At 70.7% G+C, this 114,197-nt stretch carries 95 protein-coding genes (2 of these 95 only partly in view); 52 read left to right on the forward strand and 43 right to left on the reverse strand.

The features are described 5' to 3' along the window. The 4 genes in view from AC07PU_RS22895 to AC07PU_RS22910 are tightly spaced (at most 23 nt apart) and all read left to right on the forward strand, a layout consistent with a single transcriptional unit that may run on beyond the window. Positions 1-588, forward strand: the 3' portion of a protein-coding gene (locus AC07PU_RS22895) for a GntR family transcriptional regulator (protein ID WP_057596531.1). It extends 87 nt beyond the left edge of the window; the window shows 588 of its 675 coding nt (coding positions 88-675); the start codon falls outside the window, past its left edge; it ends in the stop codon at positions 586-588. 11 nt (positions 589-599) lie between these two features. Then, the gene (gene puuE, locus AC07PU_RS22900; protein ID WP_495320778.1) at positions 600-1,559 is read left to right on the forward strand and encodes an allantoinase PuuE; all 960 of its coding nucleotides are present in this window, start codon (positions 600-602) and stop codon (positions 1,557-1,559) included. Between the two features lie 23 nt (positions 1,560-1,582). Continuing rightward, positions 1,583-3,364: a 2-oxo-4-hydroxy-4-carboxy-5-ureidoimidazoline decarboxylase gene (uraD, locus tag AC07PU_RS22905; RefSeq protein ID WP_495320780.1), complete on the forward strand. Its 1,782-nt coding sequence runs from the start codon at positions 1,583-1,585 to the stop codon at positions 3,362-3,364. 5 nt (positions 3,365-3,369) lie between these two features. Then, positions 3,370-4,605, forward strand: coding sequence for a M20 family metallopeptidase (locus tag AC07PU_RS22910; protein ID WP_495320782.1), 1,236 nt, complete (start codon positions 3,370-3,372; stop codon positions 4,603-4,605). A 3-nt stretch (positions 4,606-4,608) separates the two neighbouring features. On the opposite strand, the gene AC07PU_RS22915 is transcribed toward AC07PU_RS22910, so the two are convergent. From AC07PU_RS22915 to AC07PU_RS22930, 4 genes are all read right to left on the reverse strand, one after another. Next, positions 4,609-5,412, reverse strand: a complete 804-nt coding sequence (locus tag AC07PU_RS22915; RefSeq protein ID WP_495320784.1) for a helix-turn-helix transcriptional regulator — start codon at positions 5,410-5,412, stop codon at positions 4,609-4,611. A gap of 58 nt (positions 5,413-5,470) precedes the next feature. Continuing rightward, on the reverse strand, positions 5,471-6,247 hold the full coding sequence (locus tag AC07PU_RS22920) for an acetoacetate decarboxylase family protein (RefSeq protein WP_495320786.1): 777 nt from the start codon (positions 6,245-6,247) through the stop codon (positions 5,471-5,473). A 98-nt stretch (positions 6,248-6,345) separates the two neighbouring features. Then, positions 6,346-7,596, reverse strand: a complete 1,251-nt coding sequence (locus tag AC07PU_RS22925) for an aminotransferase class V-fold PLP-dependent enzyme (RefSeq protein WP_495321125.1) — start codon at positions 7,594-7,596, stop codon at positions 6,346-6,348. 71 nt (positions 7,597-7,667) lie between these two features. Then, positions 7,668-8,570, reverse strand: a complete 903-nt coding sequence (locus AC07PU_RS22930) for an amino acid ABC transporter substrate-binding protein (protein WP_296784359.1) — start codon at positions 8,568-8,570, stop codon at positions 7,668-7,670. 156 nt (positions 8,571-8,726) lie between these two features. Here AC07PU_RS22930 and AC07PU_RS22935 point away from each other — a divergent pair, with 156 nt between their 5' ends. From AC07PU_RS22935 to AC07PU_RS22970, 8 genes are all read left to right on the forward strand, one after another. After that, a complete protein-coding gene (locus AC07PU_RS22935; RefSeq protein ID WP_495321127.1) occupies positions 8,727-9,647 on the forward strand; it encodes a LysR family transcriptional regulator in 921 nt (306 codons plus the stop codon). Between the two features lie 188 nt (positions 9,648-9,835). Next, on the forward strand, positions 9,836-11,521 hold the full coding sequence (locus AC07PU_RS22940) for a CehA/McbA family metallohydrolase domain-containing protein (protein WP_495320789.1): 1,686 nt from the start codon (positions 9,836-9,838) through the stop codon (positions 11,519-11,521). A 252-nt stretch (positions 11,522-11,773) separates the two neighbouring features. Continuing rightward, positions 11,774-13,267 (forward strand): NCS1 family nucleobase:cation symporter-1, encoded by a 1,494-nt coding sequence (locus tag AC07PU_RS22945; RefSeq protein ID WP_093340514.1) that lies wholly within the window; start codon positions 11,774-11,776, stop codon positions 13,265-13,267. Positions 13,268-13,295: 28 nt separating this feature from the next. Beyond that, positions 13,296-14,036: an aspartate/glutamate racemase family protein gene (locus tag AC07PU_RS22950; protein WP_495320792.1), complete on the forward strand. Its 741-nt coding sequence runs from the start codon at positions 13,296-13,298 to the stop codon at positions 14,034-14,036. Between the two features lie 46 nt (positions 14,037-14,082). Next, positions 14,083-14,850 (forward strand): GntR family transcriptional regulator, encoded by a 768-nt coding sequence (locus tag AC07PU_RS22955; protein ID WP_057591523.1) that lies wholly within the window; start codon positions 14,083-14,085, stop codon positions 14,848-14,850. A gap of 11 nt (positions 14,851-14,861) precedes the next feature. Next, positions 14,862-15,404, forward strand: coding sequence for a helix-turn-helix domain-containing protein (locus AC07PU_RS22960; protein WP_495320795.1), 543 nt, complete (start codon positions 14,862-14,864; stop codon positions 15,402-15,404). Positions 15,405-15,506: 102 nt separating this feature from the next. Then, positions 15,507-16,499: an NAD-dependent epimerase/dehydratase family protein gene (locus tag AC07PU_RS22965; protein ID WP_495320797.1), complete on the forward strand. Its 993-nt coding sequence runs from the start codon at positions 15,507-15,509 to the stop codon at positions 16,497-16,499. A 172-nt stretch (positions 16,500-16,671) separates the two neighbouring features. Next, a complete protein-coding gene (locus AC07PU_RS22970; RefSeq protein ID WP_495320799.1) occupies positions 16,672-18,159 on the forward strand; it encodes a nucleobase:cation symporter-2 family protein in 1,488 nt (495 codons plus the stop codon). Positions 18,160-18,225: 66 nt separating this feature from the next. On the opposite strand, the gene AC07PU_RS22975 is transcribed toward AC07PU_RS22970, so the two are convergent. Genes AC07PU_RS22975 through AC07PU_RS22995 form a run of 5 tightly spaced genes read right to left on the reverse strand, consistent with a single transcriptional unit; the run spans position 18,226 to position 24,713 of the window. Further along, the gene (locus tag AC07PU_RS22975) at positions 18,226-19,014 is read right to left on the reverse strand and encodes an ABC transporter permease (RefSeq protein WP_203202354.1); all 789 of its coding nucleotides are present in this window, start codon (positions 19,012-19,014) and stop codon (positions 18,226-18,228) included. A 2-nt stretch (positions 19,015-19,016) separates the two neighbouring features. Continuing rightward, complete coding sequence (locus AC07PU_RS22980) at positions 19,017-19,784, reverse strand: ABC transporter ATP-binding protein (protein WP_261210784.1); 768 nt, start codon at positions 19,782-19,784, stop codon at positions 19,017-19,019. Between the two features lie 25 nt (positions 19,785-19,809). Continuing rightward, positions 19,810-20,811: an ABC transporter substrate-binding protein gene (locus AC07PU_RS22985; protein WP_495320802.1), complete on the reverse strand. Its 1,002-nt coding sequence runs from the start codon at positions 20,809-20,811 to the stop codon at positions 19,810-19,812. Positions 20,812-20,871: 60 nt separating this feature from the next. Beyond that, complete coding sequence (locus AC07PU_RS22990) at positions 20,872-22,596, reverse strand: hydantoinase B/oxoprolinase family protein (protein WP_495320804.1); 1,725 nt, start codon at positions 22,594-22,596, stop codon at positions 20,872-20,874. Continuing rightward, positions 22,593-24,713: a hydantoinase/oxoprolinase family protein gene (locus AC07PU_RS22995; protein WP_495320806.1), complete on the reverse strand. Its 2,121-nt coding sequence runs from the start codon at positions 24,711-24,713 to the stop codon at positions 22,593-22,595. Before AC07PU_RS22995 ends, AC07PU_RS22990 begins: the two co-directional genes overlap by 4 nt. A gap of 189 nt (positions 24,714-24,902) precedes the next feature. Here AC07PU_RS22995 and AC07PU_RS23000 point away from each other — a divergent pair, with 189 nt between their 5' ends. Next, positions 24,903-25,565: a TetR/AcrR family transcriptional regulator gene (locus tag AC07PU_RS23000; RefSeq protein WP_093340533.1), complete on the forward strand. Its 663-nt coding sequence runs from the start codon at positions 24,903-24,905 to the stop codon at positions 25,563-25,565. Positions 25,566-25,578: 13 nt separating this feature from the next. Here the strand turns inward: AC07PU_RS23000 and AC07PU_RS23005 are convergent, their stop codons facing one another. The 10 genes from AC07PU_RS23005 to AC07PU_RS23050 all read right to left on the reverse strand — a co-directional run bounded on the left by AC07PU_RS23005 (position 25,579) and on the right by AC07PU_RS23050 (position 38,710). Beyond that, on the reverse strand, positions 25,579-26,448 hold the full coding sequence (locus AC07PU_RS23005) for an aldo/keto reductase (protein ID WP_495320809.1): 870 nt from the start codon (positions 26,446-26,448) through the stop codon (positions 25,579-25,581). 38 nt (positions 26,449-26,486) lie between these two features. Beyond that, positions 26,487-27,857 carry a sigma-54-dependent transcriptional regulator gene (locus tag AC07PU_RS23010; protein ID WP_209544087.1) on the reverse strand — a complete coding sequence of 457 codons (1,371 nt, stop codon included), beginning with the start codon at positions 27,855-27,857 and terminating at the stop codon, positions 26,487-26,489. Next, complete coding sequence (locus AC07PU_RS23015; RefSeq protein WP_495320812.1) at positions 27,854-29,629, reverse strand: sensor histidine kinase; 1,776 nt, start codon at positions 29,627-29,629, stop codon at positions 27,854-27,856. The genes AC07PU_RS23010 and AC07PU_RS23015 overlap by 4 nt, the downstream gene beginning before the upstream one ends. A gap of 139 nt (positions 29,630-29,768) precedes the next feature. After that, positions 29,769-31,118, reverse strand: a complete 1,350-nt coding sequence (locus AC07PU_RS23020) for a dicarboxylate/amino acid:cation symporter (RefSeq protein ID WP_495320814.1) — start codon at positions 31,116-31,118, stop codon at positions 29,769-29,771. Between the two features lie 390 nt (positions 31,119-31,508). Further along, the gene (locus AC07PU_RS23025; protein WP_495320816.1) at positions 31,509-32,468 is read right to left on the reverse strand and encodes an NAD(P)H-dependent flavin oxidoreductase; all 960 of its coding nucleotides are present in this window, start codon (positions 32,466-32,468) and stop codon (positions 31,509-31,511) included. Next, positions 32,465-33,475, reverse strand: coding sequence for an NAD(P)H-dependent flavin oxidoreductase (locus AC07PU_RS23030; protein ID WP_495320818.1), 1,011 nt, complete (start codon positions 33,473-33,475; stop codon positions 32,465-32,467). The genes AC07PU_RS23025 and AC07PU_RS23030 overlap by 4 nt, the downstream gene beginning before the upstream one ends. Before the next feature lie 6 nt (positions 33,476-33,481). Further along, positions 33,482-34,588: a CaiB/BaiF CoA transferase family protein gene (locus tag AC07PU_RS23035; RefSeq protein ID WP_495320820.1), complete on the reverse strand. Its 1,107-nt coding sequence runs from the start codon at positions 34,586-34,588 to the stop codon at positions 33,482-33,484. After that, positions 34,585-36,720 (reverse strand): acetate--CoA ligase family protein, encoded by a 2,136-nt coding sequence (locus AC07PU_RS23040; RefSeq protein WP_495320822.1) that lies wholly within the window; start codon positions 36,718-36,720, stop codon positions 34,585-34,587. The genes AC07PU_RS23035 and AC07PU_RS23040 overlap by 4 nt, the downstream gene beginning before the upstream one ends. 13 nt (positions 36,721-36,733) lie before the next feature. Then, complete coding sequence (locus AC07PU_RS23045; RefSeq protein WP_495320824.1) at positions 36,734-37,885, reverse strand: acyl-CoA dehydrogenase family protein; 1,152 nt, start codon at positions 37,883-37,885, stop codon at positions 36,734-36,736. A 60-nt stretch (positions 37,886-37,945) separates the two neighbouring features. Next, positions 37,946-38,710, reverse strand: coding sequence for an IclR family transcriptional regulator (locus tag AC07PU_RS23050; protein ID WP_093340550.1), 765 nt, complete (start codon positions 38,708-38,710; stop codon positions 37,946-37,948). Positions 38,711-38,906: 196 nt separating this feature from the next. Between AC07PU_RS23050 and AC07PU_RS23055 the strand changes: the two genes are divergently transcribed. The 9 genes from AC07PU_RS23055 (at position 38,907) to AC07PU_RS23095 (ending at position 46,566) form a co-directional block, all read left to right on the forward strand. Next, positions 38,907-39,893, forward strand: a complete 987-nt coding sequence (locus AC07PU_RS23055) for a Bug family tripartite tricarboxylate transporter substrate binding protein (RefSeq protein ID WP_495320827.1) — start codon at positions 38,907-38,909, stop codon at positions 39,891-39,893. Between the two features lie 37 nt (positions 39,894-39,930). Further along, a complete protein-coding gene (locus tag AC07PU_RS23060) occupies positions 39,931-40,365 on the forward strand; it encodes a Zn-ribbon domain-containing OB-fold protein (RefSeq protein WP_495320829.1) in 435 nt (144 codons plus the stop codon). After that, positions 40,362-41,537 carry a thiolase family protein gene (locus AC07PU_RS23065; protein ID WP_495320831.1) on the forward strand — a complete coding sequence of 392 codons (1,176 nt, stop codon included), beginning with the start codon at positions 40,362-40,364 and terminating at the stop codon, positions 41,535-41,537. Before AC07PU_RS23060 ends, AC07PU_RS23065 begins: the two co-directional genes overlap by 4 nt. A gap of 29 nt (positions 41,538-41,566) precedes the next feature. Next, positions 41,567-42,373 (forward strand): enoyl-CoA hydratase/isomerase family protein, encoded by an 807-nt coding sequence (locus tag AC07PU_RS23070; RefSeq protein ID WP_495320833.1) that lies wholly within the window; start codon positions 41,567-41,569, stop codon positions 42,371-42,373. Positions 42,374-42,424: 51 nt separating this feature from the next. Further along, the gene (locus AC07PU_RS23075; RefSeq protein ID WP_495320835.1) at positions 42,425-43,240 is read left to right on the forward strand and encodes an SDR family NAD(P)-dependent oxidoreductase; all 816 of its coding nucleotides are present in this window, start codon (positions 42,425-42,427) and stop codon (positions 43,238-43,240) included. A 91-nt stretch (positions 43,241-43,331) separates the two neighbouring features. After that, positions 43,332-44,513, forward strand: a complete 1,182-nt coding sequence (locus AC07PU_RS23080) for a GGDEF domain-containing protein (protein WP_296784425.1) — start codon at positions 43,332-43,334, stop codon at positions 44,511-44,513. Positions 44,514-44,603: 90 nt separating this feature from the next. Beyond that, complete coding sequence (locus AC07PU_RS23085) at positions 44,604-44,912, forward strand: hypothetical protein (RefSeq protein ID WP_177239233.1); 309 nt, start codon at positions 44,604-44,606, stop codon at positions 44,910-44,912. 32 nt (positions 44,913-44,944) lie between these two features. Beyond that, positions 44,945-45,871 (forward strand): non-homologous end joining protein Ku, encoded by a 927-nt coding sequence (gene ku, locus AC07PU_RS23090; protein ID WP_398497411.1) that lies wholly within the window; start codon positions 44,945-44,947, stop codon positions 45,869-45,871. Positions 45,872-45,918: 47 nt separating this feature from the next. Next, positions 45,919-46,566 (forward strand): hypothetical protein, encoded by a 648-nt coding sequence (locus AC07PU_RS23095; protein WP_495320839.1) that lies wholly within the window; start codon positions 45,919-45,921, stop codon positions 46,564-46,566. 12 nt (positions 46,567-46,578) lie between these two features. On the opposite strand, the gene AC07PU_RS23100 is transcribed toward AC07PU_RS23095, so the two are convergent. After that, positions 46,579-46,977, reverse strand: coding sequence for a hypothetical protein (locus tag AC07PU_RS23100; RefSeq protein WP_093340564.1), 399 nt, complete (start codon positions 46,975-46,977; stop codon positions 46,579-46,581). Between the two features lie 132 nt (positions 46,978-47,109). On the opposite strand from AC07PU_RS23100, the gene AC07PU_RS23105 reads away from it, so the two are divergent. From AC07PU_RS23105 to AC07PU_RS23115, 3 genes are all read left to right on the forward strand, one after another. Continuing rightward, positions 47,110-47,736 (forward strand): response regulator, encoded by a 627-nt coding sequence (locus AC07PU_RS23105; RefSeq protein ID WP_177239234.1) that lies wholly within the window; start codon positions 47,110-47,112, stop codon positions 47,734-47,736. Between the two features lie 12 nt (positions 47,737-47,748). Next, on the forward strand, positions 47,749-49,545 hold the full coding sequence (locus AC07PU_RS23110) for a sensor histidine kinase (RefSeq protein ID WP_495320842.1): 1,797 nt from the start codon (positions 47,749-47,751) through the stop codon (positions 49,543-49,545). Between the two features lie 338 nt (positions 49,546-49,883). After that, entirely contained in the window at positions 49,884-52,412 is a 2,529-nt protein-coding gene (locus tag AC07PU_RS23115; RefSeq protein ID WP_495320844.1) for a CehA/McbA family metallohydrolase, read from the forward strand. A gap of 18 nt (positions 52,413-52,430) precedes the next feature. Here AC07PU_RS23115 and AC07PU_RS23120 read toward each other — a convergent pair whose 3' ends face one another. The 5 genes from AC07PU_RS23120 to AC07PU_RS23140 form a co-directional block, all read right to left on the reverse strand. Next, the gene (locus tag AC07PU_RS23120) at positions 52,431-53,009 is read right to left on the reverse strand and encodes an RNA polymerase sigma factor (protein WP_495320846.1); all 579 of its coding nucleotides are present in this window, start codon (positions 53,007-53,009) and stop codon (positions 52,431-52,433) included. A gap of 6 nt (positions 53,010-53,015) precedes the next feature. Then, positions 53,016-66,050 carry a filamentous hemagglutinin family protein gene (locus AC07PU_RS23125; protein WP_495320848.1) on the reverse strand — a complete coding sequence of 4,345 codons (13,035 nt, stop codon included), beginning with the start codon at positions 66,048-66,050 and terminating at the stop codon, positions 53,016-53,018. A 201-nt stretch (positions 66,051-66,251) separates the two neighbouring features. Continuing rightward, positions 66,252-67,262, reverse strand: coding sequence for a FecR family protein (locus AC07PU_RS23130; RefSeq protein WP_495320850.1), 1,011 nt, complete (start codon positions 67,260-67,262; stop codon positions 66,252-66,254). Positions 67,263-67,320: 58 nt separating this feature from the next. Continuing rightward, a complete protein-coding gene (locus tag AC07PU_RS23135; protein WP_495320852.1) occupies positions 67,321-67,845 on the reverse strand; it encodes an RNA polymerase sigma factor in 525 nt (174 codons plus the stop codon). Positions 67,846-67,847: 2 nt separating this feature from the next. Beyond that, positions 67,848-68,591 carry a secretin and TonB N-terminal domain-containing protein gene (locus tag AC07PU_RS23140; protein ID WP_495320854.1) on the reverse strand — a complete coding sequence of 248 codons (744 nt, stop codon included), beginning with the start codon at positions 68,589-68,591 and terminating at the stop codon, positions 67,848-67,850. 329 nt (positions 68,592-68,920) lie between these two features. Here AC07PU_RS23140 and AC07PU_RS23145 point away from each other — a divergent pair, with 329 nt between their 5' ends. The 5 genes from AC07PU_RS23145 (at position 68,921) to AC07PU_RS23165 (ending at position 74,336) form a co-directional block, all read left to right on the forward strand. After that, a complete protein-coding gene (locus AC07PU_RS23145) occupies positions 68,921-70,249 on the forward strand; it encodes a C4-dicarboxylate transporter DctA (RefSeq protein WP_495320856.1) in 1,329 nt (442 codons plus the stop codon). A gap of 20 nt (positions 70,250-70,269) precedes the next feature. Further along, entirely contained in the window at positions 70,270-70,977 is a 708-nt protein-coding gene (locus tag AC07PU_RS23150; RefSeq protein ID WP_093340571.1) for a GntR family transcriptional regulator, read from the forward strand. Positions 70,978-71,078: 101 nt separating this feature from the next. Beyond that, positions 71,079-72,218, forward strand: a complete 1,140-nt coding sequence (locus AC07PU_RS23155) for an AI-2E family transporter (protein ID WP_093340573.1) — start codon at positions 71,079-71,081, stop codon at positions 72,216-72,218. Between the two features lie 140 nt (positions 72,219-72,358). After that, positions 72,359-72,820 carry a DUF2141 domain-containing protein gene (locus tag AC07PU_RS23160; RefSeq protein ID WP_093340575.1) on the forward strand — a complete coding sequence of 154 codons (462 nt, stop codon included), beginning with the start codon at positions 72,359-72,361 and terminating at the stop codon, positions 72,818-72,820. Positions 72,821-72,830: 10 nt separating this feature from the next. After that, positions 72,831-74,336, forward strand: coding sequence for a carotenoid oxygenase family protein (locus AC07PU_RS23165; protein WP_495320859.1), 1,506 nt, complete (start codon positions 72,831-72,833; stop codon positions 74,334-74,336). Between the two features lie 16 nt (positions 74,337-74,352). On the opposite strand, the gene AC07PU_RS23170 is transcribed toward AC07PU_RS23165, so the two are convergent. Beyond that, the gene (locus tag AC07PU_RS23170) at positions 74,353-75,255 is read right to left on the reverse strand and encodes a LysR family transcriptional regulator (protein WP_495320861.1); all 903 of its coding nucleotides are present in this window, start codon (positions 75,253-75,255) and stop codon (positions 74,353-74,355) included. Positions 75,256-75,385: 130 nt separating this feature from the next. Between AC07PU_RS23170 and gcl the strand changes: the two genes are divergently transcribed. The 3 genes from gcl to AC07PU_RS23185 are packed head-to-tail and all read left to right on the forward strand — an operon-like array spanning position 75,386 to position 78,947. Next, positions 75,386-77,179, forward strand: a complete 1,794-nt coding sequence (gcl, locus tag AC07PU_RS23175) for a glyoxylate carboligase (protein WP_057591558.1) — start codon at positions 75,386-75,388, stop codon at positions 77,177-77,179. A gap of 38 nt (positions 77,180-77,217) precedes the next feature. Next, positions 77,218-78,003 carry a hydroxypyruvate isomerase gene (gene hyi / locus AC07PU_RS23180; protein ID WP_495320863.1) on the forward strand — a complete coding sequence of 262 codons (786 nt, stop codon included), beginning with the start codon at positions 77,218-77,220 and terminating at the stop codon, positions 78,001-78,003. 35 nt (positions 78,004-78,038) lie between these two features. Beyond that, entirely contained in the window at positions 78,039-78,947 is a 909-nt protein-coding gene (locus AC07PU_RS23185) for a 2-hydroxy-3-oxopropionate reductase (protein ID WP_495320865.1), read from the forward strand. Positions 78,948-78,956: 9 nt separating this feature from the next. Here AC07PU_RS23185 and AC07PU_RS23190 read toward each other — a convergent pair whose 3' ends face one another. Further along, on the reverse strand, positions 78,957-80,297 hold the full coding sequence (locus AC07PU_RS23190) for an NAD(P)/FAD-dependent oxidoreductase (RefSeq protein WP_093340589.1): 1,341 nt from the start codon (positions 80,295-80,297) through the stop codon (positions 78,957-78,959). Between the two features lie 255 nt (positions 80,298-80,552). On the opposite strand from AC07PU_RS23190, the gene AC07PU_RS23195 reads away from it, so the two are divergent. Beyond that, a complete protein-coding gene (locus AC07PU_RS23195; protein ID WP_093340591.1) occupies positions 80,553-82,853 on the forward strand; it encodes an NADP-dependent malic enzyme in 2,301 nt (766 codons plus the stop codon). Between the two features lie 10 nt (positions 82,854-82,863). On the opposite strand, the gene AC07PU_RS23200 is transcribed toward AC07PU_RS23195, so the two are convergent. Both AC07PU_RS23200 and AC07PU_RS23205 read right to left on the reverse strand, forming a co-directional pair. After that, on the reverse strand, positions 82,864-83,928 hold the full coding sequence (locus tag AC07PU_RS23200) for an S-methyl thiohydantoin desulfurase domain-containing protein (RefSeq protein ID WP_296799447.1): 1,065 nt from the start codon (positions 83,926-83,928) through the stop codon (positions 82,864-82,866). A 43-nt stretch (positions 83,929-83,971) separates the two neighbouring features. Continuing rightward, a complete protein-coding gene (locus AC07PU_RS23205) occupies positions 83,972-85,594 on the reverse strand; it encodes an OPT/YSL family transporter (protein WP_495320868.1) in 1,623 nt (540 codons plus the stop codon). 151 nt (positions 85,595-85,745) lie between these two features. Here AC07PU_RS23205 and AC07PU_RS23210 point away from each other — a divergent pair, with 151 nt between their 5' ends. The 4 genes from AC07PU_RS23210 to AC07PU_RS23225 all read left to right on the forward strand — a co-directional run bounded on the left by AC07PU_RS23210 (position 85,746) and on the right by AC07PU_RS23225 (position 89,329). Continuing rightward, positions 85,746-86,519 carry an IclR family transcriptional regulator gene (locus AC07PU_RS23210; protein ID WP_093340596.1) on the forward strand — a complete coding sequence of 258 codons (774 nt, stop codon included), beginning with the start codon at positions 85,746-85,748 and terminating at the stop codon, positions 86,517-86,519. Between the two features lie 144 nt (positions 86,520-86,663). Then, positions 86,664-87,698, forward strand: coding sequence for an ABC transporter substrate-binding protein (locus AC07PU_RS23215; RefSeq protein WP_490879793.1), 1,035 nt, complete (start codon positions 86,664-86,666; stop codon positions 87,696-87,698). Continuing rightward, positions 87,698-88,549, forward strand: coding sequence for an ABC transporter ATP-binding protein (locus AC07PU_RS23220; protein WP_093340599.1), 852 nt, complete (start codon positions 87,698-87,700; stop codon positions 88,547-88,549). The genes AC07PU_RS23215 and AC07PU_RS23220 overlap by 1 nt, the downstream gene beginning before the upstream one ends. 9 nt (positions 88,550-88,558) lie before the next feature. Then, entirely contained in the window at positions 88,559-89,329 is a 771-nt protein-coding gene (locus AC07PU_RS23225) for an ABC transporter permease (RefSeq protein WP_093340600.1), read from the forward strand. A gap of 6 nt (positions 89,330-89,335) precedes the next feature. Here AC07PU_RS23225 and AC07PU_RS23230 read toward each other — a convergent pair whose 3' ends face one another. Together AC07PU_RS23230 and AC07PU_RS23235 are read right to left on the reverse strand one after the other, a co-directional pair. After that, positions 89,336-89,836: a DUF2938 domain-containing protein gene (locus tag AC07PU_RS23230; RefSeq protein ID WP_495320870.1), complete on the reverse strand. Its 501-nt coding sequence runs from the start codon at positions 89,834-89,836 to the stop codon at positions 89,336-89,338. Next, entirely contained in the window at positions 89,829-90,698 is an 870-nt protein-coding gene (locus AC07PU_RS23235; protein ID WP_495320872.1) for a class I SAM-dependent methyltransferase, read from the reverse strand. Before AC07PU_RS23235 ends, AC07PU_RS23230 begins: the two co-directional genes overlap by 8 nt. A gap of 77 nt (positions 90,699-90,775) precedes the next feature. On the opposite strand from AC07PU_RS23235, the gene AC07PU_RS23240 reads away from it, so the two are divergent. Further along, positions 90,776-91,246 carry a helix-turn-helix domain-containing protein gene (locus AC07PU_RS23240; protein ID WP_495320874.1) on the forward strand — a complete coding sequence of 157 codons (471 nt, stop codon included), beginning with the start codon at positions 90,776-90,778 and terminating at the stop codon, positions 91,244-91,246. Here the strand turns inward: AC07PU_RS23240 and AC07PU_RS23245 are convergent. Next, positions 91,210-91,446 carry an oxidoreductase-like domain-containing protein gene (locus AC07PU_RS23245; RefSeq protein WP_093340606.1) on the reverse strand — a complete coding sequence of 79 codons (237 nt, stop codon included), beginning with the start codon at positions 91,444-91,446 and terminating at the stop codon, positions 91,210-91,212. The genes AC07PU_RS23240 and AC07PU_RS23245 overlap by 37 nt on opposite strands. Positions 91,447-91,531: 85 nt before the next feature. Between AC07PU_RS23245 and AC07PU_RS23250 the strand changes: the two genes are divergently transcribed. Continuing rightward, positions 91,532-92,653 (forward strand): acyltransferase family protein, encoded by a 1,122-nt coding sequence (locus AC07PU_RS23250; protein ID WP_495320876.1) that lies wholly within the window; start codon positions 91,532-91,534, stop codon positions 92,651-92,653. Here the strand turns inward: AC07PU_RS23250 and AC07PU_RS23255 are convergent, their stop codons facing one another. Continuing rightward, entirely contained in the window at positions 92,654-94,000 is a 1,347-nt protein-coding gene (locus AC07PU_RS23255; RefSeq protein WP_296784507.1) for a sensor histidine kinase, read from the reverse strand. Next, a complete protein-coding gene (locus AC07PU_RS23260; protein ID WP_495320878.1) occupies positions 93,997-94,680 on the reverse strand; it encodes a response regulator in 684 nt (227 codons plus the stop codon). Before AC07PU_RS23260 ends, AC07PU_RS23255 begins: the two co-directional genes overlap by 4 nt. A 99-nt stretch (positions 94,681-94,779) precedes the next feature. On the opposite strand from AC07PU_RS23260, the gene AC07PU_RS23265 reads away from it, so the two are divergent. Next, positions 94,780-95,463: a phosphatase PAP2 family protein gene (locus AC07PU_RS23265; protein ID WP_495320880.1), complete on the forward strand. Its 684-nt coding sequence runs from the start codon at positions 94,780-94,782 to the stop codon at positions 95,461-95,463. 18 nt (positions 95,464-95,481) lie between these two features. On the opposite strand, the gene lpxO is transcribed toward AC07PU_RS23265, so the two are convergent. The 3 genes from lpxO to AC07PU_RS23280 form a co-directional block, all read right to left on the reverse strand. Next, on the reverse strand, positions 95,482-96,378 hold the full coding sequence (lpxO, locus tag AC07PU_RS23270) for a lipid A hydroxylase LpxO (RefSeq protein WP_093340613.1): 897 nt from the start codon (positions 96,376-96,378) through the stop codon (positions 95,482-95,484). Positions 96,379-96,485: 107 nt separating this feature from the next. After that, entirely contained in the window at positions 96,486-97,922 is a 1,437-nt protein-coding gene (locus AC07PU_RS23275; protein ID WP_093340615.1) for an ATP-binding protein, read from the reverse strand. Next, positions 97,919-98,608, reverse strand: coding sequence for a response regulator (locus AC07PU_RS23280; RefSeq protein ID WP_057591573.1), 690 nt, complete (start codon positions 98,606-98,608; stop codon positions 97,919-97,921). Before AC07PU_RS23280 ends, AC07PU_RS23275 begins: the two co-directional genes overlap by 4 nt. Before the next feature lie 132 nt (positions 98,609-98,740). On the opposite strand from AC07PU_RS23280, the gene AC07PU_RS23285 reads away from it, so the two are divergent. Continuing rightward, positions 98,741-99,868 carry an alpha/beta fold hydrolase gene (locus tag AC07PU_RS23285; RefSeq protein ID WP_495320883.1) on the forward strand — a complete coding sequence of 376 codons (1,128 nt, stop codon included), beginning with the start codon at positions 98,741-98,743 and terminating at the stop codon, positions 99,866-99,868. 16 nt (positions 99,869-99,884) lie between these two features. Here AC07PU_RS23285 and AC07PU_RS23290 read toward each other — a convergent pair whose 3' ends face one another. Then, positions 99,885-100,766: an NAD(P)-dependent oxidoreductase gene (locus tag AC07PU_RS23290; protein ID WP_495320885.1), complete on the reverse strand. Its 882-nt coding sequence runs from the start codon at positions 100,764-100,766 to the stop codon at positions 99,885-99,887. Between the two features lie 113 nt (positions 100,767-100,879). On the opposite strand from AC07PU_RS23290, the gene AC07PU_RS23295 reads away from it, so the two are divergent. Further along, positions 100,880-101,239 carry a winged helix-turn-helix transcriptional regulator gene (locus AC07PU_RS23295; protein WP_208510609.1) on the forward strand — a complete coding sequence of 120 codons (360 nt, stop codon included), beginning with the start codon at positions 100,880-100,882 and terminating at the stop codon, positions 101,237-101,239. Between the two features lie 10 nt (positions 101,240-101,249). Next, entirely contained in the window at positions 101,250-102,449 is a 1,200-nt protein-coding gene (locus AC07PU_RS23300) for a serine hydrolase domain-containing protein (RefSeq protein WP_495320887.1), read from the forward strand. Positions 102,450-102,451: 2 nt separating this feature from the next. Here the strand turns inward: AC07PU_RS23300 and AC07PU_RS23305 are convergent, their stop codons facing one another. From AC07PU_RS23305 to AC07PU_RS23315, 3 genes are read right to left on the reverse strand one after another with little or no spacing between them, the layout of a single operon-like run. Further along, the gene (locus AC07PU_RS23305; RefSeq protein WP_495320889.1) at positions 102,452-102,853 is read right to left on the reverse strand and encodes an OsmC family protein; all 402 of its coding nucleotides are present in this window, start codon (positions 102,851-102,853) and stop codon (positions 102,452-102,454) included. 26 nt (positions 102,854-102,879) lie between these two features. After that, the gene (locus AC07PU_RS23310) at positions 102,880-103,362 is read right to left on the reverse strand and encodes a GNAT family N-acetyltransferase (protein ID WP_495320891.1); all 483 of its coding nucleotides are present in this window, start codon (positions 103,360-103,362) and stop codon (positions 102,880-102,882) included. 24 nt (positions 103,363-103,386) lie between these two features. Next, complete coding sequence (locus tag AC07PU_RS23315) at positions 103,387-103,854, reverse strand: Lrp/AsnC ligand binding domain-containing protein (RefSeq protein WP_057591580.1); 468 nt, start codon at positions 103,852-103,854, stop codon at positions 103,387-103,389. A 129-nt stretch (positions 103,855-103,983) separates the two neighbouring features. Between AC07PU_RS23315 and AC07PU_RS23320 the strand changes: the two genes are divergently transcribed. Next, a complete protein-coding gene (locus AC07PU_RS23320) occupies positions 103,984-105,285 on the forward strand; it encodes a D-amino acid dehydrogenase (protein WP_495320894.1) in 1,302 nt (433 codons plus the stop codon). A gap of 1 nt (position 105,286) precedes the next feature. On the opposite strand, the gene AC07PU_RS23325 is transcribed toward AC07PU_RS23320, so the two are convergent. Further along, a complete protein-coding gene (locus AC07PU_RS23325; protein ID WP_495320896.1) occupies positions 105,287-106,366 on the reverse strand; it encodes an aromatic ring-hydroxylating dioxygenase subunit alpha in 1,080 nt (359 codons plus the stop codon). Between the two features lie 352 nt (positions 106,367-106,718). On the opposite strand from AC07PU_RS23325, the gene AC07PU_RS23330 reads away from it, so the two are divergent. The 4 genes from AC07PU_RS23330 to AC07PU_RS23345 all read left to right on the forward strand — a co-directional run bounded on the left by AC07PU_RS23330 (position 106,719) and on the right by AC07PU_RS23345 (position 110,786). After that, the gene (locus AC07PU_RS23330; protein WP_093340632.1) at positions 106,719-107,747 is read left to right on the forward strand and encodes an ABC transporter substrate-binding protein; all 1,029 of its coding nucleotides are present in this window, start codon (positions 106,719-106,721) and stop codon (positions 107,745-107,747) included. Next, a complete protein-coding gene (locus tag AC07PU_RS23335) occupies positions 107,744-108,271 on the forward strand; it encodes a nucleoside deaminase (RefSeq protein ID WP_093340634.1) in 528 nt (175 codons plus the stop codon). Before AC07PU_RS23330 ends, AC07PU_RS23335 begins: the two co-directional genes overlap by 4 nt. A gap of 33 nt (positions 108,272-108,304) precedes the next feature. Continuing rightward, the gene (locus tag AC07PU_RS23340; RefSeq protein WP_093340636.1) at positions 108,305-109,135 is read left to right on the forward strand and encodes an urease accessory protein UreD; all 831 of its coding nucleotides are present in this window, start codon (positions 108,305-108,307) and stop codon (positions 109,133-109,135) included. Positions 109,136-109,211: 76 nt separating this feature from the next. Then, on the forward strand, positions 109,212-110,786 hold the full coding sequence (locus AC07PU_RS23345) for a diguanylate cyclase domain-containing protein (RefSeq protein ID WP_495320900.1): 1,575 nt from the start codon (positions 109,212-109,214) through the stop codon (positions 110,784-110,786). A 15-nt stretch (positions 110,787-110,801) separates the two neighbouring features. Here AC07PU_RS23345 and AC07PU_RS23350 read toward each other — a convergent pair whose 3' ends face one another. Next, a complete protein-coding gene (locus AC07PU_RS23350; RefSeq protein WP_296784553.1) occupies positions 110,802-111,674 on the reverse strand; it encodes a LysR substrate-binding domain-containing protein in 873 nt (290 codons plus the stop codon). Positions 111,675-111,780: 106 nt separating this feature from the next. On the opposite strand from AC07PU_RS23350, the gene AC07PU_RS23355 reads away from it, so the two are divergent. The 3 genes from AC07PU_RS23355 to AC07PU_RS23365 all read left to right on the forward strand — a co-directional run. Continuing rightward, positions 111,781-112,371, forward strand: coding sequence for a cysteine dioxygenase family protein (locus tag AC07PU_RS23355; RefSeq protein WP_093340642.1), 591 nt, complete (start codon positions 111,781-111,783; stop codon positions 112,369-112,371). A gap of 34 nt (positions 112,372-112,405) precedes the next feature. Beyond that, a complete protein-coding gene (locus tag AC07PU_RS23360; protein WP_495320903.1) occupies positions 112,406-113,986 on the forward strand; it encodes a rhodanese-like domain-containing protein in 1,581 nt (526 codons plus the stop codon). 135 nt (positions 113,987-114,121) lie between these two features. Continuing rightward, positions 114,122-114,197, forward strand: partial view of a Bug family tripartite tricarboxylate transporter substrate binding protein gene (locus AC07PU_RS23365; RefSeq protein ID WP_495321129.1) — the beginning only. The gene runs 914 nt beyond the window's last position; only the first 76 of its 990 coding nucleotides appear in the window; its start codon is at positions 114,122-114,124; its stop codon lies off the right edge, out of view.

Consider the following 114,197-nt stretch of genomic DNA (forward strand, 5'->3'; position numbering starts at 1 on the left):
AAGCTGGCCGAGCAGAAGCTGGCGGACCATTTCGGCGTGTCGCGCACGCTGGTGCGCCAGGCGCTGTTCCAGCTCGCGCAGAACAAGCTGATCCGGCTCGAGCCCGCGCGCGGCGCCTTCGTGGCGGCACCGGCGGTCGACGAGGCCAAGCAGGTGTTCGCGGTGCGCCGCATGCTCGAGGCCGAGATGACGCGCGAGTTCGTGCGCACCGTCACGCCGGCCAAGATCAAGGCGCTCAAGGAACACGTGGCGCTCGAGAAATCGGCCGTGTCGGGCGAGGACGTCTCGGGCCGCACCGAGCTGCTCGGCGACTTCCACGTGCGCATGGCCGAGCTCATGGGCAACCAGGTGCTGGCGCAGATCCTCGGCGAGCTGATCTCGCGCTGCGCCCTCATCACGCTCATGTACCAGAGCACCAGCGCCGCCGAGCATTCGAACGACGAGCACGCCGACATCGTCAAGGCGCTGGCCGCGCGCGACGAGGAGCGCGCCGTGCGCCTGATGACCGAGCACCTGCAGCACGTCGAGGCCAACCTGGTGTTCGACCGCAAGGTGCCCACCAGCGACATCTCCCTCGCATTGTCCTGATCCCTTCCACCATGACCGTCTACGACACCACCCTGCCCTACCCGCGCGACCTCGTCGGCTACGGCCGCAACCCGCCCCATGCGCAGTGGCCCGGCAACGCGCGCATCGCGGTGCAGTTCGTCCTCAACTACGAGGAAGGCGGCGAGAACGCCACGCTGCACGGCGACGCCGGCTCGGAACAGTTCCTCTCGGAGATGTTCAATCCCGCGAGCTACCCCGACCGCCACATCAGCATGGAAGGCATCTACGAGTACGGCTCGCGCGTGGGCGTGTGGCGCCTGTTGCGCGAGTTCGAGAAGCGCGGCCTGCCGCTCACCGTATTCGGCGTCGGCATGGCGCTCGAGCGCCATCCCGAGCTCACGGCCGCCTTCAAGGAACTGGGCCACGAGATCGCCTGCCACGGCTGGCGCTGGATCCACTACCAGAACCTCGACGAAGCCACCGAGCGCGAGCACATGCGCCTGGGCATGGAGGCGATCGAGAAGCTCACGGGCGAGCGCGCCCTGGGCTGGTACACCGGCCGCGACAGCCCGCGCACGCGCCGCCTGGTGGCCGACTACGGCGGCTTCGAGTACGACAGCGACTACTACGGCGACGACCTGCCGTTCTGGATGAAGGTGCGCAAGACCGACGGCACCACCGTGCCGCAGCTCATCGTGCCCTACACGCTCGACTGCAACGACATGCGCTTCGCGCTGCCGCAGGGCTACTCGCACGCCGATCCCTTCTTCCAGTACATGAAGGACAGCTTCGACGCGCTCTACGCCGAGGGCGACGAGGCGCCGAAGATGATGAGCATCGGCATGCACTGCCGCCTGCTCGGGCGCCCGGGCCGCATCGTGGCGCTGCAGCGCTTTCTCGATCACATCGCCAGCCACGAGCGGGTGTGGGTCTGCCGCCGCGTCGATATCGCGCGGCACTGGAAGAAGACCCATCCGTTCGAAGCCTCTTCCCAAGCCTCGCAAGCTTGATTCATACGGAGGACACACACGCCATGAGCCTGACCATCGAACAACTGAACGCCGCGGGCGCCGACGAAGCCGTCGCGCTGCTCGACGGCACCTACGAGCACTCGCCGTGGATCGCGCGCCAGGCGCTGGCCGCGCGCCCGTTCCGTTCGCTGCAGCACCTGAAGTACGCGCTCGCGCAGGCCGTGAACACGGCCACCAGGGAAGAGCGCCTGGCCCTGATCCGCGCCCACCCCGAGCTCGCGGGCAAGGCGATGGTCAGCAAGACGCTGACCGCCGAATCGACCAACGAGCAGGGCAAGGCCGGCCTCACCGACTGCACGCCCGAGGAGTTCGCGAAGATCCAGCGGCTCAACGCCGACTACAACGCGAAGTTCGGCTTCCCCTTCATCCTCGCGGTGCGCGGCCCGCGCGGCACGGGGCTGTCCAAGTGCGAGATCATCGACACCTTCGAGCGCCGCGCCTACAACCACCCCGACTTCGAGCTCGCCGAGGCGCTGCGCAACATCCACCGCATCGCCGAGATCCGCCTGAACGACAAGTTCGGCACCGAGCCGGCGCTCGGCAACCACGTGTGGGACTGGCAGGAGGCGCTCGCGGTGCACAGCGACCCGGGCTTCGCCGAGAAGGGCCAGCTCACCGTGACCTACCTGACCGACGCGCACCGTGCCTGCGCGGCGCAGATCGCGCGCGAGATGCGCGAGGCCGGCTTCGACTCGGTGGAGATCGACGCGGTCGGCAACGTGGTGGGCCGCTACGAGGGCGCGACGCCCGACGCGAAGACGCTGCTCACGGGCTCGCACTACGACACCGTGCGCAACGGCGGCAAGTACGACGGCCGGCTCGGCATCTTCGTGCCCATGGCCTGCGTGCGCGAGCTCAAGCGCCAGAACCGTCGCCTGCCCTTCGCCTTCGAGGTGGTGGGCTTCGCCGAGGAGGAAGGCCAGCGCTACAAGGCCACCTTCCTCGGTTCGGGCGCGCTGATCGGCCACTTCAACCCGGCCTGGCTCGACCAGAAGGACGCCGACGGCATCACCATGCGCGAGGCGCGCGCCCATGCGGGCCTGCGCGAGGAAGACATCGCCAAGGCGCAGCGCGATCCCTCGAAATACCTGGGCTTCGTCGAGGTGCACATCGAGCAGGGCCCGGTGCTCAACGAGCTCGACATCCCGCTGGGCATCGTGACCTCGATCAACGGCAGCGTGCGCTACGTGGGCGAGGTGATCGGCATGGCCAGCCATGCGGGCACCACGCCGATGGACCGCCGCCGCGACGCGGCCGCGGCCGTGGCCGAGCTGATCCTCTACACCGAGCAGCGTGCCGCCAAGGATGGCGACTCGGTCGGCACCGTCGGCATGCTCGAGGTGCCGAGCGGCTCGATCAACGTGGTGCCCGGACGCTGCAAGTTCAGCCTCGACCTGCGCGCGCCCAACGACGCGCAACGCGATGCGCTCGCCAACGACGTGGTGAAGGCGCTGCAGGACATCTGCGAGCGCCGCGGCGTGCGCCACACGCTCGAGGAGACCATGCGTGCCTCGGCCGCGCCGAGCGCGCCCGAATGGCAGCAGCGCTGGGAACGCGCGGTCGATTCGCTCGGCGTGCCGCTGTTCCGCATGCCCAGCGGCGCCGGCCACGACGCGATGAAGCTGCACGAGGTGATGCCGCAGGCCATGCTGTTCGTGCGCGGCATCAACTCCGGCATCAGCCACAACCCGCTCGAATCGAGCACCAACGACGACATGGAGCTGGCGGTGCAAGCCTTCCAGCATCTGCTCGACAACCTGAACGGCGCGCCGAGCGCCGCCTGAACCCCATGACCGACTACGCAAAGCTCGACGCCTGGATCGACGCCCACTTCGACGAGGAAGTGAAGTTCCTGCAGCAACTGGTGCAGGTGCCCACCGACACCCCGCCCGGCAACAACGCGCCGCATGCCGAGCGCACCGCCGAACTGCTCGAGGGCTTCGGCCTCGTGGCCGAGAAGCACGCCGTGCCCGCGCAGGACGTGAAGGACTACGGCCTCGAGTCGATCACCAACCTGATCGTGCGCCGCAGGTACGGCAAGGACGGCGACGGCGGCCGCACCGTGGCGCTCAACGCGCACGGCGACGTGGTGCCGCCCGGCGAGGGCTGGACCCACGATCCCTACGGCGGCGAGATCGCCGACGGCTCGCTCTACGGCCGCGCGGCCGCCGTGAGCAAGAGCGACTTCGCGAGCTTCACCTTCGCGCTGCGCGCGCTCGAAGCGGTCGCGAAGCCGACCAGGGGCGGCGTCGAGCTGCACTTCACCTACGACGAGGAATTCGGCGGCATCCTCGGCCCGGGCTGGCTGCTGAAGAACGGCCTCACCAAGCCCGACCTCATGATCGCCGCGGGCTTCAGCTACGAGGTGGTCACGGCCCACAACGGCTGCCTGCAGATGGAAGTGACGGTGCACGGCAAGATGGCGCATGCCGCCATTCCCTCCACCGGCATCGACGCGCTGCAGGGCGCGGTGAAGATCCTCGAGGCGCTCTATGCGCAGAACACGCTCTACCAGCAGGTCAGCTCGAAGGTCGAGGGCATCACGCACCCCTACCTCAACGTCGGCCGCATCGAGGGCGGCACCAACACCAACGTGGTGCCCGGCAAGGTGGTGTTCAAGCTCGACCGCCGCATGATCCCCGAGGAGAACCCGGTCGAGGTCGAGGCCTCGATCCGCCAGGTCATCGCCGACGCGGCGGCCTCGTTCCCGGGCATCACGGTCGATATCAAGCGCCTGCTGCTGGCCAATTCGATGAAGCCGCTGGCGGGCAACAAGCCGCTGGTCGAGGCGATCCAGAAGCATGGCGGCGAGCTGTTCGGCGAGCCGATCAAGGCCATGGGCACGCCGCTGTACACCGACGTTCGCCTCTATGGCGAAGCCGGCATCCCGGGCGTGATCTACGGCGCCGGCCCGCGCACCGTGCTCGAGTCGCATGCCAAGCGCAGCGACGAGCGCGTGGTGCTCGAGGACCTGCGGCGCGCGACCAAGGTGATCGCGCGCACGCTGAGCGACCTGCTGGCCTGAGTCTCAGGCGGCCACGCGATACCGCCCCGGCGCCACCCCGAAGCAGCGCCGGAACCAGCGCGAGAAGTGCGCCTGGTCGGCGAAGCCGCATTCGGCCGCCACGTCCTTCGGCGCCACGCCCTCGCGCAGCAGCGCCTTGGCGCGGCCGATGCGCGCATGCCGCCCGTAGTGCGCGGGCGTCATGCCCACGGCCTCGCGGAAGGCACGCTGGAAGTGCTCGCGCGACACGCCCATGCGGCGCGCGAGCGCGGCCGGGTCGATGCGGCAGGCATCCTCCTCGGCGAGCAGCGCGCAGATCTCCGCCACGCGCGCATCGGGCGCCAGCGGCTGCAGCGGCACGCGCTCGGGGCCGGTCTGCGCACGCAGGATGCGCTCGACCAGGTGGGCGATGCCTGCACCATCCCCCGCCGTGGCGGCGGCAGCCAGGGCCTCTGCCAGTGCGGCGTCGGGCAGCACCTTGCGCAGCAAGGCGCCGCGCGAATCCGCCGGCCAATCCAACCGCGCCGCGACCCAGCCATGCGGCACATAGAGCATCACCATGCGAAAGCTGCGCCGGCTCACGCCCGCGGTGTGCAGCATGTAGGGCGCCATCAGCACCAATTCGCCCGCGTGGGCCACGAGCGCCTCGCCATCGCAGGTGAACTCGCAGTGGCCCTCGAGGATGGCGCCCACGCTCCATTCGGGATGCCAGTGCGGCGCGAAGCGGGCGCGCGGCTCGGCCGCGAACAGCGCCTCCACGCGCAGGCCCTCGCCCGAGGGCAGCACGACCAGGCGGGAGGACGGCGGCGGCGCGGCGACGGCGGTCATCGCGCGAGGGTAGCGCAGCAGCGCCCTCGACACGATCGCCGCGGGCATCGGCTTCGACCTAGGCGGCGAAGGCACCGCGCACCGTGAGCCCCATCCAGCCGGCCGTGGCCTGCGTGGCGCGCACCTCGCCGAGCAGCGCGAGTTCCTCCACCGGATGGTCGTGGAAGCGCAGGGTGGCGCTGCCCGCGCTCCAGCCCGACTCCACGCGGTCGACGATGTCGGCGCGCAGGTGGCGCGGCACCGGCACCTCCTGCGGCCGCGTCAGGTCGGGCCAGCCGATCGCGCCGATGGTCGGCGCGCGCAGGAAGCCCAGCCGTTCGCCGGGCTCGCCGTTCAATGTGACGCTGGCATCGACCAGCCGGCGCTCCTTCACGCTGAGGCTGGCGCCGAGCCGGCTGCCTTGGCCCAGCGAGGCGGCCGCCGGATGGGCGATCGGCAGGCTGCGCGTGACCCAGGTCTGGCCGATCTTCTTGGGCCAGCCCTGCAGCCAGCCGCGCAGCAGCGAGATGTCCTGGTCGACGTAGATGAAGGGGCAGCAGAAGCGCTGTTCGCCCGGAGGGCCTTCGATCTCGAGCACCACGATGGTCTCGCGGTACTGCGCATAGACGGGATCGAGCAGCTCCGCGCCATCGGCGCCGCAGAACTGCCAGTCGGCGAAATGTACGCAGCCCTGGCCGGTGGCCCGGCCGAGCCCGGCGGGCAGCAGCGCGGCGGCGCGCTCGGCCTCGAAGGCGAAGGCTACGTTGACCAGCCAGCCGGCGTAGTGCCAGGGCGGCGCCTGCACGAGCGCGCTGCGGCCGGAGGCGGTGAAGGGGGGCGAGAACGGGGTGGGCATCGGGAGGCGGTTCACGAAAGTGGAAGACCGCTCCACGATAGGACGCCCGCGCGCGAGCGTCTTGTACGCCAGTGATCCCGCCGCGGTGCCCCCTTGCCTCAGTCCGCCGTCGCGAACGCCCGCGCGATTTCCTGCGTCACCTGGAGGAAGCGCGCCATTTCCGCCATCGAGTTGCAGTGCAGCGGCGACACGCGCACCGTGCCCTCGAGCCCGAAGGAATCGAGCATGCGCTTCGAGTAGATGCTCGCGGCCGTGCGCTCGTAGACCGTGACGCCGCGCAGTCCGTACTCGTGCACGGCACGCGTGCAGTCCAGGCCGTCGAAGCCGATGCCCAGGATCAGATCGCGCCGGCTCAGGTCCGGGTGGTCGAGGAACACGCGCACGCCCGGCATGGCGCGCAGGCCCGGCTGGCCGTCCACGCCCTCGAGCAGCGCCGCGAGCAGCGCGCGTTCGTGCAGCTCGATGTGCTCGATGCCGGCCGCGAACAGCTCGCGCCGCCCGGTGGCCTCGCTGAAGTGGCCGCCGAGCCAGCAGACGTAGTCGACGATCTCGCTGACCACCGCGAACTGCCAGGGCGCCACGCTGCCGAGGTCCCAGTGGCCGGCCTTCTTGCCCGCGAGCTTGTGGTGCGGCAGGGCCGCGGCGCGCTCCGACATCCAGGCGATGCCCGAGCCGCGGCAGCCGAAGAACTTGTAGGGCGCGAGGTTGATGCCATCGACCGGCGTCTTCTGCAGATCGATCAGCCCGTGCGGCGCATGCTGCACCGCGTCCACGACGATGTAGAGATCGGGCTTGACCTCGCGCGCGCGCCGCACGATGGCCTCGATGTCGAGCTTCGCGCCCGAGATGTTCGAGGCGTAGATCACGTTGAGCAGGCAGGTGTTCGCGTCGACCAGCCGCACGATCTCGTCGACGTCGATGCCGCCGGTCTCGGGGTTGCTGCGCGCCACGCGCAGCTCGCGGCCGGTGCGCTCGGCGTAGAGCGCCATCGCGTCGTAGGCCGAGGGATGCTCGAGCACGGAGGTCACCATGTTCGTGCCGCCCACGTTCTCGGCCACCGCGCGCACCATGTCGAACATGGCGCCCGAGGCGGTGAGCGCCGCGAAGATGCTGCCGCCCTCGGCGTTGAGGATGGTGCGCACGTCGTCCCAGCCGCGCGCCTGCACGGCCTGCAGCTCGAGCGCGGTCTCGTGGATGCGCTCGGTGTTGTCGGGCACCGCGTCGATGGCCGCGAAGCGCTCGATGGCGGCCTTGAGCCGGAACGAGCCACCCGCGTTGTCGAAGTACAGGCGCTCGCGCCCGTGGTGGTCGCGCTCCACCAGCAGGAAGCGCTCGCGCACCTCGCGCATCAGCGCGTCGGAGAAGGCCAGGCCGCGCGGATGCTGCGCGCCCTTCGGGAAAGAAGAAGAAGCGCTCACGCTCACACGCCCTTGTTGTTCGGGTTCTTGTAGGTTTCGCGCACCGCGTCCGACATCGGGAAGTCGAGGCTCACGTTGCGCGGCGGGATCGGCTGCGTGAACCAGCGCGCGTAGAGCTTGTCGATCTCGCCCGACTTCATGAGGCCGGCCACGGTCTGGTCGACGATCGCCTTGAACTCGGGATCGTCCTTGCGCAGCATGATCCCGTAGGGCTCCTGGCGCAGCGACTCCTTCAGCAGCTTGTAGTCGCCCGCGTTGGGCTGGTTGGCGATCAGGCCGGCGAGCTGCACGTCGTCGAGCACGTAGGCCGCGGCGCGGTCGCTCGCGAGCAGCAGGAAGGCATCGGCCGTGTCCTTGCCCGCGATCTCCTGCACGTCGATGCCGTTCTTGCGCGCGCCGCGCAGCAGCTGGATCGAGGTGCTGCCGGCCACGGTGGCCACGGTCTTACCCTGCAGGTCGGCGAAGCTGTTGATGCCCGAGTTCTTCTTGACCGCCGCCGTGATGTTGGTGACGAAATGGCTGGGCGCGAAGTCCACCTGCTGCTGGCGCTGCGTGGTGTTGGTGGTGGTCGCGCAGTCGAGGTCCACCGTGCCGTTCTGCAGCAGCGGGATGCGGTTGGTGGAGTTCAGCAGCGTGTAGCGCACGTCGAGCTTGGGAAGGTTGAGCTTGGCCTTCACCGCCTCGACGATCTTCAGGCAGATCTCGTTGGTGAAGCCGATCGGCGCCGCGTCGGCGCTGGTCTTGTACGAGAACGGGATCTGGGTGTCGCGGCTGCCGATCTGGATGGTGCCGCTGTCCTTGATCTTGCGCAGCGTGCCGCTGTCCTGGGCGGCGGCGACGCCGCAGGCCACTACGAGGGCGATGCCGAGTGCGGCGGGGCGTGCGAAGGCGCGTGGGAAATGCATGGTGAAGTCCTTGGCCGTGTGAGTTGAATACGAAAGTGGTGGGCGCAACCGGTTCGGAGCGCATCTTCGGCGCGGCTTCAAGTTTCCAAAAGCGATTTTTATTCATCAAAAAAGATCGCTTAAAGTGTTCTTTCGCCCAAGGAACGCACCGCCATGATGACCTTCAAGCAGCTCGAAGCCCTCTACTGGATCGCCCGCCTGGGCGGCTTCGCGCAGGCCGCGAACCAGCTCCACACCTCGCAGTCGGCGGTGTCGAAGCGGGTGCACGAGCTCGAGGCGCTGTTCGACACCGCGCTGTTCGACCGCAGCCAGCGCAGCGCGCGGCTCACCGAGAAGGGCGAGGAGATGTACGTGCTCGCGCAGAAGCTGCTGGCGCAGCGCGACGCGGCGGTCGAGCAGTTCGGCAAGCCCGGCGTGGTGGAGCGCCGGCTGCGCATCGGCGTGACCGAGCTCACGGCCATGACCTGGCTGCCGCGGCTGGTGCGGCTGATCCAGCAGCACTACCCGAAGGTGATCCTCGAGCCCGACGTCGACGACAGCCTGCAGCTGCGCGACAAGCTGCTGGCCGACGAGCTCGACCTGGTGTTCCTGCCCGACAGCTTCGCCGACGCGCGCATGGCGAGCAAGGCGATCGGCGAGGTGAAGAGCGCCTGGATGTGCAAGCCCGGCGTGGTGCCCACCGACGCGCCGCTGCGGCTGCACGAACTGGCGCGCCAGCGCATGCTGGTGCAGGGCGGCAACTCGGGCACGGGCCGCGCCTACGACGCCTGGATGAAGGAACAGGGCGTCCAGCCGGCCGACACCATCGTGGTCAGCAACCTGATCGCGCTGGTCGGCCTCACGGTGTCGGGCCTGGGCGTGAGCTACCTGCCGCGCGAATGCCTGCGGCCGATGGTGGCGGCCGGCATGCTGGCGGAGATCGAGGTGGCGCCGGCCCTGCCGGTGGTGCGCTACGTGGCGATGCACAAGGGCGAGCACCGCAGCGCGCTGACCTCGTCGATCGTGATGCTCGCGCAGTCCTGTTGCGACTTCACGCGCATGTTCCAGGCGCAGGCCGACGACACGACGACGCGATGACAGGCTGATGTCGCGGGCCGCGCGTCGAGCATGACAGCAGCGTTACTTTCATTCGGCTTTCACGCACGCGTCACGACGGGCACCGAGACTCCAGCGCGTTCCTGGCGCACCCGCGCCTCGTTCGTCCCCGAGCGCCGCGGCTTGCCGCGGCGACCTCGTGTCCCTTCCGCGTTCCTGTTCCCGTCTTCATGAAATCCCTGTCTTCCCTCCCCGGCCTGCCGCTGTCGCGCCTCGCCTTCTCGCTCGTGCTCGGCACGGCCCTGCTCGCCGGCTGCGGCGGCGGCTCCGACAGCGCCGTGGTGTTCGGCGGCCTGCCCGCCGCGCCCGCCCCGGCACCCGCGCCCCCGGCCCCGCCGCCCGCGCCGGCCGCCGAAGCCGGCCGCTGGACCGTCGGCGACCTGCACGTCCACACCTGGCAGTCCGACGACACGCAGCAGATCTCCACGCTCGACCAGGTGCTGGCCAAGGCCTTCGACCGCTTCGGCCTCGACTGGGTCGCGATCTCGGACCACCTGCGCCTCTCGTCCTACGACAACGACGGCCGCACCCTGCCCGCGCAGATCCCGTTCTCCGAAGGCATGGCCAAGTACCAGGTGCCGCGCATCAAGGCGCTGCAGGCCAGCGGCAAGTACGCCGACAAGACCATCTTCGCCTCGGCCGAATGGGACATGCCCGCGCACGACCACGGCAACGTCGGCATCCTGACCGACAGCCCGATGTCGGATGCCGCGCTCAAGGCCGTGAGCCAGTTCGAGTACCTGTTCACCAACCGCGACGCCGCGCTGTTCCCGGCCGCCGACGTGGCCGCCTGGGGACCGAAGGCCGGCACCGGCTACAACACCCACGCCGAGACGATGCAGGCCGTGGCCTGGCTCAAGAAGAACTATCCGACCACCAGCTACCTGCAGATCAACCATCCCTCGCGCAACCCCGGCAAGTACACGATCGCGCAGCTGCGCGAGATGAACGACCTCGCGCCCGACATCGTGTTCTCGCTCGAGGGCATGGTCGGCAACCAGATGGAGCCCGACCGCGGCGGCTACAACAGCGCCTACATCGACGCCAACCTGCCCTCGCGCACCTACGGCGGCGTCGACCACCTGGTGGCCAAGCTCGGCGGCACCTGGGACGCGTTGCTGTCGGAAGGCCGCCGGATCTGGAACGTGGCCGATTCCGACTACCACTTCACCACCTCGCGCGGCCTCTACAGCAGCGGCTACGCGCCCGGCGAGTACGCCAAGAACCACCTGTTCGGCGACATCAAGGATCCGAAGTCGCTGCTCGCGGCGATGCGCGCGGGCCGGCTGTTCGCGGTCAACGGCGACCTGATCGACGCGCTCGACTTCCAGGTCAAGAACAGCAAGGGCGCCGGCCGGATGGGCACCGAGCTCGCGGCCGCCGCGGGCGAGGAGCTGCAGATCACCGTGCGCTTCAAAAGCCCCGAGCGCAACAACTTCGAGTACCAGCTCGGCAGCGGCCTCTATGCCAACGTGAAGCCCGTGGTCGACCACATCGACCTGATCGCGGGCGACGTGACCGGCCGCGAGCAGCCCGGCACGCCCGGCTACGACCGCGCGACCAGCCCGTCGACGCGCGTCGTCAAGCGCTTCACGCGCGCCGACTGGAAGCTCGATGCCGAGGGCTACTACGCCGCCAGCTTCACCGTGAAGGCCGGCGCCAACCAGTATTTCCGGCTGCGCGGCACCAACCTGGGCACCGACGTGCCCGGCGAGACCGCCAACGGCGAGCCGCTGCCCGACGCGCGCACCGAGGGCAACGACAACGTGGCGCGCTTCAACGCGATCAACGCGCGCAACTACGCCGACCTCTGGTTCTATTCGAACCCGGTGTTCGTGAAGGTGGCGGCGAAGTAGGCCCGGCCCCTCTTCCCCCTCCCTTTCCGCGCGAGAGCGCCGTGGCCCCTGGGCCCGGCGCTCTTTTTCTTGCAGCAGCGGCCGGCGCGCCCGCACCCGCGTCTCAGGGAATCTACGGATATATGAATATCTGGATGATCTTGATTGTGCTCAGTTTTTGTATACAAATAACGAACTCAAAAACGGGCGCACAAATTGCGTCGCAAGCAGGTCCTCCAACGCAACCCAAATCGAAGAGACGAGGTAAAGACCATGAGCACAGCCGTCAGCCAGACGCCCGCCGGGGCCAGCGCAGCCAGCGCCCCGGCGCATGCCGAATCGAATGCCCTCATCAAGCCCGGCTACGACCCGCGCCTGACCAACGAGGACCTCGCGCCGCTCAAGAAGCAGACCTGGGGGCAGTACAACATCTTCGCGTTCTGGATGTCCGACGTGCACAGCGTGGGCGGCTACATCACGGCCGGCAGCCTGTTCGCGCTCGGCCTGTCGAGCTGGCAGGTGCTGGTGTCGCTGCTGGTGGGCATCGTGATCGTGCAGATCTTCTGCAACCTGGTCGCCAAGCCCAGCCAGGTGACCGGCACGCCCTACCCCGTGATGTGCCGCGCCTCCTTCGGCGTGCTCGGCGCCAACATCCCGGCCATCATCCGCGGCCTGATCGCGGTGGCCTGGTACGGCGTGCAGACCTACCTCGCCTCGGCCGCCTTCATGGTGCTGGCGCTGCACATGTTCCCGAACCTCGCGCCCTACGCCGACCTGGCGCAGCACGGCTTCGTCGGCCTGTCGACGCTGGGCTGGGTCGCCTTCATGGTGATGTGGGTGCTGCAGGCCTTCGTGTTCTGGCACGGCATGGACGCGATCCGCAAGTTCATCGATTGGGCCGGTCCGGCGGTCTACGTGGTGATGGCCATCCTGTGCGGCTGGCTGGTGTGGAAGGCCGGCTGGAAGAACATCGACCTGAACCTCGGCGGCATCAAGTTCCAGGGCTGGGACGCGCTGCCGGTCATGCTGTCGGCCATCGCGCTGGTGGTCAGCTACTTCAGCGGCCCGATGCTCAACTTCGGCGACTTCTCGCGCTACGGCAAGAGCTTCGACGCGGTGAAGAAGGGCAACTTCTGGGGCCTGCCGATCAACTTCGTGTTCTTCTCGCTGCTGACCGTGATCACCACCGCCGCGACGCTGCCGGTGTTCGGCGAACTCATCACCGACCCGGTGCACACCGTGGGCAAGATCGACAGCACCACCGCCGTGGTGCTGGGCGCGCTGACCTTCATGATCGCCACCATCGGCATCAATATCGTCGCCAACTTCGTCTCGCCGGCCTTCGACTTCTCGAACGTCGCGCCGCAGCACATCAGCTGGCGCACCGGCGGCATGATCGCCGCCGTGGGCTCGGTGTTCCTCACGCCGTGGAACCTCTACAACAGTCCCGAGGTCATCCACTACACGCTCGACGTGCTGGGCTCGTTCATCGGCCCGCTGTTCGGCATCCTGATCGCCGACTACTACCTGGTGCGCAAGCAGCAGATCGACGTGGATGCGCTCTACAGCATGAGCACGCAGGGCAAGTACTGGTACAGCGGCGGCTACAACCCGAAGGCGATCCAGGCGCTGATCCCCTCGGCGCTGGTGCCGATCCTGTGCGTGATGGTGCCGACCCTGCGCGGCGCGGCCAACTACGCCTGGTTCATCGGCATGGCGCTGGGCTTCGTGATCTACGCGCTGCTGAACCGCAACACCAAGACCTGAACACACTGCAAGAGAAAGGGAGCGCACCGTGCGCATCAAGATCATCAACCCCAACACCACCTGGAGCATGACCGAGAAGATCGGTGCCTGCGCCCGCGCGGTGGCGCACGCCGACACCGAGATCGTGGCCGTGAGCCCGGCCATGGGCCCGGTGTCCATCGAGAGCCACTACGACGAGGCGCTGGCCGTGCCCGGCCTGCTGCAGGAGATCGCGGCCGGCGAGCGCGACGGCATCGACGGCTACGTGATCGCCTGCTTCGGCGACCCGGGCCTGAAGGCCGCGCGCGAGCTCGCGCGCGGGCCGGTGGTGGGCATCGCCGAGGCCGCGATGCACCTGGCCAGCATGGTCGGCAGCCGCTTCAGCGTGGTCACCACCTTGGGGCGCACCATCGGCCAGGCCTGGCACCTGGCGGAGATCTACGGCATGGAGCGCTTCTGCGCCAACGTGCGTGCCTGCGAGCTGCCGGTGCTCGAGCTCGAGGAACCGGGCTCGCGCGCGCGCGAACGCATCGTCGAGGAATGCCGGCGCGCGCTCGAGGAGGACGGCTCCGACTGCATCGTGCTCGGCTGCGCCGGCATGACCGACCTGTGCGAGCACATCGGCGAGCTGCTCGGCGTGCCGGTGATCGACGGCGTGGCCGCGGGCACGCAGCTGATCGAATCGCTGGTGCGGCTCAAGCTGCGCACCAGCAAGCGCGGCGAGCTCGCGCGGCCGCTGCCCAAGACCATGGTCGGCGCGCTCGAAGGCTTCACCCTCGCGAGGCCATAGCGGCATGTGCGCCCGGCACCGGCTTTCGCCAAGCGACAATCCACGGATGCCCCGCGCACGTTCCACCCCCGCTCCTTCCCCCGCCGCGCCGGTTGCGTCCGGCGACGGCCCGGCCGCCGCCAGCGAGAAGGCGGACAAGGCCAGCTCCATCGAGAGCATCGCCCAGGACATCGCCACCGCCATCGTCGAGAAGCGCCTGCCGCCCGGCACCTGGCTGCGCGAGGAGGCGCTGGGCCGCGTCTATTCGGTGAGCCGCACCAAGGTGCGCGCGGCGCTGCTGATGCTGTCGAAGGACAAGCTGATCGAGATCATTCCCGACAAGGGCGCCTTCGTCTGCCAGCCCACGGTGGAGGAAGCGCGCGAGGTGTTCGCGGTGCGCCGCATCCTCGAGCGCGAGGTGGTGCGGCTGTTCATCGCCAACGCGCGGCCGCGCGACTACCAGGCGCTCGACCAGCACATCCGCTTCGAGCGCAACGCGCTGCGCCAGACCACCACCATGGGCACGGTGCGCGAGAAGCTGCTGGGCGACTTCCACGTCGCGCTGGCCGAGGCCACCGGCAACCACACGCTGGCCGAGCTGGTGCGCGAACTGGTCGCGCGCAGCTCGCTGATCGCGATGCTCTACCACTCGTCGAACGATCCGCACTGCTCGTCCGACGAGCATGCCGACTTCCTGCGCATCTGCCGCACCGGCGACGTCGAAGCCGCCGTGAACTGCATGATCGAACACCTCGACCGCATCGAGGCCAGCCTCGAGCTCGGCACCGGCAAGCCCGACCGCCAGCTCGACCTGGTGAAGGCGCTGCTGGCCTGAGGAGCGCGCGCATGGCGGCCAGCGACACCGGTCTCGCGCTCAGGCGCCTGCGGCTGCTGCGCGGCTTCAAGCAGAGCCATTTCGCGCAGCTCATGGGCGTGCACCAGGCCACGGTGTCGCGCTGGGAGCGCGGCGAGCTGCCGCTGTCGAAGGCGCAGCAGGCGGCCGCGCACCGGCTGCTGGCCGCGGCGCGCGATCCGCGCCAGGACGCGGCCCTCAAGCGGCTGGTGGAGTCGTCCTCGCGCAAGGTGCATCTGATCTGCGACCGCACGCACCGGCTGCTCGCGGCCTCGCCCGCGCGCCAGTCCGAATGGCGCGCCGACCCGGCCGAGTTCATCGGCCGCTCGCTGATCGGCTATGCCTCGCAGGAGATCCTCGCGGCCGAGGCCACGCTCGCGGACCGGGGCTGGCACGAGGGCGAACTGGCCACGCTCGAGATCGCGACCGCCGGCACGCTCGACCCCGTGATCCCGATCCTGCCGGGCCGCGTGCTGTGGGAGCGCATCGCGCTGGCCGACGGCAGCGCGGGCCAGCTGGTCACCACCATCGCCTGAGGGCGGACCGCTCCACGCATAACTTATGCGTGGACGGCGCGCGCGGCCTCGCGCTAGCCTCGCGGTTTCGAGAATCCCCATCGCAGGAAGGAACCCATTCCAATGACCATCCTGGTCACCGGCAGCGCCGGCCATCTCGGCGAAGCACTGATGCGCCATCTGCGCGCGCACCCCGACACCGGGGGCGAAGCCCGCGGCATCGACCTGCTCGCCTCGCCCTTCACCGACCGCACCGGCTCCATCGCCGACCGCGGCTTCGTGCGCGAGTGCATGCGCGGCGTGCGCACGGTGCTGCACACCGCCACCCTGCACAAGCCGCACGTGGCCACGCATGCGAAGCAGGAGTTCGTCGAGACCAACATCGCGGGCACGCTCGCGCTGCTCGAGGAGGCGGTGGCGGCCGGCGTGCGGGCCTTCGTGTTCACGAGCACCACCAGCAGCTTCGGCTCGGCGCTCACGCCGGCCGCGGGCGAGCCCGCCGCCTGGATCACGGAAGACGTGACGCCGATCCCGAAGAACATCTACGGCGTGACCAAGACCGCGGCCGAGGACCTGTGCCAGCTGTTCCATCGCGAGCACGGCCTCCATGCGATCGTGCTGCGCACCTCGCGCTTCTTCCCCGAGGACGACGACGATCCGCGCGCGCGCGAACGCCATTCGCTCGAGAACGCGCAGGCCAACGAGCTGCTGCACCGCCGCGCCGACATCGCGGACATCGTCGAGGCGCACCTGTGCGCGGCACGGCGCGCACCGGCACTGGGCTTCGGCCGCTACATCGTCTCGGCCACCACGCCTTTCGCGCGCGACGAGCTCGCGCTGCTGCGCAGCGATGCGCCGGCCGTGCTGCGCCGGCACTTCCCCGACTGCGAGTCGCTCTACGAACGGCGCGGCTGGACCCTGCCCGCGCAGCTCGACCGCGTGTACGTGAACGAACGCGCGCGGCGCGACCTGGGCTGGGTGCCGAAGCACGACTTCGCGCAGGTGCTGCAAAGCCTGCGCGAGGGCCGCGACTTCCGCAGCGAACTGGCGCATGCCGTGGGCAGCAAGGGCTACCACGCGCAGCGCTTCGAGGACGGCCCCTACCCAGTCGCCTGAACCAGCCGCGGCACGGCATCCGGCCCACCCGGGCCCTCCGGGTTTTCCTCAGTCCGGATTGCCGCATAAATTGTATACAGTTTCGCGTACACCAGATGCGGTGGACGCGCCCGACGACTGCGCGCCGCACCTCTCCCTATCTTTCTCTCATTGCCGCAGCAGGAGATTCACGATGACGGCCGACTCCCTTTCCTCAGTCCATCCGGTGGACCAGCGCCTGCCCAGCGGCAAGCTCACCGCCCTGGGCCTGCAGCACGTGCTGGTCATGTACGCGGGCGCGGTCGCGGTCCCGCTGATCGTGGGCCGTGCGCTCAAGCTCTCGCCCGACGAGGTCGCGCTGCTGATCTCGGCCGACCTGTTCTGCTGCGGCATCGCCACGCTGATCCAGGCGCTCGGCGCCACGCAGTGGTTCGGCATCAAGCTGCCCGTGATGATGGGCGTGACCTTCGCCTCGGTGGCGCCCATGGTGGCCATCGCCAACGCCAACCCGGGCCAGAACGGCGCGCAGCTGCTGTTCGGCGCCATCATCGGCGCGGGCATCGTCTCGATACTGATCGCGCCCTTCGTGAGCCGCATGCTGCGCTTCTTCCCGCCGGTGGTCACCGGCACCATCATCGCGGTGATCGGCATCAGCCTGATGCGCGTGGGCATCAACTGGATCTTCGGCAATCCCGTGGGCCCGACGGCGCCCGCGCTGGTCGATCCGGTCTACGCCAAGTGGCTGGCCGAAGTCACCTCGCCCGGCAGTTCCATCCCCGCCGTGCCCAAGGGCTTCGCGATCATGCCCACCGTGCCCAACCCCAAGTACGCCGACCTCTCGGGCCTGGGCGTGGCCGCGCTGGTGCTGGTGTCGATCCTGCTGATCGTGAAGTACGCCAAGGGCTTCGTCGCCAACATCTCGGTGCTGCTGGGCATCGTCATCGGCGCGGTCGTGGCCTCGCTCACCGGCCTCATGACCTACGAGAAGGTCGGCAAGGCCGCGTGGTTCGACATCGTGCTGCCCTTCCACTTCGGCATGCCGCAGTTCGACCCGATCCTGATCCTCACGATGACGCTGATCATGGTGGTGGTGATGATCGAATCGACCGGCATGTTCCTCGCGCTCGGCGAGATGACCGAGCGCAAGATCTCGCAGCAGGACCTCGCCAAGGGCCTGCGCACCGACGGCCTGGGCACGCTGATCGGCGGCATCTTCAACACCTTCCCCTACACCAGCTTCTCGCAGAACGTGGGCCTGGTCGCCGTCACCGGCATCAAGAGCCGCTATGTCTGCGTGGCCGGCGGCGTGATCCTGATCGTGCTGGGCCTGCTGCCGAAGATGGCGGCGCTGGTGGAGTCGCTGCCCACCGTGGTGCTCGGCGGCGCGGGCCTGGTGATGTTCGGCATGGTGGCCGCCACCGGCATCCGCATCCTCTCGGGCGTGGACTTCAAGCACAACCGCCACAACGCGATGATCGTCGCGGTCTCGATCGGCGTCGGCATGATTCCGCTGATCGCGCCCAACTTCAAGCAATGGATGCCGCATGCGATCCACTCGCTGATCGAGTCGGGCATCCTGCTCGCATCGATCGCGGCGGTGCTGCTGAACCTGTTCCTCAACGGCGCGAAGCACGACGAGCAGGCGGTGATCGCGGCGGCCAAGCATGCGGATGCGCACTGAGCCGCGGCACGCCACAACGAACGAAGGGGCCGTCGGCCCCTTTTTTCATGCGACGCGCACGACCTGCTAGACCGCGTGGGCCGGCACGCCGCGCTGCGAGGCATGCCAGCCGAGCAGCCGCTCCTCGGCCAGCTCGATCCCCTTGAACAGCACCACGCCGAGCACGCACAGCAGCGCGAGCGCGACGAACACGGTGGAGGTGTCGAAGCTGCCCTGCGCCACCAGGATCACGTGGCCCAGACCCGATTCGCCGGCCACGAACTCGCCGACGATGGTGCCCACCAGCGCGAAGGACACGCCGACCTTCATGCCCGCGAACAGGCTCGGCAGCGCATTGGGAAAGCGGATCTTCCAGAGGATGCGCCCGCGCGTCGCCTTGTTGACTCGCGCCATGTCGAGCATGTCGGGGTCGGTGGAACGCAGCCCCAGCACGCAGTCGATCAGGATCGGGAAGATCGCGATCAGCATCGCGATCGCAACCTTGGGCAGCGCACCGGTGCCCATCCAGATCACGAACAGCGGCGCGAGCGCGACCTTGGGCACGGCATTGAGCGCCACCAGCAGCGAGTAGAGCGTGCGGTCGAGGAAGCGCGAATAGACGATGCCGATGGCCGCGGCCACGCCGAGCACCACGGCCAGCACGAAGCCGTACATCGTGGTGAGCAGCGTGTCGAGCGTTTCGCGCAGCAGGTAGCCGGGCTGCGCGAGGAACTGCCCGATGATCTTCGAGGGCGCGGGCAGCAGGAAGTCGCGGATGCCGAGCAGGCGCACGCACGCCTCCCAGGCCACGAGCAGCACGGCGAGCGTGAGCAGGGCCTGACGGCTGCGCTCGGTGTGGTTCCAGAGTGTCTTCATGGTCAGTAGGCGCCCAGTTCGCGGAAGGTTTCCTTGATGCGCGACACGTAGGCCGCGAACTCGCGCGTCTCGCGCACGTCGAGGCCGCGCGGCCGCTCGAGCTCGATCGGCAGGATGTCGGCGATGCGGCCCGGGCCGCGCGCCATCATCACGACGCGCCCGCCGAGGTACACGGCCTCGGTGATCGAATGGGTGATGAAGATCACCGTCTTGCCGGTCGCCATCCAGGTGCGCTGCAGCTCCGCGTTGAGCGCATCGCGCGTGAAGGGATCGAGCGCGCCGAAGGGCTCGTCCATCAGCAGCAGCTGCGGATCGAGCAGCAGCGCGCGGCAGATCGACACGCGCTGCCGCATGCCGCCCGAAAGCTCGCGCGGATAGCGGTCCATGAAGTCGGCCAGGCCGAACAGGGCCAGCAGTTCGCGCGCGCGCGGCGCATGCCGCGCACGCTCGAGGCCATGGAACTCGGCGGCCGCCAGCACGTTGTCGAGGATGCTGCGCCATTCCAGCAGCAGGTCGCGCTGGAACACCACGCCCATGTTGTCGGGCGGCTCGGTGATCGGCACGCCGTCGAGCGCGAGCCGCCCGCTGGTGATCGGCTCGAGCCCGGCGATGCAGCGCATCAGCGTGCTCTTGCCGCAGCCGCTCGGGCCCACGATCGAGACGAACTCGCCGCGCGCGACGCCGAGGCGCACGTCCTGCAGCGCGGTGATCGGCTTGCGGCCGGACTGGTAGACCTTGTGGAGGCCGTCGATCGACAGGAAATCGGCCACGTGGTGGGCTCCGCGCGCGGGCGCTTCAGACGGAAAGGAGCGCATTGGTGTAGTAGTCGGAGGGTTTGCGGCCCGGCTTGATCTGGCCGGTCTGTTCCATCGAGCGGATCGCCGCGGCCCAGTCGGCGTCGGACTGCTGGCCGATCGGCAGGTTCTTGTCGCCCGGGCTCTGGAAGAACGGGCGGTAGGCCACGAGCTGCCCCTTGAGCACCTCGGGGTCGAGCCGCGCATTGGGCCGCTGCGCCACGATGGCGGCCACCGCCTCGTCGATGTGGTTGTCGTGGATGTACTGCCAGGCGCGCAGCTGCACGCGCGTGAACTTCGCGATCGCGGCCTGCTTCGACTCGATCGCCTTCGGCGTCGTGGCCAGCCCGTAGCTCGGGAAGCTGATGCCGCTGTCGGCCAGCAGCAGCGCGCTGGCCTTGCGGGTCTTCAGCACCATCGGCTGGCCGAACGGGGCCTGCGACATGAAGCCGTCGCTGTTGCCCGAGGCATAGGTCGAGATCATCGCGCTGGGCGTGACCATCACCAGCTCGATGCTGCTCTTGGTCATGCCGTTGGCCTTGAGGAAGGGCTCGATGAACGGCGCCCACGGGCTGGTCGTGAAGCACACGATCTTCTTGCCCGCGAGCTCCTTCGGCGACTTCACGCCCTGCGCCGCGTCGGTCATGACGGCGAGGTCGCCGGTGCGCGCGAAGCCGGCAATCGAGACCAGCTCGAGCCCGTTCTCCTTCGCCACCGCCATGGTGCCGAGCGCCACCTGGCCCACGTCGACCTGCCCCGCCGCGAGCAGCTGCAGCGTCGAGATGGTGCCGGTGCCGTCCTGCACCTCGACCTCCAGGCCCTCGTCCTTGAACCAGCCCTTCTGCTGGGCCAGGTGCACGGCGCCGTGCATGCCCCAGGGCGAGAAGTCCATGCGCACGCGCAGCTTGGTGGCCCCCTGCGCCTGCGCCGTTCGCAGGCCGAGGGACAGCGCCGGTAGCGCGGCCATCGCCGCGAGGCCTTGGGTCAACGTACGTCTTTTCATCGCTTACCTCTGCTTCTTCGTCATGGGGTGGTGGGGGAATCGCGGGAGCGGCGCGGTGCTTCAGTCCGTCGTGCCGGCGCGCAGTGCCTGGGTTTGCGCGGCATCGAGGCGGCCGCTGGCCGGATCGACCACCGCGCGGTAGTGCTGGCGCACGAAGTCGGCCGAGAGCTTGTGGTCCCAGACGTCGCGCTCGATCTCTCGCGCGGGGCGCAGCAGCGGATCGCCGAAGCCACCGCCACCGGGTTGCGTGTGCGTCACCACGCTGCCTCTTGCAATGCGCATGCCAACCTTGCTCGCGAGCTCGGTGGTCTCGCCCGCGTGCTGCAGCCGGTTCGAGGCCGACTTCGCGGGCAGGCCGCCCTGCAGGCCGTAGGGCTGGAACTTCATGCGGTCGGCGCGCAGCTGCAGCAGCACGTCGTCGGCCAGCACGCGGTAGCTGCGCCGGATGCCGAGGCCGCCGCGGTAGCGGCCGGCGCCGCAGGAGTCGGGCTCGAGCTCGTAGGCCTCGACGCGCACCGGATGCTGCGCCTCCAGCGTTTCCACCGGCGTGTTCGAGAGGTTCTGCGAAGCGTTGGTGATCGCCTCGATGCCGTCGGAACCGGGGCGACCGCCCCAGGCGCCGCAGATCATGTCGACGATGATGTAGCTGCTGCCGTCGTCCTTCTTGCCCGAGAGGCAGACCACGGTGTTGCCGCCCTCGCCCGCGGCGGGAATGCGGTCGGGCACCACCTGGGCCAGCGCGCCGAGCATCGCGTCGAACACGCGGTAGCCGGTGAGCGCGCGCGCCGCGACCGCGGCCGGCTCGATCGGGTTGAGCACGGTGCCCTCGGGCACGTGCACCTCGATGCAGCGGAACACGCCGGCGTTGTTCGGCACGTCGCCCTTCAATGCGCAGCGCACGCTGAGGTAGGTGCAGGACTTGGTGTACGACAGCGTCGAGTTGATCGCCGCGCGCACCTGCGGCGAGGAGCCGGTGTAGTCCACGCTGACGCGGTCCTCGTGCACCGTGAGCGCGACGCGGATCGGGATCGGCTCGGGCGAGAGGCCGTCGTCGTCGATGAAGTCCTCGAAGTGAAAGGTGCCCTTGGGCCAGCGGCGGATCTCCTCGCGCGTGAGCCGCTCGGCATAGTCGAGCAGTTCGGCGAAGTAGCGCCGCGCATCGTCGCGGCCGTAGCGGTCGAACAGCGCCGTGAGCTCGCGCACGCCCACCTGCGAGGCCGCGTACTGCGCGCGCAGGTCGCCCAGCACGCGGTCGGGCACGCGCACGTTCTGCGCGATCACGCGCTCCATGATGTCGTTGACCACGCCGCGTTCGTAGAGCTTGACCACCGGGATGCGCAGGCCTTCCTGGTAGACCTCGGTCGAGTCGCTGGCGTTCGAGCCGGGCACGCGGCCGCCCACGTCGGTGTGGTGGCAGATGACGACGCAGAAGCCCTCGAGTTCCTCGCGGTAGAAGAAGGGCACGAACATGAAGATGTCCGGCAGGTGCATGCCGCCCTGGTAGGGGTCGTTGACGATCACCGCGTCGCCCGGCGCGAGCGCGTCGCCGTAGCGCTTGCGCACCTCGGCCATGGCCTCGGGGATGGCGCCCAGGTGCAGCGCGATGGTCTTGGCCTGCGCGATCATCTGGCCGTGGCGGTCGCAGATCGCGGCCGAGTAGTCCATCACGTCCTTGACGATCTCCGAGCGCGCGGTGCGCAGCACGGTGTAGGCCACTTCGTCGACGATGGAATCCATCGCGTTCTTGACCACCGCGAAGGTGATCGGGTCGATGGCGCGGTTCATGCCGGGATCTCCTGGAGGTCGATGACGATGTTGCCGATGGCATCGGCGCGCGCGCTGCAGTGCGGCGGCACGACGATGGTGGTGTCGTAGGACTCGACGATCAGCGGCCCCTGCACCGGCTCGGCACCGAGGCTGGCGCGCGGGACCACGGGCGTCGAAGCGGGCGCCTCGCCGGGCGCGAAGCTCACGAGGCGTTCGCCCTGCGTGCCCTGCAGCGCGGTCGCGTCGACGCGGCACTTGGCGAAGTCGAGGCGGAAGTCGCTGCGGCCATGGGCGCTGACGCGCAGGTTGACCAGCTCGAGCGGCTCGTCGCTGCTGTAGCCGAAGGTCTGCTGGTAGAGTGCATGGAAGTCGCGCGCCAGTTGCTCGAGCACGGCCGTGTCGAGCGTGCCCGCGGGCAGCGCCACCGTGAGTTCAGAACTCTGGCCGAGGTAGCGCAGGTCGGCGAAGCGCTCCACGCGCACCGCGTCGGCCGCGTAGCCCTCGGAGGCCAGCACCGTGAAGCCCTGGTCGGCGAGCACCGCGGTGGCGCGTGCGAGCGCGGCCGGTTCGCAATCGGCCAGCGGGCGCAGCACCGCCTTCACGAAGTTGTGCTCGGCGTCGGCCGAGAGCATGCCGGCCGAACAGAAGACACCGGCCATGATCGGCGCGATCACGCGGCGGATGCCGAGCAGCCGCGCCACCGCCACCGCATGCAGCGGGCCGCCGCCACCGAAGGCGATCATCGACATGTCGCGCGGATCGCGGCCGCGCTCCACCGTCACCGCGCGGATCGCGCGCGCCATGTTCACGTTGGCAACCTGGCGGATGCCGTGCGCCGCGGCGAGGCGGTCGAGCTTCAGCGGCCCGGCCACGTGGGCATCGATCGCCCGCGCCGACAGCTCGGGCGACACCGGCAGGCTGCCGCCCGCGAGCGCTTGGGGATTGAGGTAGCCGAGCACCATGTTGGCGTCGGTCACGGTCGGGCGCTCGTTGCCGTTGCCGTAGCAGGCCGGCCCGGGCGAAGCACCGGCCGATTCGGGCCCGACGCACAGCAGGCCGCCGCCGTCGATCCAGGCGATCGAGCCGCCGCCCGCGCCCACCTCGGCGATGTCGATCGCGGGCACCTTGAGCACGTAGCCGCCGCCCTTGACGAAGCGGCTCGGCGCGCTGATGCCGTCGCGGAACTCGTACTCGTTGGTCAGCGAGGGCTGGCCGCCGACGATGACCGAGGCCTTGGCGGTGGTGCCGCCCATGTCGAAGACGATCAGGTCGTCGTCGCCGCCCATCGCGCCGATGCGCGCGGCGCCGGCCACGCCGCCCGCCGGGCCCGAGGCCACGGCGAACACCGGCTTCTCGGTCGCGGAGGCGATGCCCATCATGCCGCCGTTGGAGGCCATCACCTGCAGCGAGGCATCGACGCCCATGTCGCGCAGGTCCTTCTTCAGGCGCGCGAGGTAGGTCTTCATCGCGGGCAGGATGTAGGCGTTGACCACCGTCGTGCTGGTGCGCTCGTACTCCTTGATCTCGGGCAGCACCTCGCACGACACGCTCAGCAGCAGCTCGGGAAAGCGCGCCTGCAGCGCGGCCTTGGCCTGGAGCTCGTGCGCCGGGTTGATGTAGCTGTTGAGGAAGCACAGCGCGACCGCGTTCACGCCGTCGGCCACCAGCTCGCCGGCCTGCTCGAGCAGGTGCTCGACATCGAGCGGCACGACCACCTCGCCGCGCGAGCCCATGCGCTCGCGCACGCCACGACGCCAGCGGCGCGTGGCCAGCGGCTGCGGCTTCTGCCAGCCGAGATCGAACATGGTGGGCGTGCGGATGCGGCCGATCTCCAGCACGTCGCGAAAGCCCTCGGTGGTGAGCACGCCGGTGTTGGCGCCGACCTTCTGCAGGATGGTGTTCGACGCGGTGGTGGTGCCGTGCACGATCTCGGCGATGTCGCCGGGCGCGATGCCCGCTTGGTCGATCAGTACGCGCAAGCCGTTGACGATGGCCTTGCCGAGGTCCTCCGGCGTGGTGGACGTCTTGTTGACGAAGAGCCGGCCGTCGGGCATCGCGAGCACGATATCGGTGAAGGTTCCTCCGATATCGCATCCGACGCGCACGCCTTTGCTTCGCTGTGGTGCAGAACCCATTGTGATGCTCCGTTCTAGCGGGGTTGGACGATAATGGGACCGGCCTTAACTAACTAACTGGCTAGTACCATTGAGGGCGAAATATAGGAGCCGCGGCCGCACGATGTCAACCTTTGTTTTGCATCTTTTTCGCGCCCGCGCCGGAAGTAGACTCGCGGCCTCGGTGGTGCCTCGCCGACATCAGGACCCATGACACACGACACAAAGACGCCCAAGCCGCGGCAGCGCAATGCCGTGGCAACGCGAGACCGGATCTTGAAGATCGCGAGCAAGGAGTTCGCCGCGCACGGCTACGATGGCGCGCGCATCGACGCGATCGTGGCCCGCTGCAAGATCAGCAAGAACCTCGTCTATCACTACTTCGACAGCAAGGAGGCGCTGTTCATCGAGGTGATGGAGCGCGCCTACGGCGCGATGCGCGAGCGCCAGAACGAGCTTGCGCTCACGGGCGAGGACCCGGTGCGCGACATGCGCGAGCTGGTCGAGAAGACGGTGCAGCACTTCATCGACCAGCCCGAGTTCCACCAGCTGCTGTCGACCGAGAACCTGCACAAGGCGGTGCACATCCGCAAGTCGAAGGTGATCTCGGAGATGTTCAACCCGCTGCGCACCGCGCTGTCGACCATCCTCGAGTCGGGCAAGCAGAAGGGCGTGTTCCGCCGCGATGCCGACTGGGTCGACCTCTATGTCTCGATCTCGGGCCTGGGCTCGTACTTCATCACCAACCGCTACACGCTCTCGTACGTGCTCGACGTCGACCTCGGCGCCTCGGACCGCCAGCAGTCGCGGCTCAGGCACGCCTCGGACATGGTGATCAGCTACCTCTGCGACCGCAGCGGCGACGCGGCCTAGCCGCCGCCTCCGATCAGATCATCGCGAGCGCCGTCTTGCGCTTCGGCGGCGGATGCAGCCGGTCGAGCTTCGCGAGCACGCCGGCGTCGAGCTTCAACGAGGCCGCCGCGAAGTTCTGCTTCAGATGCGCGCTGCCCACCGCCTTCGGAATCGCCGCCACGCCCGGCCGCGCGATGACCGCGGCCAGCGCGAGCTGGGCCGCGCTCACGCCCAGGTCCGCCGCGAGTTCGCCGAGCTCCTCGTCGTCGGCCAGCGCGCCCTGGTCGATCGGGCTGTAGGCCATCAGCGGGATGCCGCGCCCGCGCTGCCAGGGCAGCAGGCTGAACTCGGGACCGCGCTCGCCGAGCGACAGGTAGACCTGGTTCGCCGCGCACGAGGGACCGCCCTGCCCCAGCGGCGCCAGTTCCTCCATGTCGTCGGTGTCGAAGTTGCTCACGCCCCAGCGCGCGATGCGCCCGCGCGCCACCAGCGCCTGCAGGGCGTCGACGGTCTCGGCCAGCGGATGGTTGCCGCGCCAGTGCAGCAGGTAGAGGTCGATGGCATCGAGGCCCAGCCGCTTCAGGCTGCGCTCGCAGGCCTCGGGCGTGCCGCGCCGGCTCGCGTTGTGCGGATAGACCTTGCTGACGATGAAGAGCTCGTCGCGCCGCACCTCGTTGGCGCGCAGCGCCTCGGCCACGGCCTGGCCCACCACGGTCTCGGCGCCGCCCTCGCCGTACATCTCGGCGGTGTCGATCAGCCGGTAGCCGAGCGCGATGGCCTCGCGCACCGCGGCCACCTCGGCCTGGCGGCGGCCCGCGGCCTCGCCCATGCGCCAGGTGCCCAACCCGAGCACGGGCATCTCGTTGCCGTTGCCGGCGCCATGGGGAAAGGAGAGTGTTCGCATCGGGCCATGCTAGCGCCGCCCGAATGCCTGCACGCGAGTTACTTGAATTCCTCGGCCGCGATGCCGAGCTTGCGCAGCTTGTCGAACAGGGTCTGGCGCGCGATGCCCAGCGCGCCCGCGGTGGCCGGCTGGTCGCCCTGGTGCTGGCGCAGCGCCTCGACGATGACGGCGCGCTCGAAGGCCTCCACCTGCTGCGGCAGGGCCTGCGGCAGCACCTCCTCGTCGCTCGCGCGCAGCAAGGTGAGCCGTTCGCCGAGCAGGCCCAGCACGAAGCGGTCGGCCACGTTGCGCAGCTCGCGCACGTTGCCGGGCCAGGCATAGGCCATCAGGTCGGCGAGCTGGGCATGGCTGGGCACCGGCGCGGGCCGGTCGTACTTCTTCGCGGCCTGCAGCGTGAAGTGCTCGAACAAGAGCGGGATGTCCTCGCGCCGCTCGCGCAGCGGGGGCAGCTCGATGAACGCCACGCCGATGCGGTAGTAGAGGTCGGCGCGGAATTTCTGCCGGTCGCTCAGCGCCTTCAGGTCCTCCTTGCTCGCGGCCACCACGCGGCAGTCGAAGGGGATCGGCTTGTTCGAGCCGATGCGCTCGATGCTGCGCTCCTGCAGCGCGCGCAGCAGCTTGATCTGCACCGCCATCGGCATGCTCTCGATCTCGTCGAGGAACAAGGTGCCGCCGCTCGCGTATTCGAACTTGCCCACGCGCGTGCGGTTGGCGCTGGTGAAGGCGCCGGCCTCGTGGCCGAACAGCTCGCTCTCGGCCAGCGCCTCGGGCAGGCCGCCGCAGTTCAGCGGCACGAAGTGCTCGCGCCGCCGCTCGCTGTGGTCGTGCAGGCAGCGCGCCACCATCTCCTTGCCGGTGCCGGTCTCGCCGTAGATCAGCACGTCGGCCGAGGTGCCGGCCAGGGTCATCACGTTGCGCCGCACCCGCTGCATCTGGGCCGAGCGGCCGATCAGCACCGACTGGATGCCGTTCCAGTTGTCGAGCGCCTCGCGCAGGCTGCGCACCTGCAGCGCCAGCTGCCGCCGCTCGATCGCATGCCGCACGATGGCCACCAGCCGCTCGGTGGTGAAGGGCTTCTCGATGAAGTCGTAGGCGCCGTCGCGCATCGCCGCCACCGCCATCGCGATGTGGCCATGGCCCGTGACCAGGATCACCGGCAGCTCGGGATCGATGCCGCGCACCTCCACCAGCCACTCGGTGCCGCTCATGCGCGGCAGCCGCACGTCGCACACCACCACCGCGGGCACGCCGAAGGCGATGTGCGGCCGCACCCGCTCCACGCTCGCGAAGGCCTCGACCTCGAAGCCCGCCAGGCCCAGCATCTGCGCGGTGCTCAGACGCACGTCGTCGTCGTCTTCGACGAGCAGCACGCGGATGGCGGAGGCTTCGTTGGCGGGCGGTGGTGTCATGGGTGGGCGTGGGGGCTGGCGGCCGGCAGGTCGACGACGAAGTATGCCCCGCCGCCCTCCCGGTTGTCCGCCCGCAGGCCGCCGTTCATGGCGCGCACGAGTTGCGCGCACAGCACGAGGCCGAGCCCCAGCCCCGAACCCGCGGGCTTGGTGGTGACGAAGGGCTCGAACAGCTTCGGCACCACGTCGTCGCGGATGCCGGGCCCGGTGTCGCTCACGGTCAGCACCGCGCGGCCGTCCTCGCTCAACCGCCCCTGCAGGCGCAGCACGCGCTGCGGCATGTGCTCCATGGCCTCGATCGCGTTGCGCATCAGGTTCACCAGCACGCTGCCGAGCGCGGCCTCGTCGGCCATCACGGCGAGCTGCGGCGGCTCGATGTCGACCTCGACCTGCACGCCGTGCTTCTGCTCGGCGCCGGCGACGATCACGCGCGCATCGTCGATCGCGGCGGCCAGCGCCACGGGCGAGGGGCCGAGCTGGTTCTTGTGCGAGAAGGTCTTGAGCTGCGCGGTCAGCCGCGCGAGGCGGTCGACCATGTCGCGGATGCGCTTGAGGTTGCCGCGCACCTCGTCGTGGCGTTCGTGGTCGAGCAGGATGGTCGCGCTCTCCGACAGCGTGCGCATCGCGGTCAGCGGCTGGTTGAGCTCGTGCGCGAGGCCGGCCGACATCTGGCCCAGCGCGGCCATCTTGCCGGCCTGCACCAGCTCGTCCTGCGCGGCGCGCAGCTGCGCGGTGCGCGCCGCCACCATCGACTCGAGGCCGTCGTGCGCGGCCTGCAGCGCGGCCTGGTTGGCGAGCTTCTGGCGCTCGGCGCGGCGGCGCTGCCACAGGGTCACGCCCAGCAGCAGCAGCGCGACCATGCCGAGCCCGGCGGTCACCGCGGCATTGCGCGCGGCCACGCGCAGCGGCGCCATGTCGTCGAGCGTGAGCAGCTGCCACGGCGCGTTGCGCAGGGTGCGGCTGGCGACGAGCCGGTCGGCGCCCTCCACGCGGATCAGTTGCACGCCCGGCGCCAGCGCCTCCAGCCGCTGCCAGCGCAGCGGCGCGAGCGCGGCCTCGCCATAGGGCCGCGAGCGCAGCACCTCGGCGCGCTGCAGCGCGTCGAGCGGCAGCAGCGGCCGGAACTTGAGGTCGTCGCGCGTGGCGAGGATCACCACGCCGCGCTGGTCGACCACCACCACGTCGCCCGGCAGCTTGCGCCACGCGGCCTCGTTGTCCTCGAGGTTGATCTTCACCGTGACCACGCCGGGCACGGCCGGTTCGCGGCGCAGCGCGTACGAGAGGTAGTAACCGGGCCGGCGGCTCGTGATGCCCACGCCGTAGAAGCGGCCGCGCCCCTGGGCCAGCGCATCGATCATGTAGGGCCGGAACTCGTAGTGCTGGCCCAGCGTGGTGCCGGGCCGGTCCCAGTCGGAGGCCGCGAGCGAGGTGCCGCCGGCATCGAGCACGTAGAGCATCTCGGCGCGCGCGGTGGCGTTCACGCCCGCGAGGTAGCGGTTGGCGGCGTCGCGCAGCGAGGCGTCGGCCGGCGCGTTCAGCAGCGCGGGCACCACCGGCGTCATCTCGAGCAGCGCGGGCAGGTAGTCGAAGCGCGTGAGCTCGGCGTCGAGCCCGGTGGCGACCATGTCGAGCCGGTGCTCTGCCGCCTCGCGCAATCGCGCCAGGCCGGCCTGCGTGGAAAGGTGGTGGCCGACCAGGGCGGACAGCGCCACCAGCACGAGCGCGGCGCACCAGCGCACCACCGCGCGCCGGGTGCGGGGACGGAAGGTCACGGTGGAAGTCTCCATGGAAGGGCGCGCCGCTCTGGTTCGGTTCTCGGGGCGCAGGTTAATGCAGATTGCGAAGCCGCAAGGCAGGACGCCCGCGCGAGGCGGGCGTCCGAAGAAAGACCGGCGCGAACGCCGGCCCCGATCAGCGCCCGCTGCCCGCGGGCATGTGCGCTTCCTTGGCGTCGAGCACCAGCTCGGGCTCGTCGGCCTCGGCGCCGCTGCCCTGGTTCAGCTGGTTCGTCAGGCGCTCGGTGTCGAGGTCGCCGGTCCACTTCGCGACCACCATGGTGGCCACGCCGTTGCCGATCAGGTTGGTCAGCGCGCGCGCTTCCGACATGAAGCGGTCGATGCCCAGTATCAGCGCCAGGCCCGCCACCGGCACGTGGCCCACGGCCGACAGCGTGGCCGCCAGCACGATGAAGCCGCTGCCGGTCACGCCGGCCGCGCCCTTCGAGGTCAGCAGCAGCACCAGCAGCAGCGTGATCTGCTGGGTGATCGACATCGGCGTGTTGGTGGCCTGGGCGATGAACACCGCGGCCATGGTCAGGTAGATCGAGGTGCCGTCGAGGTTGAACGAGTAGCCGGTGGGAATCACCAGGCCGACCACCGACTTCTTGGCGCCGAGGTTCTCCATCTTGGCCATCATGCGTGGCAGCGCGGCCTCGCTCGAGGAAGTGCCCAGCACGATCAGCAGCTCTTCCTTGATGTACTTGATGAACTTCCAGATGCTGAAGCCGTGCGCGCGCGCGATCGCGCCGAGCACCACGAAGATGAAGAACAGGCAGGTGGCGTAGAAGGTCGCCATCAGCGCGCCGAGCTGCACCAGCGAGCCCACGCCGTACTTGCCGATGGTGAAGGCCATCGCGCCGAAGGCACCGATCGGAGCCACCTTCATGATGTAGCCGACGATGGTGAACAGCACGTGCGAGAACTTCTCGATGAAGTCGAACACCAGCGTGCCGCGGCCGCCGAAGCGGTGCAACGCGAAGCCGAACATCACGGCGAACAGCAGCACCTGCAGGATCTCGCCCTTGGCGAAGGCATCGACCACGGTGGTCGGGATCACGTTGAGCAGGAACTCGGTGGTCGAGGCCATCTTGCCGGGGCCGGTGTAGGCCGCGATCGACTTGGCGTCGAGCTGGCTCGGGTCCACGTTCATGCCGTGGCCGGGCTGCACGATGTTGATGATGACCAGGCCGACGATCAGCGCGATGGTGCTGACGATCTCGAAGTACAGCAGCGCGAGGCCGCCGGTCTTGCCGACCTTCTTCATGTCCTCCATGCCGGCGATGCCGACCACCACCGTGCAGAAGATGATCGGCGCGATGATCATCTTGATCAGCTTGATGAAGCCGTCGCCCAGCGGCTTCATCGCGGCGCCGGTGTCGGGATAGAAGTGGCCGAGCAGCACGCCGATGACGATGGCGGTGATGACCTGGAAGTACAGCGATCTGTAGAAGGGCTTGGGGGCGGATGCGGATACGTGGTCCACGGGAAATCTCCTTGAGGCCGGGGGCCGGCCGGGGCTGAACACTGGGATGGAAAAGGGGGTGCGCCCGACGGGCGCGGTCGGACGGGGTCAGCGCGCCGGCGCGCCGCCGCGCGGGGCGGGGCGTGCTGGCGAAGGGGGTCGCAAGGCCGGTCGGCTGAAGGTCATGGTTGTCTCCTGGGCTCGTTGTCGCCGGCTGCGCCTTCGGAAAAGGCGGCGCCGGCAGTGGAGAACACAGAGCAACGCACATGCCAGTCAAAATGGCATGAGAACCCGACTCAAGTCATTGATTTCATTGAAGAAAATCAGGAGCCAGCGAGGCCCCGCGCCGCGCATCCGGACGCGGCCCGCGCAGGCCGTCCGGCGTTTCGGACGCGCCTTTCAGGGAAAACCCTAGGCCGATGCGGACGCGCCGAATTCCGCGCGCAGCCCGCGCACCACCTGCTCGACCGTGGCCAACCCGGCCACGCCGCCGACCGAATGCCCGGCGCTCCACAGGTCGGCCCAGCGCTGGATCACGGCGCCCTCGGAGCCGCCGCCGAAGCGCTGGCGCGCCTCCTGCACCGACACCGTCTCGTCGAGCGCCGCCGGATCGAGCCCCGCGTTCACCACCGAGGGCCGCAGGAAGTTGGCCGGCAGGCCGGTGAAGGCGCGCGTGGTCATCACGTCGTCGAGCGAGCTCGCGGCCAGCATCTTCTTGTAGGGCGCCGAGGCCAGGCTCTGCTCGGTGGCGATGAAGCGCGTGCCCATCGAGCCCAGGTCGCAGCCCAGCACGGTGGCCGCGCGCAGCGCCACGCCGTCGGGCAGGCCGCCGGCCAGCACCAGCGGGCCGTCGAAGAAGGCGCGCACCGCGCGCACGAAGGCGAAGGGATTGGCCCAGCCGGTGTGGCCGCCCGCACCCGCGGTCAGCAGCACCAGGCCGTCGGCGCCGGCCTCGACGGCGCGCTCGGCATGGTGCACCGAGGCCACGTCGGCCAGCACCAGGCAGCCGCCGTCGTGCAGCGCGGGAATCACCGCCGCGGGCGAGCCCACGCTGGTGATCACGAGTTCGGCACGGTGCCGCACGATCAGCTCGACCTCGGCGCGCACGCGTGCCGGGTCGCGCCGCATGATCAGGTTGGGGCACCAGGGCGCATGCGCGGTGCCGGCATCGCGCGCCGCGGCCGCCTCGTCATTGAGCCGCGCCATCCAGCCAGCGAAGGCCTCGAGCGATTCCGCATTGGCGGTCGGGAAGGCGCCGACCACGCCGGCACGGCAGGCGGCCGACACCAGTTCGATGCCCGACACGCGCAGCATCGGCGCGGCGATCGCGGGCACCGCCAGGCGGTCGAGGAAAGGCAGGCGCTGCGTCATGAGGGCTCCGGTGCGGGGGACACGAGGGAAGGCAGGCGCGCGAGCGAGGCCCGTGCCTGCGCCAGCAGTTCGGCCACGATGGCCGCCAGCGGCTCGATGCGCCGCGCGAAGGCGATCGATGGCCCGAGCGACACCATGCCGCGCTGCCAGTCGCCCTGCGCATAACAGTGGTCGCGCGTCGCGCGGCCGTCGATCAGCGTGCCGAAGGCCGCATGGTCGGCCGCGCCGGCGCGCTCGATCGCCTCGACCTCGCGCGCGGTCTCGTTGCGCAGCACGCGCCAGGTGTTGCCCAGCGTGTGCAGCAGCCGCACGGTGGACTGCTCGTCGCAGTCGAGCAGGTGCCGCTTGTAGGCCGGATGGGTGGCGATCTCCTCGGCCACCAGGAAGCGGCTGCCGATCAGCACGCCGTCGAGCCCCTGCGCGAGCACGGCCGCGAGCTGGCGTCCATGGCCGATGCCGCCGGCCAGCACCACGGGCACGCGCAGCTGCTCGGCCGCCAGCGCGCCCAGCAGCATGGTCGGCAGCTCGTTGGCGCCCGGATGGCCGCCCTCCTCCATGCCGACCAGCGCCACCGCATCGGCGCCCGCGCGCTCGGCCGCGAGCGCATGGCGCAGGCCCGGCGCCTTGTGGATCACCACCGCGCCGGCCGCGTGCAAGGTGCCGATCAGCTCGCCGGGCGCATAGCCCGCGGTCTCGAAATGGCGCACGCCGTGCGCGAGCGCGATCTCCATCCAGCGCCGCACCGCCGTGTTGGCCTCGGGCCGCTTCGAGAGCGTGAGGTTCACGCCGAAGGGCCGCCCGTGCGTGAGCTCGCGGCATTGCACGAGCGCGGCCGCGAAGGCCGTGTCGTCGGCGAAGGAGCGCGGCGTGACGAAGCCCATGCAGCCGGCGTTCACCAGCGCAGCCACGTAGCGCGCATCCGACAGCCACATCAACCCCCCGCCGAGGATCGGATGGTCGATGCCGAACAGCTCGGTGATGCGGGTGCAAAAGAGCGGTGCCGTCATGGCCGCTCAGCCGCGCGCGCTGTCGAGCCGCGGCGCGCCGCCGAGCCCGCCGGGCACGACGCCCGCCATCGGCACCGGATAACGCGCGAGCGCGAGCGCTGCATCGCCCTCGAACTTGCCGCGCTGCGCGAACTGCGGCAGCGCCGCGAGCGCGGCCGGCTCCACCACCGGCGCCACCGGCACGTCGTGCCGTTGCAGCAGCGCGAAGGCATCGTCGGCATCGAGCACCGCCAGCGCCTCGGCCAGCCGCGCATTGATCGCCGGCGCCACCTTCTTGCGCGCGCCATGCGAGCGGAAGGCCGCGTCGGCATAGGGCGAGAGATCGAGCGCCTCGCACAGGCGGGCCCAGAAATGGTCCTCGAGCGCGGCCACCGACAGGTGCTTGCCGTCACGGCACAGGAAGGCGCCGTAGGCGGCCTTCACCAGCGTGGCCTCGCGCTGCGCTGCCAGGTCCGCATCGCCCGACGAGCGCCAGGCGCCGAGGCGCGGATTCATCCAGTGCAGCGCGCAGTCGGCCAGCGCCACGTCGAGGTGCTGGCCCTGGCCCGTGTGCTGGCGCTGCAGCAGCGCGGCCAGGGTGGACGACAGCGCATACATCGCGCCGCAGAGGTCGGCCACCGGCAGGCCGAAGCTCTGCGCCGGACCGCCGCCGGGCACGCCCGAGACCGCGAGCACGCCGGCCGCGCCGAGGTAGTTGATGTCGTGTCCCGGCAGGTCGGCCCACGGCCCCTGCTGGCCATAGCCGCTGAGCGACACATAGACCAGCCGCGGAAACTCCGCGCGCAAGCTGTCGGCATCGAGCCCCAGCCGCGCCATCACGCCGGGCCGGTACGACTCCACCACCACGTCGGCCGTGGCGATCAGCGCGCGCACTTCGGCGCGCTGCGCCTCGTCCTTCAGATCGACCAGGAGGCTCTGCTTGCCGCGGTTCACGGCCTCGAACACGCCCGGGCCCATGCGCCGCACGTTGTCGCCATGCGGCGGGCGTTCGATCTTGATCACGCGCGCGCCGAGCTCGGCGAGGTTCTGCGTGAAGAAGGGGCCGGGCAGCAGCTCGCTGAAGTCGACCACCACGATGCCGGCCAGCGGCGGCGTTGCGACGGGGTGCGTCATGCCGGCACGCGCTCGATGATCACGGCGTCGAGCGGCAGCGCGCCCTCGCCCGCCGCGCCCACCCAGACCGGGTTGAGGTCCATCTCCTCGATGCGGTCGGCATTCGCCACCACGAAGTCCGACACGCGCAGCAGCAGCGCCTCGAGCGCCGCGAGGTCGGCCTTGGGCCGGCCGCGCGCGCCGTCGAGCAGCGCGAAGCTGCGAATCTCGCGCACCATCGCCGCCGCGTCGCGCGGACCGATCGGCAGCATGCGCCGCGTCACGTCGCGCAGCACCTCGACGTAGATGCCGCCGAGGCCGAAGGTCATGACATGGCCGAACACCGGGTCGCGCGTGACGCCCATCATGAGTTCGGTGCCGCCGCGCGGCGCCATCTTCTCGACCAGCAGGCCGTCGACCGTGGCCTCGGGATGGTGCTTCGCGGCCGCGGCCATGATCTCGCGCCAGGCCTCGGCGACCTGGGCCGCGTCCTGCAGGCCCACCTTCACGCCGCCAATGTCGGACTTGTGGACGATCTGCGCGCTCGCGATCTTCGCGACCACCGGGTAGCCCATGCCTTCCGCCAGCGCGCGCGCCTGCTCGGCCGAGCTTGCGAGCCCTTGCGGCAGCAGCGCGATCCCGGCTTGCTTCAACTGCGCCTTGGCCTGCGATTCCGACAGGCTGCGCGTGGCGAACTCGCCCTCGGGCGCGCGCGTCGGCAGCACTGGTTGCGCCTCGGGGTTCGACGGGTTCGCGCGCTTCCAGCGCCCGTACTCGACCCAGCGCGCGATCGCCGCGATCGCCTTGTTGACCGAGCGCGGCGGCGCGAAGCCGGCCGCCACCAGCTTGCGATAGCCCTCGCCGAGCCGGTCGCTCATCCAGATCGGCACGATCGGCGAGGCGCTGTCCTTCTGCGCATTGATGATGTTGTCGGCCATGCGCGTGGTGGTCTCGCCGTAGTCGAGCGCGATCGGCACGATGGTCAGGCCCGTGTGCGGATCGTTCGCCACGCAGCCCAGCGTGGTCTCGACCACGGTCTTGTCGCTGAGCACCATCGCCGTGGTGTCGACCGGGTTGCCGATGGCTGCGTAGTCGGGCAGCTTGGCGCGCAGCACCGCGGTGGTCTCGGGCGCGAAGCTGGCCAAGGTGAGGCCGGCGGCGCCCACGGCGTCGGCGGTCAGCGCGGCCGTGCCGCCCGAGGAGCAATAGATGCCCAGCGCCTCCTGCGCCCCCGGCATGGCGCGCGCGAACAGCCAGGCGGTGTCGACCAGCTCGTCGATGTCGTCGACCTCGATCACGCCGAACTGACGGAACACCGCGCTGTTGACCTCGGCCGAACCGGTGAGCGAGGCGGTGTGCGACTGAGCGGCCTTGCGCCCGTATTCGGAACGGCCCACCTTGAGCCCGATCACGGGCTTGCCGTTGGCCGCGCAGCGCTGCACCGCGGCCGCGAACTTCGCGCCGTCCTTGATGCCTTCGAGCAGCGTGACCACCACCTTGATGTCGGGCGCGTCGGCCATGTAGTGGATGAAGTCGGCCACCTGCAGGTCGACCTCGTTGCCGGTCGAGGCCCACAGGCCGATGCCGATGCCGCGCTCCATCGCCTGCATCACGTTGCGGCCCAGGCCGCCGCCCTGCGTGGCCAGGCCGATCGGGCCCTTCGTGAGGTCGTGCGGGAACGAGGGCGAGAAGGTCAGGCCCAGCCGGTGGTTGACGTTGGTCAGGCCCGGGCAGTTGGGGCCGTACAGCCGCAGGCCGCCGCGCGCGGCGATCTCCTTCATGCGCTGCTGCTCGCGCTCGCCTTCCTCGCCGGCCTCGCCGAAGCCCGAACTCAGGATCACGGCGAAGCCCACGCCGCGAGCGGTGCACTCCTCGATCACGGCCAGCACGCCGCTCGCGGGCACCGCGACCACGGCCACGTCGGGCGTGGCGGGCAGCGCGGCCACGCTGGGCCAGCACTTCCGGCCGCGCAGCTCGGCCTTGGTGGGATTGACGAGGTAGACCTCGCCATCGAATTCGGAGTGCTCGATCAGGTTGGTCAGCGTGCGCTCGCCGATGCTGCCTTCGCGCTCGGAGGCGCCGACCAGCGCGATGGAGCGCGGGCGGATCAGCCGCGCGATGTCGACCGGGCGCGTGTCCTGGGTGCCTTGCATTGCGGTGCTCCCCTCAGGCGATCGCCGACATGCCGAGGATCTCGCGCCCGACGATCAGCGTCTGGACCTCGGTCGTGCCCTCGGGAATGGTGCCGCCGCGGGTGTCGCGGAAGATGCGCTCGATCGGGTAGTCGGTGGAATAGCCGAGCCCGCCATGCACCTGCAGCGCCATGCTCGCGACCTCGTGCGCGGCCTCGGTGGCATAGAGCTTGGCGATCGAGCAGGCCATGCGCGCGTCGTCGGCATTGGCGTCGAGTGCCGCGGCCGCGCGCAGCGCCAGCGCGCGCGCCGCCTCCACGCGCACCGTCATGTCGACGATGAGCTTCTGCACCAGCTGGAAGCTGCCGATCGGCTTGCCGAACTGGGTGCGCGTGCGCGCGTAGTCGATCGACAGCTCGAGCGCGGCGCGGGCCGCGCCGACCGCGCCCATCGCGATGTTCACGCGCGCGCCGTCCAGGCCCACCAGCATGCGCTTGAGCGCGCTGCCCTCCTCGCCCAGCAGGTTCTCGCGCGGCACCTTCACGTTGTCGAAGCTCAGCTCGGCGGTGCCGGTGCTGCGCAGCACCATGGTGTCGACGCGGCGCGCCTCGAAGGGCGAGACCTCGCGCTCCACGAGGAAGGTCGACAGCTGCCCCTGGCAGTCGGGGCTGAAGGTGCGCGCCACCACGATGCCGAAGTCGGCGAAGGCACCGTTGGTGATCCACAGCTTGCGGCCGTTGAGCACGTAGTGGTCGCCCTGCAGGTCGGCGCGGGTCTGGATCTGCGCGATGTTCGAGCCGGTGCCGGGCTCGCTGATGGCGGTGAAGACGCGGCGCTCGCTCGCCAGCAGCGGCTCGAGGAACCGTTTCTTTTGCGCCGCCGTGCCCTCGCTCGCGATCTTGTGGATCGGGCCGTTCGTGATGTTGAGCATGGTGCGCAGCGACAGCCAGGTGTGGCCCGCCTCCTCCATCAGCATGGCCCAGGTCATCTGGTCCAGGCCCATGCCGCCTTGCGATTCGGGCAGGCGGCCGCCGATGTAGCCGAACTGCGCGAGCTGCTTCAGGATCTCGAACGGGAAGGTCTTCTCCACGTCGTGCTTCGCCACCAGGGGCGCCACCTCGCTCTTCATGAAGCGCCGGATGCTGTCGCGCAGCAGTTCCTGGTCGGCGTCGGGGGTGAAATTCATCGAGATGTCTCCTGTGGCGTTGGATGGAAAGGGACGCACGCCGGGCGCCCGGCCCTCGGTCTACGAGGCGCCGGGCTCCCGGGCGTTGCGGGGACGGAAGACCAGCGCCTGCACTTCCTGCAGGGCGGCCAGGAAAGGTTCGCGCTGCTGGCGCAGGCGGTCGGTGGGGCCGGCGACCGAGAGCGCGATCGGCTCGCCGCCCACGTAGCCGGCGACGGCCAGGGCCGAGAGCCCGTCGCCGCCTTCGTTCTCGACCCAGATCCAGCCCTGCTCGCGCGCACGCGCCACCTGCGCCTCGAGCGCGGCGAGGTCGGTGATGGTTCCCTCGGCGAGCTGGCGCAGCGGCTTCAGGCGCAGCTGGCGCGCCGCCTCCTCGGGCGTGCCGAGCGCCAGCGCCGCCTTGCCGAGCGCCGAGACATGCAGGCTCAGCTTGTCGCCGGGGTTCTGCATGTAGCGCAGCGGATGGCGGCCCTCGAAGAAGGCCAGCACCTTGACCACGCCGCCCTCGACGCGGCCGACCAGCCCGGTCTCGCCGGTCTTGTCGCGCAGCAGCTCAGCGGCTTCCGAGGCCACGGCATAGAGCGGGTCGCTGGCCGAGATCTCCTTGGCCACGGCCAGCAGCCGGGCGGTCGGATAGAAGCGCCGGCTGCGCGCGGTGCGCAGCAGGTAGCCGAGCTCGTGCAGCGTGTGCAGCAGGTCCGAGCAGCTGCTCTCGGGCAGGTCCATGAGCCGCGCCAGGTCGGAATTGGAGAGCTCGCGCTTTTCGCGCGCGAACAGCTCGAGCAGCGCCATCGTGCGGGCGGCGGCGGGGACGAGTGTGGGCATATTTCCTCCGATATTTCGTAGAGACCCACGAATATTAACGAAGGGACGGTCTAGAACTTCCATTGGTGACGGGCAGTTTCTTCCGATACGGGTTTTCCGGCATCGGCGGATTTCCTCTTGTTTTTCTACGAATGGTCGAAGTATATTGCGATTAATCGTAGACAAACGAGACCCAAAACAAACCCGGAGACAAGGCATGCAGAAGTTCTGGAAGACAGCATTCGTGGGGCTGGCGGCGGTGTCCGCCCTGCTCGGCGGCACCGCCCGGGCGGCCGGCGAGGCCTGGCCCGCCAAGCCCATCACCTTCGTGGTGCCGTTCACGCCGGGCGGCATCACCGACAACACCTCGCGCGTGCTCGCGAAGATCGTGGGCGACAAGCTGGGGCAGCCGGTGGTGGTCGACAACCGGCCCGGCGCGGGCGGCTCGATCGGCGTGGAGGCGGCCTCGCGCCAAGCGCCCGACGGCTACACCCTGATCTATGGCACCCAGGGCACGCAGGCGGCCAACCTCGCGCTCTACAAGAACATTCGCTACGACCCGGTGAAGGACTTCGTGCCGGTGCACGCCATGTCCGAGACGCCGCTGATCCTGGTGATCAACCCGAACCGGCCGTTCAAGACCGTGCCGGAGCTGATCGCCTACGCCAAGGCCAACCCCGGCAAGCTCAACTTCGGCTCGGCCGGCCCGGGCACCGGCACCCACCTGACGGCCGAGCTGTTCCAGGTCGCCACCGGCACCAAGATGACCCACGTGCCCTACAAGGGCAGCAGCCCGGCGCTGACCGACCTGATGGCCGGCAACCTCGACCTGATGTTCGACTACCCGGTGGTGGTCATGCCCTTCGTGCAGGCCGGCAAGCTCAAGCCGCTCGCGATGACCGGCCGCGCGCGGCTGTCGGTGATGCCCGAAGTGCCCACCGTGGGCGAACTCGGCTTCCCGCGCGCCGAGTCCTCGGCCTGGAGCGCGGTCTTCGTGCCCGCGAAGACGCCGCCCGAGGTCGTGAAGAAGCTCGGCGATGCGATCGCGCTGGCCATCGTCGACCCCGAGATGCTGCAGGTCACCGAGAAGTTCGGCAGCGTGCCGCTCAAGGACCTGCGCGACGCGAAGCTCGGCGAGTTCGTCAAGACCGAGATAGTGCGCTGGCGCGAGGTGGTGCAGCAATCGGGCGCCCGCATCGACTGACCCCACGCCTCTTCCTTCCCCCGCGATTCCTTCCTCCATGACCCCAGACCTGACCACGCTCCAGCCCCTGCGGCCCTCGCTCTACCGGCTCGCGGCCGACGGCCGCTCGCTCGACTTCCTGTTCGCGCAATGCCCGCAATGCCGGCAATTGAGCTTTCCGGCCAACGCGCCGGGCTGCATGCATTGCGGCCACGCCATCGATGCCTCGGCGCAGGTGGCGAGCCCCGGCGGCGGCACCCTGCTCGAGTACGTGACCCTGCACGTGGCGATGGTGCCGGGCCTGAGCGCGCCCAGCATCGCGGGCGACATCCGCATCGCCGAGCAGGTGGTGGAGGAAGGCGTGATCGGCGTGGCCGACGAAAGCCTGCTCGCGCCCGGCATGGCGCTGCGCGCGGTGGCGGTGGCGCTGCCCTCGGGCGAGCACTACGGCTGCCACTTCGTGCCGGCGGGTGCGCAAGGAGCCGCGGCATGAGCGGCGGCATGAGCAGCAGCAACTGGCTGGCCGGCAACGGCGGCGTCTACGTGGTCGGCATCGGCCTGCATCCTTATCAGTTCCCCAGCGACACGCCCTACACCCACCTGGGCCTCACGGCCGTGCGCGCCGCGCTGGCCGACGCCGGCCTGGCCTGGAAGCAGGTGCAGGCCGCGTACGTGGGCACCACCTCGATCGGCATGGCCGCGGGCCGCGTGATGCTGCGCCACCTGGGCTCGACCGGGCTCGCGGTGACGCAGGTCGAGAACGCCTCGGCCTCGGGCTCCTTCGCCTTCCGCCAGGCCTGCATGGAAGTGGCGCACGGCATCAGCGACGTGGTGCTCGCGATGGGCGTGGACAAGCATGGCGACGGCCGCCGCGCGGCCAACAAGGACGGGCTCGAACGCCTGAGCGACACCGCCACCATCCCGGCCGTGAAGTTCGCGCTGATGGCGCGCAGCTACCTGCGCGAGCACGGTGGCGGCATGGCGTCGATGGCGAAGGTAGCCGTCAAGAACCACGGCAACGCCGCGCTCAACCCCTACGCGCAGTTCCGCAAGCCGCGCACGCTCGAGCAGGTGCTGGCCTCGCCCAAGGTGGCGGGCGACCTCACGGTGCAGCAGTGCTGCCCGCGCGGCGAAGGCGCCGCCGCGGTGCTGCTGGTGTCGGGCCAGGCGCTGGCGCGGCTCGGGCTGGATCCTGCGCGCTGCGTGCGCGTGCACGCCTCGGCCGCCAGCAGCGAGCGCGACGAAACGCGCTACGGCGAGGGCCCGATCGAGCTGGTGCGCGACAGCGCGCGCGCCGCGCTCGAGCAGGCCGGCATCGGCGCCACCGAGCTCGACCTGCTCGAGCTGCACGACGCCTTCTCGGTCGAGGAACTGCTCTACAGCGAGGCCGTGGGCGTGTGCCAGCCGGGCGAAGGCGCGGCCTACCTCGAGCGCGGCGACTCGCGCATCGGCGGGCGCTGTGCCATCAATGCCTCGGGCGGGCTGATCGGCATGGGCCATCCGCTCGGGCCCACGGGCATCGGCCAGGTCGCCGAGATCGTGCGCCAGATCCGCGGCGAGGCCGAGGGCCGCCAGCACCCGGCCGCGCGCTGGGGCATGGCCCACATGATCGGCCTCGGGTCGGTGGCGATCGCGCACGTGCTCGGCGGCACGGCGCGCGGCTGAAGAACAGACGACACAGGAAGAAGCTCCCCATGAACCCGAACACCCCTGCCCTCGAAACCCTGCTGTACGAAGTGCGCGGCAACGTCGCCGTGGTCACGCTGAACCGGCCCGATCGCATGAACACGCTCGGCGGCTCGATGAAGCCCGACCTCGCGCGCGCCTTCTTCGACTACGCGCGCGCCGACGAGCGCGTGCGCGCCGTCCTCGTCACCGGCAGCGGCGAGCGCGCCTTCTGCGCCGGCGCCGACATCAAGGAACGCGCGGGCCACGCCACCCTCGGCACCGACTACTTCGTGACACAGAAGGCCACGCACGACCTGTTCCGCAACATCGAGGAGTTCGAGAAGCCGGTGATCGCCGCCATCAACGGCGTGGCGCTCGGCGGCGGGCTCGAGATCGCGCTGTGCGCCGACATCCGCCTGGCCTCGCAGGCCGCGCGCTTCGGCCTGCCCGAGATCAAGCTCGGCGTGATCCCCGCGGCCGGCGGCACGCAGCGGCTGCCGCGGCTGATCGGCGAGGCGCGCGCCAAGGAGCTGATCCTCACGGCCGACCTGGTCGACGCCGACACCGCGCTGCGCTACGGCATCGTGAGCCGCGTGCTGCCGCAAGCCGAGCTGATGCCCGCCGCGCTCGAGCTGGCCCAGCGCATCGCCGAGCATCCGCCGCTGGCGGTGCGCTTCGCCAAGCGCGCCATCAACCGCGGCATGCAGACCGACCTCGACTCGGGCCTCGAGTACGAGCGCTACGCGGCCGCCATGATCATCGACAGCGAGGACCGCAAGGAAGGCATGCGCGCCTTCGTCGAGAAGCGCAAGCCGGTGTTCACCGGCCGCTGAGCCCTTCCCTCCATTTCTTTCCCCTCCCCTACAAGACAAGGAACGCATCCCATGAAACTCGGATTGGAAGGCCAGGTCGCGCTGGTCACCGGCGGCGGCCAGGGCGTCGGCCGCCAGATCTGCATCGAACTCGCGGCCGAGGGCGCGCGCGTCATCGTCAACGACCTGTTCGCCGACCGTGCCGAAGCGGTGGCGGCCGAGATCGCGGCCGCCGGCGGCCAGGCCCTCGCGGCGCCGGCCGACATCACGCGCGCCGACCAGGTCGAGGCCATGGTCGCCAGGGGCACGGCGCACTTCGACGCGCCGGTCAGCGTGCTGGTCAACAACGCCGGCATCATTCCCGAGCGCCGCGAGAAGGGCGGGCGCACGCCGCCCTTCCTCGACATGCCCATCGAGGACTGGGCCAAGATCGTCAACCTCAACGTCTACGGCACCATGCACTGCTGCCGCACCGTGCTGCCGGGCATGGTGGCGCGCAAGGGCGGGCGCATCGTCAACATCATCTCGGAGGCCGGGCGCATCGGCGAGGCCAACATGGCGGTGTACTCGGGCGCCAAGGCCGCGATCGCCGGCTTCGGCAAGGCGCTGGCGCGCGAGCACGGCCGGCACGCGATCACCGTCAACTCGGTCGCGCTGGGTGCGGTCTCGCACGCCGGCATCAAGGACGGCCCGCTGCGCGTGGACGCCACGGTCGAGAACGACGAGCGGCTGCCGAAGATGCTCAACGTCTACCCGATCGCCAAGGGCGTGGGCCGGCTCTCGCGGCCCGAGGACGTCTCGGGCGTCGTGGCCTTCCTGGCCTCGGACCGGGCGCTGTTCGTCACCGGCCAGACGCTGGGCGCCTCGGGCGGTTTCGCGATGCTGTGAGCGCGCGTTCCTGAAGATCGGGCCGCGCCCAGGGTTCTCCCGCAGCCCCGCGCCGGCACGGGCTGCGCGCGGCAATGCAGAATCCGGTCCCATGGCTGCGCTGCCTTCCGTCCTCGACCCCCGCTCCGTCATCATGCTGGCGGGGCTGATGGGCGTCGTGATGTCGGTGGTGGTGTTCTTCATGCGCCGCAGCTACCCGGCCACCATCCAGGGCCTGCGCGAGTGGGCCTGGGCGCCGCTGGTGGCCTTCGTCAGCACCCTGCTGTTCGCCGCGCGCGACGTGCTGCCCGACTTCCTCACCATCGTGGTCGCGAACGTGGTGCTGTTCGAGGCCTGCCTCCTCTACTACGCCGGCAGCCAGCGCTTCCTGCACGGCCGCAGCGACACCGCCGGCTGGCACGGCCTGACCGTGCTGATGGCCTGCGCGCTGTTCTGGTTCAGCGCGTTCAAGCCCGACTACGAGATCCGGCTGGTGATCGTCACGGCGCTGGTCGCCGCCCTGTTCTTCAATCACGCGCTGCTCTACATCCGCAACCGCGGCCGCGTGCTCGGCATGCGGCTGATGATCGTGCTGCTGCTGCTGCAGGCGCTGGTGGCCCTGGCGCGGCTGGTGTCGGCGCTGCTGGGCATGGCCGGCGTCGGCCTGATGGACGCGACCCTGCTGCAGTCGATCTACATCTCGATGTACTCCTTCACCGTGCTGCTGCTGTCGATCGCCGCCATCCTGATGGCGACCGACCGCATGCATTCGGAGTTCGAGTTCCTCGCCACCCACGATCCGCTGACCGGCGTGCTCAACCGCCGCGCGCTGCTCGACGCCTGCCAGGCCCAGCTGGCCGCGGCCGGGCGCGACGGCGGCTCGAAGACGCGGCGCATGGCGCTGCTGATGATCGACGTCGACCACTTCAAGTCGATCAACGACCGCTTCGGCCACCAGACCGGCGACGCCGTGCTGCGCGAGGCCGTCGGCCGCATGCAGCGCGCCATCGGCGGCCACGGCCTGCTCGGGCGCTACGGCGGCGAGGAGTTCGTCGTGATGCTGCCCGAGGCCTCGCCCGCCGAGGCCACCGAACTGGCGGCGCGCGTCAAGGCCAGCGCCGGCGAGGCCTTCCCGGCCGACTCGCCGCTGGCCGCCGTGGGCGCCTTCACCGTGAGCATCGGCGTGGCGCCGCAGCAGCCGGGCGCCGACATCGACGACATGCTCGGCCAGGCCGACGAGGCGCTCTACCGCGCCAAGTCGCTGGGGCGCGATCGCGTGGTGCTGGCCGGCTGAGCGCGGCCGCATCGGCTGCGCCCTCCTTCCGACGCCATCAGCCGCCGGCTTCCTACGCCCGACAGCAGCTCGGCTGCGCATCGTGGTGCCATGTCCCTGCTCCCGCTTCGCCGTCTGGCGGTGTTCGTCGAGGCGCCCGATGACGGCCGCTTCGAATGGGTGCTGGGCGAGCTCGACGCCGACGACCACGTGCAGACGATCGCCCGTGCGCGCCGCGGCGTCGACAGCTACCAGCGCGCGATGGCGGCCGGCCTGCTGAAGCTGCAGCAGCAGGTCGAGGACCTCGACGCGGGGCCGAGGGAACAGACCCCGGCCGACGAGGACGAGGACGACAGCGCCGAGGCCTCGGCCCGGCCCGCGCCGCGCGGCACGGCCTTCGGCTTCGGCCGGCCTTCCTGAACCGCCCCCACCACCCATCACGAGGACCCACCATGGCCACCGGCACCCGAACCCTCTGGAAAGGCGCGATCACCTTCGGCCTGGTCCACATCCCCGTCGGCCTGCACACCGCGAGCACCGAGCAGGGCGTGGACTTCGACTGGCTCGACAAGCGCAGCATGGACCCGGTGGGCTACAAGCGCATCAACAAGCGCACCGGCCGCGAGATCGACCGCGACAACATCGTCAAGGGCGTCGAGTACGAGGACGGCAAGTACGTGATCGTCTCGCCGGCCGAGATCGAGGCCGCCTTTCCGCGCACCACGCAGACCATCGAGATCGAGCGCTTCATCGATGCCAACGACATTCCCTTCGTCTACCTCGAGCGGCCCTACTACGTGGCGCCGATCAACAAGGGCCAGAAGGTCTACGCGCTGCTGCGCGAGGTGCTCGTGAAGACCGGCAAGGTCGGGCTCGCGAAGGTGGTGATCTCGACCAAGCAGCACCTGGCCGTGCTCGTGCCCTCGGGCAAGGCGCTGGTGCTGAACCTGATGCGCTGGGGCGACGAAGTGAAGTCGCTCGAGGGTCTGGAGCTGCCGCCCGAGGGCGTGAAGAGCGCGAGGATCACGCCGGCCGAGATGAAGATGGCCGAGCAACTGGTCAAGGACATGTCGGGCGCCTGGGACCCCGAGGACTTCCAGGACGAGTTCAAGCACGCGGTGATGAAGATCGTGCAGAAGAAGGTCAAGGCCGGCGACACCGAGACGGTGATCGAGCCCGAGGAAGAGGCGCCGGGCCCGGGCGCGAAGGTGATCGATCTGACCGAGCTGCTGACGCGCAGCCTCAAGGGCGCGAAGGCGGGGGCCGCCGCGAAGAAAGGGGCGCGCGCGGCGCCCAAGGCGGGGAAGACGGCGGCGAAGAAGACCACGCGCGCCAAGGCCGCGCCGGCCAGGAAATCGGACGAGCGCAAGGCGGCCTGAGGGGCGCGAGGGGGACAATCGGGCCCTCGTCCGAAAAGCCCGCTTCCATGCCGCCCACCCCGTACCTGTTCCTTTCCCTCTCGACCTCGCCAGCCGCGGACCGGCCGGACACGCATGCGCGCTGCCTCAATGCCGCGGGCCGCTGGGCGGTGCACGGCACGGTGGAAGCGCCGCTGCTCGCCTGGCACGCGGCGCAGGCCGACGAAGCGCGCGCCGCCGCCGAGCGCGCGGCCCGGGCCCAGGGCCGGCGGGTCGAGGTGCTGTCGCGCGGCGATGCCGCCTGGGAGGAAGGGCGCGAGATCCGCCTGTTCAGCGAAGCCGCGGCATCGGCGCTGCTCGGTGCGGCCGCCCCGAGCGAAGCCAGGGCCCGCCGCCTGCGCGTGGAGACCGACAAGCTCGAGGCCTTCTGCCTGGTGGTGCGCCAGGCCTCGGCCGCGACCGACCATGAGGCATTCATGCGCATCAGCCGCGCCGCGGGCAAGGCGCTGCAGGTGCGCTTCGGCGGCGGATCGGTCTCGTCGGCCTCCACCTGGCTGGCCGGCCCCAAGGGCCAGGAAGCGCTGCAACACGTGCTGGCCGGCGAAGCCGAACTGGCCGGGCGGCTCACGCTGCGCGAGATCGCCGAGACCGTCGCGCTGGCACAGCAGACCGAACGCCTGCGCCTGGAAGCCGAGCACCCGGGCACGCTGCACTGAGCCTCGCGGCGTTCAGCGCGTCGGCTCCGACGCCGAAGACAGCCGCCGTATCTGCGCCTTCGCGATCGCCCGCCGCGCGAGCGAGCGCGAATTGCCCATGAACCATTCGTAGGTCGCGATGGCGGCCAGGGTCTCGCCGCGTTCCTCGAGCTCGATGGCTTCCGCCATGCAGCGCGCGAACAGCAGGATGGCATCGCGCTCGCGCGCCGGCGCGGCCAGCGAGCGGAGCCGGAGCTCGGGCTGCACGAGGTGGATCTGCCGCTGCACCTCCATCACCTCGATCAGCGCGCGGCCTATTCTTTCGATGTTGTCGGACAGGGGTTGGAGCCGGGTCTTGTGGGCGTCGTCCGCCGCCTGGTCCAGCAGGTGCGAAGCCACTCGCAGCAATTGATGAAGGCGCTTGAGCGTCATCTGCCGACCATAGTTTTTCCGCGCCCGCCGCACATCCCCTCATGCGAGGGGCCAACGCGCCGCCAGCCCCCTTGATGGTGTAAAAACGCGGCCGCGCGGCCAGCACCGGCCCCGCGCAGGGAGAGGCACAAGATGAAGATTCTTGTCGTGGACGACCACGCACTGTTCCGTGCGGGTCTGCGTCTGCTGCTCGCCGGCATGGAAAGCCGCGCGGCCGTCTACGAGGCCGCCACCCTCGGCGAGGCGACCGCGCTCGCCGCCGAACATCCCGATCTCTCCGTCTGCCTGCTCGACCTCACGCTCGCGCGCGAACGCGGCCTCGATGCGCTCACGGCCTTCAAGGCGGCCGCGCCTGATGTCGCCGTGGTGATCGTCTCGGCCACCAGCGATCTCGCGACCGTGCATGCCTGCATCGATGCCGGCGCCATGAGCTTCGTGCCCAAGAGCATGCCGCCCGCGACCCTGACGCAGGCGCTGCAACGGGTGCTCGCGGGGCAGATCCATCTGCCCGAGGAAGTGCTGAGCACCGTCGCGGTGGCACCCCGGCGCCCGGCGCTGAGCCCGCGCGAGCTCGACGTGCTGCGCGGCCTGGCCCGGGCCCTGCCGACCAAGACGATCGCGCGCGAGCTGCGGCTGTCCGAATACACCGTCAAGGAATACATACGCGGGCTGTTCGAGGCGCTCGACGTCCACAACCGGACCGAGGCCGTGATCACCGCGGGGCGGCTCGGCCTGCTGGACCTGCCGCGTCCTTCGTAGCCCGCGGGCCCCGTGCGAGCGATACCCGCCCCTGCCGCCGCGGCCTCGTTCGAACACGAGCTGCGGCGGGAGTTCGTCGAACTGCATGCGCGCGTGACCTTGCGCATACCGCTGGCGCAGGCGCTGCTGGTCGGCGGCTCGGCCTTCGTGCTGCTGCCGCAGGTGCCGCTCGCCGAGTTCGCGCTGTGGGCCGTCGCGGTGCTGTGCATGGAGGGCGCGCGCGCCGCCCATGCCTGGCATGTGCTGCGGCGGCTCTCGCGCCTCGACCTGCGCAAGGCCCTGCGCCAGCAGGTCGCCCTGGCCTTCCTGGCCGGTGCCGAGGCCGGCGTGATGCTGCCGCTGTTCAACCCCGACCTCAGCGCGCTGAACCAGACCTTCCTGACCTTCATCCTGGTCGCGCTGCCGGCCATCGGCGTCGCGGTCTCGATCTCCTCGCGCCTCGTTGCCGGCACCTATGCCGCCGCGATCCTCGTGCCCACCTCCACCGCCTGGGTCGTGCTGCATCCGGAGCACCTGCTGGCTTCCGCGGTCATGACCATCGCCTACATGCTGGCGCTGCTGTTCGCCGCCAACGAGAACGAGAAGCTGCTCACGCGCTCGGTGGCGATCCGGCGCGAGCGCGACGAGATGGTGCGCCACCTCGAGCGCAGCAATGAAGAGGTCCAGGCGGCGGTCACGCGCGCGGAGGCCGCGGCGCTGGCGCGCACACGCGTGCTCGCGGCCGCGAGCCACGACCTGCGCCAGCCGCTGCACGCGCTGTCGGTCTACAGCGCGATCCTGGCCGCGAGCCCCACGCCAGCCACGCTGGACGAGGTCGCCGCGCACATCGACCAGCTGGTGCGCTCGCTCGGTGCGCTGCTGCACGGGCTGCTCGACCTGTCGCAGCTCTCCTCGGGCCACTACGTGCCGGTGCGGCAGCGCTTCGCGCTCGACGCGGTGATCGCGAGCGTCTGCGCCGAGTTCGAGGCGGCCGCGGCGACCAAGGGCCTGTACTTCACGCGCGAGCTGCGGCCCGTCACGCTCGAGAGCGATCCCACCGCGGTGCTGCGCATCGCGCGCAACCTGATCGACAACGCCATCAAGTACACCGAGCGCGGCGGCCTGCGCGTGCGACTGCGGCACGACGGCCTGTGCGCCATCCTGGTGGTGGAGGACAGCGGCAGGGGCATCGCCCCCGCCGAGCACGACCGCATCTTCGAGGAGTTCTATCAACTCGGCAACGCGGGGCGCGACCGCAGCCAGGGCGTGGGCCTGGGGCTGGCGATCGTCGAGCGACTGGTCGTGCTGATCGGCGCGCGCATCTCGCTGCGCTCGCGGCTCGGCGCCGGCAGCCGCTTCGAAGTGCGCATGCCCGGCGTGCGCGAGACGCCACCGCCCGTGGCCGCGGCCGTGCTGCCACCGCCGGCGGCCGCGCTCGAGGCCACGACCGGCGGCCGGCCGACGGTCTACCTGGTCGACGACGAACCCGACATCGTGCGCGGCATGACGACCCTGCTGCAGGCCTGGCAGCTCGAGGTGCGCGCCGCCCTCGATGCCGCCGGCACGGCGGCGCTGTTCGACGCCGGCGGCTGCCCCGACCTGCTGATCGCGGACCTGCGGCTGCGCGGCAACGAGCACGGGCCGGCGCTGGTCGCGCGGCTGCGCGAACTGCATGGCGAGTTTCCGGTGGTCTTCATCACGGGCGAGACCTCGTCCGAGGCCTTGCGCGAGGCGCGCGCCACGCGCTGGCCGCTGCTGCACAAGCCCGTGGATGCGCAGACCTTGCGCGCGACGATCGAGTCGCTGCTGACGCCGCCGGCCCGGATTTGAGTTTTATTTATCTGAGTTGAAAATTAGACTGAATATTTTTCATGCCGATGTAACGAACAAACACCATCCTTTGGTTTTCATTTCGACGGAACTCTTCCCGCAGCGCAGCCCTGCCTTGCGGAACCCGTCTTCTTTTCCAGAGGTTCATGGTGTTCACGACGCCCCAGTCTTTTTCCAAACGCTTCCTCGCGGTGGCCTGCGCAGTCTTTCTCGCCTCGTGCGGGGGCGGCTCGGGCAACAGCGGATTCGCTTTTCTTCCTCCGCCCGCCGACCAGGGTTCGGGGGGCTCCGGCGGCCCCGGCACGCCTGAGGACCCGAACGCGCGCCACGCCGCGGCCGTGAGCCTGCAGGGCGACGGCCACGGCGACGTGGAGTCGCTCGACACCGCGCTCGCCTGCGACACCCAGTGCAGCGCCGACTACGCCCAGGGCACGAGCGTCAAGCTCATCGCCACCGCCGCGCGCGGCTCGGTCTTCGACGGCTGGCAAGGCGCCTGCGAAGGCACCGAGGTCTGCGAACTGACGATGGACCAGGCCCGCAACGTGGTGGCGAAGTTCTCGCTGGCCGCGAACGCCGCGCCCACCGGCACCTGGTTCAAGGGCGACACCCACGTGCACGACGACCACTCCGACGACGGCAGCGCGCCGCGCCAGCTCAACAAGGACAAGGCCAAGGGCAACCTCTCGCTGGCCGACCAGATCGGCCAGGCCGGCCGCACCGGCCTGGACTTCGTGCCCTTCACCGACCACCGCACCTACGACCAGCACTACGACCCGCTGTGGGAGTCGTCGTCGCTGCTGCTGATCCGCGGCGAGGAAGCCAACGGCAAGCCGCACGCCATTGCGCTCGGCGGCGTGGACTCGGTCGAGCAGGGGGCCATGCATCCGGACCGCGCGCAGTTCGCGCTGGTCCAGCAGTCGATCTGGGATGCGCATTCCCAGGGCGCCATCTGGTCGGTCGCGCATGCCGACGACGGCGAGACGAATGCCGACGGCACGCCCAACGTGAACGCCAACGTGCAGGGCGTCAACCTGGTCGAGGTCTGGAACCGCTCGAAGAGCCCCGACAAGCAGATGGACTACGCCGAGAATCGCTGGAACGCGGGCTTCCGCTTCGGCGTGGCCGGCGCCAGCGACAACCACTTCCGCGAGTACTGGGGCGCGCCCTACCTCAACAGCCCCGGCATGCCGGTGACCAAAGTGCTGGCCAAGGGCTACAACGAGCGCGGCATCCTCGAGGCGCTGCGCGCGGGCTACACCAGCCTGTCGATCAACCCGACCGGCCCCGGCGTCTCGATGACCACGGACCTCAAGGGCGGCGGCTACACCGCCATGAGCGGCGACGAGGTCTTCGTGCCCGCGGGCACCACCGGCCACCTGCGCATCGGCGTGCAGCGCGCCGCCGGCATGGACGTGCTGCTGTTCCGCATGCCCGGCAAGAGCGCCGGCCCGATGAAGACCTTCAAGCCGACCCGCGACGACGAGACCTACACGGTCGACATCACCGCCGGCTCGCAGCCCGACTGGTACCGCGTCGAGGTGCGCGGCATCAACGTGCCCATTCCGCCGGCCGCGGCCGCGATGGAGCTCAAGGCCGCCGTGTCGCCGATCTTCGTCTCGCCGGCCCCGGTCGAGGCCAAGGCCGAGATCGCCGTGCCGAAGGAAGACAGCGTGGCCGACGGCGCCCTGCGCGTCGCCGGTGCGCGCGGCGACTTCGCCGGCTTCCCCGACCTCGTGACCGCCGACGGCGTGACGCACGTGGTCACCGAGATGCATGGCGATGCCACCAGCACCGTGGTCTACCGCCGCCGCGATGCCAAGGGCGTCTGGAGCGATGCCGGCCAGACGCTGAGCGGCAAGGGCCAGGCGCGCTTCCCGCGCGTGGCCGTGCGCGGCAACGACGTCTGGGTGGCGTGGGAGGAAGACGCGGTGCAGGTGCCGCACCGCCCGGTCATCAACCTGCGCCATTCGGCCGACGGCGGCGCGACCTGGGCCTCGACCGACACCGTGCGCTCGCTCGAGGGCCGCGCCGAGCATCCGGACGTCGCCGTGGCCGCGAGCGGCAAGCCGGTGCTGGCCTGGCAGGAGATCCAGGCCGACCAGCCCTTCGACATCATGGTGCAGGAGGTCGGCACCGACGCGCAGCCGCGCAACCTCTCGCGCGCCGGCAAGTCGGTCGACGCCGGCGTGCTCGACGACACGCGCTCGCCGCACTACCCGGCCTCGGTGCTGCCGAACCTGACGGTCGCGGCCGACGGCCGTGTCGCCGTGGCCTGGCAGGACAACCGCAACGACCAGGATCCGCTGTGGACCGGTGCCGCCGCCTACGGCGACGGCTCGAACCCCGACGACTGGCAGATCCAGGTCGCGGTGCGCGACGCGGCCGGCGCCTGGAAGACGCCCGTGAGCCTCGGCGCCACCGACCGCGCCGATCGCCATCCCGACGTGATCTTCGGCGGCAACGGCGACCTGGTCGTGGCCTGGGAAAGCAAGGAGCAGGAACCGGCCGGCAAGAACATCGCGGTGCTCGCGGCGGTGTCGGGCGACGGCGGCGCGACCTTCTCGGCCCCCACGGTGCTGGCCGCGGAGCCGACCACCATGAGCCAGCGGCCGCGCCTGGGCGTGGACAAGGACGGCTCGGTGCGCGTGGTCTGGTTCGACTCGCGCTCGGCCGACTGGCGCTGGCGCGTGATGACCGCGGTCTACAAGAAGCCCGCGGGCTGGGACACCGGCACGCTGCTCAAGGGCTCCGGCATCAACACCTGGCCCGTGACCTCGGGCGGCGTCATCGCCTTCGCGAGCACGCGCAACGCCACGCGGCTGCAGCGTGACGCGACGCAGCAGGTGTTCCTGCTGTCCGCGAAGTAGGCGAAGCGACCGCCGGGATCAACACACGCTCGTTCCTGCCGCCTCGGCGCAGGACCGGAGCGCCTGGCGCAGCGCCGTGTCCACGCGCCGGAGCGAAAGCCCGTGCCGTGTCGCGACTTCATCGCGGGTCAGTTCGCAGACGCGCAACGCCACCAGGATGTCCTGATGGCGAGGCGGCAGGCGCTGCATGGCCCGCTGCACCGCCTGCAGCGTCGCGCGGTCTTCGGCCACCGACTCGGGGCCGGGCGCCGGATCCACGAGGCAGGCGAGCGCGACCTCGGCGTCCGCGACCTGCCGCCACGGCCGCTCGGCGCGCATGCGGTCGACGGCCAGGTTGCAGGCCACCCGGTACACATAGGCCTCCGGGCTCTGCACCGCCGTCGGCGTGTCGTCCAGCCGCAGCCAGGCATCGTGCAGGCAGTCGCTTGCGCGGTCGGGGCAGCCGAGGTGACGCTGCAGCCTGCGGTGCAGGTGCAGGTAGTTCCGCGCGAGGAAATCGCGCAGCGCGATGCCGGGCTCCGCTTCGTCGCCACGTCCCCCGGCGAGGTCGGCATCGAAGGCGCAAGCCGGCTCGGCGTGGTGGATGCCGAAGTCCATGGCGTCCTACCGCTCCTGCCGGAGCCTGCGCCGCTCGTCGTCCGTCAGCAGGGACAGCACGCCCGGATCGAGCTGCCGGCCGTGGCCGAGCACCTGGACCAGGTTGCCGTCGTCGTAGTCGGCCCCGGCCGCCCGCGTCGCGGCCGGCGCCGCGGACGAGGGACCGGCCGGCTCGCGCCGTGCATCGCCGTCCTCGCCGCCGAAGCCCAGCACGCGCACGGTGAAGACCGACGGCAGCGCCTGGCGCGTCGCCTGGCGTCCGCGCTGCACCACGTCCTGCGCCGCGGCCGTGGCCTGCGATGCCGCGGCGCTGGCATTGACGAGCGCACCGACGTTCACCGCGGCGACCGTCGGGATGCCCATTGCCTCGCCCTTCACCTGGATGTTGGCGGCGTTCACGATCTGCAGCGCCGCGAGGTTGACGTTGCCCGACACGCGGATGCCCGCTTCGCCCGCGTCGATGGTGCCCAGCGGCGCGACCAGGTCGACGTCGCCCGGCGGCACTTCGGGAATCGGATTCAGGGTGGCGATGCCCGCGCCGCCCGAAGGCACGTTGGGCGACAGCTTCACGTTGCCGACATCGTCGTAGACGCGCAGCGGCGGCGTGTACACCAGCGTGGTCTTGGCACCCCGGCCGGCATTGATGTCGCCCTCGGCCGACCAGGCCTGGATGTGGCCGCCGAAGGTGGTCATGATGCGCGAGAGACCCAGCAGGAGGCTGCCCTTCGAATACAGCGCGATGTCGCCCTGGCCCTGCGTGAGCAGGCCGGCGTTGCCGCCCGGCGTCAGGCCCTCGACGCCGACCAGGATGCGCCCGCCCGGTGCCAGCATCTGGATGTCGCCCCCGCCCAGCGTGCGGATGCCGCTGTCGAGCGTGCCGGCCGGCTCGCCGTTGCGGCCATACAGCCGGGTGCTGAACATCGTGAAGTCGCCGCCGTAGCCGATCGCATCGCCCTTCGCATCGGCCTGCGGGAACAGCGCGGCGATGGCCTGGCGTCCGCGCAGGTAGCTGCCCTGGCGCGGGCCGTCCGCGTCGTTGTACTCGCGCCCGCCGGCCTTGAGTTCGGCGAAGTAGACCTCGCGCAGGTACACGCGCTGCTGCTCGGGCGGCAGCGCGGCGAAGAAGCCGCGCGCATCGACTTGGCCGTCGTAGTCCGCGTAGCGCCCGCGCAGCCACTCGCCCAGGGTCGATGCGTCGCCGTAGGTCTGCACCACCTTGCCGGGCTGGTCGGCCAACGGCCGGCCCGCTTCGGCCTGGTTGCCGGGGTCGAGGTAGCGTGCCGCCAGCGCGGCGTAGTCCGGGCCGCGGGCGCCAACGCCGGCCAGCACCGCGATGTCGGCACCGGTCGCGCCCGGCGCATAGGCCACGCCGGGAATCGGCCCCAGGCTGACGAACTCGCCCTTGTCGGCCTGGTAGATGTTGCGCCCGGCGATCACCTCCAGCGTGCCGGGACCGGCCACGCGGAAGCTCGACGCGATGATGTCGCGCCCGGCCTGCACCACCGAGACGTCGGTGACGGCACCATGGACGAACAGGTTGCTGGTGTAGGCGACGCGTTCGTTGTTCACCTGCAGCGGCTGGCCCGGCGGCGTACCGGCGCCCACGATGTCGCGCCCGGCCAGGATGCGCGCGGGCCGCGCGGCGCTGTACCAGCGCAGCGGCGTCTTGTCTTCCTCCAGCGGAGAGCTTGCCCAGTCCTGCACCGCGCCCGTATGCAGGCCGACGATGTCGCCCTCGCGCGCATAGAAGCGCACCGGCGCGGCGCCCGCCTGCGCAGCGGCGCCGGTCGGCGTGTTGGCCGCGAACGGGAACAGCACGTAGGGCGACAGCATGGAAGACGTCAGGTTCCCCAGTGAGGCGATGCCGCGGGACGTGACGTTCGTGGCGACCGGCGTCGCGTCTTCCATCGGCGATCCCGCGAACGCCGGATGGAACGGCGTCGCCATCACCGACGGGTCCGCGCCCGAGAGCGACACGATCTGGCCGTTGGCATGGATGGAATCGGCCGCGAGCAATTCGAGCCGGCCTTCGGGCGAAGGCGCCAGCACGATGGACTGGGCGGCACCGTCCGGCGAATGGAAGATGCTGCCGCTGGCCGCCACGGCCGTCAGGCTGGCGGGGTAGGCGTACGACATGTCGGTGCCATACGGACGATGCGGTCCGTTCCCGGACGTGTCGAACTGCCCCATCGGGCTGAGGTTGCCGCCGGCGGAGAAGAGGTCGATGCCCGAGCGCGGCGTCCACAGCGTGAACCAGCTTCGCCCGCCGCCGCCGTACGACGCGCCCGTCGCGCCGACGGTGAAGGGCGTGGCGTTCGGCTGCTCGACGCGCCCCGGGTCCTGCACTTCGCCAAGCACCAGGTCACCGCGGGCCGAAAGGCTGGCCACCGCGTCTCCCGGAATCAGCGCCGGCCCGCCCCGGCCCTCGAGGGTCGCGCCCACGACGCCGAACGGACTGCCGATGCGCGGATCGGCCGGGTTCCTGTTCTGCGTGCCGTACAGCAGCTCCAGCCCGCCGATGGCGCCGGCGCGCACGTCGATGCGGCCGCGCAGGTTGGTCAGCGAGCCACCGGCCGCGGCATAGCTCTGTTCGTTCGACTTGCCGGGATACCACCAGGCGCCGGCGGCATTGAACTGTCCGCCGACATCGAGTGCGAGATCGCCACCGCCGGTGAGCACCAGCGCGCCGCCGGCGTCCACCCGGCCGGTGCCGCCCACGGCCAGGTTCAGCGCGCGCGCGAGGCCCGCGTCGCCGCCCGCGGCGATCGAGACGTTGCCGCCGCCCAGCGTGCCCATGCCGGTGAAGCCCGCGAGCCGCAGCGTGCCCGTGCCCATGAAGTCGTAGGTGGAAACGTAGGCGCCGAAATTGATCCACCAGGCCGTCGCCACGTCCGCCGCGCCGCCGCCGCCCTGGCGCCACAGCCAGTCGCCGACCAGGCCGTCGCGGCTGTCCGTCGGCTTCGCGGCCGGCGCATCGCCCAGCAGGTGGCCCTGCGCCTCGAGCCGCAGGTTGCCGCCGCCCGTGGGGTACCAGGCGCGATAGCCGCTGCCCGCGCCGGCCAGGGATTCATAGGCCGTGAAGGCCGGTCCGAGCACCGAATCGTTCGGCGTGTAGGCGCTCGTGTGGTAGCCGCGCGGCAGGTTCCAGGCCGCGTCGTCGCCGCCGGGGGGCGCCGACGGCGTACCTGCGGTGTAGATGCCGAAGCTCGTCTGCTGCCGGAAGTCACCGCCGGCCAGCAGCTCGAGGTCGCCCGTGCCGGTGCGCACCACGCTGGGCGCCGCGAAGGGCGTGGCCGCGGAGGGATCGACCACATGCAGGTCGTCCAGGGTCAGGCGGCCCTTGCCCTGCAGCGCCCCGGGCGTGCGCAGTGCACGGCTGTCGGCCGCCGCGAGGTCCGCACCGGCGGCCAGCCGTATCGACCATGACTGGGAACCCGCGGGCAGCATGGGCGCCAGCGCCCACATCCGCCCCTGGCGCCCGTCGGCGTCGGTCGCGCGCGTGGGCACGTTGCCCGCGATCGTGAGGCCGGCCGCCAGCATCGTGCCCGGCGCCAGCGTCACGTTCTCGTTCAGGTACAGCGCACTCGTGAAGAACACGTTCAGGGGCGTGCCCGCGGGCACCGTCACGGCACGGATGTTCAGGCTGCCGGCACTCGTCGCGAACTGCGGCGGCAGCACCGTCCCCGCGCCGAACCGCGTGCCGGCGGGCAACGACGCGCCGACACGGTCGCCGGCCCTGTAGAGCCGCGTACCGGCGGCGCTGTAGATGTCGGCAGTCGCGAGCCAGCCGCCCTCGCCGGCGGCCCAGGAAGGCACGGACAGCGCGGAGCGCGAAAAGAACTCGAAAGGAATGGCCACGCCCCGGTTCAGGCCCGCCTGGCGGATCGGCGCATCGAAGCCGAGCACCATCGTGCTGGCGCTGCCGCCGTGCAGGCGGGTCGCGGCATCGCCCGAAGCCGCGCCATACAGCTCGCCGCCAAAGCGCGCCACCGTGTCCCGGGACAGCGCACCGGTCAGCACCCAGCCGTTGTCGTCGGGCGTCGCGGGCGGCGGGCCGAAGCCGTCGGTGATGCTGCCGTTGACCGTCAGGTCGCCGCCGGCGCGCACCACGATCACGCCGGCCTCGCCCGAGCCGCGCACGGCGGGGTTCGCACCGGGGCCGTAGCGATAGCCCGAGAGGTCCAGGTCGCCCGTGACGGTCATGTCGCCGGTGCTGCGCAGCTCCACGCCGGGGCGCAGGTGGAAGGCATCGCCGTAGGCCTTCAGCGCCGCCAGCCGGCCCTGCAGTGCCGCGTTGCGCCAGGCCGCGCCGATGAAGGCCGTGCTGTCGCCGTGGATGGCGTCGAGCAGGCCCTGGTCGATCACGCCCGCGGCCGGCTCGTAGCCGCGGAAGGCGTTGACGGCGATGCGCATCGCGCCACGCACCGTCACGCCTTCGGCCGCGTCGATCGCGGCATCGTTCGCGCCCAGGCGCGGCACGTTCAGATCGAGCGTGCCGAGCAAGACGCCGGCGACGCCGCCGTCCGTGCCCGCCCGCAGATCGATCAGCGCGCCCGGCGCGAGCCGCAGCCGTCCCGCCGTCGTGCCCAGTTCCACGATCGCGCGGTTGGGTGCTTCGATCACCTGGCCGCGGCTGTCCACGCGCAGGCCGGTGCCGTGGGCGTCCAGCGTGCCGTTGATGGTGAGGTCGTCGCGCGCGCTCAGGCGGATGGTGCCCACCTGGAAGCCGCTCGCGTCGAGCTTGCCGTCGACCCTCAGGCTGCCGCCATCGACCGAGATGCCGATGTCGCGCGCGCGCACCTCGTCGCCCACCGTGAGGCTGCCCTGCTTGATGCGGAAATGCCGCGCGCCGACGACGCCGCCTTCGTTGAGCCGCGCGTTCAGGCCCGCGAAGTCCTCGATGCGCTGGCCGCGCAGGTCGATGCCCGCGGCTTCGAACGGCACCATGGTGCCGCCCGCGTCGTAGCTGCCGCCGGTGCCGCCCACGATGGCGCCGGCGAGGTCGATGCGGCCGCCGGCTTCGCCCAGCGCCGTGGCGCGCAGGCTGCCGGCATGGTTGTTCCGCGCCGACAGGTCGATGCGCGCGCCGGCCGCCTGGGCGATGTTGCCCGCCGCGCTCTCGAGCACCACGTCGCCGCCCGCGCTGTAGCGGGTCTGGTCGAAGAAATCGACGGCCCGGCCCGCCACGTCCAGGCGCGCGCCGTCGGCCAGCACCAGGTCGTTCACGGCGCTCAGCGTGAGCTTGCCGCTGGGCAGCACGATCGGGCTCGACACCGTCACGGTGTCGCCCGTCAGGCTCAGCTCGGCGCCGAGTGCCCCCGTGGCCCGGGTGGCGGCCGCGGCGTCCGTGCCGGCCGGCGCCGACACCGTCACCGCGCCGCCGGCGGTGATCCGGCTGACCGATCCGGCCTCGCCGGTCAGCAGCGGTGTCGCCAGGTTCAGATGGCCGCCGCTGCGCAGCGGCGCACCCTCCGGCTGCGCGACCTGGCCGCGGTAGACCGCCAGCGTGCTCTTGTTGTTGGCCGTGATGCGGTCCGTGGCATGCACGCTGACCGTGTCGAAGCCCAGCGCCAGCCGGTCCAGCGTCGTCAGGTTGCTCACGCGCGTGCCGGGCGCGTAGCCGAGCACCAGCTGGCCGACCTGAAATTCAAGCGCGCCCTCACCGGTACCGGCACCGCCTGCGATGACCTCCCCGGGCCGAGCGCTGACGGAAATCTTGCCGAAGCGCGCGGGCGCACCGGGCACCTCGCTGTCCGGCACCCACTCGACCACGCCGTTCCAGTACAGCGTGCCGGTGCTGATCACCGCGCGCTCGCCCGCCTGGCCCGCGCCGTAGAGGGCGGGCGTGTTGAACACCAGTTGCGAGAGCTTGGCCTCGCCCGTGGCCGGGTCGTAGGTGCTCAGGTCCACGGGCCCGTGGAAGTTGATGGACCGGCCCGCCGTGAGCGTCAGGCGCTCGAGCGCCGGGGCGCCGGCCTCGGGGTCGCCGTCGAGCAGGCGCGAGAAGAAGGCCTGGCTCATCGAGAGGCCCGGCGCCAGCACGCCGGCCGCCGCGGCCTCGGCCAGCGACGCGGCGCTGCCCACGTTCAGTGCGGCCACCGACAGGGCCAGGTTGCGCGTGCCATAGCGCACGTCGTTGCCCAGGTTGAAGGCCCCGGTGGTCGCGATGGCGATCGCGCCCTGCGAGTAGAGCGCCGCGGGTGCGCACGACGGCGCGGCGCAGACGCCGATGTCGATCCGCCCGCTGGTCGTGTCCTGCGTGTCGGCCACCGGCGGCAGGAATTCCAGTGCGCCGTTGGACACTCCGATCAGCGCCACGTGCGGCACATGGACGGTGCCCGGCATCGCGCCGTCGGGCGGCAGGGCGGACGCCAGCAGATCGATGCGGGCGCCGGGCTCCACCACGATGGCGCCGGGCTGGCTGGCGCCGCCGCTGGCCAGGAACACCTCGGGCGCGCGCAGCGCGGCGCCGCTGCGCAGCACCACCAGCTGCGTGGTCGACACCACGTGCTGCTCGCCGTTGCGCACCGGGTCCGTGAAGTCGATGATCGGCAGGCGGGTGTCGCTGTTGAGGAAGTCGTTGCTGCGCCCCTCGACGATCTGTCCGCCGATCACCAGCCGCGGCGCGCCGATGGCGTTGAGCGCCTTGTCGTTCACCGACGTGCCCAGGCGCCCGGTCGGCGAGGTGAAGCCCGGCGTGGGCTCGCCGGCGACGATCTCGAGCGCGCCCTCCTGCACCGTGCGCACCACGGCCTGGCCGCCGCGCCCGCCCGCGGCCGGCCTGAAATCGGCCAGCCCGGCGAACTGCAGGGCAGGCCCGTCCACGACGGGTCCGTCGGGATAGACCAGCGCCAGCTGTTTGGCATCGGCCGGCAGCGCGGGCGCCGCGCCGCCCAGCCGCGCGGCCTCGGAGCGCGCGAACTCGCTGTAGCCGGTCTCGTTGTACTGCGCATGGCGGCGCACGGTGGCCGCCGGCGTCAAGGTGGCACCGCCCGGCCGCGCATCGCGCACGCCGGTGTTCGCGATGCCGCCCGTGACCGACACCGACCAGGAGCCGTTGCGCAGCGCCTGCGCCTGCGCCGGTCCGACGCGGCCTTCGTGCAGCTCCACCCGGAAGGCGCCGGGCATCAGCGCGTAGTTCGACGGCAGCAGGGTGTAGGTGCCGGCAGGCAACCCCGGCACGCCGGCCGGCACGGTGATCTGGCGGCCGACCGCCGGATTGCCGGCGCCCGCTTCGGGCGCCACCGGCGCATAGGCCGACGACCAGCCCGGCACCACCGCGTAGACCGGGTTGCCGGCCAGCTCCGGCAGCACGAAGCGCCCGTCGGCCGTGTTGCGGATCAGCGGATGCAGGCGCACGTCGACCGAGCCGCCGCGGCCCGAGACGAAACCCGCGCCGGCCAGCTCGCCGCCGCCCGACAGGTCCAACCGGGCGCCGGCCTGCACGTCGATCGCGCGGCCCGACAGCACCACGCCGCGCCCGCCGGCGCCGCGCGCGTCGAACTGCGCCGGCTGGCCGTCGTAGAGATAGTCCACGCCGTCGCTGGTGCCGCCGTAGGGCAGCACGAGGCCGGCGGCGCTCACCGAAGTGATGCTGCCGGGCAGCAGCGTGACGCTCGAGGTGCCGGTGCGGATGTCTCCGAGGCTGTCGTTCGAGAAGCCGAGCTGGACCAGGCCCAGCGGCGCCTGCACCACGCCGCCATGCTCGATGTGCGCGGCCAGCAGGCCGAGCGTGCCGAACACCGAGGGCGGCGGCAGGACATCGCCGCCCGGCCCGCTGCGCACGATGCGCAGGCTGCGGTTGGGGTCCAGCCGCTCGGCGGCGCCCAGCAGGGTGAGCACCCCGGCACCGACCTCGGCGCGCGCATGCGTGCCCGGATAGATGCGCGCGGCCGACAGCAGCAGGTCGCCGCTGGTGTAGAGGCTGGTCTCGCCTTTCGCTGCATCCAGGAAGCCGGGGTTGCCCTCGTGGGGCCGGGCGTTGGTGCCCAGGAAGCGCAGGTCGCCCGTGCTGTCGAGCACGACCTGGTCGAAGCCCGCGGTCTGCCCGCGCCAGACCTGGACCGCGTTGCGCTCGTAGATGCCCTGGTTGTAGAAGCTGCCGCCGAAACGCACCGCGCCGTCGACATCGATCAGGTCGCCCGCGATGGCGATGCGGGCCTGGCCGGTCGGCGCCAGCGGCGCCCAGACCAGCTCGGGCCGGAAATGATTGGCGCCGGTGTCGAGCACCGTCTGGCCGATCGGGCTGAAGCCCGCCAGCTGCACGTACGGCGCGCGCACGGTGATGCGGTCGTCCGCGCCGGTGGGGGCCAGCGTGGTGGCCGACAGCCGGATGCTCCGGGTCAGGGACAGGTCCAGGTTGCCGTCGAAGCGCACGATGCTGGCGGCCAGGTCGAGCGCACCGAATCCGCCCGCGGCGATCTGATCGAGGCCGAGCACGGCCTGGCCGAAGTTGCGCCGTGCCAGGGCATGCTCCGGCGCCTGCGCGGTCAGCGTGATTTCGCGCGGCGTCATCGCCTGCCGGGCGGCCTCGGCGACCTGCGCCGCCGAGGCCCCGGTCACCGGCAGCCCCGCGGGCTCGCCGGCATAGGAACGCACGTCCATGTGCACCGCCAGCGCGCCGCCCGCGGCGCCCGTGCCGCCCGCCGCCGCGCGCAGCGTGCCGCCCGCATCGATGCCGTTGAACGAGGCCAGCGTGATCGAACCGCCCGCGCTCGCGATGTCGCGCGCGAGCGCGCCGGCCTCGCCCGGCGGCACCAGGCGGGCCTGCGTGCCCGAGGCATCGAGCACCGAGCCCGGGCGCAGCACGACGAAGCCGTCCGCGCCCCAGCCGCGTTCTCTGTTGCCGCCCACGTAGAGGGTGCCGCCGTCGCGCACCGTGCCATAGGCGCGGCCCTGCGCGTCGGTGGCGACGGCGGCCTGCGCCGCGGCGTCCAGGCGCGCATGCTCGCCGATCCAGATCGATGGGTCGGGCCGCGCGAAGCCCAGGGGAATGGTCCAGTCCTGGCTCATGTCCGCCTGCAGCGGTGCCAGCTGCAGCGCGATGCGGCCGGAGGGCGCGCGCAGCGTGCCGTCGATCGTGATCTGGCCGCGGCTGAGCATGTCGATCGCCTGCCCCGGATCGACCTCGATCACGGCGTCGCGGCCCACGTACAGGCTGCCGCCGCGCTCCTCGCGCGGCAGCGCCGTGCCCGGGTTGTTGCCGAACACCTCGCGTCCCGAGCTCAGCTGCAGGCTGGCGCCGGCGCGCTGGGTCAGCACGCGGGCCTGCGGGTCTTCGTCGTACAGCGGCGGCAGCCAGGCCTCGAGCGCCTGCGATGCCGGCGCGCCGCCGGCCACCTGCCGCTGCGCGCCTTCGCGCAGGCGGTAGACCGGCATGGCCACCGACAGCCGGGCACCGTCGCCCACCGCCACGCCGGTTTCGCTGCCGATGGCGTAGTGCGCGAACCCGCTGCGCAGCAAGGCGGGATCCAGCGGCACGGGCGCCTCCATGCGCGCCGCCACCGGCAGCGTGCTGCCCGCCGCGATGGTCTTGCCGGCCGGCAGCACGATCTCGGTCTCGACGGTTGCGCCGGCGGCCAGCGCGACGGTGCGCGCGGGCACCGGCAGGCCCTTGGGAAAGACCTCGGCGGCCACCCTGTAGCCCGCCGGCAGGCTGCCGGTGGCGATGCGCGTGACGACCGCGCCGGCCGGCACCTTGTCGCCCGCCTCGCCGCTGTAGCGCGTCTCGCCCGCGAAGACGATCATGTTCGTGCCGGCCAGGTCCCAGGCCTGCCCGATCGGGATCGCCAGCGTGTCGCCGGTGTTGGCATAGCTGACCGCCACGTCGACCGCCTGCCCGGGTGCGATGCGGTCCACCACGTAGCTCAGCGCCGAAGACAGCACGGTGCCGGCGGGGATCACCAGCGAGTCCGCCAGGATCAGGTTGACCGGCGCCGGCCGGCCCGCGGCCAGCGTGCCGTCGGGCAGCACCGCCTGCCCGCCGATCGACAGCAGGCCGCCGGCCTGGATGGTCAGCGTGCCGCCGCCGTTCACGCCCACCGCCCGCAGCTCGCCGTCGAGCCGCAGGCCGCCCGCATCGATGCCGGCGCGCGGCGTGGAGGCCGCGGAGATCAGCAGGAGGTCGCCGCCCCGCCCGCCCTGCAGGCGGCCGTCGGCCTGCACGGCCGCGCCCGAGGACACGTCGATCAGGCTGCCCGCGTCCAGCGCGATGCCGCCCGTGGTCTCGATCCTGACCGTGCCGCCGTTCAACCAGGCCAGCGAGGGCTGCGCCTGCGGATCCAGCAACCGGTTGACCCAGCGCCCCGACACGTCCAGCACGGCGCCTTCGCGCAGATGCACCAGCGACTTGCCGTCCTGCACCCAGGGCGTCGGCGACACCGAGACGCCGGTCGGCGGCGGGCTGAGGTTGGTCAGCGTGATGCGTCCGCCGGGCGCGACGATGGCGGCCGCCACCTCGATCATGGGCGCGGTCACCTTCAGTTCGCCGCCGTCGGCCAGGCGCAGGTCGCGCGCGAAGCCGACCGTGCCGGTGGTCTCCACCGCCAGCCCGCCCAGCGACTGCGCAGCGAGCCAGCCGGTGTCGATGGCGATGGCGCCGTCGCCGGTCGGCAGCGCCTGTTCGAACGACAGGCCGCGCGTGATGTCGGCCACCTGGTCGAAGCGCACGTCGATCGCCGGCGGCAACGAGGCGCCGCCGGCCGCCGGATCGTAGGCGCCGGCCACGCCCGTGCGCAGCGCGAGGCGCCCGCGCTGGGGCACCACGTCCTGCGGCATCGCGGTGCCCGCCGGCGGCGCGCTGCCGGGCCGGTCCTGCGTCTGGCGCTCGCCGCGGTAGGCCTCGGTCACCAGTTCGCCTTCGAGGATCGCGCGCGGCGATTCGATGCGCAGCTGTCCCGCATCCAGCCCCACCGTGTAGCCCGACTCGAAGCGCCGCTGCGCGCCGATCAGCGGGCTGTTGAAGTACTGCGTGGTCTTCTCGCCCCAGCGCGCGTGCGCGTCCTCGAAGCCCTTGTAGAGGCCCTCGTACTGCATGTCCCCGGGTGCCCTGGACACCTCGTAGAGGCGCTCGTCCACCCCGCGCATCCAGCTCTGGTTGACGAAGCCGTCGCGCACGTCCAGCGTGCCGCCCGAGATGTTGATGGCCGACCCGGCCTGCGTGACGACCTCCCGGCCCGCCAGCGTGACCGTGCCGCCCTCGGCCAGCCATTCGCCGATGCCGCGGCCCGTGGTGCCCACGTAGCCGCCCACCTCCAGCAGCCCGCCGCCCGTGTACCAGCGGTCGTTGGCATAGCCCTGCACGCCGGCCGGCACGTAGACGAGCTTGCGTCGATCGACCCACACGGTGCTGCTGTTGAGCTTGCCGCTGTCGCGGTTGACCGGCGCGTCGCGCTGTTCGTTGCCCTGGATGTTGATCGCGATGTTGTTGGCTTCCATCGCCACGCCGACGCCCACCGCGCCGGCCACGTCGATGCGCGCCTGGTCGCCGACCCACACGCGCGCGCCGGTGTCCGCGCGGCCGTTGCCGCTGGCCACCGAGACCTGTCCGCCGGTGGCCAGCGTCAGCGAGCCGCCCTGGAACTCCACCGTGCCGCCGCTGACCACCTCCACGCGCGAGAGGTCGCGGCGGTCCGATTGCCACGACAGGTTGTCGAAGGCGCCGGGCGCGAGGTGCGCCTGCAGCCGCGCGGCGTCCATCTTCAGCGACGCGTCGATGAGGGTCCGGCGCTGTGCGTCGAGCGCCGTGTCGCTGCTGTTCACCGGCAGCACGGCGGTGACGCTGCCGTCGGCGAAAGTGACGCTGCCCTGCGCGTCCGAGGCGCGCGTGGACAGGTGCACCGTGCCGCGCGCGTTGACCGAGGTGGTCGACAGCAGCACGCCTTGCTGCGCGATGGCGCGACCGGTGAGCGTGATGTCGCCCTCGGCGGCCGTGACCAGCCCGCGGTTGATCACCTGGCCCGCCGCGCCGTGGTCGCCGAAGACCGGCGCGATCTCGTTGCCGCGCGTGGTGGAGTGCGCATTGGCATCGGTGCCCGCGCCGCGGCGGATCACGAAGCCGTCGGCCGCGGCCAGCGCAGTCTGTCCGCGCGGCGTGGCGATGCTGCCGGCGTTCTCCACTTCGGCGCCCAGCAGCAGCACGTAGCCGCCGCCCTGCGTCACCGACCGCGGCTCGTGCGTGCCCAGGCGCGCACCGGCCCTGACCTCCACCTTGCCGAGCGCATCGGTGAAGGTGGGTTCGGTGTCGCTCGCGCCGTAGATGCCGCGCTCGCGGAATTGCGCGTCGGCGATGTTCGCCGCCGCCGCCACCAGGCTGCGCGTGTCGACCTGGCTGGTGCCGGAAAACACCACGCCGTTGCGATTGGCGATCAGCACCGTGCCGTCGCCCTTGATCCGGCCCTGGATCTGGCTCGGCCGCGCCTGCGGATCGTTCACCCGGTTGAGCACCGCCCAGTCCGGCTGCTGCTGGAACTCCACCGTGGTGTTCTTGCCCACATTGAAGCTCTCCCAGTTCAGCACCGCCCGGTCGCCGGTCTGCCGGATGCCCACGTGCGTCTGGCCGCCCGCGACCGTCTGCACCGGCGCCTCGGCATTCAGCCAGCCGGCCGTCAGGCTGTTGCCATCGATCTTCAGGCCGCCGTCGGCCAGGCCGTCGGGCACCGATGGATCGCCGTTCGCCGCGGCCTGGCGCGCCGCCGCCTGCGCGGCCTGCTGGGCCGCGATGGCCTGGGCCGCGAGGTTCAGGTTGCCGATGGAGCGCTGCAGCTGTTCGCCCGCGCGCTGCTGCTGCGCCTGCGGGCTCGTGAGGCGCGCCGCGGGCATGCCGTTGGGCAACCGGCCGGTGGCAGCGGCGGCGCTTTGCGCGATGTTCTTCTGCGCCATCCAGGCCGGGCTGAAGGCACGCTGTGCCTGGGCGGCACCGACCATGCCGCCGGCGGCGAGCGCCACCGCGACCGCCCGGGCCAGCGGCGCCAGCCTGAAACTTCCGTGCCTGTCCTGCGCTGTCGTCCGACGATCCGTGCCGCCGCGCTCGCGTGTGTTCATTCGAGATACCTGCCGAAGAGTTGAGTCGATACCGATGCCGCCGACACGCAGGAAGCGCGCGGCCGCATCGAGGGCGGTCCTGGCGGGGCGGCTGCAAGCGCCATCCCCCGCGAGGACCCATGACCTTTAGACGGAAGGTCTGTCTCGAATCCCGGAAATATCTTTTGTAAAGCCGCGCGTTGCCACCCGGCTCGACGCAGCTCAGCTCAGCAGCAGCACACCGCCAGGCAATGCGCGCGCGCTCAGCCCGAACGAGCGCTCGATCTGCAGCAGCGCGGTGTCGAGCGAGGCCAGCTTGAAACGCGCGCTCAGGGTCTTGTCGCGCACGGCCGTCGCCATCAGCACCACGCGGCCGGCGCGGTAGCGGTTGATCTCCTCCACGACCGCGGCGAGCGTCGCGCGCCTGAACACCAGTTCGCCCTGGAGCCAGCCCGGCAGGTCGGCCTCGTCGAGGCCGATCACCGCGCCGACCGCGCGCGCGTCGTAGACGGCCTGCTGGCGTGCCTGCAGCATTCGCGTGCCCGACGGATGCTCCACACGCACCGCGCCCTCGATGCAGGTCACGCGCACCTTCGCATCGAGATGACGCACTTCGAACAGCCCCGATCCGGCAGCCATCCGGCCCGCGCCGGCGACCACCGCGAAGGGCCGAGCCGCGGCCTGCGGCAGGCGCACGGAGGCTTCGCCCGCCAGCAGGTCCATGCCGACCGTCTCGCCCTGCTGCGCGATACGCCGGATGCTGGTGCGCGTGTTCATCGTGACGCTCGCCTGTCCGGCCAGTTCGACCGCCCGGCGCTCGCCGGTGGCGGTGCGGTAGTCCGCGCTCCATTCGTCGGCCGCGGGCCAGAGGCCGAACGGCGGATGGATCGCGGCCACGCCGGCCGCCGCGGTCGCGCCGGCGGCGCCGAGCCAGGCGCGCCGGCTCAGGCCCGGCTTGCGCAGCGTGCGCCGATGCTGCTCGACCGTCTCGGCGTGCGAGACCAGCAGGTTGCCGATCGCGGGCCCGAGCAGCTGCCATTGCGCCCGGGCCTGCTCGAAGGCCTGCTGGTGGCGCGGATTCGCATCGCGCCAGCGCCTGAAGGCCTGCGCCTCCCACTGGGTCGCCTTGCCGGAGCTCAGGCGGGTGAGCCAGGCGTGCGCATCCTGCACCAGCGCATCGGGCCTGTCGTCGGGCCCGACGGCATCGTCGGGATGGAGGGTCGATCGCGTCATGGCCTCTTGATGGAGACGTTTCGCGCCCCCCGAATCCCCAAAGTTTTTTTTCGCACCGTCACTTCGCCCCCCGGTTGCGCCGCGCCAGGTGGACGGCGCAGTAGTCTTGCGCGGCCTTCAATTCGTATTCGACGGCGCGCAGCGTCAGGCCCATCCGCGTGGCCACGTCCTGCTGCGGCCAGCCTTCCCAGCGCACCAGCACCAGGATTTCGCGGCGCCGCGCGGGCATGTGCGAGAGGATCTCGCCCAGCGCCTCGAGCTGGGAGCGGTCTTCGGCGATGCGCTCGGGCCCCGGCGCCGAATCGGGCACCGTCTCGAGCAACTCCGCCATGTCCTCCGAGGACAGCAGCGGGCTCTGGCTGCGATGCAGGTCGATGGCGAGATTGACCGCCATGCGCATCACGTAGGCCTGCGGGTTGTGCACCGGCCCCGGGATCTCGCTGCGCTGCAGGCGCAGCCAGGTTTCGTGCAGCGCGTCCCCGGCCAGGTCCGAGCTGCCCAGCGATCGCGTCAGGCTTCGCTTGAGCTGGTCGTAGCGCCGGACCAGCAGGTCGCGCAGCATCGGCAGGACGTCGTCGGCCATGCTCAGTGCACCGTGGCGCAGGCCGGGGCGCGCGCCATCGCCTCCCGCGGCAGGATCGCCAGAATCAGCGGTTGCGCAAGGGTGCGCGGCGGCGGCTGGTCGATGCGCAGGCTTTCGAGGACGGCGAGCATCGCGGCGTCGCGCTGGCCGTCGCCGCTCGAGGCGAGCAGGTTGGCCTGCCGCACCCGGCCCTCGGCATCGAGCCGGAATCGCAGCACCGCGCGGTAGCCGCCCGGCGCGGTGCGCGGCGATGCGCACAGCGCACCCCAGACGCGGGCCTGCACCAGGCCGTCGTAGCGGCGATGGTCCCGCCCGGCCGGCGCTGCCGGCTCGGGCGCGGAGCGGGCGGCGGGCTGCAGCACGAAGGCCTGGTTGCGGCCCCCGCTCACGTCGTCGACCTCCAGGCCGGAGCCCTCCAGCATCGCGCGCAGCGCGGCCTGCGGCGTGTAGCGGCCGCGCACCGGCGCGGACAGGCGGCCGGCCACGAGCTCGTCGGGAAACACCACCGGCCGCTGCGCCACGGCGGCGTACCGGTCCAGGCCCGAGGCCAGTGACTGGGCGGGAATGTCGAAGTCGAGGCTGGGGTCCGGGTCCACCGCGGCGAGGTCCGCGCGTTGCGCAGCGCCCGGGCCGGCCGGCCGGCGAATGCCACCGTCATCGGCCGCGCCCCATGCGGGCGCCGCGATCGACAACAGCAACCACCACGCGGCACCGCGGCCGCTCACGCCCGACACGCGCGGATGCACCGCTGCCGATCGCCGGGCCCGATGCCCGCGCGAACGGCCCTGCGATGGCCGCGAGGGCACGCGCGGGGCGGGCAAAGAGAAAGTCGGGTCGACAAGGAGCAGGCACCGTTTTTGGGGTACGGCATCCTCGCGTCGATCCGTGACCGCTCCGTTACATGCGCGCAGGCCCGCACGGTGCCGCGCCGGCCATCCGCCGGCGTGGCAAAGCCCTCGGTGGGGGCCTCCTCCAGGCCCGGGAATACCCTCTGCCAACCCAGGCCCTTTCTTGCCTACATTGCTTGTATGCAAGATTTCCGACGACTTGCATGCAAATAACACAGGAGATTTCCATGCGTCGTTTCACCCGCTCCCTGTTCGGCCAGGTCGTGCTCGCCCTGCTGATCGGCGTGGTGCTGGGCCTGCTGGCCCCGCAGCTCGCCGTCAAGCTCAAGCCGCTGGGCGACGGCTTCATCAAGCTGATCAAGATGATCATTCCCGTGCTGGTCTTCTGCGTGGTGGTGCATGGCATCGCCGGCGCGGGCGACCTGAAGCGCGTGGGCCGCGTCGGCGTGAAGGCGCTGATCTACTTCGAGCTGCTCACCACCATCGCGCTGGCGATGGGGCTGGTGCTGGCCTTCGTGTTCCAGCCCGGCGTGGGCATGAACGTCGATCCGGGCAAGCTCGACCCGGCCGCGATGAGCGCCTATGCCTCCAATGCCGACAAGCTCACCAGCGGCGGCACGGTCGAGTTCCTGCTGAAGCTGATCCCCACCACGGTGGTGAACGCCTTCGCGACCGGCGACGTGCTGCAGGTGCTGCTGTTCGCGGTGCTGTTCGGCTGCGCGCTGTCGCTGCTCGGCGAGCGCGGCAAGCCGGTGGCGGTGGTGGTGGACGCGCTGTCGCTGGTGCTGTTCAAGATCATGGGCATCCTCATCAAGCTGGCGCCGCTGGGCGTGCTCGGCGCGATCGCCTTCACGGTCGGCCAGTACGGCGTGGGCTCGCTCAAGCAACTCGGCATGCTGATCGCGCTGTTCTACCTCGCGGTGCTGGTGTTCGTGTTCGTGGTGCTGGGCTTCGTGATGCGCATGTCGGGCTTCAGCCTCTGGAAGCTGCTGCGCTACCTGCGCGAAGAGCTCGCGATCGTGTTCGCCACCACCTCGTCGGACAGCGTGCTGCCGCAGATCATGGCCAAGCTGCGCCGCATGGGCATCCGCGACTCGACGGTGGGCCTGGTGATCCCCACCGGCTACTCGTTCAACCTCGACGCCTTCTCGATCTACATCACGCTGGCGGCGGTGTTCATCGCGCAGGCCACCAACACGCCGATCACCATGACCGACCTGCTGACGATCCTCGCGATCTCGCTGGTCACCTCCAAGGGCGCGCACGGCGTGCCGGGCTCGGCGATCGTGGTGCTGGCCGCCACCCTGCATGCGATTCCGGCCATTCCCGCGATCGGGCTGGTGCTGGTGCTGTCGGTCGACTGGTTCATGGGCATCGCGCGCGCGCTCGGCAACCTGATCGGCAACTGCGTGGCAACGGTGGCGATCGCCGCCTGGGAAGGCGACATCGACCGCGAGCGCGCCCATGCGGTGCTCGACGACCGCGCGGCGCCCGACGAACCGGCGCTGGCAGAATCCGGCGCGCCGCCCGTCGGCGCCGCCCTCGAACGCCACTGAAGCAAGCCACCCCGCCACCGATGAGCACCACCGAAGTCAGCCCCACCGTCATCGCCGAGCGCGTGGTCGAGGCGATCCTCGCGCAGAAGCTCGCCCCCGGCGAGCGGCTCGGCGAGCAGGCGCTGGCCGAGAACTTCGCGGTCAGCCGCACCATGGTGCGCGAGGCGCTGATGCAGCTGCAGGCGCGCGGCTTCGTCGAGGTGCAGTCGCGCCGCGGCTGGTACGTGGTCGAGCCCTCGGCCGAGGAGGCGCGCGACGCCTTCCGCGCGCGCCGCATCATCGAGTCGGGCATCCTCTCGGAGCCCGAGGGCCGGCCGCTGGCGAAGGTGATCCGCAAGCTGCGCGACCACATCGCCGACGAGCAGCGCGCGGTGGAAGGCGCCGACGCCGCCACCCGCGCCTTCCTGCTGGCCGACTTCCACGTCTGCCTGGCCGAGCAGCTCGGCCACCAGCTGCTGGTCGACGTGCTGCGCGACCTGACGGCGCGCACCACGCTCGCGGCCACGCTCTACCAGTCGAAGCACGAGGCCGGCCAGTCCTGCGCCGAGCACGAGGCGATCGTGGCCGCGCTCGAGCGCGGCGACAGCGCGCGCGCACGCAGCCTGATGCTGGCCCACATCGGCAACGTCGAGCGCGCGCTCGAGGTCGAGGCCAGCGCCGAACCCGATGCCTCGGCACGGCTGCGCGCCACGCTGGCGCCGGTGGCCTTGCCGCGCGCCAAGCGCTGAGAAACGTGCATTAGGTCCGCGCCGGCCGCCGGCGGCGGCGCACGAAGGGGCCGGCGACTACAGAGGCGGCCTGGCGGGCTCGGCTACAGTCCGGGTCAACCATGAACTCTCCCCAACTCCAGCGCGGCGTGTTCCTCGCCCTGCTCGCCGTCGTCACCGTCGCCTTCCTGTGGGTGCTGATGCCGTTCTTCGGCGCGGTGCTCTGGGGCGTGTCGCTCGCGATCCTGTTCACGCCGCTCTACAAGTGGCTGCTCAGGAAGATGCGCGGCAAGCCCAACGCGGCGGCGCTGTCCACGCTCGCGATCTGCCTGGTGATCGTGATCCTGCCGCTGGCGATGATCGGCGTGTCGCTGGTGCAGGAAGTGGCGCTGGTCACGCAGAGCATCCGCTCGGGGCAGATCAACTTCGCGGCCTACTTCCAGCAGATCCTGGCCGCCACGCCGCAGTGGCTGCTGAACCTGGTCGAGCGCTTCAACCTCGGCGACGCGGCGGCCTGGCAGGCGCGCATCTCGACCATCGCCGGCCAGGGCAGCCAGCTGATCGCGAGCCAGGCGCTGGCCATCGGGCAGAACACCTTCGACTTCGTGGTCAGCTTCTTCGTGATGCTGTACCTGCTCTATTTCCTGGTGCGCGACGGCGCCTCGCTGTCGAAGACCATGCGCGACGCGCTGCCGCTGGCCAAGCCGCACACGCACTACCTGCTCAACAAGTTCACCACCGTGATCCGCGCCACCATCAAGGGCAACGTGGCAGTGGCGGTGGCGCAGGGCGCGCTCGGCGGGCTGGCCTTCTGGTTCCTCGGCGTGCAGGGCGCGCTGCTGTGGGCGGTGCTGATGGCCTTCCTGTCGCTGCTGCCCGCCGTGGGCGCGGCGCTGATCTGGGGCCCGGTGGCGATCTACTTCCTCGCCACCGGCCATTTCTGGCAGGGCGGCATCCTGATCTTCGTCGGCGTGTTCGTGATCGGCCTGGTCGACAACATCCTGCGCCCGGTGCTGGTGGGCAAGGACACGCAGATGCCCGACTACATCGTGCTGATGTCCACCATCGGCGGCATGGCGATCTTCGGCATCAACGGCTTCGTGATCGGGCCGGTGGTGGCGGCGCTGTTCATGGCGGCATGGAGCCTGTTCGCCGATTCGGGCCACGTGGGCACGGGCCACGAAAAGCCGGCCGACGAGGCCGAGGATGGCCGCCACCACGGCCAGCACGGCGGCCAACACAAGGGCCAGCACAAGGGCTGAAGCCGGCTGTGGGGGCCGGCCGTTCGCGCCGGCCTGCGCGCATTTCGCGCGTGCATTCGCGCATTCCGTCGCATGGCGCTGGGCAGCGGCCGCCGCCTTTGGGATCGTCGGGTCTTCCATCCACCACGACGAGGACCGCCATGCACCTTCCCGCTTTCCTGCCCCGCCCGGCCGCGCGCACCCTGTACGCCGCGACCGCCGTCGCCGCCCTCGCGGCCGCCACGCTCGCGCCGCTGAGCGCGCGGGCCGCCGACCTCAGCCTGAACGTGGCCGAGGGCCCGGCCACCGAGGCCACGCTCTACATCGCGCTGTACGCCGATGCCGCCAGCTTCGGCGCCAGCAAGCCGCTGGCCTCGCAGAGCCTGCCGCTGCGCGAGGGCAAGGCGCGCGTGGTGTTCGCGGGCCTGCCGCCCGGCCGCTATGCGGTGCGCGCCTATGCCGACGAGAACGGCAACGGCAAGCTCGACACCAACCTCGTGGGCCTGCCGACCGAGCGCTACGGCTTCTCGAACGACGCCAAGGGCAAGCTCGGCGCGCCCGACTTCGAGGCCGCGGCGATCGGCGTCGATGCCGACCTGCAGAGCGCCATCCACCTGCGCTGAGGAGGCCGCCATGCAACGACGCGAACTGCTGCGCCTGCTGGCCGGCACCGGCGCCCTGCCCCTGCTCGCGCCCTGGGCCCGCGCAACGGGCGCGGCCGGCGAGGAGAACTGGCAGGCCCAGTTCGAGGCCGCCGACGCCCCCTGGAAGATCGGCTTCGCCACGCCGCCCGGCGACCTGCCGCCGGCCCGCGCCACGGTGCGCGGGCGCTTCCCCGACGCGGTGGCCGGCACGCTGTTCCGTGTCGGCCCCACCGGCCACGACCTGGGCGGCGAGCGCTACCACCACTGGTTCGACGGCGACGGCATGGTGCACCGCTTCGCGATCGCGGGCGGCGAGGTGCTGCACCAGGGCCGCTACGTGGCCACGCCCAAGCGCGTGGCCGAGCTGCGCGCCGGGCGCCGGCTGGTCGAGGCCTTCGGCACCGTGCCGCCGGGCGCGGAGCCGCCGGCCTCGCCCGACGCGATGAACGTCGCCAACACCAGCGTGCTGCCGCTGCAGGGCGAGGTGCTGGCGCTGTGGGAAGGCGGTTCGGCCACACGGCTCGATGCGCGCACGCTCGACACGCTGGGCCTGAAGACCTGGCGCGCCGATCTCGCGGGCATGCCGTTCTCGGCCCACCCGAAGGTGGACCCCGACGGCACGGTGTGGAACTTCGGCGTGAGCTCGGGCGCGAGCCTGCTCGCGCTCTACGAGATCGCGCCCGAGGGCACGCTGCGCCGTGCCGCCGCGGTGCCGGTGCCCGACCTGCCGATGGTCCACGACTTCGCCGTGACCGAGCGACACCTGGTGTTCCTGATGCCGCCGCTGGTGTACGACGGCAAGCGCAAGGAGGCCGGCGCCAGCTTCCTCGATGCCCATGTCTGGCGGCCCGAGCTCGGCATGCGCGCGCTGGTGGTCGACAAGCGCGACTGGGAGCGGCGCCAGCTGCTGACCCTGCCGGCCGGCTTCCTGTTCCATGTCGGCAATGCCTGGGAGGAGGACACGCCGCGCGGCCCGCGCATCCACATCGACTACGTGCGCACCGAGGATGCCGAGTCGGTGTTCACGACCAACCGCGAGCTGATGCGCGCACGCCGCGTGCGTCAGAACGAACCGCGCCTGACCATCGCCACGCTCGACCTGGCCAATGGCCGGGCCACGCAGAAGGTGCTGCCGCAGGAGGCCGAGTTCCCGCGCATCGATCCGCGCCGCGTCGGCCTGCGCCATCGCCAGGTGATCCATGCCACGCTGACGCGGCCCGACGTGCCGGGCTTCCAGGCGGTGGCGCGCACCGACGTCGAGAGCGGCCGCAGCGAGCGCTTCGTCCATGGCGCGCAGTCGATCGTCGAGGAGCATGTGTTCGTGCCCGACGGCAGGAAGCCGGGCTGGGTGCTGGGCACCTCGCTCGACTTCGGCCGCAAGTGCACGGTGCTGTCCTGCTTCGCGGCCGACCATCTCGCGGCGGGGCCGGTGGCGCAGGCCACCTTGCCCTACGCGCTGCCGCTGGGGCTGCACGGCGCCTTCGTGAAGGCCTGAGGCGCGAGAGGACGCCTCAGGCGTCCCACCAGCCTTCGTCGAAACGCCCCTGCAGGAAGGCCACGAAGCTCGACACCTTGCCCGGCACCAGCTTGGGCGAGGGAAAGACCGCGTGGATCTCCTGCTCGGGCAGCGCATGGTCGGCCAGCACCGCGCGCACCTTGCCCGCGGCCAGCGACTCGCTGGCCACGTAGCGCGGCATCAGCGCGATGCCCAGGCCGTCGCGCGCGGCCGCCAGCACGGCCGAGAGGTTGTTGGAACGGAAGCGGCCCGACACCGGCACCGTCACCGGCTCGCCCTTGGGCGTGTGCATGCGCCAGAACTCGTCGCCCACCACGCTGCTGTAGATCAGCGCCACGTGCGCGCTGAGGTCCTGCGCGCGCCTGGGCGTGCCGTGCTTCTTCAGGTAGGCCGGCGAGGCGACCATGGCCCAGGGGTTGGCGCCCAGGTAGCGCGCGCCCAGCGAGGAATCGGCCAGCTTGCCCATGCGCACCGCCACGTCGATGCCCTGCGCGATCAGGTCCACGTAGCGGTCCTCGAAGCTCAGGTCGATCTGCACCTGCGGATACCGGCGCATGTACTCGAGCGCGAGCGGCACCACCACGCGGCGGCCGAAGGCCACCGAGGTGCCGACGCGCAGCAGGCCCAGGGCCTGGTTCTGGCGCAGCTGCACCACGCTGTCGGCCTCCTCAGCGTCGCGCACGATCGACTTGCACTTCTCGTAGTAGAGCGCACCGGGCTCGGTGAGGCTCACGCCGCGCGTGTTGCGGTTGAGCAGCCTTACTTTCAGGCGCGCCTCGGTGGCGGCGATCTGCTTGGTCACCGTGGGCTGGGTGGTGTGGAACTCGAGCGCGGCCTTCGAGAAGCTGCCGGTCTCCACCACGCGCACGAACATTTCCATTGCCAACAGCCGGTCCATCGCCACTCCTTCGGATCGCCGCCATCCTAATCACTTATTCCGCAATGGAATAGGTTTTATGGTCCCGTGCCGTCTTCTTGGAATCCCCCCCGCTTCCTACAGTGGACCCAAGCTTTTAAGGAGACTTTCAATGGCAAAGATGACCGCGGTCCAGGCCGCCGTGCTGGTGATGGAGAAGGAGGGCGTGACGCAGGCCTTCGGCGTGCCCGGTGCCGCCATCAATCCGATGTACTCGGCGCTGCGGCAACGCGGCAGCATCGCGCACATCCTCGCGCGCCACGTCGAGGGCGCCTCGCACATGGCCGAGGGCTACACCCGCGCCGTCGCCGGCAACATCGGCGTGTGCATCGGCACCTCGGGCCCGGCGGGCACCGACATGATCACGGGCCTGTACTCGGCCTGGGCCGACTCGATCCCGATCCTGTGCATCACCGGCCAGGCACCGCGCGCGCGCCTCTACAAGGAAGACTTCCAGGCGGTCGACATCGAGTCGATCTCCAAGCCGGTCACCAAGTGGTCGGTGACGGTGCGCGAACCCGGCCAGGTGCCGCAGGTGTTCCAGCAGGCCTTCCATCTGATGCGCTCGGGCCGCCCGGGCCCGGTGCTGATCGACCTGCCCTTCGACGTGCAGATGGCGCAGATCGAGTTCGACATCGACAGCTACGAACCGCTCAAGCCCTACAAGCCGGCCGCGAGCCGCGCCCAGATCGAGCGCGCGATCGAGATGCTCAACGCGGCCGAGCGCCCGCTGATCGTGGCCGGCGGCGGCGTCATCAATGCCGACGCGAGCGAACTGCTGGTGCGCTTCGCCGAAGCCACCGGCGTGCCCGTGATCCCCACGCTGATGGGCTGGGGCTCGATCCCCGACGACCATCCGCTGATGGCCGGCATGTGCGGCCTGCAGACCAGCCACCGCTACGGCAACGCCACCATGCTGGCCTCCGACTTCGTGCTGGGCATCGGCAACCGCTGGGCCAACCGCCACACCGGCTCGGTCGACGTCTACACCAAGGGCCGCAAGTTCGTGCACGTGGACATCGAACCCACGCAGATCGGCCGCGTGTTCACGCCCGACTTCGGCATCGTCTCCGATGCCAAGGCCGCGCTCGAGCTGTTCGTGCAGGTGGCCGAGGAGATGAAGGCCGCGGGCCGGCTGCCGAGCCGCCGCGAGTGGGCCAACGCGTGCATCGAGCGCAAGAGGACCATGCTGCGCAAGACCAACTTCGACGAAGTGCCGATGAAGCCGCAGCGCGTGTACCAGTGCATGAACAACAACTTCGACAACGACACCTGCTACGTCAGCACCATCGGGCTGTCGCAGATCGCCGCGGCGCAGTTCCTGCACGTCTACAACCCGCGCCACTGGATCAACTGCGGCCAGGCCGGCCCGCTGGGCTGGACCATTCCCGCCGCGCTCGGCGTGCGCGCGGCCGATCCCACGCGCAAGATCGTCGCGCTCTCGGGCGACTACGACTTCCAGTTCATGATCGAGGAGCTCGCGGTGGGCGCGCAGTTCAAGCTGCCCTACATCCACATCGTGGTCAACAACTCCTACCTCGGCCTGATCCGCCAGGCGCAGCGCGGCTTCGAGATGGACTACTGCGTGCAGCTGGCCTTCGACAACATCAACGCGGGCCCCGACGCCGGCATCGAGAGCAGCTACGGCGTGGACCACATGAAGGTGGTCGAGGGCCTGGGCTGCAAGGCGATCCGCGTCAACCGCCAGGAAGAGATCGCCCCCGCGATCCGCCGCGCCGAGGCGCTGATGGCCGAGCACGGCGTGCCGGTGGTGATCGAGGTGATGCTCGAGCGCGTGACCAACATCGCGATGGGCACCGAGATCGACAACATCACCGAGTTCGAGCCGCTCGCGGAAACGCCGGCCGATGCACCCACCGCCGTGGCGGCGGTGCTGCTGGACTGAGCACGGGCCATCGCCGAATCGATTCGAAGGACCACACCATGCCCAAGTTCGCAGCCAATCTCACCATGCTCTTCACCGAGCTGCCGTTCCTGCAGCGCTTCGAGGCCGCCGCCAAGGCGGGCTTCGAGGCGGTGGAGTACCTGTTCCCCTACCCCTTCGAGAAGAAGGACCTCACCGCCGCGCTGCGCGCCAACGGCCTCGCGCAGGTGCTGCACAACCTGCCGGCCGGCGACTGGGACAAGGGCGAGCGCGGCATCGCCTGCCATCCGGACCGCACCGGCGAGTTCCGCGAAGGCATCGCGATGGCCATCGACTACGCCACGGCCCTCGGCTGCCCGCAGGTCAACTGCCTGGTCGGCAAGGTGCCGGCCGGCGTGAGCCACGACATCGCCCACCGCACCGTGGTCGAGAACCTGCGCCTCGCCGCTTCCGAGCTCGAGGCGGCGGGCATCCTCCTGCTCATCGAGCCGATCAACCCCTTCGACATTCCCGGCTTCTTCCTCAACCGCACCGAGCAGGCGATCGCGCTGATCGACGAAGTGGGCTCGGCCAACCTGCGCGTGCAGTACGACATCTACCACGCGCAGCGCACCGAGGGCGAGCTGGGCAACACGCTCACCAAGCACTTCGCGCGCATCGGCCACATCCAGCTGGCCGACAACCCAGGCCGCGGCGAGCCGGGCACGGGCGAGATCAACTACCCGTGGCTGTTCCAGCACATCGATGCGCTCGGCTACGACGGCTTCATCGGCTGCGAATACAAGCCGCGCGCCACCACCGTCGAAGGCCTGGGCTGGCGCGAGGCGCTGACCCGCGCGCAGTGAACGACGACACGACCAGATTCAAGGAAACCTCAGACATGACGCAACAAGCATCGCAACGCATCGGATTCATCGGCCTGGGCATCATGGGCGCGCCCATGGCGGGCCACCTGCTCGAGGCCGGCCATCAGCTGTTCGTGAACACGCACGGCAACACGCCCGAGCCCTTCATCTCGCGCGCCACCATCTGCGCCTCGCCGGTCGAGGTCGCGCGCCAGGCCGACATCGTGTTCGTGATGGTGCCCGACACGCCCGACGTGGAGAAGGTGCTGTTCGGCGAACCGGGCCGCGACGGCGTGGCCGCGGGCCTGAGCAAGGGCAAGATCGTGGTGGACTGCAGCTCGATCGACCCGATCGCCACCAAGGGCTTCGCGCAGCGCATCGAGGCGCTGGGCTGCGGCTACATCGACGCGCCGGTCTCGGGTGGCGAGGTGGGCGCCAAGGCCGCGAGCCTCACGATCATGTGCGGCGGCGACGAAGGCATCTTCGGCCGCGTGCGCCCGCTGCTCGAGAAGATGGGCAAGAACGTGACGCTGGTGGGCGGCGTGGGCGACGGCCAGGTCTGCAAGGTGGCCAACCAGATCATCGTGGCGCTGAACATCGCGGCCGTGGGCGAGGCACTGCTGTTCGCGAGCAAGGCCGGCGCGGATCCGGCCAAGGTGCGCCAGGCGCTGATGGGCGGCTTCGCGAGCTCGCGCATCCTCGAGGTGCATGGCGAACGCATGATCAAGCGCACCTTCGCGCCGGGCTTCCGCATCTCGCTGCACCAGAAGGACCTGAACCTCGCGCTGCAGAGCGCGCGTTCGCTGGGCGTGGCGCTGCCGCAGACGGCCGGCGCGGCGCAACTGATGAACGCCTGCGCGGCACTGGGCCATGGGCAGCAGGACCACTCGGCGCTGGTGCGTGCGCTGGAGGCGCTGGCGCAGCACACGGTGGCGCCGGACTGAGCCTGCGGCTCAGGTCTTCGCAGCCTCGAGGGATTCCTTGAGGTTGCGCCGCCGCCAGGCCCAGGTCTTGATGGCCTGCGGCAGGATGCCGAGGCAGGAGGCGTAGTAGGTCACCTTGAAGCCCCAGAAGCGCGGGCCGATGGGGGTGTCGCGGAACAGGTCGCCGGCCAGGATCGACAGCAGCGCCTCCTGCATGCGCCAGACGTTGCGCGGCGCCATGAACAGGCGCCGGATCGCCGGCGAGGTGATGCGGTAGATGAACCACGAGAACATCCTCGGCCCGCGCTTCATGACCTTCTCGTAGTGGCGGAACGCGCGCTCGGCCTCCCTGGCCTCGCCGCGCAGCCACAGGTCGGCGGCCGTCGCGGCCTCGAAGCCGCTGTTCATCGCGAGGTAGACGCCCGACGAGAACATCGGGTCGACGAAGGCATAGGCGTCGCCCACCATCATGAAGCGGTCGCCGCGGCAGAACTTGGAGTCGTAGGCGTAGTTGCCGGTGGCGGTGGCGCCCTCCATCAGCGTGGCGTTCTTCAATCGCGCGGCCAGCTTGGGCGCGAGCGCGATGGTCTCCATCAGGAAGTCCTCGAGCGAGGCGCCCTGGCGGCGCTTGAAGTAGGCCGGCGAGGCCACCGCGCCGACGCTCACGGTGCCGTCCTTGAGCGGGATGTACCAGAACCAGCCGTGGTCGAACCAGAACAGCGAGATATTGCCCTCGAAGCGGCCCGGCCGGCGCTCGGCATTGGCGAAGTGGCCGTAGAGCGCGGCGCTCGCATGCTTGCGGTTGCGCTGCTTGGCATCGAACTGGTTCGACAGCAGGGTGTCGCGCCCGCTGGCGTCGATCACGAAGCGCGGGCGCCAGGCGGTCTCGGTGCCGTCGTCGGCCTTGATCTTCACGAGCGGCCGGTTGTCGGGCGTGCCCTTGCCGGCGTCCATGTCGACGCCCGTGACGCGCTGGCCCTCGAAGGTCCGCGCGCCGCGCTTGCCGGCATGGCGGAACAGCAGCTCGTCGAACTCCGAGCGGCGCACGTGCACCGCGTAGGGGAAGCTCTTGTCCATCGCCTCGCCGAAGTCGAAATGGCTGCTGTGGTCGTGCCAGGGCGAGACGAACTCGGCGCCGTGCTTGCGGATGCCGATGGCCTCGACCTCGGTGCGCACGCCGAGCCGGTCGAACAGCGGCATGTTCATCGGCAGCAGCGATTCGCCGATGTGAAAGCGCGGATGCTGCGCCTTCTCGAACAGCACCACGTCGTGGCCCTTGTCCGCGAGCAGCGCGGCCACGGTGGAGCCCGAGGGGCCGCCGCCGATGACCACGACGTCGGGTTCGGTGCTGGTGAAAGGTCCGGAAGTCATTCGCTGCAAGCCTCTTGTTGTCGTTCTGTCATGTGGAGGATGAAGCCGCCCTCGCGGCAGGGCCGCAACCGGCCGAAGCGCAGTTTAGCCAACCCTCGGGCCGCGTCGAACCCGTTTCGGGGCCCCGTTGCGGGCCCGGCGCACCCGCTCTCGCCCACGCCCGCTATGGGTTCAGGCTTTTTCGGCATCGCCCTGGCAAGAAGAGGTAGCGCTTTTGCGGTAGCCTCGTCGCCCGTAGAAACAAGGAGACTTTCCATGGCCGCCCCCCTGTCACCGGCAGAAGAAGCACTGCGCGAAGCTGCCCGTGAGTACCACCGCTCGCCCGTCAAGGGCAAGATCTCGATCACCCCGACCAAGCCCCTGCTGAACCAGCGCGACCTGTCGCTGGCCTATTCGCCGGGCGTGGCCTATCCCTGCCTCGACATCGCGGCCGATCCCTCCACCGCCGCCGAATACACCGCGCGCGGCAACCTCGTGGGCGTGGTCACCAACGGCACGGCCGTGCTGGGCCTGGGCAACATCGGCCCGCTGGCCGCCAAGCCCGTGATGGAAGGCAAGGGCTGCCTGTTCAAGAAATTCGCCGGCATCGACGTGTTCGACATCGAGCTGGCCGAGAACGACCCCGACAAGCTGGTCGACATCATCGCGGCGCTCGAGCCCACGCTGGGCGGCATCAACCTCGAGGACATCAAGGCGCCCGAGTGCTTCTACATCGAGAAGAAGCTGCGCGAGCGCATGAACATCCCGGTGTTCCACGACGACCAGCACGGCACGGCCATCATCTCGGCCGCCGCGCTGATCAACGGCCTGGAACTCGTCGACAAGAAGATCGAGGACGTGAAGATCGCCGTCTCGGGCGCGGGCGCCGCCGCCATCGCCTGCCTCGACGTGATGGTGGGCCTGGGCGTGAAGCCCGCCAACATCCACGCCTGCGACTCCAAGGGCCTGATCTACACCGGCCGCGCGGGCGGCTTCGACGAATCGAAGGCACGCTACGCGCAGCCCGACACCGGCGCGCGCACGCTGGCCGACGTGGTGAAGGACGCCGACGTGTTCCTCGGCTGCTCGGCCCCGGGCGTGATGACGGCCGACATGGTCAAGACCATGGCGCGCCAGCCGATCATCCTGGCGCTGGCCAATCCCGAGCCCGAGATCCGCCCCGAGCTCGCCAAGGCCGTGCGGCCCGACTGCATCATCGCCACCGGCCGCTCGGACTATCCGAACCAGGTCAACAACGTGCTGTGCTTCCCGTACATCTTCCGCGGCGCGCTCGACTGCGGCGCGAGCAAGATCACGGAAGAGATGAAGCTGGCCTGCGTGCGCGAGATCGCCGACCTGACCAAGGCCGACATCAGCGAGGAAGTGGCCACCGCCTACGCGGGCCAGGAACTGGCCTTCGGCCCCGACTACATCATTCCCAAGCCCTTCGATTCGCGCCTGATCCTGCGCATCGCGCCGGCCGTCGCCAAGGCCGCGCAGGCCTCGGGCGTGGCCACGCGCCCGATCGAGGACATGGATGCCTACCGCCAGCACCTGACGCGCTTCGTCTACCAGACCGGCATGTTCATGCGCCCGGTGTTCACCGCCGCCAAGCTGGCCACCGCCAAGCGCGTGGCCTATGCCGAGGGCGAGGACGAGCGCGTGCTGCGCGCGGCCCAGTACGCGGTCGACGAAGGCCTGGCACGGCCGATCCTGGTGGGACGCCCCGCCGTGATCGAGACGCGCATCAAGAAGGCCGGCCTGCACATCCGCCTGGGCACCGACTTCGAGGTGGTCGACCCCGAGGACGATCCGCGCTTCCGCATCTACTGGGAGAGCTACCACAAGCTCATGGGCCGCCGCGGCATGACGCCCGAGGCCGCCAAGGCCGCGGTGCGCCGCTCGAACACCGTGATCGCCGCGCTGATGATCCACCTCGGCGACGCCGACGCGATGATCTGCGGCATGGTCGGGCGCTTCGACGCCCACCTCGAGCACATCCGCGACCTGATCGGCCTGAAGCGCGGCGCGCCCGGCTTCGCGACCTTGAACGCGCTCACGCTCGACAAGCGCACCATCTTCATCACCGACACCAACGTGAACGAGGACCCGAGCGCCGAGATGCTCGCCAGCATCGCGCTGATGGCGGCCGAGGAGATCCACCGTTTCGGCCTGCCGCCGAAGGTGGCCTTCCTCTCGCACTCGAACTACGGCAGCTCCTCGCGCGGCTCGGGCCGCAAGATGCGGCTGGCGCGCGACCTGTTCGCGCAGATGGCGCCCGACATCGAATGCGATGGCGAGATGCACGGCGACGCGGCACTCTCGGAAGAGATCCGCCGCACCGCGCTGCCCGACAGCACGCTCTCGGGCGAGGCCAATCTGCTGGTGTGCCCGAACCTCGATTCGGCCCACATCCTCTACAACGTGCTGAAGATGACCGGCGCCAACGGCATCACGGTGGGCCCGGTGCTGCTGGGCGCCGCGAGCTCGGCGCACGTGCTCACGCCCTCGTCGACGGTGCGCCGCATCATCAACATGACGGCGCTGGCGGTGGCGAAGGTCACGGTCGACAAGTAAGCGGGTCGCTTCAGACCACGGCGTCCTCGGCGGGTGCGAAAGCCTCGCCGAGCGACTGCTCGAGCGGCCGGTAGAGCTCGGGCATGAACATGGTGCGCGACAGCAGCAGCCGCGCGCGCGGCGCGACCAGCACGCGCAGGCGCGCGCCCTCGCGCACATGGGCCGACACCACCGGCCGGCCTTCGTCCGAGAAGGTCATCACGAGGTCGGGGAAGCGCGCGACGCGCCGGCCCTGCTGCTCGAGCAGCATGTATTCGTTGATGAAGCGCAGCACGGTGCGCGCTGCATCGTCGAGCTCGACCACGCCCACGTCCAGCCCCTCCTGCTGCTCGCAGCGGTAGCCGCGCACCGTGCCCTCGGCCACGATGCGGCCCTCGAGCGAGCGCGCCACGGCATCGACGCCGCCGTCGAGCCAGGCCTGGCCGAGCGCGATCGCATGGCTGATCGCGCCGGGCGCGCCGTGCCGCTGCGCATAGCCCACCTCGACCGGATTGCGCGCCACCGCCACCAGGCCGCCCGCCTCCACCGAGGCGCGCCGCACCACGGCCGAGGTGCGCTCGAGCCGGCCCGACACCACGCCCTCGACGTAGCGCTGCGGCTCGCCGCCCGCATAGGCCTGGACCGAGAGGTAGTCGGGCTCGGTGTGCAGGCCCAGCGCGCCCATCACGCTCGACGGATGGGCGCGGCCGTTGCAGGCCAGGTCGATCACGGGCAGGCCGCTCATCGCGGCATGGAACCAGCCGTTGACCGTGGTCTCGGCGCCGTTCTCGTTGGCATGCAGGCCGACCAGCTCGCGGCCCGGCGGCAGTTCGCGGCGCAGCAGCTCGAGCGTGCGCAGCAGGTGCGCGGGCTGCACATGCGGATCGGGCGCGGCCGGCGCGCCGACCAGCGCCATGGTGGCGGTGAGCGCCGAGGGCTCGAACTCGTCGACGCTCCACAGCTGCGGCGTGCCGACCTGCAGCGCGAGCGTGGCGGCGCGCTCGCCGGCCGCGATCAGCCCGCCGCCGCCACCGCCGAGGATGGCGCCGCCCCAGATGGCCGCGCGGACGTCGTCGGGGGTCAGATTGCGTTTCATGGATGCATGGCTCCTGTGTGTGACGAATGAAAAGAAGGGATGGCTACTTGCGCAGGCTCTTCACCGCGCCCGAGAAGAAGCTGTAGAGCGCGTCGCCCGCGATCACGCCGCCCGCGAACACCTCGAGCCGCTCGCGCGCGGCGCTGCCGAGCACGCGCTGCACGAGCAGCCGGCAGGCGATGCCGGCCGCGACCATCCAGCCGGCCAGCGGGCTCGCGATCAGCAGGCCGGTGGCGAACAGCACGCCGAGCTGCTGGCGCGCGCCGCCCGCGAGCTGCAGCAGCGCGCCGGGCACGGCCCACAGCGCGAGGTTGCGCGCTGTGTCGCCCGAGATGCCGGCCTGGATGGCCGCGACGTAGGCCGCGTTGATCGGCGCCGTCTGGTGGTTGGCGAAGAACAGCCGCCAGCTGCAGGCCACGACCACGATCGCCACCGCGAAGCCCACCATGCCGGCGATCATCTGTTCGCGCCGGCCCGCGGTCTCGAAGGCCGTGCCCGAGGTCTCGCCGCGCAGCAGGTGGCCGGCCTTGAGGTCGTAGCCCATGTCGGCGAAGGCCGGCCCGGTGGCGGCCGAGAAGCCCGCGAGCACCACCAGCGCCTCGGGCGGAAAGCCGATCAGGATGCCGATCAGGAGCGAGATCAGCGCCACCGCGAAGGCCGGGAACCAGCCCGAATGCATGGCCGCGATGCCCACGATCAGCTCGTGCACGAAGGCCGCGAAGGTACCGTAGAGCACGAAGCCCACGAGCATGCCCGGCGACATGCCGTGGTAGACGCCCGTGCCCACGGCCAGCAGCACCATGATCGCGAGATAGCCGATGCCGCCCAGGCGCAGCGAGCGGCCCAGCGCGCGGGCACCGCGTGCATCGGGTGTAGCGGGCACGCCGGCCGTACCGTGCTTCTTCAGCACCACACGGCCCACCTGCGCCAGCGCCACGATGCCGGCGCCGATCATCATCCCGTGCGGCAGGTAGATCGCGCCGATGTCGATGCCGGTCAAGGGCAGTGCATGGCCGCGCACCAGCAGCCCGATGCCGAACGCGGTCATCGCGCCCAGGCCGCCGATCAGCGCCACGCCGAAGGCCGACATCGGCAGCTTGAACACCGCGCCCAGCGCGCCCGTGGCCAGGCCGCCCAGCAGCAGCCAGGCCTGCTTGCCGCCGCCGTCGCCGGCCTTGATCGCCTCGGCCGCCGCGATGCCCAGCGGCCACGGGTTCTTCGCGGGGAAGGCCGGCGTGTCGAACATGCGGTAGAGCAGCCAGGCATCGAGCAGCATCGCGAGGCTCACGCCGACCAGCATCGGCACCACCATCTCGGGCAGGCCGAACAGGAACGGGATGCCGATCGGCAGGAACAGGCTGTTGGCCGCGCCGAAGGTGGCCGAGGAGATGCTGGTCTGCGCGAGGTTCTGCGCATGCACCGAGCGGAAGCCGCGGAACATGGCCAGCGGCACGCGCGCCAGGGTCATGGCCGCGAGCGCGCCGATCAGCGAGGTGCTCGGCGTGATGCCCAGGCTCGCGAGCATCTGGATGCCGACGATGGCGCCGAACACGCTGAGCACCAGCGTGAGGACCAGGTTGGCCGGTGCCAGGGCCTTGGGGTGCAGCGCCGGCGGGGTGTGGTCGTGCAGCGGCGCGAGCGCCGTGGCCTCGGTATCGATGCTCATCTTTTTAGCAGTTCCATTTTTTGGAACTTGATGCAATAATATTGAACCGCATCATAGAACCGGTCCGGGCGCTGTCAAGCGCGGGTCACCCGAGCCCGCATCGCCGTCGCGCGCCGAACCTATGATTCCCCTCGATCCACCGACCCCAGATATGAGCACCCTCGCCAACGCCATGGACGTCCTGAAACTGATCGCGCGCCTGCGCCGCGACATCACGGTGACGGACGTGGTGAACGAGCTGGGCCTGCCCAAGAGCTCGGCCTCGCGCACGCTGAGCATGATGGCCGGCTACGGTTTCCTCGACCGCGATGCCGCCACGCGCGCCTACCGGCCGGGCGGCGTGATCATGGAAGCCTCCTACCACTTCCGCGCCTCGCGCAACGCCGCCTCGCTGGTGGAGGAGGCGCTCGCCGCGCTGGTCGACCAGACCCGCTTCACGGGCTACATCAACGTGCTCGACGGCGCCGACACGCTGGTGATCCAGATGCGCGCCGGCGCGGGCGCGCTGCAGATCTACACGCCGCCGGGCAGCCGCGCGCCGGCCTATTCGAGCGCGATGGGCCGCGCGCTGCTCGCGCGCCTGAGCGACGCGGAAGTGACGGCGCTGCTCGGCGGCCGGCTCGACCAGGGCCGCGGCGACGCGCCGCGCACGCGCAAGGACCTGATGGCGCGGCTGGCCGTGATCCGCGAGACCGGCTGGGCCCTCTCGCGCGGCGAGTACGTGACCAACGTGGCGGGCATCTCGTCGGCGGTGTTCGACGCGGCCACGCGCCAGACCTATGCCTTCGGCGTCGCGCTGCCCGCCGAGCTGCTGTCGGAGCCGCTGGTCGAACGCTACGGCGCCGTGGTGCGCGATGCCGCCGCGAACGTGGGCAAGCGCATCGGCGACCCGTATTGGCTCGCTTTCGGTGCCAACGTCCCCTGAATTTCGAAGGTTTTTCCCGTGTGCGGTGCAGTTTTTCGCTGGGCGCGCACCGCCTTGAATCGCGGGAAGGGTTCGCACCAATCACGTGCGGGCACCGTTTTTGCTTGAATCCGGAAGCATTCACTTTCACGGAACCAAGCCCGCATGAACAAGCGCCATCTGCTCCAGTCCTTCCTCGCCGCCTCGGCCCTGAGCTTCGGCCTGCCCTCGGCCTTCGCCCAGGCCACGACGCCGATCAAGTTCCAGCTCGATTGGCGCTTCGAGGGACCGGCCGCGCTGTTCCTGCATCCGGCCGCCAAGGGCTACTTCAAGGCCGCCGGCCTCGACGTGACCATCGACGCGGGCAACGGCTCGGGCGGCACGGTCACGCGCGTGGCCTCGGGCGCCTACGACATGGGCTTCGCCGACCTCGCGGCGCTGATGGAATTCCACGCCAACAACCCCGACAGCCCGAACAAGCCGGTCGCGGTGATGATGGTCTACAACAACACGCCGGCCTCGGTCATGACGCTCAAGAAGAGCGGCATCACCAAGCCCGCCGACCTCACGGGCAAGAAGCTCGGCGCGCCGGTGTTCGACGCGGGCCGCCGCGCGTTCCCGATCTTCGCCAAGGCCAACAACATCGGCACGGTCAACTGGACCGCGATGGACCCGACCCTGCGCGAGACCATGCTGATGCGCGGCGACATCGACGCCATCACCGGCTTCACCTTCACCTCGCTGCTCAACCTCGAGGCGCGCGGCGCCAAGACGGCCGACGTGGTGATCCTGCCCTTCCCCGACTACGGCGTGAAGCTCTACGGCAACGTCATCATCGCCTCGCCCAAGCTCATCAAGGAGAACCCCGAGGCGGTGAAGAAATTCCTCTCGGCCTTCGCCAAGGGCGCCAAGGAAGTGATCGCCAATCCCGCGCAGGGCATCGAATCGGTGAAGGCGCGCGACGGCATCGTCGACAGCAAGCTCGAGACGCGCCGCCTGCAGCTCGCGATCGACACCGTGATCAACAGCGCCGACGCGCGCGCCGACGGCTTCGGCGCGGTCAACGCGGGTCGCCTGTCGCTGATGGCCTCGCAGGTGTCGGATGCCTTCAACACCAAGACCCGCGTGAGCCCCGAGGCCGTGTGGTCCGCCGCGCTGCTGCCGCCGGCCGCCGAACTCAGCGGGATCCTGCGCAAGTGATGGCGGACGCTGCGAACGAGGCCGCCCCCTTCGTCGACTTCCAGGACGTCTGGCTCGCCTACAACGAGGAGCTGCTGCGCGCCAACCACTTCGCGGTCGAGGCCATCGACCTGAAGGTGAAGCGCGGCGAGTTCATCGCCATCGTCGGCCCCTCGGGCTGCGGCAAGTCGACCTTCATGAAGCTCACGACCGGGCTCCGGATGCCGTCGATGGGCCGCATCCGCATCGACGGCGCGCCGGTGACCGGGCCGCTCAAGATCTCGGGCATGGCCTTCCAGGCGCCCTCGCTGCTGCCCTGGCGCACCACGGTCGACAACGTGCTGCTGCCGCTGGAGATCGTCGAGCCCTACCGCTCGAACTTCAAGGCCAAGCGCAAGGCGTACGAGGAACGCGCGCGCCGCCTGCTGCAGAAGGTGGGCCTGGGCGGCTACGAGGACAAGTTCCCGTGGCAGCTCTCGGGCGGCATGCAGCAGCGCGCGAGCATCTGCCGCGCGCTGATCCACGAACCCAAGATGCTGCTGCTCGACGAGCCCTTCGGCGCGCTCGATGCCTTCACGCGCGAGGAGCTCTGGTGCATCCTGCGCGACCTCTGGACCGAGCAGCGCTTCAACGTGATCCTGGTCACGCACGACCTGCGCGAGTCGGTGTTCCTGGCCGACACGGTCTACGTGATGAGCAAGAGCCCGGGCCGCTTCGTGGTCAAGCGCGAGATCGAGCTGCCGCGTCCGCGCGAGCTCGAGCTCACCTACACCAAGGAGTTCACCGACATCGTGCTCGAGCTGCGCAGCCACATCGGTGCCATCCGCGGCAATGCCGCCGGCGCGACCGGTGCCGCCGCGGTGGCCCACTGAGGAGCGGCCATGAAGAACAACAAGCAACTCGAACGCTGGTCGCCCTGGCTGCTGCTCGTGGCGGTGATCCTGCTGTGGCAGGTGATCTGCGCGGGCTTCGGCGTCTCGGACTTCATCTTCCCGAGCCCGCTGCGCATCTGGAACCAGTTCTGGGAGTTCAAGGAGATCATCGCGGGCCATGCCTGGCGCACCTTCTGGGTCACGATGGCGGGCTTCGGCCTCGCGATCGTGGTGGGCGTGCTGCTCGGCTTCGTGATCGGCAGCTCGCGCCTGGCCTATGCGGCCATCTATCCGCTGATGACGGCCTTCAACGCGCTGCCCAAGGCGGCCTTCGTGCCGATCCTGGTCGTGTGGTTCGGCATCGGCATCGGGCCCGCGATCCTCACCGCCTTCCTGATCAGCTTCTTCCCGATCATGGTCAACATCGCGACCGGCCTCGCCACGCTCGAGCCCGAACTCGAGGACGTGCTGCGCGTGCTCGGCGCCAAGCGCTGGGACGTGCTCATGAAGATCGGCCTGCCGCGCTCCATGCCCTACTTCTTCGGCTCGCTCAAGGTCGCGATCACGCTGGCCTTCGTGGGCACCACGGTCAGCGAGATGACCGCCGCCAACGAGGGCATCGGCTACCTGCTGATCTCGGCCGGCTCGTCGATGCAGATGGGCCTGGCCTTCGCGGGGCTGATGGTGGTGGGCGCGATGGCGATGCTGATGTACGAGCTCTTCAGCGTGGTCGAGAAGCACACCACGGGCTGGGCGCACCGCGGGTCGCAGAACCAGTGAGGCGCTTCAGGGGCTGAGCACCGACAGCGCCCAGGCCGCGAGGTAGAGGCCTAGCCCGAACACCGCGTGCGTGACGAGGCCGTGCCAGCGCGCCACCCACGGGCGCGGCGTGCGGCGCGCGGCGAGGCCCGCGCCCATGCCCGGCTGCATCAGCAGCCAGGGCGCCGCCACCGTGCCGATGCCCACCAGCAGCGCGAGGCCCGGCGTCGGCCGGCGCGCCCAGTCGAGGCCGCCGATTCCCAGCAGCACGAGCGCGAACGCGATGCCGGTCGCGTAGTGGAGCGCCCAGCCCAGCAGGCGCTCGCCGGGCACGGGCGCGGTGGCCGCGATCGGGCGATGGACGAAGCGCCCGCGCGGCAGGTGCGCGGCCCAGCGGCCGACCAGCGCGTAGTCGAGCGAGGGCAGGCCGAACACGCGCCGGCGCACGAGGGCCCAGAGGTCCATCACGACCGTGGCGCCGATGCCGATCGGCACGGCGCGCGCCAGCAGTTCGGCGAGCTCAGCCATGGAACACCTCGTGCGGCACGGCCGCTTCGGCGCTGGCGAGCCAGCAGGCCGCGGTGAAGCGCACTTCGTCGCCCTGCACGAAGGGTTCGAAGGCGGCACGCACCGTCTCGATGACGCGCTCGCGCGTCGCCGCATCGGCCTGCTCGAGCGCGAGGCCGACCGGCCCGAGGCGGCTCAGGTAGGGCACGAGCTCCTGCGCGGGCAGGCTGCACGCCAGATCGACGGGACGGATCGCGATGGCGCCCCAGCCGGCCTGCGCGAGGATGGCCTCGACCCGCTCGCGGTCCGCGAAGCCGAACTGTCCCGGCGCGCCGGGCCGGCGCGCGGGCAGTCGAGGCAACAGCGGTGCCGCGGCGCGTTCGGCCGTGGTCATGAACGGGTTCTCGGCGGCTGCGCGCCACGCGAGGAAGCGCAGCGCGGCACCGTCGCACGCGGCGCGCCGCAGGTTCGCGAAGGCCGCGACCGGGTCGTCGAAGAACATCACGCCGAGGCGCGAGACGATGGTGTCGAACCCGGCCGGTGCGAAGGCATGGGTCTGGGCATCGGCGCACACGAAGCGCACCTGCGAACCCGCGCGCTCGGCGCGTGCGCGGGCGGCCTCGATCATCGGCGCCGAGATGTCGATGCCGACGCATTCGCCGGCATCGCCCGACGGCCTCGCGAGCGCGAGCGTGACGGCGCCGGTGCCGCAGCCCACGTCGAGCACGCGGCCGAGGGGACGCCCGGCCATGGCCTCTGTCAGCAGCGTGCCGAGCGGTGCGAACAGCCGGTCGAGCAGCGGCTGCCGGTCGACCCAGGCGCGGCCCGCCGGGCCGTTCCACAGCCGCGCCTGTTCGTTCCCGGGCTCTTGCGTGTCGTGCATCTTTCTTTCCTTTCTGGCTTGCCTTCGGAAGGCGGAGAACGCACTATGCAAGTTCAAGTCGACTTGAGGTCAAGAGGATGGCACCACTGGATATCGCGCAGGTGGCGAGGCAATCGGGCGTGCCCGCTTCCACGCTGCGCTTCTACGACGAGAAGGGGCTGATCGCCTCGACGGGCCGGCAGGGGCTGCGCCGGCTGTTCGATCCCGGCGTGCTCGAGAAGCTCGCGCTGATCTCGCTGGGCCGCGCCGCCGGCTTCTCGCTCGACGAGATCGCGCGCATGTTCGCGCCCGACGGCCAGCCGCGCATCGACCGCCGCATGCTCGAGACCAAGGCCGACGAGCTCGACCGCACCATCCGCCAGCTCGCCGCGATGCGCGACGGCCTGCGGCATGCGGCCGTGTGCCGCGCGCCCAGCCACATGGAATGCCCGACCTTCCGGCGCATCCTGCGCGCCGCGGGCACGGGCGCCATCGCGGCGCCCGATCGCAAGGCGCCGCGCAAGCGCGCCGCTCAGTCGAGCAGCAAGGAGGCCTCGTCGCGCCAGTAGGCGACCGCCGCGAGCCAGCCTTCCCAGACGCAGCCGTTGCAGCCGCGCCCGCAGCAGGTGGTGGGTTCGGGCGGCGGCGCGCGCATCGCGAGGCCGCGCGCCGCCAGCAACGGCGCGATGCGCGCAATCAGGGCCTGGGCACTGGCGAGGTCGGTCGGCGTGGCGAGAAGGGCCGGGTCGGCGAAAGGCGAATCGGACATGCGGTGCGGAGGCGGTCGAGGCGCGATTGTCGATGCTTCAGCAGCCCTTCAGGCCGCGCGGGCGTTCGTCCGCAGAATCGCCGCGATGGTCCGCTCCGATGCCCTGCCCCGCCTGCCGCACGTCGACCTGCTGCGCGGCCTGCTGGTGGTCTTCGTGATCCTGCTGCATGCGAACCTGCGCCTGCCCTTCGGTCCGCCCGAGCTCGCGCAGGCACTCGGGCCGCGCCTGCAGGGCATCCTGTTCAGGAGCGGCTACTACGCGGTGATCGCGTTCTTCGTGGTGTCGGGCTACCTGATCACGAGCGCCTCGCTGCGCCGCTGGGGCACGCTGTCGCGCGTGCCGCCCGGTGCCTTCTACCGCCTGCGCGCGGCGCGCATCCTGCCGAGCCTCGTGCTGCTGCTCGCGGTACTGAGCGTGCTGCATCTCGCGGGCAGCGCCTGGTTCGCGCTCGACACGACCAAGGTCTCGCTGCCGCGCGCGCTGCTCGCGGCGCTGGGGCTGCACCTCAACTGGCTCGAGGCGCAGGTCGGCTACCTGCCCGGCCCCTGGGGCGTGCTGTGGTCGCTCTCGGTCGAGGAGGCCTTCTACCTGGGCTTTCCATGGCTGTGCCTGCTCGCGCGCGGCGAGCGCCGCTTCGCGCTGCTGATGCTGGTGCCGATCGCGCTCGGGCCGCTGGCGCGCAGCGTGTGGAGCGACAACGAGCTGTGGCAGGACCACGCCTACCTCTCGGGCATGGACGGCATCGCCTTCGGCTGCCTCGCGGCACTGCTCGCGCACCGCGTGCCGCGCGCGCCCTCGGCCACGGTGCATCGGCTGCTGCTGGCCGCGGGCGCGCTGCTGGTGGCGGGCGTGTTCTGCTTGCGGCGCGAGGTGTTCCAGCTCGGCCTCACGCGCTTCGGCCTGCAGGTCACGCTGCTCGAACTGGGCCTCGCGCTGCTGCTGGTGGCGGCGCACTGGCAGCCCTGGCGCTGGTGCGCGGGCGCGGCCACGGCGCCGCTGCGCTGGTTCGGGCGCCACAGCTACGAGGTCTACCTGAGCCACATGTTCGTGGTGATTCCCGGTGCCTGGTGGTTCCAGCAATCGGGCCTGTCGGCGACGTGGATTCCGCTCGGGTATCTCGTGCTGCTGGCCGTGTCGGGGCTGCTGGGCCAGGTGGTGGCACGAGGCTTCTCCGAGCCCTGCAACCGCTGGCTGCGCCAGGCCTGATCAGGTCCCGAGGTTCAGCTCCAGCCGCATCCGCGCGCCGCCCGTGTCGTTGCTGCCGATGGTGAGCCGCCCGCGGTGCAGGTGCGCCACCTCGGCCACGAGGTGCAGCCCGAGCCCGGCGCCGCGCCCGCGCGGCACCAGCCGGTGGAAGGGCTCGACCACGCGCTCGCGTTCCGACTCGGGAATGCCGGGCCCCGAGTCGAGCACCTCGATGCAGAAGGGCTCGCACAGCCGCACCTGGATGTCGCAGCCCTGCCCGCCATGCTCGATCGCGTTCTGGATCAGGTTGGTCAGCGCGCGCTCGAGCGAGGGCGCATCGCCGCCGACCACGATCGCCAGCGGCGCATCGACCGACAGGCTGCAGCGGTTCATGATCGCGAGCGGCGCGAGGTCGGCCGCCGCGCGCTCGCACAGCGCCTTCAGGTCCACCTGCTGCGCCTGCACCACCACGCCATCGAGCCGCTGCAGGTCGAGCAGCTGCTCGGCCAGCGTGGCCAGCCGCGCCGAGGCCTGCATCAGCTTGACCTTGAGCGGATCGTTGGGCAGCCCCTCGAGGCGGATCTGCAGGATGGTGATCGGCGTGCGCAGCTCGTGCGCCGCGTCGGCCAGGAAGCGCTCCTGCCGGTCGTAGCCCTCGTTGAGCCGGTCGAAGGCGCGGTTGACGGCGTTGACCAGCGGCCGGATCTCGCCGGCCACGCCGTCGAGCGGCAGCCGCGTGGTGCGCTCGTGCACGTCGATGCTCTCGGCATGCGCGGCGGTGGCGATCAGGCCCTTGAGCCCGCGCTTCACCACGAAGGGCGTCGCGAGGATCACGCCGAGGCAGGTGACCAGCGCCATCGGCGCCACCAGGAACAGGAAGGCCACGCCGGTGCCGCGCAGCGTGCTCTTCATCGACAGCGGGCTGCCGGTCTGGACCATCATCGCGACCGGGCCGGCGCGCGTCTCGACGCGCTCGAAGCGCGCCTTCGGCTGGCCGTTGCTGGTGGCGAGGTCGATCCACACGCGGTCGATGCCGTCGAAGCGTCCGGCCAGGCCGAGGTAGCGCTCGGGCACCTCGCCCTGCACGAGCTGGTGGCCCTGCGCATCGCGCACGATGAACCACAGGCCCGCGCCGGCGTTGCCGCGCAGCTGTTCGAACTCGGGCGTGGGCGCGAGCGCGAGTGCGCCGTCGCCCGCGCGCACGACGGCATCGCGGATCACGCGCACCGTCTCCTCGCCGGTCTCGTCGACCACCCGGCCCAGCACCCAGGCCAGGCCGATGAAGCCGCCCATCACCAGCAGCCCCACCACCACCTGCAGCAGGATCAGGCTCCAGATCAGCTGCCAGCGCAGCGACAGCAGCTTCATACGGCGCCCGGCGCCGCGCACAGCAGGTAGCCCACGCCGCGGATGGCGTGGATCTCGACCTGGGCGCCGGCCTTGTCGAGCTTGGAACGCAGGCGCGAGACATGGGTGTCGAGCGCATTCGAATGGATGTCGCCTTCCTGCCCGTAGACGCGGTCGTGCAGCGACTCGCGCAGCACGGTGCGCCCGCGCTGCTCGAGCAGGGCCTCGAGCACCAGCAGCTCGCGCCGCGTGAGCAGCAGGCTCTGCGCATCCACATGCGCCTGCCGCTGCAGGTGATCGAACTGCAGCCGCGCCAGCGCGGTGACCGGGTTGGCACGCAAGGCAGGACGCCGCGCGAGCGCGCGCACGCGCGCCATCAGCTCGTCCATCGAGAAGGGCTTGGCCAGGTAGTCGTCGGCGCCGCCATCGAGGCTCAGCACGCGCTCGGAGATGTCGGCCATCGCGGTGAGCACCAGCACCGCGGCCGCGATCCCGTTGGCGCGCAGGAACTCGATCAGGCTCAGGCCGTCACCATCGGGCAGGCCGCGATCGAGCACGATCACCTCGTGCTGGCCCGCGAGCACCGCGTCCTGTGCCTCGCGCAGCGAACCCGCCACGTCGACCACCGCCTGGTTCTGGCGCAGTGCCGCCGCCAGCGCCTGCGCGAGTTCGGCTTCGTCTTCGACCAGCAGGATTCTCATATCGGGCGGGAATTCTAGAGGCCGGCCCCGATCGGACCTCGTAATGTTCACGCAATGCCCGCGCCTACCCTGGCCGGTTCATCCATCCAGGGAGCCCAGGTGACACCCCTCTCGTCCCGCCCCGTCAGGACCCCATGGCACGCGGCGCTGGCGTGCCGCATCGCCACGCTCTGGGTCACCAAGATGCTCGGCACCACGCTCGGCATCTCGGGCTTCTTCGTGCTGTATTTCTGGGTCATGCACCACCCGCTCGGCCTGCCGCTCACGATGCCGCTCACGGCCGTCGACCATTGGGTGCCGCTGAGCGACGACGCGCTGCCGCTCTACGCCTCGCTGTGGCTCTACGTGGGCCTGGCGCCGGCCCTGGCCAAGGACCGCGCCGAGCTGCTGCTGCATGCGCAGGCCGCGGCGCTGATGGCGGCCATCGGGCTCGCGGTGTTCTGGCTCTTTCCGACCGTGGTGCCGGTGTTCGCGGTCGACTGGGCGCAGTACCCCTCGCTGCAGTTCCTCAAGAGCACCGACGCGGGCGGCAATGCCTTCCCCTCGCTGCACGTGTCCTTCGCGGTGTTCACGGCCGTGCTGATGACGCGCCAGCTGCGCAGCGTGGACGCGCCCGCCTGGGTGCTGGCGCTCAACTGGCTGTGGGCGGCGGGGATCGTCTACTCGACGCTGGCCACGCGCCAGCACGTGCTGCTCGACGTGCTCGGCGGCACGGCGCTGGCGGGGTTCATGAGCTGGATCACCGGACCGGCGCGGCGACGGCTGATCCTCGTGGGCGTCTGAGGCGGCGCCCGGCCTTCATCACCAGAAGATCCAGAGCGCGAGGCCGCCGAAGATCGCCCACTTCACGAGGTAGTACACGCGCTTGTCCCAGGCCTTGAGGCGCTTGCCGATCACGCGGATCTGGTAGATGTACTTGAAGGCGCGGTTGATGCCGCCGGTCTTGTCGCCGGCATCGTTGGGCGAGCTGGCCGCGGCCAGCAGGTTCTTCGCGAACCAGCGGTTGACGGCGCTGGCCCAGCGGTACTTGAGCGGACGCTCGATGTCGCAGAACAGGATCACGCGGTCGTGGTCGGTGGTGTTCTCGGCATAGTGGATGTAGGTCTCGTCGAACACCACCGATTCGCCGTCGCGCCAGTGGTAGCGCTGGCCGTCGACGTCGATGTAGCAGCCCTCCACGCCCGGCGTCCACAGGCCCAGGTGGTAGCGCAGCGAACCCGCGAAGGGATCGCGGTGGCGCACCAGCCGGCTGCCGGGCGGCAGCTCGGCGAACATCGCGGCCTTGATGGTGCCGATGCCGCGCAGCAGCTCGGTCGTGCGCGGGCACAGCACCGCGGCCGAGGGATGGGCCTCGTCGTACCACTTGAGGTAGAAGCGCTTCCAGCCGCTCTTGAAGAAGGAGTTGAAGCCCACGTCGTTGAACTGGCTCGAGGCCTTGATGCTGCCGCCGTTGCGCATCGCGAGCGCCTCCTCGCGGATGACCTCCCAGTTCTCCTCGAGCACGCGCATCTCGGGGAATTCCTTGGGCGACAGGTAGGGCGTGCTCGGCACCTTCGAGAAAAGGTACATGAACACGTTGAGCGGCGCGAGGAAGGTCGAGTGGTCCGACAGCTGGCGGAAGAAACGATGGCGCACCTGGCCGCGGAAATGCACGTAGAGCGCACTGAGCGCGAAGATGGCGAGAATGACCCACTTCATGTGAGAGTGTCCTGTTCGGGGGGAGCGCTGGAGAGCACCCGCTAGTTTAATTCTTCACACTTCAACGAGCCTGACGCGGGTTTTGGCCCCCAAAACGGCTCCGCGCCTCAGGTGCGGCCCTCGAGCATCGGCTGCTCCTGCCCCTCGACCGCCAGCGGCAGCCGCACCACCGCCAGCAGCCCGCGGCCGCCGGCGCCGGTCTCGAGCGCCACGGTGCCGCCATGCTTGTCGACCACCGACTTGACGATCGCCAGCCCGAGCCCGCTGCCGCTCTGGGTCTGGCCCGGGCTGCGGAAGAAGCGGTCGAACACCCGCTCGCGCAGGCCGGGCGGGATGCCCGGGCCCTGGTCGGCCACGCGCAGCACCGCATGGCCCTGCTCGCGCGCCACCTGCACCTTCACCACGGTGCGGCGGGGGCTGTACTTGATGGCGTTGTCCACCAGGTTGTCGACCATCGACACCAGGCTCTCGCGCTCGCCGAGCACCGGCACCTCGCCCGCGCAGGCCAGTTCGAGCTCGACGCCGCGCGCATGCGCCACGCCCTCGATCATCGCGAGCCGGTCCTGCACCAGCGCATCGAGCGACAGCGCCACCGGCAGCGCGGCATCGGACACGGCGTCGCTGCGCATGAGCTGCAGCAGCTGGCCCACCAGCCGGGTCGCGCGGTCGTTGCTGCGCAGCAGGTTGCCCATCAGCTCGCGCTGCCCGGAATCGATGCTCTGCGCCTTCAGCGCCTCCACGTTCACGCGCATCGCGGCCAGCGGCGTGCGCAGCTCGTGGGCCGCGTCGGCGATCAGGCTTCGCTCGCGCGTGGTGCTGTCGCGCACCCGCTGCAGCAGGGTGTTGATGCTCTGCACCAGCGGCTGCAGCTCACGGTGCGGCGGCCGGTACGACAGCGGCGTGAGGTCGGCCGGCCCGCGCTCGGAGGTCTCGCGGCTCACGCGGCGCCAGGGCCGCAGCGCGAGCCGCACCGTGAGCCACGCCGGCACCACCAGGAAGGGCAGGCTCACCAGCAGCGGCAGCAGGTAGTAGCCGCGGTAGGTGATGTTGACCACCAGCCGCCAGATGCCGGGCTCGGCGATCATCACGCGGGTGTCGAACTGCGGCGAATGCAGCGTGCGCGCGCGCCACTCGCGCCCGCCCACGTGCACCGTCTCGATCAGGTCGGGCACGCTGTTGACGATCTCGGGCACCGCATCGGTGGTGCGGTAGATCAGCTTGCCGCGCTGCCACACCTGCAGCATCGGCGAGGTGTCGGATTCGGCGTTGCCGTCGCTCGCGGTCTCGAGCAGCGCGAGGTCGAAGGCATGCAGGGTGTCGTACTGGCGCTTCGGGTCGTCGGCCAGGTTGATGGCGATCGCCGCCACGCTCTCGTAGATCTTGCTGAAGCGCAGCAGCTCCGGGTCCTTGTAGGAGTCGTAGAACAGCAGCCCGACGATCAGCGTCCACAGCGCCGCGACCACCGCCATCTGCGCCAGCACCAGCCTGCGCATCAGCGAGGGCTGGATCACCCGCCCGATGAAGCGCAGCGCGGTTCGGATCATGCGCGCGGGCTGCCGGCGCGCGCCAGCGACTGGGCGTCGACCACGTAGCCGATGCCGCGCACGGTGCGGATGTAGCCCTGGCCGATCTTGCGCCGCAGGTTCGAGATGTGGACCTCGAGCGAGTTGCTGCCGATGCCCGGGCCGCCCGGCAGCACCTGTTCCTCCATCACGCGGCGCGTGACCACGCGGCCGGTGCGCTTGAGCAGCAGCGCGAGCAGGTCGAACTCGCAGCGCGAGAGCTCCACCTGCTGGCCGTCGACCAGCACGCCGCGCGTGGGCTCGTGCAGCGCCAGGCCGCGCATGCGGATGGTCTCGTCGTCGAAGCCGTAGCTGCGGCGCGCGAGCGCGCGCACGCGCGACAGCAGCTCGGCCAGCGCGAAGGGCTTGACCAGGTAGTCGTCGGCGCCGTCGTCGAGGCTGCGCAGCCGGTCGTTGAGCGCGTCGCGGGCGCTGAGCACGAGCACCGGCAGGATCTGGCGCTCGCGGCGCAGGCGCAGCAGCAGCTCGATGCCGTCGCCATCGGGCAGGCCGAGGTCGAGCAGCACCATGTCGAAGGCACCGCTGTCGAGGGTGCGGATGGCATCGTCGAGACGGCGCACCCAGACCACGTCCATGCCCTGGTTGGCGAGCGCGATGCGCACGCCGTTGCCGAGTTCGAGGTCGTCCTCCACGAGCAAAAGATTCATGACAGTCTCCGTGCGGTGCGCCGCCCGGCACCTGGGGAGCGGGAAGTATCTGCCAAGCGGCGTTCGACGACTTCAGGATTCCTTCATGAAGGCCACAGGCTGGCTTCAGGTCGCGTGCCCACACTGCCCGCCATGCCCCGGTTCCATCCCCTCTTCTTCCCGCCGCGGCGCGCCTTCCTGCGCGCCGCGCTGGCCTGGCCCTCGGCCGTCTCGCTCTCGGGCCTCGGCGGCCTCGTCACCCTCGGCGGCTGCGGCGGCAGCAGCCATCCGGGCAGCCCGCCGGCCGTCGTGCCCGCCGGCCCGACCGTGGTGTCGGTGACCGACCGCCGCGTGAAGGTGGCGCACGATGTCTCGCTGCACGTGCGCGACTGGCAATGCGACAACTGCCGCGGCCCGACCATCGTGCTGCTGCCGGGGCTGGGCGCCAATGCCTACGTCTTCGACGGCCTGGCCCATGCGCTCGCGCCGCGTGCGCGCGTGATCGCGGTGAGCCGGCGCGGCTACGGCCAGTCGGACAAGCCGCTGCCGGTGCGCACCGCCACCCAGCACTACGAGGTCGACACGCTGGTGGCCGACCTGCATGCGCTGCTCGACGGGCTCGGGCTGGACCGCGTGGTGCTCGCGGGCCATTCGATCGCGGGCAACGAGCTCACGCGCTTCGCGGGCCGGCATCCGCAGCGCGTGCGCGGGCTGGTCTACATCGATGCCACCTTCGACCACACGCGCGACCCCGCCACCGGCGGCCTGCCCGTGCCCGAGAACCGGCTGTTTCGCGAGCCGGTGCCGCACGAGGAGGACGGCGCCTCGATGGAGGCGGCGCTCGCCTACGCGCGGCGCACCGTGCGCCACTGGTCAGCGCCGCTGGAAGCCAACCTGCGCGACCAGCTCGACCTGCAGCCCGACGGCAGCGTGCGCCTCAACACGCCCGCCGTCGTGGCCGCCGCGATGGAGACCGCGAGCCATGCCTTCTCGCCCGACTACGCACCGGTGCGAGCGCCCGCTCTCGTCGTGACCGCGATGCCGGGCGACATCCGCGACATCTTCCCCGCGCTGCCCGAGACGCTGGACGCGGCCACGCTGAAGGATGCGGCGGCCTACCTGCGCGTGATCCGCTACGTGCGCGTCGACGACGCGGCCCGCCTCATGGCGGCACTGAAGACCCACCACCAACTGGTGTTCGAGGACGCCTGCCACGGCGACTTCTTCATCGAGCGCGAGGCCGAGCTGGTGCGCGCCATCGAGGCGATGCGCTGGGCCTGAGGGCCGGCCGGCGATGTCAGGCCGGCGCGCGCAGCAGCTTGATCAGCGCGGCCAGCTCCTCGCCGCCGAGCCCCGCGGCATCGGCGCGCTGGAACAGGCCAGCCGCGAAGGCCGGGAACTCGCTGTTGATGCCGCTCTCGCGCGCCGTCTGCAGGATGCGCTGCGTGGCCTCGACCGAGATCCGCATCGGGCTCTGCGAGATCTTGAAGTCGCCCGACTGGATGACCGCGCCCTCGTGCCGCAGGAAGCCCGCGAAGGTCGGCATGATGCCCGCGACGATGCGCCCGAACTCGGCCACGTCGAAGCCCTCCGACTCGGCCACGCGCGCGCCGTGCAGGAAGCCCAGCATCGTGCCGTAGATGGTCGAGAGCGTCGCGAGGTCCATGGCCGCGGCATTGCTGATCTTCTCGCCCAGGTAGACGATGCCGCCGCCGAGCACCGCGAGCAGCGGCGCGACGGCACGGAGCACCGGCTCGTCGCCCGACATCAGGATCGGCGTGTCGCCCTGGCCCATCTGCTCGGGCGCGGCCTGGATCGCGCCCTCGAGGAAGGTGGCGCCGTGGCGCTGCGCCCAGGCCTGCGCATCGCGCGCATCCTGCGGGCTGCCGGTCGTGAGCTGCACCAGCAGGCGGCCGTCCATCGCGGCCGCCACGCCCTCGGCGCCGAGGATCGCATCGGCCGCGCGGTAGTCGTAGACGCACATCAGCACCACGTGGCTCGCGCGCACCGCGGCGGCGGCGCTGTCGGCCAGCACCGCGCCCTGGGCGACCAGCGGCGCGGCCTTGTCGGCGCTGCGGTTCCAGACCGTGACTTGGTGGCCCTGTTCGAGGTAGAGGCGCGCGATGGTGGCGCCCATCGAACCGAGGCCGATGACGGTGATCTTCTGCTTGCTGCTCATGGGGTGTTCCAAAAGGATTGACGATGGCTGCATGGTAGAAATCGCACCTCCCGATGGTCAAGTACCTACGATAAAGTGAGGTACTTACCAAAACGTCAGTATTGGAGAACGGCATGGCAGCGAAGAAGCCCTACGTCTGCGGCATCGGTCCCGCGTTCGAAGTCATCGGCGGCAAATGGAAAGCGCTGATCCTCTGGGAGCTGCACCTGCAGCCGCGCCGCTTCGGCGAGCTGCGGCGCATGCTGCCAGGCATCAGCGAGAAGATGCTGATCCAGCAGCTGCGCGAACTCGAGACCGACGGCATCGTCGCGCGCGAGGTGTTCCACGAAGTGCCGCCGCGCGTCGAGTATTCGGAGACCAAGCTGGGCGCCACGCTCAACGCGGCGCTCGGCCCGCTCGCCGATTGGGGCGACCGCTACGCCAAGCGCGTGGAGGCGGCGCGCAAGCAGTCGGAAGCGGCCAGGCAGGGCTGAGGGAGATCGGATGAGGACAATGCTGAAGGACCCGGCGCGCCGCAACGCGCTGGCCACGATGATCGCGATGGCACTGCCGTGGGCCGCCGCGCGCGCCGACGAGGGCTGCTCCGCCCGCGCCGCCTATGCCGGCCCGCCGCGGCGTTCCGCGCCCGATGCCATCTGGCAGCGCGACTTCGGCCGCGCGATCGACGGCGAGCTGCCCGTCGACCTGCAGCAGAGCCTCGGCGATGCGCTCGACAGGATGCTGCAGCACGTGCCAGCCGCGAGCGTGGCGGTCGCGATGCCCGGCGAAGGCAGCTGGCGGGCGACACGCGGCCTGGCGCGCACCGAGCCGCGCGAGCCGGTGCGGCCCGACCAGGGCTTCCAGGTCGCGAGTACCGCCAAGACGCTGACCGCCGCGATCGTGCTGCAGCTCGTGGAGGAACGCCGGCTCGCGCTCGGCGACAGCATCGAGCGCTGGTTCCCCGAGGCGCCCAACGCGGGGCTCGTCACCATCGAACACCTGCTGCGCCACACCAGCGGCCTCGTGAGCTTCAATGCGCTGCCCGACTTCGGCACGAAGTACCGGCCACCCGCGGAGATCATCGCCATGGGCCTCGCGCAGAAGCCGCAGTTCTGTCCCGGCACGAACTGGAGCTACAGCAACACCGGCTACGCGATGCTCGGCGCCCTCGTCGAGCAGCTCGAGGGCGTGCCCTTCGAACAGGTGCTGACGAAGCGGCTGCTCGACCCGCTCGCGCTCACGCACACGACGATGCGCCGCCCCGGCGTCGAACTGCCGGTGGTCAGCGGCCACGCGGCCGGCCGCCCGGTCGATGCGCCCGACCAGTACGCCACGCCCCATGCCGCGGGCGCGCTGGCCTCGACCGCGGGCGACCTCGTGCGCTTCTGGCATGCGCTGCTCGGCGGCCGGGTGCTGCCGGTGGCCACGGTGCGGCGCATGTTCATCGACATGCCCGCGATGCTCGGCCCCTACAGCGGCGGCAATGCCTCGTACGGCATGGGCGTGCAGCTCTACGACGTGCCCGACGGCCCGGGCCTGATGCTGGGCCACAGCGGCGGCATCGAGGGCTTCACGAGCGTGGTCGCCTACGTGCCGGCCGACGACCTCTACATCGCCGTGTCCTTCAACGAGAAGAAGGTGCCGGCCGAGGCCGGCCTGTGGTCGCTGCTGCGCGCGGTGCGTGCCTGGCGCGTGCTGCGCTGAGCCTAGTCGGCCCAGCGGGTCTGGATCTCGGTCGTCACCTCGGTCATGAGCTTGTGCACCGGGCACTTGCCCGCCACGCGCAGCAGCTCGTCGCGCTGCGCATCGCTGAGGTTGCCGCTCACGCGCAGCGTGGAGTCGAGCCGGTAGATGCCCTTGCGCTCCTCGCTGTCGTCGCGGTCGACCACGACCTCGATGTCCTCGACCGGAATGCCCTTGCGGCGCGCGTAGATCAGCACGGTGAGCGCCTTGCAGGCGGCCAGCGAGGCGTCGTAGAGGTCGTGCGGCTCGGGGCCGTCGTCGTTGCCGCCGCCGGCCGGCGAGGCATCGACCGCGATCTCGTGGTTGCGGATCTTGAGGATGTGGCGCGTGCCGGTGGTGCCGTCGCGGCGGATCGAGATGCTCATGGCGGTGTCCTTGGGTGGGAAGGGATTCAGGGAGCCAGCGGCTTCACGTAGAGGATGGTCGTGAAGCCGCTGTGCCATTCGAGGTCGGGATAGCGGTCAGCCTCGCGGTAACCGAGCGCGAGGTAGAAGCCCTGGCTCGCGGTGTTGAAGGTGTCGGTCTCGAGCCGCGCGAGTTCGACGCCGTCGGCGCGCATGCCGGCTTCGGCGAAGGCCATGAGCGCGCGCGCGATGCCCTTGCGCTGCTGCGCCGCGGGCACGTGCAGCGCCTGCACGAAGTCGCGCTGCCAGTGCACCATACCGACCACCTCGCCATCGATCTCGGCGACGAAGAACTCCGGCCCCATCTCGTCGATGTAGCCCACGGGCTCGCCGCTCTCGCGGTAGCCGCGCGCCGCCTCGGGCGTGAGCTGCGGCAGCCAGGTGCTCGCGAAGGTGTCGTCGAGGATGGCCTTGACGGCGTCGAAGTCGTCGAGGCGCCAGGGGCGGATGGTGATCGGGTCTTGGGACATGGGCCGGCGATGGTAGCCGTGCCTTCAGCGGTCGGTGGCGAGCATCAGGGTTTCCTTGATCTCCTCCATCACCACGTAGCTGTGCGACTCGGCCGCCACCGGCAGCTTCTTGAGGATGTCGCCGAGCAGGTGGCGGTATTCGCTCATGCCGCTCAGGCGCGCCTTCACGAGGTAGTCGAAGCTGCCCGACACGAGGTGGCATTCGAGCACCTCGGGCATGTGCAGCAGCTCCTGCCTGACCTTGTCGAACACGTCGCCCGACTTGGCCGAGAGCTTGATCTCGACGAACACCAGCAGCGTCTTGCCCAGCGCCTCGGGCGACACGCGCGCGTGGTAGCCGCTGATGACGCCATCGCGCTCCATGCGCTTCACGCGCTCGGCGCAGGGCGAGGCCGACAGGCCGATGCGCTCGGCCAGTTCGGTCATGGAAATGCGGCCCTGGCGCTGCAGCAGGTCGAGGATCTTGCGGTCGATTCGGTCGAGCTCGGGCACTTTCACTCCGCGCGGCGCATAGGAAGGTTCTGCACAGGGGATTCCGCTGCCGAACGCTTGAAAACAGTGGAATCCACTTCATTCTGACGCATAAATTCTCATCATTCCATTCGAATCAGCGGATACACCATGAAAGTCATCGTTCTGGGCGGCGGCGTGATCGGCACCACCACGGCCTACTACCTCGCGCGCTCGGGCGCCGACGTCACCCTGCTCGACCGGCAGGCCGGCCCGGCCGAGGAAACCAGCTTCGGCAACGCGGGCCAGGTGTCGCCCGGCTACTCCACGCCCTGGGCCGCGCCCGGCATTCCGCTGAAGGCGATCAAGTGGATGTTCCAAAAGCATGCGCCGCTGTCGATCCGCCCCGACGGCACGCTGTTCCAGCTGCGCTGGATGGCGCAGATGCTGCGCAACTGCTCGCCCGAGCGGTATGCGATCAACAAGGAACGCATGATGCGCGTGGCCGAGTACAGCCGCGGCTGCCTGCAGGCGCTGCGCGCCGAGACCGGCCTGCAGTACGAGCACCGCACCGGCGGCACCCTGCAGCTGTTCCGCACGCAGGCGCAGCTCGACGCGGTGCAGCGCGACATCGCGGTGCTCGAGGAATGCGGCGTGCCCTACGAACTGCTCGACCGCGATGCGCTGGCACGCGTCGAACCCGCGCTGGCCGGCGCGCGCGACCGCCTCACGGGCGGCCTGCGGCTGCCGAACGACGAGACCGGCGACTGCCACCTGTTCACGCGCGGCCTGGCCGAGATCGCGCGCGGCCTGGGCGTGGACTTCCGCTTCGGCCAGGGCGTCGAGGCGCTCGAGGCCGAGGGCGGCCGCATCAGCGGCGTGCGCACCACGGCCGGCAAGGTGCTCACGGCCGACCGCTACGTGATGGCCTTCGGCAGCTATTCGCGCGCGGCCATCGCCTCGCTGGGCCTCGACATCCCGGTCTACCCGGTCAAGGGCTACTCGCTCACGGTGCCGCTGGTCGACGAATCGCTGGCGCCGCAATCGACCGTGCTCGACGAGACCTACAAGGTGGCCGTCACGCGCTTCGACAACCGCATCCGCGTGGGCGGCATGGCCGAGCTCTCGGGCTTCGACCTGCGCTTGAACCCGCAGCGCCGCGCCACGCTCGAGAAGGTGGTGAGCGACCTGTTCCCGGGCGGCGACCTGCCGCGCGCGAGCTTCTGGACCGGCCTGCGCCCGATGACGCCCGACAGCACCCCGATCGTCGGCGCCACGCGCTACCCGAACCTGTTCCTCAACACCGGCCACGGCACCCTGGGCTGGACCATGGCCTGCGGCTCGGGCAAGCTGATCTCCGACATCGTGACCGGCCAGCGGCCCGAGATCCGCACCGACGGTCTCGCGATGGACCGCTACGAAGAGGGCCGCTCGCGCACCGCGCGGCCGAGCACCTCGCCGGCCACGGCCTGAATCAGGCCGCCTTCGCGACCGGCGCCGCGGCCTCCATGCCGCGGTGCACCTCGGCCTCGCCATGCCGCACTAGCAGCTGCATCAGGTGCTTGCGGATCAGCATGCCCGGGCGGTCCGATTCCATCGAGTACTCGACGCCGCGCCGGCGCGTGTCGACCAGCGCATCGGGGTCGGTCGACTCGAGGATGTCCTTGTCCTCGCGCGTGATCTCGTCGTCGAAGGCGATCAGCATCGCGGCCGGGCAGTCGGCCTCGGTGTCGTTGCGGAACAGCCATTGGCACAGCTGCATGCGGTGGTCGTCGATCGGCGTGAAGCAGTTGATGATGATGTGGCGGATGCCGCTCGGGTACTCGATGTCGAGGCGGCGCGAGAACGGCAGGAAATAGGCATTGCGCATGTGGCGCGTGGTGATGGGATCGGTCACGCCGCTGATCGCGTGGAATTTCTCGGGATTGGTCGCCTCGATGACGGTCTCGGCATAGAAGCCCGCCTCGTTCTCCACCAGTTCGTACTTGCTCGGCTTCGGGCTCGCGGCCACGCCGAAGGTGGCGCGGTGCACGAAGCTGAAGTGCGAGTTGTCGAAGGAGTTCTCGAGCGCGCGCAGCGGGCTGGTCTGCCATTCCTCGTGGAACTGGAAGATGGTGCGATAGCCGGGATCGTCGAACTCGGGGATGGCGGGGATGTCGGCGATCGGCTCCTCGAGCGCCACCCAGGCATAGCCATGGCGCGCGGTGCAGCGGTAGGCCGTGGTGCGGTAGTCGGGCGAAATGGGCCGCTCGGGGTCGTACTGCGGGATGCGGATGACCTGGCCGCCGCGGTCGTAGGTCCAGCCGTGGTAGCCGCACTGGATCGCGCCCTGGGCGCAGGCCTGGCCCGCACCATCGACGCACCAGCCCTTGGAGAGCTTCGCGGTGCGGTGGCAACAGCGGTCGCGCAGCGCGGCCGGCTGGCCCTCGGCATCGAGGAAGAGAACGATGTCCTCGCCGAGCAGCCGGAAGGGCTTGGGGCCCTGGGCCAGGTCGGTGAGCGGCATGACGGCATGCCAGAACTTGCGGAAGACGGGTTGACGGGTGACGAGCATGGGCGGACTCCTTCTGAGGTCGTGTGGGACGAACTGAAAGAGCAATTTCCCACCCCGTGCCGGACCGCGATGGCGCGATGACGATGAGGCTGAACGCTTCTACTCTGCGCAACTGCCTTGCAAATTGCGCGCCCGGATTGTTGCGCGGCGCGCGTGCCCTGCCAAGCCCCGCCGCCCATGCCCGAGCCAAGCCCTTGGCATGCCTTCTGCTTTGCCGAGCCCAAGAGTAGAAGCGTTCAGCAGCGCACGCACCACGAACGTGCGCCCGCCCGGAAATTGCTCTTGAAATGCCCGCCGCCCTCTTTCCCCAGAGGGCGAACGGATTCAAGAACCGAAGATTCCGAGGCTTCCCATGCACCGTCGATCCTTCCTCGCGGCCAGCGCCGCCACCCTCGCCGCTCCGGCCGTCCTCGCCCAGGGCGGCAACGGCCGGCTCACCCCCCTCAAGTTCACGCTCGACTTCCGCATCAACGGCCAGACCGCGCCTTTCTTCCTCGCGCTGGCCAGGGGCTACTACAAGGAGGAAGGGCTCGACGTGAGCATCGACACCGGCGCCGGTTCGGTGGCCTCCATCACCCGCATCGCCAGCGGCGTCTACCAGCTCGGGCTGGGCGACATCAGCTCGCTGGTGGAGTTCAATGCGCAGAACCCGGGCACGCCGGCGGTGCAGGCCGTCTACCAGTACTACAACCGCGCACCATTCGTGATCATCGGCCGCAAGGACCGCGGCGTGACCGGCGACTTCAAGAGCCTCGCGGGCAAGAAGGTGGCGGCCGCCGCGGTCGAATCGACGCGGCGCGCCTGGCCGCTGGTCGCGCGCAGGCAGGGCCTGCGCGCCGACGCCTTCCAGTGGCAGACCACCGACTTCAGCGCGCGCGACAACGTGATGGTGCGCGGCGACGTCGATGCCGCCACCTACTTCCACGATTCGGCGGTCTCGCTGTTCGCGCGCATGCGGCCCGAGACGCTGTCGGTGCTCAAGTACGCCGACGCGGGCGTCGACCTCTACGGCAACGCCATCCTCGCGAGCAGCAACCTGGTGGCGCAGAACCCCAAGCTGGTGGCCGCCTTCCTGCGCGCGAGCAACCGCGCCATCGTCGAGACCTTCGCCGATCCGGCGCCGAGCATCGCGGCCATGCGCCAGCGCGAGCCCATCCTCGATGAGAAAATCGAGCGCGAGCGCTGGAACATCACGGCCCAGTACGTGGGCGCCGCCGACACGCGCGGCCACGGCCTCGGCGACATCCGCAAGCTCACGCTGGAGCGGCAGGTCGACGAAGTGGCCGACGTCTTCGGTCTGAAGGTCAAGCCCGCCTCCGACGCCATCTTCAACACCACGATGCTCCCATCGCGCACCGAACGCACCCTTCCCAAGGCATGAACTCCCCCAGCACCACCACCCCCACCGCTCCCGCCGAAACCGCGCTCGACGAACGCGACGGCCGCTACCTGCGCAAGGCCATCGTCTGGTCGCACCTCGCGCGCCGGCGCGGCAACCGGCCCTTCGGCTCGGTCATCGTCTCGGCCGCGGGCGAAGTGCTCTGCGAGGCCTACAACAACACCGGTGAGACCGGCGACTGCACCGGCCATGCCGAGACCAACGCGATCCGCGCGCTCGCGGGCCGCGGCATCTCGCGCGAGGAACTGGCCGGCGCCACGCTCTATGCCTCGGGCGAGCCCTGCGTGATGTGCGCGGGCGCGATCTTCTGGTCGAACATCGGCCGCGTGGTGTTCGGCATCGACGCCGAGCGGCTGCGCGTGTTCCGCGGCGAGCGGCAGGACCAGCGCGATGCCGAGCTGTCGTGCCGCGACGTGTTCCGCGCCTCGCCGCATCCGATCGAATGCATCGGCCCGGCGCTGATCGACGAGGCCAGCGCCGCCCACGACGGCGCCTGGAAGACCTGAAGCGGCGCACCGCGAGGACCTAGACTCCCCCGCATGCCCTGGCACGCCCGCCTCCATCTCTCCTACCGACACGAAGCCGACCGCACCGTCGCCCGCTTCCGCCACGACGGCCCGCTGCGCATCCTGCAGAGCCTCTATCCCGAGGGCGACACCGTCTGCCACAACGTGCTGGTGCATCCGCCGGGCGGGCTGGTGGGCGGCGACACGCTCGAGATCGAGGTCGAGGCCGCCGCCGGCAGCCATGGCCTGGTGACCACGCCCGGCGCCTCGCGCTTCTACCGCAGCGAGGGCGAGCGCGCGGTGCAGCGCACCCGGCTGCGGCTGGCGGCCGGCGCGCGGCTCGAATGGCTGCCGCTCGAGGCCATCTGCTACAGCGGCTGCATGGCCGAGAACCGCATCGCCATCGAGGCCGAGCCCGGCGCCGAGATGATCGGCTGGGACGTGACGGCGCTGGGCCTGCCCCATGCGCGCCAGCCCTTCGAGCGCGGCAGCCTGCTGCAGCACATCGAGGCGCCCGGCGTGTGGCTCGAGCGCGGCCGCATCGACGCGGCCGACCACCGGCTGCTGCAAAGCCCGCTGGGCCTGGGCGGCCACCGCTGCCTGGCCTCGCTGTTCTACGTGGCGGGCACGCCGGCCGCGCGCGCCCGGCGCGAGGCGCTGCTCGCGCTCGCGCGCGAACGCATCGAGGCCCAGGGCCTGGCCGACAGCGCGGGCGCCACCAGCCCGCATGCCGAGGTGGTGGTGCTGCGCGTGCTCGCGCCGGTGGTCGAACCCGCGATGCGGCTGCTGCGCCAGGTGTGGCAGGACTGGCGCGCCGAGCTGTGGTCGCTGCCGGCCGCCACGCCGCGCATCTGGTCGACCTGAAGTCCCCCGCCGCGGCGGCGGCACGGGGGCTTCGGCTACAGTCCCGCACCTCCCCGCCTCACGACCCGCCGCCAGAGTGACTCTCCGAACATCCGCTCGCAGCCTGGTTGTCCGCCTTCTGGTGATGGGGCTGGTGATGGCGATCGTCGGTACCGCCGCCAGCTACATCCAGCTCAGCCGCTTCCTGCGCGAGGACCTGACGCAATCGGTGGCTTCGCAGCAGACGGCACTGGCCGCCTACGTGGCGCGCGACGTCGACAACTACCTGGTGGAACGGCTCGCCTTCCTCGAGCGGCTGGCGCAGGCCGTGCCGCCCGAGCTGCTGGCACAGCCCGCGCCGCTGCATGCCTGGCTCGCGGAGCGCGGCGCGCTGAACCCGCTGTTCCCGCTCGGCCTGGCGCTCGCCACGCCCGACGGCAGGCGGCTCGACCAGGACGGGCAGTTCGCGACCGAGGCGCTGGAATTCGCGGCCGCGCGCGCCGGCCGCCGCGCGGTGGGTCGGGCGCAGGCCACCGCGCAGCACCATGCGGCCCTGCCCATGGCCGTGCCGCTGCGCGACGGCCGCGGCGAGGTGGTGGCCGTGCTGCTCGGCACCGCCGACCTCACGGCCGACGGCCTGCTCGACCACCTGCTCGAAGGCCGCGTGGGCCAGGCCGGCGGCATCCTCGTGATCTCGCCGCGCGACCGGCTGTTCGTCGCCTCGACCGATGCGACGATGATGCTCACCCCCACCCCGCCCGACGGCGTGAACCCGTTGCACGATCGCGCGATGGCGGGCTACCGCGGCAGCGGCACGACGCGCAACGCGAGGGGCATCGACGAGATCTCGGCCATCGCCTCGGTGCCGACCACCGGCTGGTTCGTGGTGGCGCGGCTGCCGGTGTCGGAGGCGCTGGCGCCGGTGGCACGCATGCAGGCCTTCATCCTGCAGCAGCGCGCGCCGGCCGTGACGATGGTGCTGATCGTGATCGGCCTGATCATGACCTGGCTGCTGCGCCCGCTGCTGCGCGCCGCCGACCAGGCCGACCGCATGACGCGCGGCGAGCTGCCGCTGGCGCCGCTGCGCGTGGTGCGCGACGACGAGATCGGCCATCTGACGCAGGCCTTCAACCGGCTGCTGGCCAAGCTGGTCGACAACCAGCAGGCGCTGGCGCGGCTGGCCCACCACGACACGCTGACCGGCCTGCCCAACCGCAAGCTGCTCGACGAGCGGCTGCAGCAAGCGCTCGCCCAGGCCGCGCACCACGGGCAGCGCGTGGCGGTGCTCTACCTCGACCTCGACGGCTTCAAGCAGCTCAACGACACCCTGGGCCACGAGGCCGGCGACCTCGCACTGCGCGAGATCGCGCGCCGGCTGCAGGCGCTGGTGCGGCAGACCGACACCGTGGCGCGCATCGGCGGCGACGAGTTCGTGCTGCTCGCCACCGGCCTCGCCGAGCCCGCGGAACAGGGCGCGCAGGTGCTGGCGCAGCGCTGCATCGAGGCGATCGCCGAGCCGCTGCAGCTGGCGCGCGCGAGCACGCTGATCGGCGTGTCGGTGGGCATCGCGCTGGGCAGCGGCGGCGAGACGCCGCGCGACCTGCTGGCGGCCGCCGACCAGGCGATGTACCGCGCCAAGCAGGACGGCCACGCCCTGCCCGCGGTGCGCTGAGAGAACCGGCGCCGCTCAGCCCGCCGCGTCGGTGCGCGGCAGCCGCAGGTGCTTCTTGAGGTGCTCGAACACCTGCCGCGTGACCGGGTTCACCACGTGGCTGCGCACGTAGAGGTGGTAGGCCAGGTCGGGCAGCCGCGGCATGCCGTCGCCCACGCCGAGCACGCGCAGGCCCGCGTCGAGCTGCTCCACGCCGCGCGCCGTCACGCCGAGCCCCGCGCGCAGCGCCGCCTTGATGCCGATCAGGCTCGAGGAGGTGTAGCGCGGCGTCCAGGGCACGCCGGCCGCGTCGAGCGCCTCGTGGCCGATGCGCCGGAAGATGCTGGGCCCGTCGGCCATGATCAGCGGCACCGGCTTCGCGCGGTCGTGCACGTAGCCCGCGGCGCACAGCCACACGGTCGGCGAGTTGCGCAGCACCACACCCTCGAACTGGGTGTCGATGCGGTTGGAGATGATCATGTCGACCTCGCCACGCTTGAGCGAGGTCATGAGGTAGGGGCTGCGCGCCACGTGGATGTCGAGCTGCAGCAGCGGCGAGGTGCGCGCCACCTCGGTCAGCAGCAGCGGCAGCATGGTCTCGGCCACGTCGTGCGGCGCGCCGATGCGCAGGTTGCCCTCGAGCTGGCCCTCGCGCAGGCTGCGCAGCGCCTCGTCGTTGAGCGCCAGCAGGTGGTGCGCGTAGTTGAGCAGGCGCTGGCCGTGCTCGGTCAGCCGCTTCTGCCGGCCCTGCTTGGCGAACAGCGGATGGCCGATCTGCTCCTCGAGCCGCTGCATCTGCTGCGTGACGGCCGACTGCGTGCGGTCCAGGTGCACCGCCGCGGCGGCGAAGCTGCGATGGGTGACGACGGCCGCGAGCGTGCGCAGCAGTTCGAGGTCGAGCGTGGGCATCCATTAATTTTATTGATGTGTTTTGCGCCCGTGCTGGATTGTTCGGCGGCGCCGGGCTCCCTACAGTGGCTTCACAGAAATCAGGCATCCCCACAGGAGAAACCGCATGAGCACCGCATCCGCCCCGCGCCACGAGGCCGTCCAGAACGCCATCGGCCAGATGAAGAAAACCATCGATGGCGGTGAACCGACGCGCGAGAAACTGGCCGAGGTGCTCGAAGCACTGCAGGGCCTGGCGGCCCGCGCCGAGTACTGGCAGGCCGGCGACTACCCGCCGCCCGAGCCCGGCGAGCACCAGGCGCGCTACCTGATCGCCGAGGACGCCGACCAGAGCTATGCGCTCTATCTCAACGTGATGCGCCCGGGCAAGCGCATCGTGCCGCACAACCACACGACCTGGGCCTGCATCGCCGCGGTGGAAGGCACCGAGCACAACCGCGTCTACCAGCGGCTGGACGACGGCTCGGTGCCCGGCGTGGGCCGGCTCGAGGAGACCGCGCTGGTGGTGGTCGCGCCCGGCGCCGGCATCGCGCTGATGCCCGAGGACATCCACTCGGTCGAGATCCAGGGCGAGCAGACCATCCGCCACCTGCACATGTACGGCCGCGCGCTCGAGACGCTGGACCGCCGCACCGCCTACGACCTCGCGGCCGGCACCTGCCAGACCATGGGCATCGGCGTGCAGACGCGGCGCTGAACTGAATCCCTCGCTTCCTTCCTTTCCGCTCTCCATGACCTCCATCGACCCGAAGACCCTCAAGCGCTGGCTGCACGACGGCGGCGAGATCGCGCTGCTCGACGTGCGCGAGCACGGCCAGTACGGCGAGTCGCACCTGTTCTACGGCGTGCCGCTGCCCTTCAGCCGGCTCGAGCTCGATGCGCCGCGCCTGCTGCCGCGCCGCGGCGTGCGCATCGTGACCTATGACAGTGGCGACGCGCAGAGCCGGGGTGTCGCGGAGCGCGCCGCCGAACGCCTGCGGGCGCTCGGCTACACCGAGGTGCACGTGCTCGAAGGCGGCACGCGCGCCTGGCAGGCCGCGGGCCATGCGCTGTTCGCGGGCGTGAACCTGCCCTCGAAGACCTTCGGCGAACTGGCCGAGGAGGCCTATCACACGCCGCGCATCGGCGCCGACGAACTCGCCGCCATGCTCGCGCGCCGCGACGACGTGGTGGTGCTCGACGGCCGGCCCGTGAGCGAGTTCTTCAAGATGAACATCCCGGGCGCGACCTGCTGCCCCAACGGCGAGCTCGCCTACCGCGTGCGCCGGCTCGTGCCCGACGACCGCACGACCATCGTCATCAACTGCGCGGGCCGCACGCGCAGCATCATCGGCGCGCAGACGCTGATCAACCTCGGCGTTCCGAACCCGGTCTATGCGCTGGAGAACGGCACGCAGGGCTGGTACCTCGCCGACCATGCGCTCGCGCACGGCGGCACCGAGCGCTATGCCGACGACAGCGGCAACGCCGAACTGCGCGAGGCCGCACAGGCGCTGGCCGCGCGCTTCGGCGCGCCCACGGTCGACGCGCGCACGGTGCGCGACTGGGCCGGCGACGCGGGCCGCAGCCTGTTCCTGTGCGACGTGCGCACGCCCGAGGAATTCGCGGCCGGCAGCCTGGCCGGCTCGCAGCACACGCCGGGCGGGCAGTTGCTGCAGGCGGCCGACCAGTACCTGGGCGTGCGCGGCGCGCGGCTGGTGCTGTTCGACAGCGACGGCGTGCGCGCGCCCACGGTCGCGAGCTGGCTGCGCCAGATGGGTCATGACGCGAGCGTGCTCGAGGGCGGGCTCGCGAGCGGGCTGGCGCTCGCGGCGATCGATGCGCCGATGCCGAAGCCGCTCGCCACGATCGATGCGCACGCGCTCTCGGCGCGCATCGAAAGCGGCGAGGTCGCGCTGGTCGACCTGCGGCCGGGCATGGCGTTCCGCGCCGGCCACATCGCGGGCGCGCGCTGGTCGATCCGGCCGCGGCTGGCCGACGACCTGCGCGGCGAGACGCGGCCCCTGGTGCTGGTCGCCGACGACCCGGCACTCGCCGCCTGGGCCGTCGCCTCCGAGCTCGAGGACCACGCGGCACCGCTGCTGCTCGAAGGCGGCATGGCCGCGTGGCGCGCCGCCGGGCTGCCGCTCGAAGCCACGCCCGCGCTGCCCAGCGATGCCGACTGCATCGACTACCTGTTCTTCGTGCACGACCGCCACGACGGCAACAAGGAGGCCGCGCGCCGCTACCTCGCCTGGGAGACCGGCCTGGTCGCGCAGCTCGACGCGCAGGAGCGCGCCGCCTTCCGATTGCCGGGCGCGCCGCAGGCCTAGCCCTCGAACCCTTCCCCGTCAGTCCACCGACCGCGGCTTCGCGCCACGGTCCGGCCTTCGCTCGTCCTCGTTCGTTCCGTCCAGGAGTTCACCATGTCGACTGCTTCCGGCCTTTCCACGCACCGTCCGTCCCGCATGCGCCGCGCGCGCTGGTTGTTCGCCGCCGCGTGGAGCGCGGCCCTCGCGCTGCAGGGCGCGACGGCCGACCCGC

The organism is Variovorax sp. GW821-FHT10D07, assembly GCF_059415325.1.

Excerpts from the sequence above, each read along its gene's own strand:
- puuE (WP_495320778.1), top strand. The coding sequence starts at position 600 with ATGACCGTCTACGACACCACCCTGCCCTACCCGCGCGACCTCGTCGGC.
- uraD (WP_495320780.1), top strand. The coding sequence starts at position 1,583 with ATGAGCCTGACCATCGAACAACTGAACGCCGCGGGCGCCGACGAAGCC.
- AC07PU_RS22910 (WP_495320782.1), top strand. The coding sequence starts at position 3,370 with ATGACCGACTACGCAAAGCTCGACGCCTGGATCGACGCCCACTTCGAC.
- AC07PU_RS22915 (WP_495320784.1), bottom strand. The coding sequence starts at position 5,412 with ATGACCGCCGTCGCCGCGCCGCCGCCGTCCTCCCGCCTGGTCGTGCTG.
- AC07PU_RS22920 (WP_495320786.1), bottom strand. The coding sequence starts at position 6,247 with ATGCCCACCCCGTTCTCGCCCCCCTTCACCGCCTCCGGCCGCAGCGCG.
- AC07PU_RS22925 (WP_495321125.1), bottom strand. The coding sequence starts at position 7,596 with ATGCGCGAGGTGCGCGAGCGCTTCCTGCTGGTGGAGCGCGACCACCAC.
- AC07PU_RS22930 (WP_296784359.1), bottom strand. The coding sequence starts at position 8,570 with ATGCATTTCCCACGCGCCTTCGCACGCCCCGCCGCACTCGGCATCGCC.
- AC07PU_RS22935 (WP_495321127.1), top strand. The coding sequence starts at position 8,727 with ATGACCTTCAAGCAGCTCGAAGCCCTCTACTGGATCGCCCGCCTGGGC.
- AC07PU_RS22940 (WP_495320789.1), top strand. The coding sequence starts at position 9,836 with ATGAAATCCCTGTCTTCCCTCCCCGGCCTGCCGCTGTCGCGCCTCGCC.
- AC07PU_RS22945 (WP_093340514.1), top strand. The coding sequence starts at position 11,774 with ATGAGCACAGCCGTCAGCCAGACGCCCGCCGGGGCCAGCGCAGCCAGC.
- AC07PU_RS22955 (WP_057591523.1), top strand. The coding sequence starts at position 14,083 with ATGCCCCGCGCACGTTCCACCCCCGCTCCTTCCCCCGCCGCGCCGGTT.
- AC07PU_RS22960 (WP_495320795.1), top strand. The coding sequence starts at position 14,862 with ATGGCGGCCAGCGACACCGGTCTCGCGCTCAGGCGCCTGCGGCTGCTG.
- AC07PU_RS22965 (WP_495320797.1), top strand. The coding sequence starts at position 15,507 with ATGACCATCCTGGTCACCGGCAGCGCCGGCCATCTCGGCGAAGCACTG.
- AC07PU_RS22970 (WP_495320799.1), top strand. The coding sequence starts at position 16,672 with ATGACGGCCGACTCCCTTTCCTCAGTCCATCCGGTGGACCAGCGCCTG.
- AC07PU_RS22975 (WP_203202354.1), bottom strand. The coding sequence starts at position 19,014 with ATGAAGACACTCTGGAACCACACCGAGCGCAGCCGTCAGGCCCTGCTC.
- AC07PU_RS22985 (WP_495320802.1), bottom strand. The coding sequence starts at position 20,811 with ATGAAAAGACGTACGTTGACCCAAGGCCTCGCGGCGATGGCCGCGCTA.
- AC07PU_RS22990 (WP_495320804.1), bottom strand. The coding sequence starts at position 22,596 with ATGAACCGCGCCATCGACCCGATCACCTTCGCGGTGGTCAAGAACGCG.
- AC07PU_RS22995 (WP_495320806.1), bottom strand. The coding sequence starts at position 24,713 with ATGGGTTCTGCACCACAGCGAAGCAAAGGCGTGCGCGTCGGATGCGAT.
- AC07PU_RS23000 (WP_093340533.1), top strand. The coding sequence starts at position 24,903 with ATGACACACGACACAAAGACGCCCAAGCCGCGGCAGCGCAATGCCGTG.
- AC07PU_RS23005 (WP_495320809.1), bottom strand. The coding sequence starts at position 26,448 with ATGCGAACACTCTCCTTTCCCCATGGCGCCGGCAACGGCAACGAGATG.
- AC07PU_RS23010 (WP_209544087.1), bottom strand. The coding sequence starts at position 27,857 with ATGACACCACCGCCCGCCAACGAAGCCTCCGCCATCCGCGTGCTGCTC.
- AC07PU_RS23025 (WP_495320816.1), bottom strand. The coding sequence starts at position 32,468 with ATGACGCAGCGCCTGCCTTTCCTCGACCGCCTGGCGGTGCCCGCGATC.
- AC07PU_RS23030 (WP_495320818.1), bottom strand. The coding sequence starts at position 33,475 with ATGACGGCACCGCTCTTTTGCACCCGCATCACCGAGCTGTTCGGCATC.
- AC07PU_RS23035 (WP_495320820.1), bottom strand. The coding sequence starts at position 34,588 with ATGACGCACCCCGTCGCAACGCCGCCGCTGGCCGGCATCGTGGTGGTC.
- AC07PU_RS23040 (WP_495320822.1), bottom strand. The coding sequence starts at position 36,720 with ATGCAAGGCACCCAGGACACGCGCCCGGTCGACATCGCGCGGCTGATC.
- AC07PU_RS23045 (WP_495320824.1), bottom strand. The coding sequence starts at position 37,885 with ATGAATTTCACCCCCGACGCCGACCAGGAACTGCTGCGCGACAGCATC.
- AC07PU_RS23050 (WP_093340550.1), bottom strand. The coding sequence starts at position 38,710 with ATGCCCACACTCGTCCCCGCCGCCGCCCGCACGATGGCGCTGCTCGAG.
- AC07PU_RS23055 (WP_495320827.1), top strand. The coding sequence starts at position 38,907 with ATGCAGAAGTTCTGGAAGACAGCATTCGTGGGGCTGGCGGCGGTGTCC.
- AC07PU_RS23060 (WP_495320829.1), top strand. The coding sequence starts at position 39,931 with ATGACCCCAGACCTGACCACGCTCCAGCCCCTGCGGCCCTCGCTCTAC.
- AC07PU_RS23065 (WP_495320831.1), top strand. The coding sequence starts at position 40,362 with ATGAGCGGCGGCATGAGCAGCAGCAACTGGCTGGCCGGCAACGGCGGC.
- AC07PU_RS23070 (WP_495320833.1), top strand. The coding sequence starts at position 41,567 with ATGAACCCGAACACCCCTGCCCTCGAAACCCTGCTGTACGAAGTGCGC.
- AC07PU_RS23075 (WP_495320835.1), top strand. The coding sequence starts at position 42,425 with ATGAAACTCGGATTGGAAGGCCAGGTCGCGCTGGTCACCGGCGGCGGC.
- AC07PU_RS23080 (WP_296784425.1), top strand. The coding sequence starts at position 43,332 with ATGGCTGCGCTGCCTTCCGTCCTCGACCCCCGCTCCGTCATCATGCTG.
- AC07PU_RS23085 (WP_177239233.1), top strand. The coding sequence starts at position 44,604 with ATGTCCCTGCTCCCGCTTCGCCGTCTGGCGGTGTTCGTCGAGGCGCCC.
- ku (WP_398497411.1), top strand. The coding sequence starts at position 44,945 with ATGGCCACCGGCACCCGAACCCTCTGGAAAGGCGCGATCACCTTCGGC.
- AC07PU_RS23095 (WP_495320839.1), top strand. The coding sequence starts at position 45,919 with ATGCCGCCCACCCCGTACCTGTTCCTTTCCCTCTCGACCTCGCCAGCC.
- AC07PU_RS23100 (WP_093340564.1), bottom strand. The coding sequence starts at position 46,977 with ATGACGCTCAAGCGCCTTCATCAATTGCTGCGAGTGGCTTCGCACCTG.
- AC07PU_RS23105 (WP_177239234.1), top strand. The coding sequence starts at position 47,110 with ATGAAGATTCTTGTCGTGGACGACCACGCACTGTTCCGTGCGGGTCTG.
- AC07PU_RS23120 (WP_495320846.1), bottom strand. The coding sequence starts at position 53,009 with ATGGACTTCGGCATCCACCACGCCGAGCCGGCTTGCGCCTTCGATGCC.
- AC07PU_RS23125 (WP_495320848.1), bottom strand. The coding sequence starts at position 66,050 with ATGAACACACGCGAGCGCGGCGGCACGGATCGTCGGACGACAGCGCAG.
- AC07PU_RS23130 (WP_495320850.1), bottom strand. The coding sequence starts at position 67,262 with ATGACGCGATCGACCCTCCATCCCGACGATGCCGTCGGGCCCGACGAC.
- AC07PU_RS23135 (WP_495320852.1), bottom strand. The coding sequence starts at position 67,845 with ATGGCCGACGACGTCCTGCCGATGCTGCGCGACCTGCTGGTCCGGCGC.
- AC07PU_RS23145 (WP_495320856.1), top strand. The coding sequence starts at position 68,921 with ATGCGTCGTTTCACCCGCTCCCTGTTCGGCCAGGTCGTGCTCGCCCTG.
- AC07PU_RS23150 (WP_093340571.1), top strand. The coding sequence starts at position 70,270 with ATGAGCACCACCGAAGTCAGCCCCACCGTCATCGCCGAGCGCGTGGTC.
- AC07PU_RS23155 (WP_093340573.1), top strand. The coding sequence starts at position 71,079 with ATGAACTCTCCCCAACTCCAGCGCGGCGTGTTCCTCGCCCTGCTCGCC.
- AC07PU_RS23160 (WP_093340575.1), top strand. The coding sequence starts at position 72,359 with ATGCACCTTCCCGCTTTCCTGCCCCGCCCGGCCGCGCGCACCCTGTAC.
- AC07PU_RS23165 (WP_495320859.1), top strand. The coding sequence starts at position 72,831 with ATGCAACGACGCGAACTGCTGCGCCTGCTGGCCGGCACCGGCGCCCTG.
- AC07PU_RS23170 (WP_495320861.1), bottom strand. The coding sequence starts at position 75,255 with ATGGACCGGCTGTTGGCAATGGAAATGTTCGTGCGCGTGGTGGAGACC.
- gcl (WP_057591558.1), top strand. The coding sequence starts at position 75,386 with ATGGCAAAGATGACCGCGGTCCAGGCCGCCGTGCTGGTGATGGAGAAG.
- hyi (WP_495320863.1), top strand. The coding sequence starts at position 77,218 with ATGCCCAAGTTCGCAGCCAATCTCACCATGCTCTTCACCGAGCTGCCG.
- AC07PU_RS23185 (WP_495320865.1), top strand. The coding sequence starts at position 78,039 with ATGACGCAACAAGCATCGCAACGCATCGGATTCATCGGCCTGGGCATC.
- AC07PU_RS23190 (WP_093340589.1), bottom strand. The coding sequence starts at position 80,297 with ATGACTTCCGGACCTTTCACCAGCACCGAACCCGACGTCGTGGTCATC.
- AC07PU_RS23195 (WP_093340591.1), top strand. The coding sequence starts at position 80,553 with ATGGCCGCCCCCCTGTCACCGGCAGAAGAAGCACTGCGCGAAGCTGCC.
- AC07PU_RS23200 (WP_296799447.1), bottom strand. The coding sequence starts at position 83,928 with ATGAAACGCAATCTGACCCCCGACGACGTCCGCGCGGCCATCTGGGGC.
- AC07PU_RS23205 (WP_495320868.1), bottom strand. The coding sequence starts at position 85,594 with ATGAGCATCGATACCGAGGCCACGGCGCTCGCGCCGCTGCACGACCAC.
- AC07PU_RS23210 (WP_093340596.1), top strand. The coding sequence starts at position 85,746 with ATGAGCACCCTCGCCAACGCCATGGACGTCCTGAAACTGATCGCGCGC.
- AC07PU_RS23215 (WP_490879793.1), top strand. The coding sequence starts at position 86,664 with ATGAACAAGCGCCATCTGCTCCAGTCCTTCCTCGCCGCCTCGGCCCTG.
- AC07PU_RS23220 (WP_093340599.1), top strand. The coding sequence starts at position 87,698 with ATGGCGGACGCTGCGAACGAGGCCGCCCCCTTCGTCGACTTCCAGGAC.
- AC07PU_RS23225 (WP_093340600.1), top strand. The coding sequence starts at position 88,559 with ATGAAGAACAACAAGCAACTCGAACGCTGGTCGCCCTGGCTGCTGCTC.
- AC07PU_RS23230 (WP_495320870.1), bottom strand. The coding sequence starts at position 89,836 with ATGGCTGAGCTCGCCGAACTGCTGGCGCGCGCCGTGCCGATCGGCATC.
- AC07PU_RS23235 (WP_495320872.1), bottom strand. The coding sequence starts at position 90,698 with ATGCACGACACGCAAGAGCCCGGGAACGAACAGGCGCGGCTGTGGAAC.
- AC07PU_RS23240 (WP_495320874.1), top strand. The coding sequence starts at position 90,776 with ATGGCACCACTGGATATCGCGCAGGTGGCGAGGCAATCGGGCGTGCCC.
- AC07PU_RS23245 (WP_093340606.1), bottom strand. The coding sequence starts at position 91,446 with ATGTCCGATTCGCCTTTCGCCGACCCGGCCCTTCTCGCCACGCCGACC.
- AC07PU_RS23250 (WP_495320876.1), top strand. The coding sequence starts at position 91,532 with ATGGTCCGCTCCGATGCCCTGCCCCGCCTGCCGCACGTCGACCTGCTG.
- AC07PU_RS23255 (WP_296784507.1), bottom strand. The coding sequence starts at position 94,000 with ATGAAGCTGCTGTCGCTGCGCTGGCAGCTGATCTGGAGCCTGATCCTG.
- AC07PU_RS23260 (WP_495320878.1), bottom strand. The coding sequence starts at position 94,680 with ATGAGAATCCTGCTGGTCGAAGACGAAGCCGAACTCGCGCAGGCGCTG.
- lpxO (WP_093340613.1), bottom strand. The coding sequence starts at position 96,378 with ATGAAGTGGGTCATTCTCGCCATCTTCGCGCTCAGTGCGCTCTACGTG.
- AC07PU_RS23275 (WP_093340615.1), bottom strand. The coding sequence starts at position 97,922 with ATGATCCGAACCGCGCTGCGCTTCATCGGGCGGGTGATCCAGCCCTCG.
- AC07PU_RS23280 (WP_057591573.1), bottom strand. The coding sequence starts at position 98,608 with ATGAATCTTTTGCTCGTGGAGGACGACCTCGAACTCGGCAACGGCGTG.
- AC07PU_RS23285 (WP_495320883.1), top strand. The coding sequence starts at position 98,741 with ATGCCCCGGTTCCATCCCCTCTTCTTCCCGCCGCGGCGCGCCTTCCTG.
- AC07PU_RS23290 (WP_495320885.1), bottom strand. The coding sequence starts at position 100,766 with ATGAGCAGCAAGCAGAAGATCACCGTCATCGGCCTCGGTTCGATGGGC.
- AC07PU_RS23295 (WP_208510609.1), top strand. The coding sequence starts at position 100,880 with ATGGCAGCGAAGAAGCCCTACGTCTGCGGCATCGGTCCCGCGTTCGAA.
- AC07PU_RS23300 (WP_495320887.1), top strand. The coding sequence starts at position 101,250 with ATGAGGACAATGCTGAAGGACCCGGCGCGCCGCAACGCGCTGGCCACG.
- AC07PU_RS23305 (WP_495320889.1), bottom strand. The coding sequence starts at position 102,853 with ATGAGCATCTCGATCCGCCGCGACGGCACCACCGGCACGCGCCACATC.
- AC07PU_RS23310 (WP_495320891.1), bottom strand. The coding sequence starts at position 103,362 with ATGTCCCAAGACCCGATCACCATCCGCCCCTGGCGCCTCGACGACTTC.
- AC07PU_RS23320 (WP_495320894.1), top strand. The coding sequence starts at position 103,984 with ATGAAAGTCATCGTTCTGGGCGGCGGCGTGATCGGCACCACCACGGCC.
- AC07PU_RS23325 (WP_495320896.1), bottom strand. The coding sequence starts at position 106,366 with ATGCTCGTCACCCGTCAACCCGTCTTCCGCAAGTTCTGGCATGCCGTC.
- AC07PU_RS23330 (WP_093340632.1), top strand. The coding sequence starts at position 106,719 with ATGCACCGTCGATCCTTCCTCGCGGCCAGCGCCGCCACCCTCGCCGCT.
- AC07PU_RS23335 (WP_093340634.1), top strand. The coding sequence starts at position 107,744 with ATGAACTCCCCCAGCACCACCACCCCCACCGCTCCCGCCGAAACCGCG.
- AC07PU_RS23340 (WP_093340636.1), top strand. The coding sequence starts at position 108,305 with ATGCCCTGGCACGCCCGCCTCCATCTCTCCTACCGACACGAAGCCGAC.
- AC07PU_RS23350 (WP_296784553.1), bottom strand. The coding sequence starts at position 111,674 with ATGCCCACGCTCGACCTCGAACTGCTGCGCACGCTCGCGGCCGTCGTC.
- AC07PU_RS23355 (WP_093340642.1), top strand. The coding sequence starts at position 111,781 with ATGAGCACCGCATCCGCCCCGCGCCACGAGGCCGTCCAGAACGCCATC.
- AC07PU_RS23360 (WP_495320903.1), top strand. The coding sequence starts at position 112,406 with ATGACCTCCATCGACCCGAAGACCCTCAAGCGCTGGCTGCACGACGGC.